Source organism: Erythrobacter sp., from assembly GCF_036351135.1.
Classification (GTDB): Bacteria; Pseudomonadota; Alphaproteobacteria; order Sphingomonadales; family Sphingomonadaceae; genus Erythrobacter.
In genome coordinates this window covers 1-115343 of sequence record NZ_JAZBON010000034.1, presented here as the reverse complement: position 1 = coordinate 115343, position 115343 = coordinate 1, and the positions used below count along the sequence as shown (strand labels likewise).

96 protein-coding genes, 3 tRNA genes and 2 pseudogenes (1 of these 101 running past the window's edge) are annotated in these 115343 nt (G+C 62.8%); 37 read left to right on the top strand and 64 right to left on the bottom strand.

What is annotated here, in order from left to right:
* A protein-coding gene (locus V2I30_RS13645; RefSeq protein ID WP_330662725.1) for a TonB-dependent receptor crosses the window boundary here: on the bottom strand, window positions 1-1959 show its 5' portion. The gene continues 81 nt to the left of window position 1, outside the view; only the first 1959 of its 2040 coding nucleotides appear in the window; it begins with the start codon at window positions 1957-1959; its stop codon lies beyond the left edge, outside the window.
* A gap of 118 nt (window positions 1960-2077) precedes the next feature.
* On the opposite strand from V2I30_RS13645, the gene V2I30_RS13640 reads away from it, so the two are divergent.
* The 4 genes from V2I30_RS13640 (at window position 2078) to V2I30_RS13625 (ending at window position 6383) form a co-directional block, all read left to right on the top strand.
* Window positions 2078-3589, top strand: a complete 1512-nt coding sequence (locus tag V2I30_RS13640; protein WP_330662724.1) for a flavin-containing monooxygenase — start codon at window positions 2078-2080, stop codon at window positions 3587-3589.
* A gap of 76 nt (window positions 3590-3665) precedes the next feature.
* Window positions 3666-4427 carry a competence/damage-inducible protein A gene (locus V2I30_RS13635; RefSeq protein ID WP_330662723.1) on the top strand — a complete coding sequence of 254 codons (762 nt, stop codon included), beginning with the start codon at window positions 3666-3668 and terminating at the stop codon, window positions 4425-4427.
* Window positions 4428-4500: 73 nt separating this feature from the next.
* Window positions 4501-5478: a polysaccharide deacetylase family protein gene (locus V2I30_RS13630; protein ID WP_330662722.1), complete on the top strand. Its 978-nt coding sequence runs from the start codon at window positions 4501-4503 to the stop codon at window positions 5476-5478.
* Entirely contained in the window at window positions 5475-6383 is a 909-nt protein-coding gene (locus V2I30_RS13625; RefSeq protein WP_330662720.1) for a GNAT family N-acetyltransferase, read from the top strand. Before V2I30_RS13630 ends, V2I30_RS13625 begins: the two co-directional genes overlap by 4 nt.
* Before the next feature lie 27 nt (window positions 6384-6410).
* Here the strand turns inward: V2I30_RS13625 and V2I30_RS13620 are convergent, their stop codons facing one another.
* The 3 genes from V2I30_RS13620 to rplK all read right to left on the bottom strand — a co-directional run bounded on the left by V2I30_RS13620 (window position 6411) and on the right by rplK (window position 7921).
* On the bottom strand, window positions 6411-6638 hold the full coding sequence (locus V2I30_RS13620) for a hypothetical protein (protein WP_330662719.1): 228 nt from the start codon (window positions 6636-6638) through the stop codon (window positions 6411-6413).
* A 154-nt stretch (window positions 6639-6792) separates the two neighbouring features.
* A complete protein-coding gene (rplA, locus tag V2I30_RS13615) occupies window positions 6793-7485 on the bottom strand; it encodes a 50S ribosomal protein L1 (protein ID WP_330662718.1) in 693 nt (230 codons plus the stop codon).
* Between the two features lie 4 nt (window positions 7486-7489).
* Window positions 7490-7921, bottom strand: a complete 432-nt coding sequence (gene rplK, locus V2I30_RS13610) for a 50S ribosomal protein L11 (protein WP_330662717.1) — start codon at window positions 7919-7921, stop codon at window positions 7490-7492.
* 545 nt (window positions 7922-8466) lie between these two features.
* On the opposite strand from rplK, the gene V2I30_RS13605 reads away from it, so the two are divergent.
* A complete protein-coding gene (locus V2I30_RS13605) occupies window positions 8467-9531 on the top strand; it encodes a retroviral-like aspartic protease family protein (protein WP_330662716.1) in 1065 nt (354 codons plus the stop codon).
* Here V2I30_RS13605 and V2I30_RS13600 read toward each other — a convergent pair.
* On the bottom strand, window positions 9497-10423 hold the full coding sequence (locus tag V2I30_RS13600) for a phytanoyl-CoA dioxygenase family protein (RefSeq protein ID WP_330662715.1): 927 nt from the start codon (window positions 10421-10423) through the stop codon (window positions 9497-9499). The genes V2I30_RS13605 and V2I30_RS13600 overlap by 35 nt on opposite strands.
* Before the next feature lie 86 nt (window positions 10424-10509).
* On the opposite strand from V2I30_RS13600, the gene V2I30_RS13595 reads away from it, so the two are divergent.
* On the top strand, window positions 10510-11118 hold the full coding sequence (locus V2I30_RS13595; RefSeq protein ID WP_330662714.1) for a TetR/AcrR family transcriptional regulator: 609 nt from the start codon (window positions 10510-10512) through the stop codon (window positions 11116-11118).
* Here V2I30_RS13595 and V2I30_RS13590 read toward each other — a convergent pair.
* The 3 genes from V2I30_RS13590 to secE all read right to left on the bottom strand — a co-directional run bounded on the left by V2I30_RS13590 (window position 11099) and on the right by secE (window position 14046).
* Window positions 11099-13162: an O-linked N-acetylglucosamine transferase, SPINDLY family protein gene (locus V2I30_RS13590; RefSeq protein ID WP_330662713.1), complete on the bottom strand. Its 2064-nt coding sequence runs from the start codon at window positions 13160-13162 to the stop codon at window positions 11099-11101. The genes V2I30_RS13595 and V2I30_RS13590 overlap by 20 nt on opposite strands.
* A gap of 82 nt (window positions 13163-13244) precedes the next feature.
* Window positions 13245-13781 (bottom strand): transcription termination/antitermination protein NusG, encoded by a 537-nt coding sequence (nusG, locus tag V2I30_RS13585; protein WP_330662712.1) that lies wholly within the window; start codon window positions 13779-13781, stop codon window positions 13245-13247.
* Window positions 13782-13821: 40 nt separating this feature from the next.
* Window positions 13822-14046, bottom strand: a complete 225-nt coding sequence (gene secE, locus V2I30_RS13580; RefSeq protein ID WP_330662711.1) for a preprotein translocase subunit SecE — start codon at window positions 14044-14046, stop codon at window positions 13822-13824.
* A 361-nt stretch (window positions 14047-14407) separates the two neighbouring features.
* Here secE and V2I30_RS13575 point away from each other — a divergent pair, with 361 nt between their 5' ends.
* Window positions 14408-15925 carry an alanine/glycine:cation symporter family protein gene (locus V2I30_RS13575; RefSeq protein WP_330662710.1) on the top strand — a complete coding sequence of 506 codons (1518 nt, stop codon included), beginning with the start codon at window positions 14408-14410 and terminating at the stop codon, window positions 15923-15925.
* Between the two features lie 100 nt (window positions 15926-16025).
* Here V2I30_RS13575 and V2I30_RS13570 read toward each other — a convergent pair whose 3' ends face one another.
* The gene (locus V2I30_RS13570; protein WP_330662709.1) at window positions 16026-16172 is read right to left on the bottom strand and encodes a hypothetical protein; all 147 of its coding nucleotides are present in this window, start codon (window positions 16170-16172) and stop codon (window positions 16026-16028) included.
* Window positions 16173-16794: 622 nt separating this feature from the next.
* Here V2I30_RS13570 and V2I30_RS13565 point away from each other — a divergent pair.
* Window positions 16795-18813, top strand: a complete 2019-nt coding sequence (locus V2I30_RS13565; protein WP_330662708.1) for a site-specific integrase — start codon at window positions 16795-16797, stop codon at window positions 18811-18813.
* Between the two features lie 25 nt (window positions 18814-18838).
* Here the strand turns inward: V2I30_RS13565 and V2I30_RS13560 are convergent, their stop codons facing one another.
* The 15 genes and pseudogenes from V2I30_RS13560 to V2I30_RS13490 form a co-directional block, all read right to left on the bottom strand.
* Window positions 18839-19546: a hypothetical protein gene (locus V2I30_RS13560; RefSeq protein ID WP_330662707.1), complete on the bottom strand. Its 708-nt coding sequence runs from the start codon at window positions 19544-19546 to the stop codon at window positions 18839-18841.
* Between the two features lie 32 nt (window positions 19547-19578).
* Entirely contained in the window at window positions 19579-20880 is a 1302-nt protein-coding gene (locus V2I30_RS13555; protein ID WP_330662706.1) for a hypothetical protein, read from the bottom strand.
* Between the two features lie 143 nt (window positions 20881-21023).
* Complete coding sequence (locus V2I30_RS13550) at window positions 21024-24236, bottom strand: type I restriction endonuclease subunit R (RefSeq protein ID WP_330662705.1); 3213 nt, start codon at window positions 24234-24236, stop codon at window positions 21024-21026.
* Between the two features lie 3 nt (window positions 24237-24239).
* A pseudogene (locus tag V2I30_RS13545) lies at window positions 24240-26069 on the bottom strand (DUF262 domain-containing protein).
* 31 nt (window positions 26070-26100) lie between these two features.
* Window positions 26101-27588, bottom strand: a complete 1488-nt coding sequence (locus V2I30_RS13540; RefSeq protein ID WP_330662704.1) for a hypothetical protein — start codon at window positions 27586-27588, stop codon at window positions 26101-26103.
* 268 nt (window positions 27589-27856) lie between these two features.
* Window positions 27857-28249, bottom strand: a complete 393-nt coding sequence (locus tag V2I30_RS13535) for a hypothetical protein (protein ID WP_330662703.1) — start codon at window positions 28247-28249, stop codon at window positions 27857-27859.
* The gene (locus V2I30_RS13530; protein ID WP_330662702.1) at window positions 28246-29565 is read right to left on the bottom strand and encodes a hypothetical protein; all 1320 of its coding nucleotides are present in this window, start codon (window positions 29563-29565) and stop codon (window positions 28246-28248) included. The genes V2I30_RS13535 and V2I30_RS13530 overlap by 4 nt, the downstream gene beginning before the upstream one ends.
* Window positions 29558-31111 (bottom strand): class I SAM-dependent DNA methyltransferase, encoded by a 1554-nt coding sequence (locus tag V2I30_RS13525; protein WP_330662701.1) that lies wholly within the window; start codon window positions 31109-31111, stop codon window positions 29558-29560. The genes V2I30_RS13530 and V2I30_RS13525 overlap by 8 nt, the downstream gene beginning before the upstream one ends.
* 162 nt (window positions 31112-31273) lie before the next feature.
* Complete coding sequence (locus V2I30_RS13520) at window positions 31274-32029, bottom strand: hypothetical protein (protein ID WP_330662700.1); 756 nt, start codon at window positions 32027-32029, stop codon at window positions 31274-31276.
* Between the two features lie 700 nt (window positions 32030-32729).
* The gene (locus V2I30_RS13515; RefSeq protein WP_330662699.1) at window positions 32730-33257 is read right to left on the bottom strand and encodes a hypothetical protein; all 528 of its coding nucleotides are present in this window, start codon (window positions 33255-33257) and stop codon (window positions 32730-32732) included.
* A gap of 67 nt (window positions 33258-33324) precedes the next feature.
* Window positions 33325-34116, bottom strand: a complete 792-nt coding sequence (locus tag V2I30_RS13510) for an exonuclease domain-containing protein (RefSeq protein WP_330662698.1) — start codon at window positions 34114-34116, stop codon at window positions 33325-33327.
* A gap of 275 nt (window positions 34117-34391) precedes the next feature.
* Complete coding sequence (locus tag V2I30_RS13505; RefSeq protein WP_330662697.1) at window positions 34392-37604, bottom strand: MobA/MobL family protein; 3213 nt, start codon at window positions 37602-37604, stop codon at window positions 34392-34394.
* Window positions 37605-38014: 410 nt separating this feature from the next.
* A complete protein-coding gene (locus V2I30_RS13500) occupies window positions 38015-38905 on the bottom strand; it encodes a hypothetical protein (protein ID WP_330662696.1) in 891 nt (296 codons plus the stop codon).
* A complete protein-coding gene (locus V2I30_RS13495) occupies window positions 38902-39639 on the bottom strand; it encodes a hypothetical protein (protein WP_330662695.1) in 738 nt (245 codons plus the stop codon). Before V2I30_RS13495 ends, V2I30_RS13500 begins: the two co-directional genes overlap by 4 nt.
* Before the next feature lie 28 nt (window positions 39640-39667).
* Window positions 39668-39934 (bottom strand): hypothetical protein, encoded by a 267-nt coding sequence (locus tag V2I30_RS13490; RefSeq protein ID WP_330662694.1) that lies wholly within the window; start codon window positions 39932-39934, stop codon window positions 39668-39670.
* A 299-nt stretch (window positions 39935-40233) separates the two neighbouring features.
* On the opposite strand from V2I30_RS13490, the gene V2I30_RS13485 reads away from it, so the two are divergent.
* The 6 genes from V2I30_RS13485 to V2I30_RS13460 all read left to right on the top strand — a co-directional run bounded on the left by V2I30_RS13485 (window position 40234) and on the right by V2I30_RS13460 (window position 50019).
* Complete coding sequence (locus V2I30_RS13485) at window positions 40234-41595, top strand: hypothetical protein (protein ID WP_330662693.1); 1362 nt, start codon at window positions 40234-40236, stop codon at window positions 41593-41595.
* A 226-nt stretch (window positions 41596-41821) separates the two neighbouring features.
* Complete coding sequence (gene zorA, locus V2I30_RS13480) at window positions 41822-43747, top strand: anti-phage ZorAB system protein ZorA (protein ID WP_330662692.1); 1926 nt, start codon at window positions 41822-41824, stop codon at window positions 43745-43747.
* On the top strand, window positions 43747-44475 hold the full coding sequence (locus tag V2I30_RS13475) for an OmpA/MotB family protein (RefSeq protein WP_330662691.1): 729 nt from the start codon (window positions 43747-43749) through the stop codon (window positions 44473-44475). The genes zorA and V2I30_RS13475 overlap by 1 nt, the downstream gene beginning before the upstream one ends.
* On the top strand, window positions 44472-45878 hold the full coding sequence (locus tag V2I30_RS13470; protein WP_330662690.1) for an EH signature domain-containing protein: 1407 nt from the start codon (window positions 44472-44474) through the stop codon (window positions 45876-45878). The genes V2I30_RS13475 and V2I30_RS13470 overlap by 4 nt, the downstream gene beginning before the upstream one ends.
* Window positions 45872-49684: a DEAD/DEAH box helicase gene (locus V2I30_RS13465; RefSeq protein WP_330662689.1), complete on the top strand. Its 3813-nt coding sequence runs from the start codon at window positions 45872-45874 to the stop codon at window positions 49682-49684. The genes V2I30_RS13470 and V2I30_RS13465 overlap by 7 nt, the downstream gene beginning before the upstream one ends.
* The gene (locus V2I30_RS13460; RefSeq protein WP_330662688.1) at window positions 49681-50019 is read left to right on the top strand and encodes a hypothetical protein; all 339 of its coding nucleotides are present in this window, start codon (window positions 49681-49683) and stop codon (window positions 50017-50019) included. The genes V2I30_RS13465 and V2I30_RS13460 overlap by 4 nt, the downstream gene beginning before the upstream one ends.
* Before the next feature lie 210 nt (window positions 50020-50229).
* On the opposite strand, the gene V2I30_RS13455 is transcribed toward V2I30_RS13460, so the two are convergent.
* Window positions 50230-50305, bottom strand: a tRNA-Trp gene (locus tag V2I30_RS13455).
* Between the two features lie 141 nt (window positions 50306-50446).
* Between V2I30_RS13455 and aat the strand changes: the two genes are divergently transcribed.
* Window positions 50447-51187, top strand: coding sequence for a leucyl/phenylalanyl-tRNA--protein transferase (gene aat / locus V2I30_RS13450; RefSeq protein ID WP_330662687.1), 741 nt, complete (start codon window positions 50447-50449; stop codon window positions 51185-51187).
* Here the strand turns inward: aat and V2I30_RS13445 are convergent.
* From V2I30_RS13445 to V2I30_RS13430, 4 genes are all read right to left on the bottom strand, one after another.
* On the bottom strand, window positions 51136-51648 hold the full coding sequence (locus V2I30_RS13445; RefSeq protein ID WP_442896941.1) for a DUF2155 domain-containing protein: 513 nt from the start codon (window positions 51646-51648) through the stop codon (window positions 51136-51138). The genes aat and V2I30_RS13445 overlap by 52 nt on opposite strands.
* Entirely contained in the window at window positions 51649-52104 is a 456-nt protein-coding gene (locus tag V2I30_RS13440) for an NADH:ubiquinone oxidoreductase subunit NDUFA12 (protein ID WP_330662686.1), read from the bottom strand.
* 64 nt (window positions 52105-52168) lie between these two features.
* Complete coding sequence (locus V2I30_RS13435) at window positions 52169-52708, bottom strand: DUF192 domain-containing protein (RefSeq protein ID WP_330662685.1); 540 nt, start codon at window positions 52706-52708, stop codon at window positions 52169-52171.
* Window positions 52702-53397 (bottom strand): regulatory protein RecX, encoded by a 696-nt coding sequence (locus V2I30_RS13430; protein WP_330662684.1) that lies wholly within the window; start codon window positions 53395-53397, stop codon window positions 52702-52704. The genes V2I30_RS13435 and V2I30_RS13430 overlap by 7 nt, the downstream gene beginning before the upstream one ends.
* Window positions 53398-53529: 132 nt before the next feature.
* On the opposite strand from V2I30_RS13430, the gene V2I30_RS13425 reads away from it, so the two are divergent.
* On the top strand, window positions 53530-55326 hold the full coding sequence (locus tag V2I30_RS13425; RefSeq protein ID WP_330662683.1) for a fatty acyl-AMP ligase: 1797 nt from the start codon (window positions 53530-53532) through the stop codon (window positions 55324-55326).
* A gap of 330 nt (window positions 55327-55656) precedes the next feature.
* Here V2I30_RS13425 and V2I30_RS13420 read toward each other — a convergent pair whose 3' ends face one another.
* Complete coding sequence (locus V2I30_RS13420; protein ID WP_330662681.1) at window positions 55657-57222, bottom strand: DUF389 domain-containing protein; 1566 nt, start codon at window positions 57220-57222, stop codon at window positions 55657-55659.
* Between the two features lie 188 nt (window positions 57223-57410).
* Between V2I30_RS13420 and V2I30_RS13415 the strand changes: the two genes are divergently transcribed.
* From V2I30_RS13415 to V2I30_RS13395, 5 genes are all read left to right on the top strand, one after another.
* The gene (locus V2I30_RS13415; protein ID WP_330662680.1) at window positions 57411-58646 is read left to right on the top strand and encodes a toxic anion resistance protein; all 1236 of its coding nucleotides are present in this window, start codon (window positions 57411-57413) and stop codon (window positions 58644-58646) included.
* Window positions 58646-59512 (top strand): hypothetical protein, encoded by an 867-nt coding sequence (locus V2I30_RS13410; protein WP_330662679.1) that lies wholly within the window; start codon window positions 58646-58648, stop codon window positions 59510-59512. Before V2I30_RS13415 ends, V2I30_RS13410 begins: the two co-directional genes overlap by 1 nt.
* Window positions 59512-59814: a polyhydroxyalkanoic acid system family protein gene (locus V2I30_RS13405; protein WP_330662678.1), complete on the top strand. Its 303-nt coding sequence runs from the start codon at window positions 59512-59514 to the stop codon at window positions 59812-59814. The genes V2I30_RS13410 and V2I30_RS13405 overlap by 1 nt, the downstream gene beginning before the upstream one ends.
* A 222-nt stretch (window positions 59815-60036) precedes the next feature.
* Complete coding sequence (locus V2I30_RS13400; protein WP_330662677.1) at window positions 60037-60657, top strand: biliverdin-producing heme oxygenase; 621 nt, start codon at window positions 60037-60039, stop codon at window positions 60655-60657.
* A gap of 11 nt (window positions 60658-60668) precedes the next feature.
* The gene (locus V2I30_RS13395; protein ID WP_330662676.1) at window positions 60669-63296 is read left to right on the top strand and encodes an HWE histidine kinase domain-containing protein; all 2628 of its coding nucleotides are present in this window, start codon (window positions 60669-60671) and stop codon (window positions 63294-63296) included.
* 22 nt (window positions 63297-63318) lie between these two features.
* On the opposite strand, the gene V2I30_RS13390 is transcribed toward V2I30_RS13395, so the two are convergent.
* The 3 genes from V2I30_RS13390 to V2I30_RS13380 form a co-directional block, all read right to left on the bottom strand.
* Window positions 63319-64140, bottom strand: coding sequence for a class I mannose-6-phosphate isomerase (locus V2I30_RS13390; RefSeq protein ID WP_330662675.1), 822 nt, complete (start codon window positions 64138-64140; stop codon window positions 63319-63321).
* Window positions 64137-65183 (bottom strand): mannose-1-phosphate guanylyltransferase, encoded by a 1047-nt coding sequence (locus tag V2I30_RS13385; RefSeq protein ID WP_330662674.1) that lies wholly within the window; start codon window positions 65181-65183, stop codon window positions 64137-64139. Before V2I30_RS13385 ends, V2I30_RS13390 begins: the two co-directional genes overlap by 4 nt.
* A gap of 81 nt (window positions 65184-65264) precedes the next feature.
* Window positions 65265-65993, bottom strand: coding sequence for a TonB family protein (locus V2I30_RS13380; protein ID WP_330662673.1), 729 nt, complete (start codon window positions 65991-65993; stop codon window positions 65265-65267).
* A gap of 359 nt (window positions 65994-66352) precedes the next feature.
* Here V2I30_RS13380 and V2I30_RS13375 point away from each other — a divergent pair, with 359 nt between their 5' ends.
* On the top strand, window positions 66353-69382 hold the full coding sequence (locus V2I30_RS13375) for an ATP-binding protein (protein WP_330662672.1): 3030 nt from the start codon (window positions 66353-66355) through the stop codon (window positions 69380-69382).
* A gap of 124 nt (window positions 69383-69506) precedes the next feature.
* Here the strand turns inward: V2I30_RS13375 and V2I30_RS13370 are convergent, their stop codons facing one another.
* The 3 genes from V2I30_RS13370 to V2I30_RS13360 form a co-directional block, all read right to left on the bottom strand.
* Window positions 69507-73004: a TonB-dependent receptor gene (locus tag V2I30_RS13370; protein WP_330662671.1), complete on the bottom strand. Its 3498-nt coding sequence runs from the start codon at window positions 73002-73004 to the stop codon at window positions 69507-69509.
* Window positions 73005-73351: 347 nt separating this feature from the next.
* Entirely contained in the window at window positions 73352-74314 is a 963-nt protein-coding gene (locus V2I30_RS13365; protein WP_330662670.1) for an isopenicillin N synthase family dioxygenase, read from the bottom strand.
* A gap of 44 nt (window positions 74315-74358) precedes the next feature.
* Window positions 74359-75786 (bottom strand): NupC/NupG family nucleoside CNT transporter, encoded by a 1428-nt coding sequence (locus V2I30_RS13360; protein WP_330662775.1) that lies wholly within the window; start codon window positions 75784-75786, stop codon window positions 74359-74361.
* Window positions 75787-76034: 248 nt separating this feature from the next.
* Here V2I30_RS13360 and V2I30_RS13355 point away from each other — a divergent pair, with 248 nt between their 5' ends.
* The gene (locus V2I30_RS13355) at window positions 76035-76673 is read left to right on the top strand and encodes a queuosine precursor transporter (RefSeq protein WP_330662669.1); all 639 of its coding nucleotides are present in this window, start codon (window positions 76035-76037) and stop codon (window positions 76671-76673) included.
* 37 nt (window positions 76674-76710) lie between these two features.
* Here V2I30_RS13355 and V2I30_RS13350 read toward each other — a convergent pair.
* From V2I30_RS13350 to V2I30_RS13330, 5 genes are all read right to left on the bottom strand, one after another.
* Window positions 76711-76786 (bottom strand) — tRNA-Lys (locus tag V2I30_RS13350).
* Between the two features lie 48 nt (window positions 76787-76834).
* Window positions 76835-77353 (bottom strand): 2-amino-4-hydroxy-6-hydroxymethyldihydropteridine diphosphokinase, encoded by a 519-nt coding sequence (folK, locus tag V2I30_RS13345; RefSeq protein WP_330662774.1) that lies wholly within the window; start codon window positions 77351-77353, stop codon window positions 76835-76837.
* The gene (gene aguB, locus V2I30_RS13340; RefSeq protein ID WP_330662668.1) at window positions 77338-78213 is read right to left on the bottom strand and encodes an N-carbamoylputrescine amidase; all 876 of its coding nucleotides are present in this window, start codon (window positions 78211-78213) and stop codon (window positions 77338-77340) included. The genes folK and aguB overlap by 16 nt, the downstream gene beginning before the upstream one ends.
* A 12-nt stretch (window positions 78214-78225) precedes the next feature.
* Window positions 78226-79005, bottom strand: coding sequence for an SIMPL domain-containing protein (locus V2I30_RS13335; RefSeq protein ID WP_330662667.1), 780 nt, complete (start codon window positions 79003-79005; stop codon window positions 78226-78228).
* Between the two features lie 91 nt (window positions 79006-79096).
* Window positions 79097-79963: a class I SAM-dependent methyltransferase gene (locus V2I30_RS13330; RefSeq protein ID WP_330662666.1), complete on the bottom strand. Its 867-nt coding sequence runs from the start codon at window positions 79961-79963 to the stop codon at window positions 79097-79099.
* A gap of 162 nt (window positions 79964-80125) precedes the next feature.
* Here V2I30_RS13330 and msrA point away from each other — a divergent pair, with 162 nt between their 5' ends.
* On the top strand, window positions 80126-80677 hold the full coding sequence (gene msrA / locus V2I30_RS13325; protein WP_330662665.1) for a peptide-methionine (S)-S-oxide reductase MsrA: 552 nt from the start codon (window positions 80126-80128) through the stop codon (window positions 80675-80677).
* Here msrA and V2I30_RS13320 read toward each other — a convergent pair.
* Together V2I30_RS13320 and V2I30_RS13315 are read right to left on the bottom strand one after the other, a co-directional pair.
* Window positions 80674-81141 (bottom strand): DM13 domain-containing protein, encoded by a 468-nt coding sequence (locus V2I30_RS13320; protein WP_330662664.1) that lies wholly within the window; start codon window positions 81139-81141, stop codon window positions 80674-80676. The two genes, msrA and V2I30_RS13320, sit on opposite strands and share 4 nt — an antisense overlap.
* A gap of 79 nt (window positions 81142-81220) precedes the next feature.
* On the bottom strand, window positions 81221-82465 hold the full coding sequence (locus V2I30_RS13315) for an RsmB/NOP family class I SAM-dependent RNA methyltransferase (RefSeq protein WP_330662663.1): 1245 nt from the start codon (window positions 82463-82465) through the stop codon (window positions 81221-81223).
* A gap of 62 nt (window positions 82466-82527) precedes the next feature.
* Here V2I30_RS13315 and V2I30_RS13310 point away from each other — a divergent pair, with 62 nt between their 5' ends.
* Window positions 82528-82698, top strand: coding sequence for a DUF1674 domain-containing protein (locus V2I30_RS13310; protein ID WP_330662662.1), 171 nt, complete (start codon window positions 82528-82530; stop codon window positions 82696-82698).
* 18 nt (window positions 82699-82716) lie between these two features.
* Here V2I30_RS13310 and V2I30_RS13305 read toward each other — a convergent pair whose 3' ends face one another.
* The 5 genes from V2I30_RS13305 to V2I30_RS13285 form a co-directional block, all read right to left on the bottom strand.
* Window positions 82717-83184 carry a hypothetical protein gene (locus tag V2I30_RS13305; RefSeq protein WP_330662661.1) on the bottom strand — a complete coding sequence of 156 codons (468 nt, stop codon included), beginning with the start codon at window positions 83182-83184 and terminating at the stop codon, window positions 82717-82719.
* Window positions 83185-83227: 43 nt separating this feature from the next.
* Window positions 83228-84634, bottom strand: a complete 1407-nt coding sequence (locus tag V2I30_RS13300) for a cytochrome P450 (RefSeq protein ID WP_330662660.1) — start codon at window positions 84632-84634, stop codon at window positions 83228-83230.
* A gap of 76 nt (window positions 84635-84710) precedes the next feature.
* A complete protein-coding gene (gene hemH / locus V2I30_RS13295) occupies window positions 84711-85760 on the bottom strand; it encodes a ferrochelatase (protein WP_330662659.1) in 1050 nt (349 codons plus the stop codon).
* A 111-nt stretch (window positions 85761-85871) separates the two neighbouring features.
* Window positions 85872-88172: a xanthine dehydrogenase family protein molybdopterin-binding subunit gene (locus V2I30_RS13290; protein WP_330662658.1), complete on the bottom strand. Its 2301-nt coding sequence runs from the start codon at window positions 88170-88172 to the stop codon at window positions 85872-85874.
* A gap of 5 nt (window positions 88173-88177) precedes the next feature.
* Window positions 88178-89179, bottom strand: a complete 1002-nt coding sequence (locus V2I30_RS13285) for an Mrp/NBP35 family ATP-binding protein (protein ID WP_330662657.1) — start codon at window positions 89177-89179, stop codon at window positions 88178-88180.
* 117 nt (window positions 89180-89296) lie between these two features.
* On the opposite strand from V2I30_RS13285, the gene hflK reads away from it, so the two are divergent.
* The 3 genes from hflK (at window position 89297) to V2I30_RS13270 (ending at window position 93006) form a co-directional block, all read left to right on the top strand.
* Entirely contained in the window at window positions 89297-90409 is a 1113-nt protein-coding gene (hflK, locus tag V2I30_RS13280; protein ID WP_330662656.1) for a protease modulator HflK, read from the top strand.
* A 27-nt stretch (window positions 90410-90436) separates the two neighbouring features.
* Window positions 90437-91279, top strand: coding sequence for a protease modulator HflC (hflC, locus tag V2I30_RS13275; RefSeq protein WP_330662655.1), 843 nt, complete (start codon window positions 90437-90439; stop codon window positions 91277-91279).
* A 191-nt stretch (window positions 91280-91470) separates the two neighbouring features.
* Complete coding sequence (locus tag V2I30_RS13270) at window positions 91471-93006, top strand: Do family serine endopeptidase (protein ID WP_330662654.1); 1536 nt, start codon at window positions 91471-91473, stop codon at window positions 93004-93006.
* Window positions 93007-93105: 99 nt separating this feature from the next.
* Here V2I30_RS13270 and V2I30_RS13265 read toward each other — a convergent pair whose 3' ends face one another.
* From V2I30_RS13265 to V2I30_RS13250, 4 genes are all read right to left on the bottom strand, one after another.
* Window positions 93106-95304 carry a transglycosylase domain-containing protein gene (locus V2I30_RS13265; RefSeq protein ID WP_330662653.1) on the bottom strand — a complete coding sequence of 733 codons (2199 nt, stop codon included), beginning with the start codon at window positions 95302-95304 and terminating at the stop codon, window positions 93106-93108.
* A gap of 293 nt (window positions 95305-95597) precedes the next feature.
* The gene (gene msrB / locus V2I30_RS13260; RefSeq protein WP_330662652.1) at window positions 95598-96008 is read right to left on the bottom strand and encodes a peptide-methionine (R)-S-oxide reductase MsrB; all 411 of its coding nucleotides are present in this window, start codon (window positions 96006-96008) and stop codon (window positions 95598-95600) included.
* A gap of 73 nt (window positions 96009-96081) precedes the next feature.
* Entirely contained in the window at window positions 96082-96753 is a 672-nt protein-coding gene (locus V2I30_RS13255; RefSeq protein ID WP_330662651.1) for a glutathione S-transferase family protein, read from the bottom strand.
* Between the two features lie 80 nt (window positions 96754-96833).
* Window positions 96834-97220: a hypothetical protein gene (locus V2I30_RS13250; protein ID WP_330662650.1), complete on the bottom strand. Its 387-nt coding sequence runs from the start codon at window positions 97218-97220 to the stop codon at window positions 96834-96836.
* 151 nt (window positions 97221-97371) lie between these two features.
* On the opposite strand from V2I30_RS13250, the gene V2I30_RS13245 reads away from it, so the two are divergent.
* Window positions 97372-97764 carry a VOC family protein gene (locus V2I30_RS13245; RefSeq protein WP_330662649.1) on the top strand — a complete coding sequence of 131 codons (393 nt, stop codon included), beginning with the start codon at window positions 97372-97374 and terminating at the stop codon, window positions 97762-97764.
* Between the two features lie 15 nt (window positions 97765-97779).
* Here the strand turns inward: V2I30_RS13245 and metW are convergent, their stop codons facing one another.
* Together metW and metX are read right to left on the bottom strand one after the other, a co-directional pair.
* Window positions 97780-98385 carry a methionine biosynthesis protein MetW gene (gene metW / locus V2I30_RS13240; RefSeq protein WP_330662648.1) on the bottom strand — a complete coding sequence of 202 codons (606 nt, stop codon included), beginning with the start codon at window positions 98383-98385 and terminating at the stop codon, window positions 97780-97782.
* The gene (gene metX / locus V2I30_RS13235; RefSeq protein ID WP_330662647.1) at window positions 98382-99500 is read right to left on the bottom strand and encodes a homoserine O-acetyltransferase MetX; all 1119 of its coding nucleotides are present in this window, start codon (window positions 99498-99500) and stop codon (window positions 98382-98384) included. The genes metW and metX overlap by 4 nt, the downstream gene beginning before the upstream one ends.
* A gap of 132 nt (window positions 99501-99632) precedes the next feature.
* On the opposite strand from metX, the gene hisC reads away from it, so the two are divergent.
* Both hisC and V2I30_RS13225 read left to right on the top strand, forming a co-directional pair.
* Window positions 99633-100727: a histidinol-phosphate transaminase gene (gene hisC / locus V2I30_RS13230; RefSeq protein WP_330662646.1), complete on the top strand. Its 1095-nt coding sequence runs from the start codon at window positions 99633-99635 to the stop codon at window positions 100725-100727.
* Window positions 100724-101638 carry a prephenate/arogenate dehydrogenase family protein gene (locus tag V2I30_RS13225; RefSeq protein ID WP_330662645.1) on the top strand — a complete coding sequence of 305 codons (915 nt, stop codon included), beginning with the start codon at window positions 100724-100726 and terminating at the stop codon, window positions 101636-101638. Before hisC ends, V2I30_RS13225 begins: the two co-directional genes overlap by 4 nt.
* Window positions 101639-101644: 6 nt before the next feature.
* Here V2I30_RS13225 and V2I30_RS13220 read toward each other — a convergent pair whose 3' ends face one another.
* Genes V2I30_RS13220 through ftsE form a run of 4 tightly spaced genes read right to left on the bottom strand, consistent with a single transcriptional unit; the run spans window position 101645 to window position 104659 of the window.
* Window positions 101645-102364: a lysophospholipid acyltransferase family protein gene (locus V2I30_RS13220; RefSeq protein ID WP_330662644.1), complete on the bottom strand. Its 720-nt coding sequence runs from the start codon at window positions 102362-102364 to the stop codon at window positions 101645-101647.
* 12 nt (window positions 102365-102376) lie between these two features.
* Window positions 102377-102913, bottom strand: coding sequence for a YdcF family protein (locus tag V2I30_RS13215; protein WP_330662643.1), 537 nt, complete (start codon window positions 102911-102913; stop codon window positions 102377-102379).
* A gap of 4 nt (window positions 102914-102917) precedes the next feature.
* Window positions 102918-103892: a cell division protein FtsX gene (locus tag V2I30_RS13210; RefSeq protein WP_330662642.1), complete on the bottom strand. Its 975-nt coding sequence runs from the start codon at window positions 103890-103892 to the stop codon at window positions 102918-102920.
* Entirely contained in the window at window positions 103889-104659 is a 771-nt protein-coding gene (ftsE, locus tag V2I30_RS13205) for a cell division ATP-binding protein FtsE (protein ID WP_330662641.1), read from the bottom strand. Before ftsE ends, V2I30_RS13210 begins: the two co-directional genes overlap by 4 nt.
* Window positions 104660-104890: 231 nt before the next feature.
* On the opposite strand from ftsE, the gene V2I30_RS13200 reads away from it, so the two are divergent.
* Window positions 104891-105910 carry a zinc-ribbon domain-containing protein gene (locus V2I30_RS13200; protein WP_330662640.1) on the top strand — a complete coding sequence of 340 codons (1020 nt, stop codon included), beginning with the start codon at window positions 104891-104893 and terminating at the stop codon, window positions 105908-105910.
* Window positions 105911-105938: 28 nt separating this feature from the next.
* On the opposite strand, the gene V2I30_RS13195 is transcribed toward V2I30_RS13200, so the two are convergent.
* Window positions 105939-106193: a hypothetical protein gene (locus tag V2I30_RS13195; protein ID WP_330662639.1), complete on the bottom strand. Its 255-nt coding sequence runs from the start codon at window positions 106191-106193 to the stop codon at window positions 105939-105941.
* A gap of 195 nt (window positions 106194-106388) precedes the next feature.
* Between V2I30_RS13195 and V2I30_RS13190 the strand changes: the two genes are divergently transcribed.
* A tRNA-Leu gene (locus V2I30_RS13190) sits at window positions 106389-106475 on the top strand.
* A gap of 209 nt (window positions 106476-106684) precedes the next feature.
* Here the strand turns inward: V2I30_RS13190 and V2I30_RS13185 are convergent.
* The 5 genes and pseudogenes from V2I30_RS13185 to V2I30_RS13170 form a co-directional block, all read right to left on the bottom strand.
* Window positions 106685-108316 carry a recombinase family protein gene (locus V2I30_RS13185; RefSeq protein ID WP_330662638.1) on the bottom strand — a complete coding sequence of 544 codons (1632 nt, stop codon included), beginning with the start codon at window positions 108314-108316 and terminating at the stop codon, window positions 106685-106687.
* Window positions 108317-108330: 14 nt separating this feature from the next.
* Entirely contained in the window at window positions 108331-108735 is a 405-nt protein-coding gene (locus V2I30_RS13180) for a DUF2924 domain-containing protein (RefSeq protein ID WP_330662773.1), read from the bottom strand.
* Between the two features lie 17 nt (window positions 108736-108752).
* Window positions 108753-109133: a DUF3489 domain-containing protein gene (locus V2I30_RS13175; protein WP_330662637.1), complete on the bottom strand. Its 381-nt coding sequence runs from the start codon at window positions 109131-109133 to the stop codon at window positions 108753-108755.
* A 245-nt stretch (window positions 109134-109378) separates the two neighbouring features.
* A pseudogene (locus V2I30_RS14940) lies at window positions 109379-109701 on the bottom strand (TIGR02391 family protein).
* Window positions 109686-110174 carry a hypothetical protein gene (locus V2I30_RS13170; protein WP_330662636.1) on the bottom strand — a complete coding sequence of 163 codons (489 nt, stop codon included), beginning with the start codon at window positions 110172-110174 and terminating at the stop codon, window positions 109686-109688. Before V2I30_RS13170 ends, V2I30_RS14940 begins: the two are co-directional and overlap by 16 nt.
* A 167-nt stretch (window positions 110175-110341) precedes the next feature.
* Between V2I30_RS13170 and V2I30_RS13165 the strand changes: the two genes are divergently transcribed.
* The 4 genes from V2I30_RS13165 (at window position 110342) to qatD (ending at window position 115085) form a co-directional block, all read left to right on the top strand.
* A complete protein-coding gene (locus V2I30_RS13165; RefSeq protein WP_330662635.1) occupies window positions 110342-112213 on the top strand; it encodes a KAP family P-loop NTPase fold protein in 1872 nt (623 codons plus the stop codon).
* A 234-nt stretch (window positions 112214-112447) separates the two neighbouring features.
* The gene (qatB, locus tag V2I30_RS13160) at window positions 112448-113053 is read left to right on the top strand and encodes a Qat anti-phage system associated protein QatB (RefSeq protein WP_330662634.1); all 606 of its coding nucleotides are present in this window, start codon (window positions 112448-112450) and stop codon (window positions 113051-113053) included.
* Entirely contained in the window at window positions 113050-114339 is a 1290-nt protein-coding gene (qatC, locus tag V2I30_RS13155) for a Qat anti-phage system QueC-like protein QatC (RefSeq protein ID WP_330662633.1), read from the top strand. The genes qatB and qatC overlap by 4 nt, the downstream gene beginning before the upstream one ends.
* Complete coding sequence (gene qatD / locus V2I30_RS13150; protein ID WP_330662632.1) at window positions 114336-115085, top strand: Qat anti-phage system TatD family nuclease QatD; 750 nt, start codon at window positions 114336-114338, stop codon at window positions 115083-115085. The genes qatC and qatD overlap by 4 nt, the downstream gene beginning before the upstream one ends.
* Window positions 115086-115343: the final 258 nt, after the last annotated feature.

Below are 115343 nucleotides of genomic sequence, written 5' to 3'. Positions count from 1 at the left end.
TGTCTCGTCGAATACGTTTTCGGCGCGCGCCACGAGGCTTAACTGGCCGGCGAGGGGGACTTGCGCGAACAGGTCGAGCGTGGTGGCCGGCGGCAGGCGGTCTGTTTCCTGGTCGTCCTCGAACTGCGCGCCGACATGTCGCAAGGTCCCCGCAAGGCGCCAGCCCTGTGCGGGTTCGTAGGCGAGGGTGGCGGAGGCGGCGAAGCGCGGGGTCTGCGGCGGGCGATTGCCGTCGAGCGCCAGCGCGGAAGCGTCGTCCTCGTCCGTCCCGTCTATCTGCGCATCGGTCCAGGCGAGCGAACCTTCCAGGCTGACTTCGCCGAGCTGCGCCGAGACCCCCGCCTCTATCCCCTGCGCGTCGATAGCGGGCACGTTGCGGCGTTGACGCAGATTGGGCTCCAGCGTGACATTGGCGATAGCGTTCTCGACCCGATTGTCGAAGGCGGTGAGAGAAAGGACGATCGCGTTGACCGGCTGCCAACCGAGCCCGATTTCGAACCCTTCGAGCCGCTCGTTCTCGAGATTGGCATTCGCCTGCGTCACGACCGGGAAGACCACGAAGGGACGGTAGAGCTCGTTCAGCGTCGGCAGGCGCAGCCCGGTATAGGCGGCGGCGCGCAGATCGAGCCGGCGGGTGGCGTAAAGCGAGGCCCCGACGCGCCAGCTCGCGCTCCAGTCCGAACGATCGGGCGCGACGGTTTCGCTCACCAGCGCGCCGTTCGCATCTACGGCGCGGAAGAAGCCGTCCTCGATCCGCGTATAATCAGCGCGCAGGCCGCCGGTGACCACAAGCGGTCCGATCGACCAGTCGTCCTCGACGAACAGCCCAAGATTGCTGGTCACGCCCCCTGCGCGCCGGGTCTCGCGCAACAGGCCGGTGAAGGCGCTGAAGGCGTCTTCCTGCAATTCGCCGTCGCTGCGCCGATAATCCGCGCCGATGCGCAGATCGTGACCCTCGGCGACCGGCGGGCGCAATTCGAGCTTTCCGCCCAGCCCGGTAGACGGCGTGCTGCGCTGATCGAGCACTGGCACGAAGCGGGTCGAGCTGATGACGACGTTCGAGAAATTGCGCGCCTGGACATAGGCGAGTGCGTCGAATTCCCACGCGCCGCGGCCGATCAGCCGGATCGAGGCGTCCTGGCCTTCATGGTGCGAATCCGCGCTTTCGAAGCGCAGCGTGCGATCGTCGTCGAAAAATGCGACGCGGCCCTGCAATTCGATGTCGGGAGTGAGCGGCGCGGCGGCGCGAAGGCCCACTTGCCAACTGTCGAAAGCCGCGCGCGCGGTGACGGGTACGCGCTGGTCTTCGGGCGTGGTGAAGAATCCGCGCCCCCGGTCCCAGCGCCCGCTCGCCACGACGAAGCCGGCGCCCAATTCCTGTGTCACCACGCCGGTCGCCTCGGTCGCACCGCGATTGTTCGCCAGCAGGCTCGCCGCGACCGGTCCGACTGTACGCGGCCCTGCACTGTCCAGCTCGATGGTACCCGCCAGCGCGCCGGCTCCGAACGGCCCGGATCCCCCGCCGCGCGTCACGCGGATCTGCTCGAGGGTCTCGGGTGCAATCGCGCTCAGGGGGATATAGCCGAAGAACGGATCGGCGATCGGAACGCCGTCGAGCAGGACGAGCGCGCGGCTGGTCGCATTGCCGCCGAGCGCGCGCAGGGTCACCCCCTGCGCTGTGGGATTGGCGGAGCGGCTGTCCGAACGGCGAAATTGTTGAAACCCTGCAACATTGCGCAGCACGTCGTCGATCCGGCCAGAGGCGCTGGCGATGATCGTTTCGCGCTCGATGATGGTGGTCGAGTAGACGATGTTCGACAGAGCGGGTTCGAGTCCCTCGCCGCTCACCACAATCTGCGGTGCGTCTTCCTCGCTCTCCTCCTCTTCCTCCTGCGCGAAAGCGGCGCTGGAAGCTGCCAGGGCGGTGAGGGAGACGAGCGTGCGGAAAGATCGAACCATGCGACAGGCCGGTAACGCCTTGACGCTCCGAAGTCAGTTGCAAAACGCCATCAAGACTCGCTTTTGCGCCCCTCCTATGTTTACATTCGCTCCCCAGGACAAAGAGAGGCCTTTTCGTATGTTAGCCACCCAACCCGATTTCGACGTGCTGATCGTCGGCGCCGGCATTTCCGGCATCGGCATGGCGGCGCATATGCAGATGAAGGCGCCGGGGCACAGTTTCGCCATCGTCGAGCGGCGCGAGAGTCTCGGCGGCACCTGGGATCTGTTCCGCTATCCCGGTATCCGCTCGGACAGCGACATGCACACGCTGGGCTACGATTTCGAGCCATGGCGCCACGAAAAGAGCATCGCCGACGCGCCCGCCATTCTCGACTATCTCAACCGCATCGTCGACGAGCGCGGCATCCGCGAGCACATTCGTTTCGGCCACAAGGTAACCGCTGCCGATTTCCGCGAGGACGAGGGGCGCTGGCATGTCGAGATGGAAAAGGAGGACGGCTCGCGCACCCATGCGACCGCGAATTTCCTCTATCTCGGTTCGGGTTATTACGATTACGACGAACCGCATGATGCGGGCTTCGACCTCGGCGAGTTCGAGGGGCAAGTGGTCCATCCGCAGTTCTGGCCCGAAGACCTCGATTATGCGGACAAGAAGGTGCTGGTGATCGGATCGGGCGCGACGGCGGTTACGATCGTGCCTGCCATGGCCGAGACGGCGGCAAAAGTCACGATGCTGCAGCGCACGCCCACCTGGATGGTCTCGCGCCCGGCGAAGGATTGGTTCGCCAATACGCTGCGCAAAATTCTGCCGGAAAAACTCGCCTATGCCATCACCCGGGCGAGGAACATCTGGATGCAGGATGTCACCTTCAAGGTCGCGCGCAACAAGCCGGAAAAAGCGAAGAAGAACCTGCGCAAGGGGCTGAGAAAGGCGTTGGGTCCAGATTACGACAAGGAGGCCTTCGACCCCCCTTACAATCCCTGGGAACAACGGCTGTGCCTCGTGCCCGATGGCGACATGTTCGAGGCGATGAAGGCGGGCAAGGCCGACATCGTGACCGGCCATATCGAAGGCTTCGAAGCGGGCGGCGTGCGGCTCAAATCGGGCGAATTGGTCGAAGCCGACATCATCGTCACCGCGACCGGGCTCAAGCTCGCCATCGCGGGCAAAATCGACATCAGCATGAACAGCGAACCGGTCGATTTCTCGAAGCGGTTCTATTACAAGGGCTGCATGTATTCGAACCTGCCCAATCTCGCGGTGGTCTTTGGTTACATTAATGCGAGCTGGACGCTGCGCGCCGATATCAATTCGGATTATGTGTGCCGCGTTCTGAACGAAATGCGCGAGCGCGGCGCCGATATCGTCACCCCCGTCCTCACCCCGGCGATGGAGGCTGGTATCGAGGAAGAAGACATTTTCGGCGACTATTCGAGCGGATATCTCGCGCGCGCCAGAGACATCAACCCCAAGAACGCCACCGAATATCCATGGCGGCTAAACCAGGAATATGTCGTCGATCGCAAGCGCATGGCGAGCGACCCGGTCGATGACGGGATCCTGACGTTCGCGTCTTCGGATACGGGCGCACATGCGCATGAGGAGCAGCTCGAAGCGGCGGAGTAATGCTGCCGCACCCACCCTAGAGGGGCCTGCGCAAAAGGGGTTTGTGCCGACGCGCAATTCGCCTAGTCCCGCGGACATGAATGCCCCCGACAAAATCTGGACCGCAGGGCTCGTCGTCATCGGCGACGAGATCCTTTCGGGCCGAACCCACGACAAGAACATCGCGCAGGTCGCAAGCTGGCTGCAGGTGCAGGGCATCCGCCTTTCCGAAGTGCGTGTCGTCGCCGATGACGAGGACCGCATCGTCGAGGCGGTGAACGCGCTGCGCGAAGGGAACGACTATCTCTTCACGACCGGTGGCATCGGCCCGACCCACGACGACATCACGGTCGACGCGGTCGCTAGAGCGCTGGGCGTCGAGGTCGTCATCCATCCCGAGGCACGCGCGCTACTCGAACGGTATTATGCCGACAAGGGGGGCCTCAACGAAGGCCGTTTGCGAATGGCGCGGGTGCCCGACGGGTCCGAACTGATCGCAAACCGCATGTCGGGCGCGCCGGGCATCCGCCGCGGCAACGTCATCCTGATGGCCGGCGTCCCGCATATCGCCGCCGGCATGCTGGACGCGCTTACCGGCCAGCTCGAGGGCGGCCAGCCGCTGCTCACCGAAACCATCGGCTGCTGGATCGCAGAAAGCGAGGTCGCGCACCTGCTGCGCGAAGTCGAGCAAGCGCATGCGAATTGTCAGATCGGCTCCTATCCCTTCTTCAAGGAGGGCAAGGTCGGCGCCAATTTCGTCATCCGATCGGTCGACGAAGCGGATTTGCGCAGCTGCGTCGACAGCCTGACCGACGGGCTCGCCACGAACGGCCACGACTTCACCCCCGGCGGGATCTAGGCGCTCCCTTCCCGGCCTGCGCCCCCAACCGCCCCTTAACCCTTAACCCTTTGCCGGTAAGGCAAAGCGCGTTATGACGCGGGTCTACATCACCATCGACACCGAATATTCCTCGGGTCTCTGCCGTGGGGTGGGTGCGCGTGATCGAGAGGACAACTTCGCCCGTTCGGTTGCCTGCAAGACGACGGAGGGCCCGCGCGGGGTGCCCTATCAATTGGCGCTGTTTGCGGAGTATGGAATCAAGGCGGTGTTCTTCGTCGATCCGATGCCCGCGCTGGTTTGGGGCGTGGCCGCGATCGAGGATGTGGTGGGACCGATCGTCGAGGCCGGACAGGACGTGCAGCTGCACTGCCACACCGAATGGCTGGCGGCGGCGGGCGCGGCCAATCCGCTCGGCATCCGCGCATCAGGGCAGAACCTCTACGACTTCGCTTTTGAAGACCAACTGGCAATCCTCGACTATTCCCGGAGCACCCTGATGATGGCGGGCGCGCCGGCTCCGGTCGCGTTTCGAGCCGGTAACTATGGCGCGAACGACGACACCTTGCGCGCCTTAGCGGACCTGGGGATCGCCTACGATTCCAGCCATTGCCCGGCTTTGCCAGGCGCGAGCCGAATTACGCTCGGGCCCGAAGCACGCGACCCGCTGCACCATGCGGGCGTGATCGAGGTGCCGGTGGGCAGCATCGGCGAACTCGGCGGCGGTCAGCGCCATGCCCAAATCACCGCGCTGACCCTTGCCGAAATGCGCGCCGCATTGCGCCATGCGAGGGAGCAGGAGCGCGAGAGTTTCACGCTGGTCAGCCACAGTTTCGAGCTTATCAACCGCCGCACGCTCGCCGCGAACCGCATCGTGCAGCGGCGGCTGGAAGGGCTATGCCATACCATCGCGAGCATGAAGGGCCTGGCCAGCGCCACCTACGCGAGCGATCCGCCGAAGGTCGCTCCCGCTGCCTCCGCGCCCAGCCCCCTGCTCCCGCCCAGCGCCGCGCGTACCGGGTGGCGCTATGCAGAGCAATTCGCCTCCAACACGCTCTATGGTGCGCTGTGAGCGTTACCACCGAGATCGACTTTACCGTCGGTTCGCGCCGGGTGTTCAGCGCACGCCGCGAAGTCGCGCGCTGGAACTTCGACCTCGAAACCATCCTTAGCGACAACCACACAGCACCCGTCCCGCCCGCGCCCGGACCCGACGGGCTCGAGGTCATCTCCGCCCCGCGCCCCGCGGTGCCCGCAATCCTCGCGCGGTTTCCGGAGCATCTGGTCGGCGGCCGGGTCGAATTTCGTCGGCACTATGTCGACATGGGCATGGGGTTGGAGGCCTATATGGCGCGCTTCTCTAGCAAGACCCGTTCGACCTTGCGCCGCAAGGCCAGGAAGCTGGCGCGCGAGGCGGGGGACTATCGGATCAGCGCTTTTCGCACCGCGGAGGAAGTCGCCGCTTTCCTCGAACGTGCGCTGCCGCTGTCGCGGGCGACCTACCAGGCGCGACTGCTGGACGCGGGCCTGCCGGAAGCGCTTGAGGAACGCCGCGGCATGATCGCATCGGCGGGCGAGGATGGCTGGCGCTGTTTCCTGCTCGAGGCGGCGGGGCGCCCGCTCGCCTATCTCGCGCTTGAGGTCCGCGGGCGCACGCTGGTCTATACCCATGTCGGGCACGATCCCGCCTTCGAGGCGCTGTCGCCCGGCACCGTCCTCCAACTGGAGGCGCTCGAACACCTGTTTGACGAAGGCCGCTTCGCCTGGTTCGACTTCACCGAAGGCGAAGGCGCCCATAAGGAGCGGTTCGGCACAGCCTGCGCCGAATGTTCGAGCTTTCTGCTGCTCGAACCGACGCTGGCCAATCGCTCGCTTACCCGTGGCCGCGAGGCGTTCGACGCCGCCGTCGCAGCGGCCCGGATGACGGCCGGACGGCTCGGCCTGCTGGCAAAGGTGCGCTCGCTCCTGCGCGCCTGAGGCAAACGCCGCCGCAGCTTGCCTTGCTTACTGGTCCGGCGCGCGCGGGCCGGTTTCGGCGGCTTTCTGGCGGGCAGTCGCGCGTTCGGCCTTCTCCCGATTGGCATCTGCCGCTCGGCGATTGGCGGCCCAGCCATAAACCAGCGCGCCGAGCAACAGCGCCGCACCTACGACCGGGGTCAGGCGGCTGTCGATGAAGAAGGTCGCGACCAGCACGGCGAGACCCAGGACGATGAGAACGGCTTTGGTGTTCACGTGGATATGCTCCTTTGGGGCATAAACGCGCGAGCCCGGGGATCTTTCCGAAAGCCTGATCCCTTTCCGACAATCCTTGCACACGAAAGGGGGCCGAAAGCGCCTTGGCCTCCGACCCCCTCTAAGCGTTCGGTTATCGTGTAGGAAAGGCGGTTTACGCGCCTTCTACTTCGGCAAGGTCGAGCTTCAGACCCGGGCCCATCGTCGAGGTTAGCGAGACCTTCTTGACGTACTTGCCCTTGGCGCCCGACGGCTTGGCCTTCACGATCGCGTCGGTCAGCGCCTTGAAGTTCGCCTTCAGGTCCTCGTCCTTGAAGGAGAGCTTGCCGATGCCAGTGTGGATGATCCCCATCTTCTCGACGCGGAACTCGACCTGACCGCCCTTGGCGTCCTCGACGGCCTGTTCGACGTTCGGGGTCACGGTGCCCAGCTTGGGGTTCGGCATCAGGCCCTTCGGACCCAGCACCTTACCCAGACGCCCGACGACGCCCATCATGTCCGGGGTCGCAATGACGCGGTCATAGTCGAGATCGCCGTTCTGCATCTCTTCCATGAGGTCCTCGGCGCCCACCTTGTCGGCCCCGGCCGCCTTCGCCTTCTCGGCGTTGTCGCCGCGCGCGAAGACCGCGACCTTCACGTCCTTGCCGGTCCCGCTGGGAAGCGACACCATGCCGCGCACCATCTGGTCCGCATGGCGCGGATCGACGCCGAGATTGATCGCAAGCTCGACCGTCTCGTCGAACTTCGCCTTGTGCTCGCGCAGCGTCGAGATCGCCTCGTCGACGGTGTAGAGCTTCCCGGGGTTGAGCTCGGCGACGGCCTTCTGCTTCTTGGTCTGCTTTGCCATTGGTTCAGCCCTCCACCACTTCAAGGCCCATCGACTGGGCGGAGCCTTCGATGATCTTCATCGCCTGGTCGATGTCGTTCGCATTGAGATCGGCCATCTTGGTCTCGGCGATCTCCTTGATCTGGCTTTGCGTGATCTTGCCGACCTTGTCCTTGTTCGGCTCACCCGAGCCCTTCTTCACCTTGGCGGCCTTCTTCAGCAGGTAGCTGGCAGGCGGGGTCTTGGTGGTGAAGGTGAACGAGCGGTCCGCGTAGACGGTGATCGTGGTGGGGATCGGAGCGTTCTTCTCCATGTCCTGCGTCGCGGCGTTGAACGCCTTGCAGAACTCCATGATGTTCACGCCGCGCTGACCCAGCGCCGGGCCGATCGGCGGGCTCGGATTGGCGGTGCCTGCGGGCACCTGCAGCTTGATATAGCCTTCGATCTTCTTGGCCATCACTGGCCTCCTTTCGCACTGTTGCCCGGTTCGCGTCGAACGCGGGCGCATGTTGAGCGGTCCAGCGCTCCGATGTCCCGAAGCTCCCGCACGGATACCCACACTGTCGGTAGGAGGGGCGCACATAGCGTTTTCGCCCGCAGATGCAAGCGCTTCGGTGGGTCCAAGCGCCGGCGGCGGCATCCAACAGGGTGGAACAAGTGGAACACGGTCCTGAGGCAAGAATGCCGAAGTGTCGCGCTAGGGCGCCAAAAGCGTAACTCTGCGCCGCAATGTGTCACCCTGGTCTGGGAAAGCGTCACCTTTGCGCGGTAAAGTGTTACTCTCCGGCGCGCGAAACCGTCACTCTGTAAGCGAAGTGGTGTCACTCTTGGACGGCGGCGCTGAGGGGCGCGGATGTGGCGAACAGGCAAGGGCATGTTTGCTGGAATACGGATGCGCAGCCGAGTAGGAAACTGGATCGCGATGCGTCTTTTGCGTGCGATCGAATGACCGTCATCGAATGGTCATGCGCCATTTGGCTGCTAACCTGCTATATTGAATGTATGGGATATCTTCGCCTCCTCGCCTGCCGCGCCGCCGCGGTCGTGTGCCTCGCATCGCTTGGCCTTCCCGCCAGCGCCGCGACCGCGCAACCGAACGAACCTGCCGGAGACGACACCCCGGTGCGCATGCCCGAATTGCCGCCCGCCGACTTCGACGAGGAGCTCGCGATCGGCGGCGACGAGGTCGAGGCGCGCAAATTGCGCAGTCGCATGACCGTCGAGGTCGAGGTCAACGGCACCGGCCCGCACAAATTCGTGGTCGATAGCGGCGCCGACACCTCGGTCATCGGCACCCGCCTCGCTGAGCGCCTCGGCCTGCCGCCGGGCGAGCCCGTCCTGCTCCATGCCATGACCGAAAGCCGACTGGTCGAGCGCGCGCTGGTCGACACGATCGAGCTCGGCCCCTCGACCATTCACGACCTCGAACTCCCTGTGCTGCGCGAGGGCGATATCGGCGGGGACGGTATGATCGGGCTCGATGCGGTCAGACAGCAGCGGCTGATGCTCGATTTCGAAAAGCGCGTCATCACCCTCGAAGATCGCTACGAGGAGCCGACGGATTTCGGGCGCAACGAGATCATCGTCACCGGGCGGTTGAAGCGCGGTCAGCTGATCCTCACCGAAGTCGAGGCGCAAGGGCATAAGGTCGACGCGATCGTCGACACCGGCAGCGAGGTGACGATCGGCAATACCGCCCTGCGCAACGAGATCATCAAGCGGCGTCCCAAGGATATCAAGACCGCCGAGATTTTCGGCGTGACCGGCGCGCGGCAGACGATCGAATTCGCCATCATCAACAAGCTCGAGCTCGGTCCGATCAGCTTCAGCAACGTCGCCATCGCCTTTGCCGACGTGCCGCCCTTTGCCGTTTTCGGGATCGATCAGGAACCCGCGCTTCTGCTCGGCACCGATCTGATGGAGACGTTCCGCCGGGTCAGCCTCGATTTCGCCGAGCGCAAGGTGCGGTTCCAGCTCAGGAAGTGCGGGCCGCGGCGCGCCGCCATCCGCACCTTGCGCCGTGCGACCCGGCTTAACACCGAGACCCCAAGCGCCTGCGAACGGTAGCGGCCTCAAGGTTCTTCAAAACCCGTTTGGGATGCATCCCGTCGACATAGCCCATGAAGGGTTCGTGGATCGAATAGCCGAGCAGCCCCTGCACGCGCTCTGGCAGCTTGGCCGCCTTTTCGGGCGGCACGGCCAGCAATTGCTGTTCGAGCGGGCGCGCCCAGCCGACGCTGAATTGCGGGGTGACGATCAGGCGGCGGGCGTGCGAGCGGTTCGCCCCGCCGCGGTGCCACAAGGTCCCCTTCGCAATCATCAGCGATCCCGCCGGCATGGTCGCCTTGATCGCCTGACCCGTGTCGCCTGCGCCATCGATCTTGTCGACTTTTCCGGTCAGGAAATCTTCCGGTCCGGAGGCGCCGTCTGGCCGTTCGTCTCCCCACAGGTGGCTGCCCGGAATGATCTCGGTCGCGCCGTTCTCTTCTGTCGTGTCGGTAAGCGACCAGAAGGTCGACATGGAAAGCGGCGCGCGAGGTCGGGCGAGGCCGCAATGGCTGTCGTCGAAATGCCAGGGCTGCGCGGTTTCGCCGGGCAGCAGGTTGATCGCAAGGCAGGCATAGAGCAGCATCGATCGGCCAAGCTCGCGCTCGCCGAATGCAAGCTGGAGGCGGTGGGCGACGAGCTCTGCGAAGACCGGATCCTTGGCGAGCATGGCGTAGATGCGGTTCGAATCCGCACCCTCGAAATTGTTGCGCCCGCGCACATCCTTGCCCAGCCAAAGCTCGAGCGCGTCGATCTGGCGCTGGACCGCCGCAGCGCCGAGTACGCGCTCGAATATGACGTAACCCTCGCGGTCGAACTCAGCGAAAACTTCGTGCAGCGGGCGCTGCCCGAGATAGGGTGCCAGTTCCTGTTCCAGCGTATTGGCGTTGGTGGCCTCCATCACGCTCGCCATGGGATCTCATCCTTTCTTGTCAATTCTCACAAGTGGCCCTACTCTGATTCTAAATCGAATTCAATTCAAAACTCCGAAACGGCAAGATGAGCGACACGCAGACCAGGCCCAATCCGAAGCGCGCGGCGAAGATCGAGGCCATCCTTGATGCCGCCGAAGCGCTAATGATCGATACCGGAGGCGACTTCGAGATCGGGCAGCTGGCGCGCGCAGCGGGGGTATCGAACGGCCTCCCCTACCATTATTTCGGATCGAAGGACGGGGTCATCGAAGGGGTGATCGAACGCTTCTATGCGCGCTATGCGCAGGTGATCGACCGACCGGCCGGCACCGATATCGCATGGCCCATCCGCGAGCGCGAGCGGCTCGAGGATACGATCGCTTTCCTCTATGCCGATCCGCTTGCCGAGACGATCTTCTCGCACCTGAGCCATCCAGGGTTGATCGCGCGCGAACATGCCATGCAGCAGGCGTTGATCGAGCGCGCGGCGCGCAATGTGCGCTCGGGACAGATACGCGGTCAGATCCCGGCAGATATCGACGATCGTCTTGCTGGCGCGGCGATCATCGGCGCTGTGCGCACTGCGATGGCGACCGCGATGCGCATGTCCCCACGCCCCTCGCCCCGCCGTGTGACCAGTCAACTCTGGGCGCTCATCATGAGCGCGGTAGGCCTCAGCCCGGAAGGCGAGTGACGTCGATATCCGCCGGTGAGTCGCCGCGGCGCCAGCGTTCATACGCCGCATCGAGCCCCGCCTCGAAGTGGCGCGTATAGAGAGCGGTGTCGAACAGAGGCGCGGTATCGCGCCTTTCGGCGAGCTTTTGCCGGATTGCTGCCAGACGCTGCGGATCGCGCGCCAGCGAGAGTGCCAGCCTTTCGTATTCTTCGTCGCTTGCGGTGATGAGTTCGCTCAGACCCGCCGCCTCCAGCAGACTGGCCGCGACCCGCGCCGCGAATTGCTGGCCGCGGCGCGTTACCAGCGGCAGGCCGGCCCACAGCGCGTCGCTCGCGGTGGTGTGGGCATTCACCGCGAAAGTGTCGAGGAACAGGTCGGCATGGGCATGACGCGCGAGATGGTCGGAATTGGGCAGGCGTTCGGCGAAGACCAGGCGCATGGGATCGATGCCGCGCTTTTTGGCCTGCGCCCTCAGACTGGTTCCGGCCAGTGGATTTGAGCGAAACAGCCACAAGACGCTTCCTTCGACTTCGGCGAGCAGGCGCATCCAGATGTCGAATTCGCGCGCGGTGATCTTGTAGGACGCGTTGAAGCAGCAAAAGACGAAGGCACCCTCCGGCAGGCCGTGATCGGCGTGGCTCGTCCGGAGCGGCGCGATCTCGCGGCGGTCGTCCATCGGAAGATAGCTGTGCGGCAGGCGAATGAGCCGCTCCGCCATGAACTCGCGCGCTTCGGGCGGGACTACAATTCGATCGGCGACGATATAATCGATGAAGGGCGCAGCCAGGGTTCCGGGATACGCCGTATAATGCAACTGAACCGGCGCAAGGCGGCGCTCAAGTATTTCGTGCCGCGTGCCCGACGAATAGCCCTTGCAATCGATCAATACGTCGAAGCCGATCTGAGTCACCCGCTCGGCGATAGCGGTGTTGGGTTGGCGGGCTATGTCATGGAAATGCTCGACCGCCGCGCGCGCCTTTTTCCGATAGGCGTCTTCGGGTTGCTCGCCATAGTTGAGCGCGTGCACCTCGAAGCGCGAGCGATCGTGCGCGGCGAGCATGCCCATCATTAGGTGCGTCGTCGCATGATCGTGGAAATCGCCGCCAAGATAGCCGATGCGCAGCCGCTCGGGCCGGGCCTCGGGTCGGGCGAATTGCGGTGGGGCCGGGGAGGACGGGAAACGGCGCTGCGCCCAGCTTTTCGCACGCGCCAATTGCCGCTCGGGCGCGTCCTCGAAAGCGAGCAGCGGCCAGGGTGGCACGCCGGGCGTTTCGACGCCAAGCCTGCGGATTTCGCGGCGCTGCTCGGCGATCGCATCCCAGTCGCAGCAACGCGCCAGAAGATGTGCGAGATGCGCGCGGGCGATTTCGTGGTCGGGCTTCACTCGCAGCACCGCGCGTAGAGCCGCCGCCGCGTCTTGCGGCTCGCCCATCTCCTCCAGCAACACGCCCAGATTGAATCGCGCCTGCGCGAAGTCGGGATTGAAGTGAAGCGCCTGCTCGAAGGCCTTGCGCGCATCGCCGGGCCGCTGCGCGCGCTTCAAGGCGGTGCCCAGACTGTTCAGCGTCTCGGGAGATTGCGGATGCAGGTCAAGCGCGCGCTTGAGCGAAAGGATCGCGCCTCTGAGATCGTTCATGCGGGTCTTGATAATGCCGATATTGGTATGCGCCTGGAACAGGCCGGCATCGAGTGCGATGGCGCTTTCATAGGCCTTGATCGCCGCCTCGCTGCGTCCCTTCTTGTCGAGCACAAGCGCCAGATTGTAGGGTGCGCCGGCAAAAAGGGGTTGCAATTCGCCCAGCTTGACGAAGCTCGCTTCCGCCTCTTCCAGCTGTCCCAGGCTGCGCGCCGCCGCGCCGCGAATGTTCCAGGCACCCGGGCTGGCGGGATATTTCATCGCCAGCGCGCGCGCTTGCTCGAGCGCCTTTTCCACCTCGCCGCTGCGATAGAGCTTGGTGAGGTCGCGCACGGTTGCGGGCGGCGGCTGGGATGCGCGCGCCGCCTCCTCCCCTGCCGTAGCGACGCGGGTGATCGTGACCGGAGGTTTGCGCGGATCCGTCATTTGCGCCGCAAGCTAGGCATTTCGCCCCGCCCCGCCAAACGCTTTCCCGGCGTCGTCGCGTACGGGCGCCGCGCCCCGGCGCCTACTTTACCAGTTCGACCTGTTCGAAATCCAATTCGACCGGGGTCGCGCGGCCGAAGATCGAGACCGAGACCTTGACCTTCGCCTTGTCGAAATCAAGCTCTTCGACCACGCCGTTGAAGCTCGCGAACGGCCCGTCCAGCACCTTGACCTGGTCGCCGATCTCATAGTCGACATTGACCTGCTGCTTGGGCGCGCTCTTCGCTTCCTCGACCCCGCCGAAATAGCGCGCGGCCTCGCGTTCGGAGATCGGCTGCGGCTTGTTGTTGTTGCCGAGAAAACCGGTCACCTTCGGCGTGTTCTTGACGAGGTGATAGATGTCGTCGTTCATGCGCAATTTGGCGAGGACGTAGCCGGGCATGAACTTGCGCTCGGTCTGCACCTTCTTGCCGCGCTTGACCTCGGTCACCGTCTCGGTCGGCACCTCGATCTCCTCGACCCCTTCGGCGAGCCCCAGGCGATCGGCCTCGGCGAGGATCGCTTCCTTCACCTTGTTTTCGAAACCGGAATAGGCGTGGATGATGTACCAGCGTGACATGGATGGTCCTTGGATTGGGTCGCTCAGGGAATCGGGTCGCTCAGGCGAGCGTCAGCAGGAAGTTGACGACTGCGTTGAACAGGCTGTCGATCCCGAAGAAGAACAGCGCGAGAAGCACCATGAAGATGAAGACGAAGATCGCGGTGCGGATCGTCTCCTCGCGCGTCGGCCAGACGACCTTGCTCGTCTCAGTGCGCACCTGATTGACGAATTCGGGAATGCTCGTCTTGCGTTTGGGGGTTTCGGCTTTCTTCATTTCCGCCATGTGGACCGCCTTTTCGCCTCGCACGAATGTTCGATGGGGGAGGGTGTTCCCCGCGTGTCTAACCGTGTTTCAGGTAGGACCCGTCGCCCTCCGGGACAAGGTCGCGAAAGGGCGGGCGCTCCACCGATTTTGGATGTGCTCACGCCTTTATGGTGCAAAGCGCGCGAAAGCAAGAGCGATCAACTGGGGATTGGAGTCGCCGGAAGCGAGAGCACGCCCGCGCATCGGGGCTATGTACGACCCCCCGCGCATCGGGGCTATGCAAGCGCCGCGGCCCGCTCTAGCGTGCGCGGCTTCAAAGCGGGCGGGAGTGGGGCCGTCCGTTACGCTCAGGGAATATTTGCCAAGGGGATAGCCGCAAATGGCTGCAGACGTATCGGGCGCGGAAGCCTGGATCGCGCCGATCACCAATGTTTCGGATTTCATCTGGGGCGGGACGTGGAACGGGGAGGAACTCATCCCTTTCCCGCCGATGACGATAGCCCTGCTGGGGATCGGCCTGTGGATCATGATCGGCCTGAAATTCTATCCGTTGCGCAAGCTGGGCAGCGCCTTTACCGGGCTGTTCGCGGGCCGCAAAGGTTCGGGAGAGGGCGAGATTTCGCCCTTCGCCGCGCTCTCGACCGCGCTTTCCGGGCAAGTGGGCACCGGTAACCTAGCCGGCGTCGCCACCGCTATTACGCTGGGCGGGCCGGGCGCGATTTTCTGGATGTGGATCACCGCCTTGTTCGGCATGGCGCTCGCCTTTGCCGAAGGCTCGCTCGCCATCCGCTATCGTGAGACGACCAGCGACGGTGTGAAGCGCGGGGGGCCGATGACCTATATCGTCATGGGGCTGGGGCCAAAATGGACCTGGCTTGCGGTGGTCTTCTGCCTCGGCACGCTGTTCTCGGCGCTGGTAACGGGCAATTCGATCCAGGCCAACGCGGTTGCCGACGGAATGCAGGAACTGTTCGGGATCGAGGAATGGGTCGGCGGGCTGGTCATCGCGATCCTCGTCTTCATCGTCATTATCGGCGGGATCAAGTCGATCGGGAGCGTTGCCGAAAAGGTCATTCCCTTTATGGCGGGCGCCTACATCATCATCGCATTGCTGGCGCTGATCCTCAATTTCTCCGAGATCCCGGCGACCTTCGGCCTCATCTTCTACGGCGCGTTCAACCCGCAATCGGCGGTAGGCGGCTTTGCCGGCGCTGCGATCATCATCGCACTGCGCGCGGGCGTGGCGCGCGGGCTGTTCTCCAACGAGGCAGGGCAAGGCTCGACCGCCATCGCGCATGCGGTGGCGCAGACCAACGATCCCGAATCGCAGGGGCGCATGGCGATGCTCGGCACGTTCATCGATACGATCGTCATCTGCACGATGACGGCCCTCGTGATCCTATCGGTGCGAGGCGACTTCATGGCCGGCGCAGAAGCGGTAAACTACGCCTGGCAGTCGGACCGCGTGGGCTTCGAGATGACCAGCGGCGCGTTCGCCGCGGCCTTCCCCGCTCTGATCGCAGGGGTTCCCATCGGCACTCTGGTGACCAGCATCGTGCTGATCCTCTTCGTCTTCACCACGCTGCTGACCTGGAGCTATTACGGCGAGCGGGCGATCACCTTCATCTATGATCGCATCCCAGGCTCTTCGCGCGGAGGCGAGAAGGTGCTGCACGTCATTTGGCGCGTGCTGTGGTGCGTGGTGATCTTCCTCGCCGCCGCGCAGCCTTCGGAGCTGGTCTGGCGCCTTGGCGACATCTCCAACGCGGCGATGGCGCTGCCGAACCTTCTCGCGCTGCTGCTGCTTTCGGGCGTGGTGTTCAAGCTCGCCAAGGGCATGAAGGATGCCGGGCCGACCTATGGCGCGGAAACGGTCGAAGAGCCCAACGAATATTGACGCGGCGCCGTTGGCGTGTGAGCGGGCCGCATAAGAAAAGCCCGCCGGCGTCTGGTCAGACGCCGGCGGGCTTTTTCGATCGCGGTGAAACCCCCGCGTATTACATGCCGAACCAACGTTTGAGCAGGCCGGGCTCTTCCATCGGGCGGATCGGCCCGTATTTCATGCGGCGCGTGGTCGCATCGTTGAAAGGTTTGGGCCGCGACCAATTGTCTCGACCCGACGTACGAATAGGGGCAACAGTCATGTCCCTGATCTCCTTGGCAAACTTTATTTCAGATTTGTTTATAGAAATCGCCGGGGCGGCATTCGGTTCCCGCAGGTTTACGCAATGATGGGCGGAAAGGGGGCTCGATCGAGGGATTTGGCGGGCTTTCGCTCGGTATTGAATCCTCATCTCGCAGCAAGTGCGGGGTCCGGGCCGCGCAAAAGTATGCATCGCGCTGGCGACATGTGTTGCATTGAAATTGTGCAGCTTCTCCCATTCCCGCTCATCCTGAGGGGAGACTGAGCAGCCGAGGAAGCGGCGCATCGAAGGCTCGTCTCGAAGGACCCTTGGAGCGGTCCTTCGAGATGCGCTCGGCCTTCGGCTTCGACTGCTCCTCAGGATGAGCGGGTGGTGAAAGTGTGCGCGGGAAAGACGCTGCAGGCGTTGCAAGGACGACTGCCTGCCCGCAGGTGCCCCGCCGCATAGCGGAGGGAATAGCACCGAGGACGCTGGCCCGGATCGGCGAGCGAAAAACCAGATAATGGCAGGGGTGACAGGAACCCCTGCCGGAAATCGTCCAAGTATCTGAAAGGTCTCGTTTCCCATTCCAGCCCTGCCGTGGTTCGCCACGGCAGGGTGCCACGGAAGGGGACCACGATATATGTGTGGCATTCAGAACGTCACCCGCAAGCACGGCACGTATTACTACCGTAAACTCATACGTTTAGGGGCTGATAAGCCTTTCCGGCTACGTCTCTCGCTCAAGACAACCAGCCGGCGCCGGGCGGCCCTGCTCGCGCCCGCGCTGACCTTGATCTGCGAGAGGGTCGCAATGGGCATTGTAAGCAACATGGCGCGCGACGGCCTCAATGCCGCGCAGCGCGCCGAGATTTTCCGCCGCCAGATACTGGTCGAACGCGATCGGCTGGAAGCCATGCATGCCAGCCTTCACGTGCTGCCGCCCGATGATCACGATGATATCGGCAACGCGCTGACGCTCCGGCTGGGCGCAAGCGAGATGGCCGCGCAGGATGGCGCGATGCAGGGCAAGATCGAGGATTTTCTCGTGGCCCGCGTCGACCCCGACAATGACGATGAGGACATCGTGGTCCTCGCCTGGTCGGATCTCGCTGCCTCGATTGAGCACGAGGGAGCCGAACAGGCCGCGGTCGCGCGGCTGGCTGAGCTAGGCGTCGAGCAGTCGGCGCTACGTGAGGCCATGGCGCGCAAGGTGGTGAATGAGGCCCGCATCGTAGCGATACGCGAGTTCCGAGAAGTGTTGGCCAATCCTGGTTCAGCCTACGCGCCCGTCCCGCGAAGCGAATACGAGCCCGCTCCGCAGTATGTCGTTTCTCCGCCGGTCCCTTCCGCGCCTCCCCCTCCCCAGACCGCGGCGCCGGGCCCTTATGCAACCATGACGGCAACCGAAGCGCTGGAAAAATTCTTCGAGCACAACCCCAAGACCGGCGGCAAGGACGGGAACTCAAGACGGAAGAACGGGCAGGCTTGGAAAGCGAATACGCGCAAGCAGGCGCGAGCCTCCGCGCGTCTCTTAGAGCAGGTTATGGAAGGCCGGCCGCTTGCGCAGATTACGCACGATGATCTGGTGAACCTCAATAATTGCTTCGAAAACGTGCACGGTGCGACCTTCCTGCGATCGCCGAAGCAGCAGGAAATGACCATTTTCGAGATCGTTGATGAATATGCGGCTCTCATCGCCGAGAACGAGAAGCTTGCAGAGAAGGGCGAGAAGAAACCGGAGGGTGGCAATGACGGAGCCGCGGCACCGACGCGGTTGACCCGAAAAGACCTTGGCCTAGCGCTGTCGACGACCAATCGACATTTTGTCCTTCTGCGCCAGCTGACAAACTGGTTTTCGCGTCATCACCCGATCGCTGAGCTCGATTACGGCGCCTTTATCATGAAGAAGCGGGGTAATGCCCGTGACGAACGACCCCGCTATACCGAAGAGCAGGGGCGGATGATCTTCAGCCTGCCGCCGTGGACTGGAGCGTCCGCACCAAAGCGTCGAATGCATCCCGGAAGCACCATCATCCATGACTCTTGGTATTGGGTCCCGATGATTGACTGGTATACCGGGATGCGCCTCGACGAGATCAGCAGCCTTGAACTCGACGAAATCGAATTCGAGGCCGGGCATTGGCAAATCCAGATAAAGCCGAATTCACTTCGCGGGCTAAAGACGGACAGTTCCGAGCGCGTTAACCCAGTGGCAAGCGAATTGCTTCGGCTGGGCTTCGACAAATATGTGGAAGCGCTCCGCTCTGAAGGCGAATGGCTATTGTTTCCAGAACTGCTGCCAGAAAGCGGTATCGGGACCTTGGGATACGGCTTTTACAAGACGCGGTGGGTGCACCTCGCAACCAAACTCCCTTTTCTTACTAAGGGGCAAGCCAATCATTCCTTCCGGCATACCGTAATCGACGCGATGAAAGCCGGCCGCATTTCCGAAGAACTTCGTGCAGATTATGTCGGCCACAAGCAGACCTCCCAAACTGCGGGCAGATATTCAGGAGTGCATATGAATTTGTTGCGCGAAGCAGCTGAAGCCATCCCACAGGTTACCGAAGACCTCGACCCTCACCCTATTAATCTGCTGCCGAAACGGCTTCGGCAGCCGCGAAAAGCGCGCAAGAGGCGCTCAAGCTCGTCGGTCTAGAGCGATATGTAGGGATGCTCCTAGTTCACCAAGATCCGAACGCATCGCGTTCTGTATCAGTCATCGCATCCCCAATTGCTTCCGCGATATCATGCAATTCGTTTCGCTCTCGCGACGGAGGAGGCTGCTTCCGCCCAATGGGTTTGAAGAAGTTCTGAAGTTCATCAACTGGCCTATTCGCGCAGAGTGCGAATTTCTTCGTATACTCTAGCAAATCGATCTCGGATGCGTAGAAATTATGCCTAACAAGATTTCTCGAACCATCAGGAAAGCGTTGTAGTCGGTCTTGCAGGGAACCCTCAAAGGACGCATCGTAGATCTGAAAATCGATGCCATTACGACGAATTCCGATCGCTGCTCCTCTAGCGTCGAACGTCCTTACAAAGACACTTCGGTAGACGTGCGAACTCAAGCGAGTTCGAACCCAGCCGATCTTGGAAAGCTCAAATTCAAGCCCGTCTATTGTCTCGATAGTCCGAGGCGGCGTTTCCCGCTTTATCGAGTAGCTACCGACGCCGTCGGCCTGCCACTCTGAGCGTTTGCATATAATTGAGTTCTTGCACCGCCAATTCAAAAACTCGACACGATCGATCTCAGCGATTTTTAGCAGGCGGTCATGGCCGCCCATCCGAACGACAACTATTTCGCCCCCGCCAAAATCGGACCGGTCGCAATTGACAGGATATGTCTGACCACCTTTATTAAAACGCACAAATGCGATGCGATAAGACAAACTTTATCCTCAAATAATTTAGATTGCGATATTCAAAGTTGAGCAACAGTCGCGGCAGTTAGACGTTTTACACCACTAGATCCCACGCACTCTTGAAGCGACCGAAGGAAGTAGGGATGCAGGCGTTCGTCTTTCAGAAATGATCTCGCTCTTTCAAATAGTTCCCTGCGTTCGTTATGGATTTCGTTGACTTTTTCGCGGATGGCATCTTCAACCTCGCCTCGCGGGTGCTCCGGAGGGACGACCGTATCCGGATCAACATATTCGAAGATCGGCTCATCGGTTGGGGAGCGATGCTCATTCAAGATTGCGCTGAATTCTCGGACTCGCTCCAGGAATTTCTGTCTGTATGCATCATCTTGTTTGCTCAACATTAAGTCCGTCTGAAGCTCCTTTTCAGCGGACTTCATTGCATGCTCAATACTTAGTCTTTCGGTATATACAGCGCTCTCGAATGGTGCGATGGCCTCCATTAGCGCGAGCTTTTTGTCGATATATGTATTCCAACGCTCGACTATTCCGGCCGAGTTGAGGAAGTTGGAAATTAATGCAAGGCCGGTAGCAATATTGACCACCGGGATGCTTAAGAGGCCGGCGAGCAGCACAACGCGCGCCGAACTCTTGCCGGTTGTTTTGGCGACCATCCGTGCAAATTCATCTCTGGCTATCTCACCTTTCTTTAGACGCTCGTGCAATCGATAAACTACCACCGCGATCGAAAGAGCTGTAAGGCCAGGGACATAGTTCCAGATGGCGTCACCGTGCTCGGCAGACACGAGGCGGTCGATTAGCCGCTCGGTATCAATAGTGAGATCTTCATTTGTGATACCGGAGCTTTCCAGTCCCATTTGTTCAGCAAGCTCGGAAGTCACCAGAATTTCGCCATCGGGATGCTTCTCAAGCCATTCTCTCACGTAGGCTTCAGAATTGGTCGCCTTTAATTGTGTTACCCATTCCGCTCCGCTGGCACTGTCGGAAAATACGACGTCATATCCAGCATGGTTCGTTGCGGCGAATTGAGCGGCATAGATCGTGTCGCCATCAGCGTTTTCCATTTCCACGAAACGCATCTCGTGGAGCACGCCCTTGGTATTGCTGACGACCCCACTAATCTGAATATTGTCCATCTGTGAGAGCCAGCGACCGAGATCTTCGTTCGTATCCCCTGCGCTTGGATGAGCCCTGCGAAGCGCGGCTAGGACCGCCTCATCTTCTTCGTTGAGAGAAAAATCACTCTGAAGCGATACCTTGGAAGCCACTGCCAAGATGGCAGCGTCGACCAGCGGCACTCTGACTTCCCGGACTTTAATATCCGATTTGCGAGGTCCGGTCATTTGGGCTCCCGCATGATGGCGCTTTGAGTTGCAGTATCTGTCATTCCGGTCTGATTATCACTTCGTCAGCGAAATTCGTTTCGATTCAGTTGCCCAACACGAATTAAATTCATCAGTTATCAATCACTTCGCAGACCCAATAGCTACCAAGCTTCGGCAAGCAATTCAGCCTGCTGTATGACAGTTCGAACGGCAGCGTCCTGAAGGTCTGGCGGGTAGCCATACTTTCGCAGAATCCGCTTCACCAGAACTCGCATTCTCGCACGTGCGGCTTCGCGATGCGCCCAGTCTACGCTGACATTAGCCTTGAGGTTTTGGACGAGTTCAGCAGCGATGATCCTGAGGCTATCGTTCCCCATGATATCGACAGCGCTCTCATTGTCCGCCAGCGCTTCATAAAAGGCGATCTCTTCCTCGGATAAACCTCCCTCTTCGCCTCTCGCCATTTTTTCGCGTATCTCTTTCGCGAGTTCGATCAGCGTCTGCAGCACCTCGACGGTGCTGACTGCATTCGTGTGATAACGTGCGATGGCGGCCGTTAGACGCTCGGAGTATTTCCGGCTCTCGACAGCGTGGGTTTGCGACCTGGACCGGATCTTATCGGCCAGCAGCTTCTTTAGGGCTTCAACCGCCAGATTAGGCCGCTCGCTATCGCGCATTTCGGCCAGGAACTCATCGGACAGGATCGAGATGTCTGGCGAGGCCATACCCGCCGCCTGCAGGATATCGACGATCTCCGTCGAAACGACCGATCTGTCGAGTAATTGCTGAACCGCAAGTTCGCGGTCCTTTTTGGATTTGGTCGCCCCGCTACTTTTGACCAGAGCGGCCCGCACAGTCTGATAGAAGGCAATCTCGTCGCGGATGGCTTTGGCTTCATCGCTTGCGGACGCCAAGGCAAATGCCTTGCTTAGCGCTAGAACCGCATCCTGAAAACGACGGTGCGCGGCCTTCCTCGCTTCGTCGGTCGTTTCCTTCTGCGCCGCTTCTTGCTGACGAGCCAAAATCCACTCGAGCGCTTCAGCGAGACATTTTAATCGCTGGCTCGGTGTTCCATGCATTCCAGGCCCGCAATCGAAGCCATGGAACATGGCGCTGACGATTTCGAACCGCTCGAGCATGACCCGGATCGCCAGCTTCTCGTCGATTCCGGTCTTTTCTCGGTCAGAAGGGGAATAAATACCGAGCGCTGCTTTCAGGTTTTGCGCTATACCGATGTAGTCGACAACGAGCCCGGCTTCCTTATCGCGGAAAACGCGGTTCACCCGCGCGATTGCTTGCATCAGACCATGGCCGCGCATCGGTTTATCGATATACATCGTGTGCATCGACGGAGCATCGAAGCCCGTGAGCCACATATCGCGCACCAGCACGAGTTTGAGGGGGTCAGTCGGATCCTTGGCACGTTGAGCCAGCTCATCTCGGCGCGCTTTGCCGCCGATGTGCGGTTGCCATTCCTGCGGGTCTGAAGCGCTGCCGGTCATCACTACCTTCACTGCGCCTTGCGACACATCGTCGGAATGCCAATCCGGACGAAGGGCGACGATCTCATTGTAGAGCGCCACGCAGATGCGGCGGCTCATGCAAATGGCCATTGCCTTGCCGTCTAAAGCCTCAAGCCTTCGTTCGAGATGCTCGACCAGATCGATGGCGACGAGCTTCAACCGTGCCTTAGAGCCGACCAAACGCTCGACTGCGGCCCAGCGCGCCTTCAGCTTTTCCTGATCCGAGGCAACCTCGTCCTCAGTCAGTTCCTCCACTTCGGCATCGATAAGTGGCACCTGGTCTTCCGGCAGCTCGATGCGCGCCAATCGGCTTTCGTAATAGATCGGCACTGTAGCACCGTCTTCGACCGCACGGCTGATATCGTAGATATCGACATAGCCGCCGAACACCGCTGGCGTATTCACATCGTCCTTCTCAATCGGCGTCCCGGTAAACCCAATGAAAGATGCGTTTGGTAGCGCATCGCGAAGATACTTCGCGTGGCCATAAGCGCGTTTGCCAGTCTTGGTGTCGATGCGCGCGCGGAAACCGTATTGGGATCGGTGAGCTTCGTCTGCCATCACGATGATGTTGTGACGCTCGCTTACAGGTGCGAGTTCTTCCTCGCCCTCGGCCGCCGCGAACTTCTGGATCGTCGTGAAAATGACGCCGCCAGCCGCTCGGTCAAGCTGCGTGCGCAGATCATCGCGGCTATCGGCCTGAACCGGCTTCTGGCGGATGAGATCGCTGCACATAGAGAAGGTGCCGAACAGCTGATCGTCGAGGTCATTGCGGTCCGTGATGACGACAATAGTGGGATTTTCCAACGCAGGATCGCGAACGAGCAGACCCGCGTAGAACGCCATCAGCAAGCTCTTGCCCGAACCCTGCGTATGCCAGATGACCCCGATCTTCTTGTCTCCCGGCCCCTGCTCTGTCTGACTTGGCAGACCATAGTTGAGCGGAGTTTCGCGTAACGGGCCGTCGCCTCTAGCAGTCGCATAGGGCAAAGCACGAAGCGTTGCTGACAAGGCGTTCTGGGCAGCGAAGAACTGATGATACGCCGCGACAATTTTGACAATCCCCCTGCCGGTATCGCCAAACACTGTGAAGTCGCGCAGCAGTCGAAGCAGGTTGCCCCGGTCCAATACCCCTTTGATGAGAGTTTCGAGCTGGGGATCGCTTGTAGGCGCGATGGTTTCGCCATCGATTGAGCGCCAAGGCATAAACCGCTCTTCATTGGCAGTCAGAGAACCGGCCCGCGCCTTGATGCCGTCAGAGGTGACCAGGACAGCATTGGTTCGAAACAGCGAAGGTATTTGCGCCTTATAAGTCTGGAGCTGGTTGAAGGCGCCGGACAGGGTCGCGTTCTCATCGCCTGGGTTTTTCAGCTCGAGCACGCCGAGCGGCAAGCCGTTGACGAACAGCACCACATCTGGACGGCGATTGTGTCCCTGCTCGATAACCGTGAACTGGTTCACCGCAAGCCAGTCATTTTGATCGAGCCCGCCGATACCACCGAAATCGATCAGGCGAACCCGGTCTCCGCGCATATTGCCGTCGTCGTAGAATTCGACGGGCACGCCCTCGATCAGATATTGGTGAAGTCGCCGATTTTCTTCGATTAGCGAAGGCGTTTCGCTAGCCAATAGACGACGAATGGCCTCTTCGCGCGTGTCAGCCGGTATCGAAGGATTGAGGCGCGCCACTGCATCGCGGAGACGGTTGAGCAGAACCACATCTTGGTAGGCAGCGCGCAGAGGCTTCGGACCGTCCGGCGACACGTCAAGTCCGCGTGCAATCGTCCAGCCCAGATCACCGAGCCATTCGAGGGCCGCCTCCTCGACGTGGTCTTCAACGAACTTACTCACGAATTACTCTGCCGCTTCGTCTGTGGATTCCGCCTTCGCCGGCACCTCCCAAACTTCCATTGCCCGGTCAGCCATCCAGTTCTGCCGCCGTTCGATCGCTTCGACGTTCCATTCCGTTTCAGGTCGCAGGCGTTTGACGGTCTGGGTTATCTGATCATTCACCCCGTTGAGCTTGATGGTCCCCTGAGATCGAGCCAAAATGAATGACGAACTGTCATAATGCGGGAGCTTCTTAGAGTATGGCTTATTGCCCGCCGCCCGGTTGATCGCCTGCTCAACTCACAGCAGATTTCCAAGACGCTCAACGATGTCCTCGTCTTCGCCTATCTCGCCGAATTCTTCCGATGCAGCATCGGTGGGTGTTTGCGGGTAAATATGCTCGATATCGTTTCTCGTATCGAGAAAGTGACCGAGGTCTTCCAGCCCGTCGCTACCACGCGCTTCGATCTCGACGTGCTGCGTTATCTTGGCCAGCAAATACCTGAGGCGATACTGGCGCAAATCCCACGTGTGCATGGTAGCCATCCAGCGATGGAAATCGTCCCAGTGTCGACGCTTTTGCGACGAAATGTATTCGCTAATGAAATCATCAAGATCCTCTTGCGTCGATACAGTCTGAAGCTTTTTCGCGGCCTTAGCAATCTGCCGTTCGTAGTCCTTGGCAGGGACACCCGCGATCAGCCATACGCACAGCAGGTTTTCGATTTCGCGTGCCAGTCTCGCAAACATAGGCGAGCTCAGATGACGACCGGCCAAATAAAGGATGAAATGTTGCTTGATCGCACTGCCACCCAGTTTACGCGAGTTCGCGACAGCGCGAACATCTTTACCATCTGGTCCCTTTCCATCGAGGAAGTATGCATAAGCTGTCGCAGCAGCCTTGAGCTTGTCGGCGAAGCCTACCGGGTTATGCTCGTGCCCAGTTTCCTTGGCATGACTCGAGAGCCAGCCGTAAATCTCGTCTTCGCGAAGCTTCTCGTCGCTACTGTAATTGGCCATGATGAAATAGCGAAGGAAGCGTAGTGGCTTTTCGCCGGCATCGTAAAGGGTCTGGGTCAGATCCTTCCAAACGCTCTTGAGGGCATCGAACTGCGTCGCATCGGCATGCATGAACAGCAGGTTCTTGAGCAGATCCATCGCATCGAGCCCGACGCCGCGATCATTGATGGTCTCGAAGATTTTCAACGCGCGGCTTACATTTGGCGTTTCAATGCGGATCAGCTTCACTTTGTTGGTGAAATAACCATAGAACAGCCGAATCTTCTGTGGGTCATCGGAGAGTTCTGCAGTCAGGAATTCGCGCACCGCCTTATAGGCGTTCGCGAGATTGGTGATTGAACGCGTGCCTTCCGCTGGCGCATCGAAGCCTTCACCTTCGCCATATTTGGCCAAAATGCCTTGCGCGTCTTCATATTGCAGATCGAGGCGCATGCGGCCGACGGTGTCGCCCTTCCAGTCTGTCGATGCCACCGCGATTTGCGACGTCAGCGTGTCAGGGATGTCCGCGTCGAGATCTTCGAGCGCATCGCGGATCGCACAAAGGGTCACGAAGGACGTAGTCATGCGCTGCTGACCATCGATCAGATCGAACACGCCATCTTCGCCTTTGCACACTACGATCGTGCCAATGAAGTATTCAGGTGGCTCTTTGCCATCTGCAGCATCCAACTCCCGGTAAATATCGTCGAGGAACTTATCGACCTCGTCACCGCGCTCTCCCTTGCGGTCGGACTCGCCCCAGACATACTCGCGTTGATAATCAGGAACGCGATAAAAGTCCTTGAAGACATCCGAGATCTGAAGATCTTTCGAATCGATCGATTGTGTCGACACTAAATTTCCCCGTAAGACTTTACATGCGACCTTAGCTTGCAGCAGTTCTAATGTGCGCCGGCATATCCGACACGACTATTTGTCGATATTGCGCGTCGAACGTATAATAAATGCGCAAACACCGTTCAGGCTGGCGGGTATTTCCGCCATTCTTGAGATGCCAGTTGGCCGACAATCGTCGCCCCTGATAGTCAAAAGTGTATTCGTCCCCTCCACACGGGGCGTTTGTAATCCCATCGAAGACCGGAATGTTTGCGAGCGCCCCGCCACCATCGACAAACCGATTCCTAGCGTCCTCAGCAAGCCATCGGACACAGTTCGCAGCGACGGCCACATCTTGGAAAAGAGCCTTACGGAGGCCGCGCCGGGCGGAAGGTGCCAACGCTAGTTTGCCAGAGAAGATAGCATCACACCATTCGGCGAATTCGTCCCAGGTTGTAGGATCCGGCGCGGCGTCCAGCGCAGTTCCAGATTTCGAAAGAGCATCCTCTAGAGTTTCAATCCGCGCCCATGAGGCGTGTAATTGCCGTTCCGAAGCTTCGGCGCGGCTGCTCTCATCTTCCGATAATTGCCAGGCCTGATCGATTTGCGATTGCAGTTCTTCGGCCTCGTGAGTGAGCGCCTCGATTTGCGCTAAAGCGGCGGTCAGCCGTTCGCTATCACCCGCACCTTCACTAGTCCGAGCCTCCTTGGTCGCGCGCGTGGCCGCGCTACGCACGGCGGCGAACGAAAGGACATCGTGACCCAACCGCGTGCGGCGCAGACTATCACGCGCAATTCCGCGCCGGAGCTCTGACGCCACGCTCTTGGGATCACGGTCCACAACTTGACCGAGGATCAAGCGGTGATCACGTGGGTCATCGAGCAAACTGAGACCGGGCTCATAAAGACGGACGCCTCCGTGAAAAACAGAGAGCGATTTGCCGAGGGCGTCACTTAATCCGAAAGTGAGATCGGCAGGGACCCAGACGACGTGAGCAAGGCCGCACAATCTTGCAGCAAGGTCTTCCACATCGAGCCCTGAACGTTGAGAGCCGTCAACGCGCTCGTCTTCAGTAGCGACGATGACGGGTAGACGGCGCGCGCCAGAATGAAGCCACTTAACAAGTGTGTCGACATGCTCAGATTTCGAAGCGAAGTGTCCGTCGCCTCTTATTGGCACCTCACCGTCTCTCAACCCGCAACGATCGACTATCTGACGGACCAGTCCGGGGACCGCTGGTTCGATGGTCAATTCGGGTTCAGCGGAATTCACTACAAGGCGAACGCCAAGCTGGATATCGTCCGCCGGACTATTGCGCCCGAGGCTAACTTCGGTCGACCAGATCCGCCCAGGAACGGCCTTGTCCGGATCGTCTCCGCGCAGTGACCAGAGCACGCTATCGCCAGCAGTGACCAGCGCAGCCATCGTTGTTCGACCAGCTGCCAGCGCCTCAAAGGATTGCCCGTCCCAGGCTTCTTTCGGCAATTCGCCCGCTGCGCGTTTGCGTGCCCAGCGAAGCACTTCATCCCGTGCCACGTCCAAGAGGTCCTGTTCGTCGTGCGCCGGGATCGTCGCGACTATGCGGAGGATCTCACGCTCTCTTGCCATACCCGGTAGGTTTTGCCGGATTGGGGCCAAGGCTGCCGCCATCGGACCAAGCTGATCGACGACCGGGTTCTTCCGCTTTGTCACAGGACGACCTCTCTACTAGTGGGTGCATCGTTGATGCGACTTGCGCGAGCCGCCGGCAGCAGGCGCACGAAACAGGTCTTCAATTCACTCACGCGCACCCCCTGCTGCGTAATCAATCGTTTAGGAACTTGCTCAAATCGCGATCAATCGCAATCCCTTGCAATGATCTACGAACGGCCATTGCGATGTCGCCCCACTCTTCTGCGCCTTCGGCAAGCGCAATTTCCAGCAGCTGGCGTTCTGAGTGATTCAGCTGCTCAATGTGCCATGCTATCATCGGATCGACAGTTTGGTCGAATGCCGCTTCCAGCATCGGATGCGGACCTTCCTGCGCCTCGCGGCAATACTCGTCCCATACGGTTTTGAACCGGTAATCGTCCCCGAAAATGCCGCTTGCCGGCATACGCTGCATGGCGTGGATCACCTTGCGCGCGAGCGCCTGGATACGGGTGTCGGAGAAGCGCCACGCTGCTTTCCAGAGTGCCGAGTCCAGACGGTCGCTCATGCAGCGGAAAGCTCTTCATTCGCCACATCGCCGACGCGGATTTCGCCGGACATCAGCTTTGGCAGCAGCAGGTCGCGGGTCTGGGCAAGCGTGCGGTTTTCATCTTCGGCTTTCTCGGATCGCCTCAGCGCTGAAGAAACGAAATCATCAAATGCTTTGATTAGGCCCTCGGACGGAATCACAGCTTCGGAGATTTCAAAAGCGTCTTTCGGCAGCATATTAACGGTAGTGCCGTTCGAAAACCTTCGGATGCGTTCTCCAATGGGAGAAGATGAGAGAGCGTAATGCAGCCAGAGACGACTTAGGACAGACCCCTCCAGCGGAATTACCTTGTATAGGTGATGGCTGAAAATGCTCTCCCCTACCCAAGCCGGGACTAACGTCGAGAACCCTATTAACAGGTGATCGAAGCCTTGCTCTGTATTGGCTACCAGAACATCGCCAACTTCAACGCGATGTCTTGGTTTATAGTCCCCATCATAATGCTTGAGGCCATGCTGTTTGTATCCACCACCTTCGATGACCGAATTGAGGTTGTGAAGGGGCAGGCCTTCACCGGCTTCAACCAGACCACTGCCTTTATAACTTAATCCGCGTTCAACCCGGATATGTTGTTTTAGCGGTTGGCTTAGCCACCCCTCCGGCACGCCGTCATCGTCGAGGCGGTCGGGGAAGAGCGACCAGAGGTCCGGCGCGAGATAGGGGGTGTCGCCGGCCATCTTGGCCTTCACAGGGCCGAAGTCGACGAACCAGTCGTGGAACAGCGCCCGCGCCTGCGCCTCCAGAGTCTCGTTCATCCGCCGGTTCAGCTCGATCTTGTCGTCAAGGGCAGATAAAACAACGATTACCGCTTCCAGTTCGTCACGCGGCAGCAGTGGAATAGGCAGTAGCGCTAGATCACGAAGATTCACCGTGGTCTGCACGGTGGTATTGGCTCGCTGTCCTAGGAACGCTTGGGCCGGGCCGCTTCGAAGAACATAGCTCACCCATTTTGTCATTACCGGATCGGCAATAGGAACGACGCCTACGGCCCGTGCTACGTTCCACCCCGATAGCTTAGTCGGCGCGATTGCAACTTGGCCGACCGAGCCGACTAAGGTCACAAGCAACTCGCCACCGTGTAGTTTTGAACGGGGGTATTTTTGAGCGATCGTGGGGTCGATGCGAAGAACGTCATCCGTCGACAGCCCGTTTGCTCCAAAATTATTGACGCGAAGGATCGGAATTCCATCCGCATGCGCTGCGCCTGGCTGAACGATCCCGTAGCATATTTTTCTACCCGGTTCGACGAGGTCAGCGAGAGTAACTTCAGTCATGAAGGACAAGACCATTTAGCCGTGCGCGGATAGTTTCGGTCAGCCGCTCCCCCTCATCAAACTGCTCCTCCAGCGTCGTCTGCAGCGCCGCGAACCGCTCGGCAAACGGCAAACCATCGTCTTCGATATCTTCCGCACCGACGTATCGGCCCGGCGTCAGCACATAGCCGTGCTTCGCCACCTCTTCGTGGCTCGCCGAATAGGCGAAGCCCGGCACGTCCTTGTGGTCCTTGCCCTCACGCCAGTCGTGGTAGGTGTTGGTGATCCGCGCGATATCATCGTCCGAGAACTCGCGCCGGGTGCGGTCGACCATATGGCCGAGCTTGCGGGCATCGATGAACAGGATTTCGCCGCGCCGGTCGCGCAGCTTGGCATCGCCGACCAGCCCGTTCGACTTGTCCTTGGCAAGGAACCACAGGCACACCGGGATCTGGGTCGAATAGAACAGCTGGCCGGGCATCGCGATCATGCAGTCTATCACATCGCTCTCGACCATCGCCTGTCGGATCTCGCCCTCGCCGCTCTGCGTGGAGGACATGGACCCGTTGGCCAGCACCACGCCCGCCGTGCCGGTCGGGCCTAGATGGTGCAGGATGTGCTGCAGCCAGGCAAAGTTCGCATTACCGGCAGGCGGAATGCCAAACTTCCAGCGGCCATCCTCACGCAGGCGGTTGCCACCCCAGTCCGACACGTTGAACGGCGGATTCGCGAGCACGTAATCGGCGCGCAGATCCGGCAATTCGTCACGGTGAAAGCTGCCGTCGCTGTTCCAGCGGATATCGGCGTCGATCCCGCGCACCGCCAGGTTCATCATACAGAGCCGCCAGGTCGTATGGTTCGATTCCTGGCCATAGACGGCAATGTCGCCAATGCGCCCGCCGTGGTTCTCGACGAACTTCTCCGACTGCACGAACATGCCGCCCGATCCGCAGCAGGGGTCGTAAACGCGGCCATCATGCGGCTGCAGCATCTCGACCATGGTGCGCACAACCGAACGCGGCGTGTAGAATTCTCCCCCGCGCTTGCCTTCTGCACCGGCGAACTGGCCAAGGAAGTATTCGTAGACGCGGCCGAGCACATCGCGGCTCTGTCCCTCGTCGGATTTGAAGCCGATGCCGGAGATGAGGTCGATCAGCTCGCCCAGCATGACGTGGTTGAGCGCAGGGCGGGCGTAGTCCTTCGGTAGCACTCCTTTTAGCGAAGGGTTCACCTTCTCGATCTCGAGCATTGCCTCGTCGATCAGCTTGCCGATGCCGGGCTGCTTGGCGCTCGCCTGCAAATGTGCCCAGCGCGCGGCCTTCGGCACCCAGAACACGTTGTCGGCCCGGTATTCGTCCTCGTCCTCGACGCCGTCCGGATACTCTTTTTCGAGTTCGGCGCGCTTGGCCATGAAGCCATCGGAAATATGCTTGAGGAAGATCAGGCCGAGGACAACGTGCTTGTAATCGGACGGCTCCATATTGGCGCGGATCTTGTCCGCCGCCTTGAACAGTTCGGCCTCGAAACCGAGGTCGCCGCCTTTGGAACTGTCTGCTTTCTTTGCCATTCTCACCCCTCAAACCGTGCGGCCAAGCCAGCGATAGCAAGGCTGTGACGGTCTCGCTACGCTCAACTCCAGCAAATCAGGGCGTTTCTACTCTAAATCACCAATGAAAATCGAACAGCGGGGCGCAGTCCCAAAACTGTGCCCCTTTCTGAAAATGTGCGGCTAAGACGGGATCACCAATTCGCGGAACCCGTTCTCCAGCTCAATCGCATAGTCGGCCAGAAGCGGGACCAGCGCATGATCCGACCGCCGGCGCAGAAAGCCAGAGATCAGAGCAATCGCTGCAGGCTTGAAGCGCAAGCCGTCGTGTCCTTGTGCAATGAGCCACCCGACCATCGCGAGCGAGAGAAGTAGGCAATCGAGCTCGACGTGATCACGTAAGGACGCCCATTCTGCATCTCGCTTCGGCCGCGAGACGCTTGGCTTCGCAGCAACCAGTTCTTCCGGGATGTCGAGGCGCAGCAGCACTTGGCTCAAATGAGACCATGTGCGTCCGCCCCCCTTCAGAAGCAGTGCCAGATCCAAATGCGGGCGAGGGCCTTTGCGTCCGGGCTGATCAAGCAACTGTGGCGGCAGCGGCAATCCGTGCGCCATACTTGCAAGCACGAGCACGGGAATATCGGTCGCCAAGCCCCCGAACGTGAGCACCGGCGTATCGGCCCGGGCTCGCAGGTAATCGAAAAGCTGCGCGACCACTGCCTGTTCGTCACCCCACCCGTGCTCGGTCCAAGATGCCACTTCGCCCGTCGCGACGCGGCCCTCGGAGTCCACCGAGAACTCGAATACGGACGCGGCCATCACGCGCTTAACGGCCGTAGCCCGCCGGTTGGATTTCGGATCCATCGTCCTGTGAGCTTCATAGAGATGCTCGTCCCAATACATTTCGAGGTCCAAAGCGAGGTAAGTATTCGTTTTCATGTGCCTTTTCCTTTCAATCAGTGTTCGGCACTTTCAACTGCCTTCAGAAAGGGAGCGGGCGAGCCCGCTCCAGAACCCGCCAAGCTTCCCACGCGGCGTAGAGATGCGTCCGCTCGTCGCGATCGTGAAGAAATCCGATAGCTGTCAGCCAAACGGCCTGGGCTCTCTCGGCAGCTTCGCGCTTCGCCTGCAGAAGGTTCGGAGGTCGGTCGCTGACCATCAGGCCATGCTCTCGACCGAGCCGGGCGAGCGTGCTTTCGGACGCTCGGATAACATGACGCTGGAGCGGTGGCAGAACAGCCGTTCCTGGCAGTTCCTCGTAACGCGCGTTTCGGCGCCGCAGATATCGCTCTCGATGGTTGAGAGAGGACGTTCGGCATCCGAGCGCATAGGTGTGGCGGTGGAGCAGGCAGCGGACATGCGCTGCTGGTGCTCGCCAGTCGCCGTCCGGCTCGAAAGTGACGTGGGTCGATGCGAACCGAGCCTCATCGTCGCTCGTTCGCTCGACCGAGAATGTGGCAACGCAGACAATCAGTCTGGCGTAATCTTCAACTTCGGTTGCGCTGGCCATCCGCACAGTCGAAATTGCCAAAACGTGGTTTGGGTGTTCAAGCATGGGTGTCTCCCCCATGCGCCGCGGGCGGCATCTCCAGAGAGACACCGCCCGCAAGCGACTGGGTTTTCAGGATGGGTTTGTGGGTTACGCGGCCATGCTGTCAGGGCCGGTCTGGAAGATCACGACTTGCGGATCCCAGGTTGCATTCTCAGCGGTTTCACCCTCGAGCGCGGCTTCGTAACGCCGCTTGGCTGCTCTCAATGCCTTCGTCAGCTTCGCTGCCGGTGGTGCCTTCGTTTCGATCAGCTGAAAGCGGCGATCAATGGTAAAGCACCGCTTTCCATCGGTGGTGATCAGTTCCAGCGGCTTGGACTTGCTCCGCTCCACCATCTCGACCTTGAAGAGCTCTGCTCCGGCCGGGGTCCTATACACCAGGATGGTTTGATCCACCTCGCGTGCCGAAACGCATTCGTAACAATGCAGCAGGGTATCGCAGCGATCGAGGATCGCTTTCTTGGCGATGCCGACAAGGATCTCTTCATTCTGTGCATCCACTGCGGCAAAGTTCAATCCAGCTGTGAGAGGCGCTACGTGAGGGAAGCCCATGCACTTGCGCAGGGCGGCCATACGCTGCTTGCGATGCTGCACGCCGCGATCGTTTGTATTCGTCATTCTTCAAGTCCTTCGTTTGAGGTTGCGGCCGTATTCGGCCGGAGCATTTTCCTTTCCCGAATCCTGCTCACCCAATCCCCGCCCCAGCGGCGCGCGCCTTCGACTTGACCGGCTTCCAGCGCCAGTCCGCGCGATAGCGATCGAAGGCGCGCACCGGCACGATTGATGGTGCCTTACCGGTTAGATCGCGATACCAGGCCAGCTCTTCCTCATATTCGTCTTCACGCACGAGGAGGTGCGCAACCTTGTTGAGGCTGGAGTATCGATAGCCGCGCCGCCGAACGTCGTTCCAAAAGCGCCACGGCAGATTCGTGGCCTCGAAACGCCAGGTTTTGGCTCTCGCGCCGGCCAACGCGTGCGAGAGCACGGTCCTGCCATCCGCGACCTTGTGGGACAGCAGATTCACCAGTGTCTCGACATCATCTGTTGCCCGATGCGCCCTGTCGTTAAACAAGCCCGCCTGCGTGGCGAGGTATCCCTGATTCCGGCCATCGAAGCCCAATCGGCGCCACGGCACGTCCGCCATGGCGCAGATCCAGGCCATCGTGCCAGCTTCCGGCACCAGCTCCTCAAGATGCTGACGATCGAAAGCGGCATTGAAGCTGAGGCACGCATCGGCCTCGTCGATCCAGCTCGCAATTTTCGTGGGAGAGAGGCGCTGGCCTGCGACCATATCGTCTGTGATATTAGTAAGTTCGCTGATCTTACGCTCAATCGGCCGACCAGGGTCATTGAACGCGCCCATCGGACCTTCGATCGAGAGGATACGCCCATCGCGATCCACATCGATCATGGCACCAGCGAATTCCAAAATCTGATGGTATTGCGGATCGAAGCCTTCGGTCTCGAGATCGATCACGGCGATCTTGCAGTGTCTTTCGCCAGCAATGCTGGGCCACTGGGAAAGCGGGGTGATCCGGCGTAGGGTGCGCCTATCAACTGCCTGCCCGTCTGTTGAAGTTACCGGGTGCTGTGTATTCATTAATATGTCCTCGCTTTTGAGTAACGAGGACAGCCGAAGGCATTTTCCTTTCACCAGCTGTCCTCGTGGACAGCGGTTCCCTTCAGCTATGTGCACCTGGAGGTGCGAAATTTTCCTGATGCGGATATATGGGAGGTCGAATGGGTTTTGATTTAGAATCCGAACCCTTGATGTTGGGCCATCGCAGCCTGACGGTTTTGTTCGAGCTTCTGTTCCGCCTCGATAGCGAGCCCGTGCTCTTCCTTGTTTCGGATCTCCAGACCACGGGCAATGGCGGTCTTCAGGACTACGGTTCCGTCCCAGCGAGCCCAAAGCAGCGAAAGGCGCAGGTCAGCCTGACCATCCTTGATCGCTTCCTGAAGCTGCGAGGAATTCTTGTATGATGATCGAGCGAACAGTTGGGCGATTTCGCTCTGTTCATCCTGCTGCCTCTGAAACCACAACTGGAATTGCTCGCGGTGCCGATCCTTTTCCTGCGCAGCCTTCAACGTCTCTGAAATGTTGATCGACAAGAGACGAAACTTCCCATCACCAGCCATTACCATCGGAATTGGACGGGTTGCCATCCGCTCGAGATCGGCCGGCGACAAATCCGACTGAGTGACGACGGTGCGTTTTGCTGCGACCGCACTTTTCGTATCGATGGCCTTGGCCGCAGGCGCCGGGGCCCTCGCGACGTCGCCGGCAGGTTTCTGGTGCGATTCCTGAGTGCCGGAAATCGGTTGATTGGTTCTCCGATTTCCGGCTCCGGTGCGGGACGGCTCGGACGACGGCGGAAGATCCTGGGAATTCGAGGACGACCGGGTCTGCCTCGCGAGCGATGCAGCACGTGCATTGCGGCTCGCTGCCATCCATCTCTCGTCCTCCTCAAGCGCCGCTCTCTCGCGAGCGGCGCGTTGTTCTTCGGCGAGCGATCCGCCGGTGGATTTCGGTCTGAGGGCTGTCGCATCGGATATCGGGGGAAACTCACCCAGGCTCTTGGCGGGCGCTGGTGAGGCTGCTTCATTTGACGTTGTCGAACTGGGCAAATGGACCGATTGCGATTGCCGCGCACTTTTCGCTTCAGCCTCTGCACGTGCATCCATTCGCTCATTTTGCAGGGTCATCAGATCAGACCTATCAGACGCAGTCCGTGCCACGATTTGCCGTGGCAGCTTATGAGCTTCTGCATCGCGCTGATTGATCGTCGCCACGAGAGTCTTTCGGCCATTATCGCTCCCCATCGAGATCGCGAACGGTATGGAATGGGCCCTCAGCTTGTTTAACGCAGCCACAACCGACTGACCTTCAGGCGCTGACCCTGCCGGGGCCATACTCGTATTTTGCGACCGAGATTGGCGGGCATCGGTAGCTTCGCCTTGACGAACAGTAGCCACGCGAACATCCGAAGCGCGATTGTCGACCTCGGCGTCCCTCGGTTTCATCTGATTGGCGGGGACAGCTGTCTTTTTCGCTGGGGCCTCGGAATCCACCGCACGAATACGAGTGCGCAGGTTCTGCATTCCACTCGTGAGGGCGGGCCAGATGCGGTTGAAGCGCGACAGCATTTCGGCGGACTCCTTAGCCAGCCTCTCTGCGCTATAATCTTCCCGCTTGTTTCGCCGAAGCGAGGTCGCCGAAGGTTCGGGCTGGCTGTCCCAATTCGTTTCGCGCGTTGCGAACTTGTAGATGTATTCGGCGCGAGAACGAAGGCGGGCCCCCAACAGCTCAACATAACCGGCAATAAAGCCCGCGACGGTCGCCGGATCGCCATCCGGTTGGTCACCGCCGGGGAACTGCTTTCGCAGTTCGTTGACCTCATAATTCCACAGGCACTGCTCGTTCATCGCTCCTTCGAGCGTCGGTCGACCAGAACGTTCGAACCTCGTTTTCGCATTGCTCAAATGAACATCCGGTATTTTGTCGATGTTCCGCTCTTCGAAGCTGCGCGGATCAAACCGGTCAGGCAGGTTTTCGCGTTTCAGTTCGGCATTGATGATATCGGCGTATCGAGTGCGGAGGTGCCTGATCCATGCACCTTCCTCACGAAAGTCCGGGTGGATCTCCTGCACGAAGGGAAAGGCAGTCTTCTTTTTCCCACTGGGCGTGCGATATTCGTATTCGATCGCGCTGTCCCACATACCTGTCCACGAGGGGTCGGCATTGGCCAAGGCATCGCGCTTTAGGCAATACTGCTCGTAAGCCTTCTTGCCAGGATACCTCTCCTTACCATTGGCATCCACGATTTTTGTCGGCGGAAGGACTGGCTCGATTTCGTAGGATGCGGGATTGAACCGCAGCATTGGCCGGTGATGGTAATCTAGGTGGATATGCCAATTGCGAAAGTCGTTTTGCTCGTTTGGGCGGTGGACGACCAGCACGAAGGGCAGGTTGCGTTTAAGAAATTCCCGTGAAAGCAGTTTGATAATCCTCTCGATCGCGGCACGCGAGAGGCTACCGGGAAGCTCGAAAACAAGTCGCCGTTGAGCGATCGGCTGCTTTCCCCTGTTGAAGATTATGTCAGCGCGTTTCTTTTTACTGCTGCGGTCATGCCAGCCATGAGCCCTAAGAAACCTCTCGACCTGCTTCGATTTTCTGCCTTTGAAACAAACCCGCGAATTACCTGCCTCAAGGAACGCACGTAGGCATTCTGGAACATCCGGTTCCGCTTCGAGGTGCCGCCAGAACTCGGGATCGGTCGATTTGGCAAGATTGATGGTCAGATGCCGTTCGATGGGGTTCGGCACCTTCCTCTTCTCTGTAAGATCGATCAGACGCCATTGTTTGACAATACCGTCATCGCCCGGTCCCATCGAAGTGATAGCCAACAGATTCTTTCCATACTCTGCGGCAACGCCGGAACGTGACAGATAAAGGCCACGGTCCAAGTGTTGCCCGCCCAGTGTCGCTTCCACATAGGGGACCTTGCTTGCGTCCAAGGTATAGTGATGACGAGCCTTGAGCCGCGACGTCGAGGTTTTCGTAACCGGGTGGATGATGATCTCGCTCATATGAAATGAGCGCCCACCATCGGGCCCGCGCGGTCTCGATGGCCGCGAGGCAGGATACATCAGGTTCGTCTCCTGCGTGCGCGTGTTCCCGGCGTCCCATTCGCCAACCGCCTGCTTGCGCATCTTGCGATAGCGGTCCGGCCGCCCCGTGATATGCAGATCCTTGGTGAGTGGGTTCTTGAACAGGTTTGGTGCGCGTAGCACCGCTTCCGACATGTTGAGCCGGGCGATGAGTGCGGCGCTCGGTCCCTTCTTGCAAATTTCTGCTGCAGTGCCATCGTCGAGATTCCGGCCCTGCATCAACGCCGCTACGCATGCTTCCAGCTGCTTCAGCTGCGCGTGAGCTTGGGCGGTTGAGATGCGATCTTCCGACATGGATGAAATTGTCGGAAAATTGTCCGGTGGATGAAACCCGGAAAATGGCTATTTTTACTTGCGTATGCGGAAATGTTCTGCTGGAAATTTTGATGAACGGTGCGCAACAGGAACCGTTAATTTTCAGAACTTTCATAAAGCAATGCAGGCAGGTCCGACGAAGGAGGACCTTCCTGCCCTGTTGCGCCTGTAAATTTAGGGCTGACTGCCCTTGCCAACCCTCGAACTGCGTTGAGGCGGTTGGTCTGCTCGACCCACTACCACTATAGCAAGGGTCGGACCCTTGGGACACGCGGCATCTGGGCAGCGCGCCGGTATGGTTAGGCAAGGTATGCATGCCTTGCGACACGCCTTCCACTGCACTTGAGGCATGGTTGGTATGGCTATTGCCATTCGACCCGCGGAAAAGCCTAGCTATTCAGCGACAGCAATTCGGACCGGGTGGGGACGAATTTCTGGCGGTCGGCCAGCCAACGGCGTGCAACATCGTTGTCGATACCACCGCGCCCCTTGATGCCAGCTTTGGCCAAGGCATTGCGGGCCGCGACTTCATTCATCTGGGCGAGGTATGCAAGTTCGCGAACCGAGAGTGGCAGCCAGGTCTCCATCTCGAACTTCCAGCGAGCGAACGCTGTGCCGATTGTGACCCGCAAGGGGCTCTCCGGGTCACCCATGGGTGACGTTGTGCTGATGGTCCCGGCGGAGGCGCCATCCATGAGGGAGCCGAGGTCATCCCATGATTCCGGACCGAAGGCCTCCGGCTTGCCCGTCTGAAACGCGCAGTCGTAACTGGCTTCGATCAGGGGTGTGGCTCGGAAACGCGACAGGTCCACTTTGGTCGGATCTGCATCATCATAAGGTTCTCCCGCGTCATCCGACGACGGGAAACCCAGAAAGGCCTCAGCTGCTTCGTAGCTGCCCCAATGGGCAATCATCGCCGCCTCGGCGACCAAGGCCTTCTGCAGATCGCGCAGGACGGCCTCGCGGGGGAATGGGGTCAGCGGGTCCGCTGACGGAATGGCACCTTCCGCAACTTCATCCTCTTCGGTCAGCGACAGCTTGCCGGCGCTGATAAGGGAAGGCGGGGTGCCGTCACCGGCGGACATTCGGATTGAGAACCCCTTGCGAACCAGCCGCACCGCCTCAGCGTAGTCGGTCGTCAAAACGGCGTTCTTTCGGTAGTGCAGTTCGCTGCCGAACGACGGATCGCCGAGGACGAAATTGCCGTGCCTGTCTCTGTAAGGGTGTTCGGTCTTGCCGGTTGTGGGGTTCACGCGACTTATGACAGTCTGCTTGCTCATGCCCGCACTCCCAACGATTTCGAATAGAAGAGCTCGAGTGCCTCGCGGCTAGCCCGGATTTTCTGTGCATTCGTCTTCGGCGAAAGATCCGCTTCTGCCTTGTCGCCGAGGAAGAATGCGATCCTTTCGTTGTTCGCGCCGCTGGGATGAGGAAGTGCGGGAGCGATTTGATCTTCGCGAAGCACCCCTAGCGATACGAGGTGGCGCAGAGCCGCCATGGGCTTGTCGCCCAGAGGCTGCCACACGGCGTCTCGCAATTGTTGAGCTTCTTCAGCAAGTTCGTTCTCGACCAGCTGCCGAAGCGCAGGAGAATTCAGCATCGAGATCTGCCCGTTAAAATTCGCGCCGTCGTAGAACACGGGGTAACGAAGGGCAGAGGTGAAATGAACCTTTCCTTTGGTCGCGGGATTGAATGCCTCAGACAACGAGCGCAGGCCAAGGAGCTCATTGGCGCCCACTGCATCCATGAGTTTGACGAGGTTTGCCCGCATCGCGCCTCCGAAGCTGGCCGCGAACTTTGCCGAGCGACTGGCCTCGGCGGGAGCTTCGCCGCGCGCGATCGCGGATCGGTAAGCAGCGTTGGCGAGATCACGCTGCTGCGCACCAGGCGTGATTCCGACGATGACGAGCTTGGCGCCGTTTTCGATATGATCGAACGCTGAGCGCTCGACGCAGATTGGTCCCTCTTCGGCGTAGATATGGAAGAGGGTGTCATTGTTGATTTGAGTAGCCACGATGGTGGATCTCCGATGTGTTGTTGGGTTAGCGCTTGAGGCGCTTGGTGCGGTGTGCAAGAGTAATGACGCGGCCGTTTTCAACGACGGCGTAAGCATTGAGCAGCGGTTCGACGAACCGCAACGCTCTGCTTCCCCCGAAGTCCCGGGCGATGCGCTTGCGAGCCTGCTTGTCCATGAAGAGCACGTCGGCTCCATCATGGCGGCAGCTAGCGCCATATCGCTCGAAGAGCTCGACGGCCAAAGGCGGAATACTCCGTTGCTGGCTGCGTTGGGTTGCGTGCCGCGTCATCATACTACTGCTCCATTACGTGTGAGTTGATACCTCCCAGTAGAAGGGTGCCGCAAGCATTACAAGAGGGTTGTTTATCGCTCATAACTTTTTTGTAGTGTCGCGGTCAGGAGAAAATTTGGAACGCCTCAGCCGGGAGTTGCCGGCCGCATTCCGACAGCAGAGAACCATCAGTCTCTTCGATTGCCGCTTGCGGCAAATCATGGATCCTCGGGTCTTAGGCCACGAGCTTACCACGAAGTATCTGATAAACCTTATAGAAGGGATTTCTCCCGCATGGCACCCTAAAGGGAGACGCCAGGATGTTCAGCGGGAATCAGGATCAGTTTGCAGTAATTACCAATAAGCGTCTTGAGAGTTTGCTCGATGGAATGGATGCAGGAAATGGGATATCGCTGGCTTCGGCTATCGCGGTAGCACTCGAAGTAGATCGGCGCATCAGCCCGGCCTCCGACGAACGCTCGACCGCTATCTCGGATGACGCCCTCATCGATCTTGCCGTCGATGCTCAATACACTTTCACCCACCCAAATTCACAGACTGCGCTACCGTTTGGCACGATCCTCGAATCGAAAGCTCTCGGCGAGATTCTGATTGGCGGAGAGCGCTGGGTGTTGGATGCAGGCCGACCCGGTTTGCATCCCGTCTGGACGACGCGTAGGGATGCGCATGGTCCGAACCTCGAACGACTGCATCGACACATATCGAGGCTGACGCGCAACCTAGCTTGCCGCCGCCTTGGTCTCCCTCAGCCAGCGCTGGTCTGCGACTTTGATGAACGACACCTCTTGCACTTTGAACCGCACGCGGAGGCTGGGGGCGTTGTCCTTCAATGCTGGGCGAATGGAACTGGTGCACCCAGGTTTTGCAGCGCTCTTCCGGCACAGATCGAGGCATTCGCGAAAGCGATTGTATTGGATATGCGCGCGTTCTGGAAGCAGCGTAAGGAGGTGGCGCGACAGGCAGCTGAGGTCCGCCACATCGTTACACCTTTTGTGGAGGAATATAACTCTCAGGTCGATGCGATAATTGTCGGCATGAGCTTCCAGTCGAACGACGATGACCTGGACTTTTATGTGCACTACGTCGGAATTGACGAAGCCATGAGGCGGGGTCTCGTCCTTGACATGATTCCGGCGTCTAGGCGGAACCTAGTCAAACATGGTCACTTCATTGGACCGAACCCAAGAATCGCTTACGGCCCAGAAGAACTTGCAAGTCTACGTAGCCATGGAGCTGACGGGAGGATCACGGAATTAGCTGCGGCCATCCTCTCATCAGGAAAGGTGGACTCAAGCCAGATACTTCACGAACTCGCCCGCTCTTACGATGTCACCTTTGAACTCTCGACAACCGGTGCTCCCCTTTTCGGTGCACTGTATTGGTCTGGCGGAACAATCCATGCAGAGTTGTCTAGGCATGCGGCGTTGAATTGGTCGCGAGACAGGCTTGAATTGTATGGAGTCGAGCTGCCGCAAGCGAAGCAGATCGCGATGAGCGGGAGACCTGTTTCAGAATTGGCTGATCTCCCATTCGGAGGAGACATCATCGTGGAAAAGATCGAGACGCTCTACAGCGGCATTCGCCTGCACGTGGGCGAAAAGCCTTATCTAATCGAACTTTCGTCCGGGAAGATTTGGGAGTGTCCGGAGGAATTATTCTGAAGATATGGCCTAGGTTCATTTGCATCGACAAGAGCACCCGGCAAGCCAAGTTCAAGTCTCAAAAAAACATGAAGTTGCGGCGACCTACCTTGGCGCATACGCTCGGTTTCGATAGGGTTTAGACCGTTCGGGATTTCTTCATGCCGGTTGCGCGGTCCGTAGGCTCGGCCTGCGAAGGCTCTAGGTCACAATAGCCTGACACGTTCGAATGCTTCTTGGGGGTTGCATGGAAATTACGGAATGGCTCGGTCACGGGCTCATCTATTTCTTCACAGAGATACCAATCATCGGCGATGCGATGGCGGCTTTCCTGGCGGTTGTGCTGATCGGCGCCGCGCTCGTGATCGCCTACCGTTACAGGCGCAAATATCACGCCCCTCTTGCGGACGCGATCTATGCGCGTGTCCGCCTTCTCGATGAAATAACGGGCGGCAGCACCGCCGATGTAGACCAGGCGCGCCTCGAGTTCGCGCGCCGCTTCAACGACATTGATGAGCAAATGATGGAGGCGAACGATCCCGAGGCGCTGCCTTTGCGCAGAACTTGGGAGGAGTATCGCGAGACGATTGTCGATCCCTCGGCAGAGGTTCTTCAGAACTCCGCACGCCCCGAACACTTCTTCGTCAATTTAGGCGACCGCCACCGCGGGTTAAATTGGTTTGCCAATATATTCATCGCGCTGGGACTTCTAATCACTTTCCTGGGCATCATCGCGGCCCTTTCGACACTCGATTTCAGCGGCGGTGTCGACGCGATGCAGGAGCGGCTCAATGACTTGATGAAGGTCGCTGGAGCAAAGTTCTGGGCCTCGGTAGGAGGCATTGTGGCCTCCATCATTCTTCGTTCCTATGATTACCGGTTCGGCAAGCGGATCAATGACGGTCTGTCCATACTCTGCGACAAGCTCGAGCATGGGATGGCTTATCTGCCACCGCAACGGATCGCGAGCGATCAGCTTGAACAACTTAAAGAGCAAACGCCGGCACTCCGCACCTTCTCAGAGCAGCTTGCTGCCGCCCTCGACGGGGCTTTGGAGAAGCAGATGGCTCCCATGATCACCCATCTCGGATCGATCCAGCAGGGCATAGACAAGATCAGCGGCGGCGGTGGTGAAGCCGTCCGCGACGCGATCGCTTCAAGCGCTGGTGCCGAAATGGCCGGGCTGGCGGATGCCATTGGCGCGATGACACATTCCATGGCCTTGATGTCTGAACGGATAGAAAAACAGAGCGGTGAAGCTGATCGCCAGATCGAAGAAGCTGTCAGGCGCTTCGGTCAAGCCTCGGAAGAAATGCGTTCAGCGTTTGGAGAACTTAATCGTAACTTCGGCGTTGTTGCTGACCGCATGCGGGAAGAAAATGAGCAGGCCAGCGAGCTTGCGAGGCAGCGGATGGACGAACTGCTGAGCAATCTCGGGAATACACTTGACGAGATGAAGTCCGGTCTCGCCTCTGCTGCGAGCCAGATGGGTGAAGCGTCTGCACAAGCCGCGAATGATGCGGCCCGGATTGGCCAAGAAGCAATGGAAAAATCTTTCTCGGAGTTCGTTGAACGGTTCAATCAGACTGGCCAACCGCTGGTTGGCAGCATGAAAGATGCAGGGGAAGCTATCTCATCGTCTGCAAATGGTCTTTCCAGTGCGCAAAACGCCATCGGAGATCATGCGCGTGCGATTGAGCAAGTAGCAGCGCGATCAAGTGATCTCGCTACTGCTTTCGGAACGGTGGCCAACGACGTCGAGGCGGCTACGGCCCCTGTCCGTCAGTCGGCAGCTTCCATTGCTGAAGCAGTCAAATCCGTTGAATCCATTGTTTCAAACAATGCGCAGTCGTCCGAAAGCGCACGCGACGAGATGCGCCAACTTGCCGCAGCGCTAAACGAGACTGCAAGTGCCGCCTCCTCCGCATGGTCTGAATATCGCGCTCGCTTCGAAGACGTGGACAGGGCTCTAGGCGATGCGATCGAGAAGATTTCCGACGCTGCCGGCAACCATGCTTCGAACCTCAACGAACGGGTCGGCCAGATCGACAAAGCGCTAGGCGATGGAGTGGCGCAGCTCGCCGGCGCTCTCGAACCTCTCACGACCTTGCGGGATACCGTCGAGGAACTTGCCGGCATCCTTGCCAACCAGAACAGGGAAGCCGCTGAATAATGGAAGGCGTGGTCCGCCGGAAGCCGCCTGAGGAGGGCGAAAGCTATTTTATGTCCATGACGGACATGATGGTCGGCTTGCTTCTTATCTTCATTATCCTGTTAGCCTACTTTGCCCTCAATCTGCAGACGAAAACCGAGGAGCTGACAGGCGCTAACAGGACCCGCGCCGAGATCCTCAACGATTTGCAGCAGTCATTGAAAGACCGAGGGCTCCAAGTGGAAATCGACACCAAGACCGGAGTTCTGAGGCTCCCCGACGACGTCCTGTTCGACAAAGGCCGATGGGAACTGACGGAAAGGGGGCAGGCCGCCATCAGCAAAGTTGCCAACGCCATGGTCGAGGTCCTGCCCTGCTATACCGCTTCCGATCTTTGCGAAGGCGAACGCTCACCGCACTTGATCGACGCTGTCTTTGTCGAGGGGCACACGGACTCTGATGTGATGTCTGGCGGCATGAACAACTATGGACTTTCGGTGCGCCGGGCAGAGACGACCTTCACCATGCTCCAGCGCAACCAACCGGCCCTGCGCGGTTTTCTCAATAGACCGGCGGGAGAAGACGGCTCGGCACCAATCCTCAGTCTGAGTGGCTATGGTCCAGACCGTCCCGTCGATCGTGGAGATTCCGAAGAAGCCAAGAAGCGTAATCGACGGATCGACTTGCGCTTCCTGATGACGACGCCAAGCGCTGGCCTCGATCGCGACATTTTGCGGCAGGAGAAATGAGTTCGCTGCGGTCTGCAATCGCGAGAATGGAGGCCTTGGCATCCGCCGGGCTGGCGAAACCTCCGACGACACAGCCCGAGTTACGGCGACAATTGGCCAAGCTCGATGCATGTGTGGGTGAAGCAGAGCCCGTCATTGAACTCAAGCCATTCCTGCGAGGCGCGGCCGATACGGGTGCAAACGGCTTGCCGCGGTTCCAACTCAACAGGGTTCTGCGCGGAGCATGGTGCGACACAGAGTTCGATGAGCTGGGCGTAGCGGCGCTCGAACGGGCCGATGTCGATCATCGGCGCAGTTCGGACCAGGCTGTGATCGACGGCTACCTTACCTATTTCCCGAAAGGCCGCTCGATCATGCCGATGCTAGCAGAAGCTGCATCCCGCGCTGCCGTTCGCCATAACTGGGCGTGGCGCGAGCGTGGCGCACGCTGGGATCTGTTTAAGCCGGAGATAGGACCAGCTAAAGTGGCACGCGATTTTGTTACGCACGATGCAGATGGCATTTCCTTCTTGATGCGCGAGACGGGCCTTGGCGCAAACCTTGCGGCTAGCGGGTTTGGTCAAGCAACTTTCGCCGAGACCTGCAAAGCAACCGCAGAGCTTCAGCCAGCAGAAGCAGTCGGCCCGCAGCGCAGTATCCTGCGTATGTTTGATACCGAAGCGCAGGCAGGACAGTTGGAACTGGTTGTTCGCGCCCTGCTCGAGCCCTGGATCAGCACCAAACCTGAACCCGAGCATCGAAAGGCGATTTCCGAATTTCTGCTCGATCAGGTGGGTGATCCGCGTCTCCAGCGCACCCGATGGGACAGGATCGTGCGATCGCTCGCTGAGTCGATCGGCGAAGAACGTGCGCGCGAGGTTACCCAGATATTCAAGCGCTGGCTTACCGAAGTCGCGATGCGCGAGTTCTTTCGCGCCATCGCAAAGACTACGGATCGGCCCGATCAGTGGGCACAGCGCGAGAAATTCTGGATGGCATACCTCGATGAGGGCCTTGTCAGCGATGCCTGGCCCGCCTTGGGAATCCGGGCGCGCAATAGGATCGAGGATCTCATTCGTCAAAGTGGTGAACGCCCGGAATATGGCATTATTCGGGGCGGTCCTGCCGCGTCTTCATCCATCATCATGCAGATAGGCGACCTACGCATATCAGAATGGAGCGATAACGGATCCTGCCGCTTCTGGAGTGACACCGATCCAGGTGCACCGAAACTCTACGCAAAGGTATACGACGGCGGGAAGCTACGGACCACCAGCGGGAGGTCGGATTTCGAGTATGAGTCTCACGTCCCCGCGAGTCCTGGGTGGGAAGGTAAGTTCGCCGGTATCATCCATCGCCGGACATCAATTGCGCATCCCCATTTCGGGAGAGGCCGGGGCCGCAACTGGAATGATCGATGGTAACGACCAAGTTCATTGCCACACAGAGCGAGGGCGGCGGTGAGACGATTGCGCTTCTCCGCGAACAGCAGGGCGGGCTATTCCGGCGAGCATCGAACCAGATCGTGCCGGTCTCGGAGTGGCCCAGAGTAGCCCCCGAAGCTGGGCAGGCCGCTCTGGCACTGGCTCGAGCTCTCGATGATGATGGTCAGATCAGTGAAGAGGCGGAAGGCATAGTCCTTCCACCGGAGATCGTCGCACGGCTAGATGAGGCCGACGCATTCGCCCTCGGTCTCCCGCCGGCAACGTCGATGACCCTTCAGCTCAACTCAGGGGGGTCGCTCGCTGAGGGAACAATCAAAGTCGATACGAAATGGGTTCGCCGCGGTGGCCTGCCTGTTCGAGCCGACATCGCTGGCGCGCGTCTTCGAGAAGGCGGGCGTGTCGGACGGATTCCCGAGCCGATATACTCGACCTTCCAGTGCGCACTTGCGGTCAACGCGGCTGATGATCCCGATCAGCGCCGTGCTGCATTTGCCGAGCTTCGTTCGACGCTCGGAGACCACATCGGCACCGGGATCGAGGCGGATGGCTTTCTTGAGCGTGTCCGGATTGCCTATGCCGCCAATTTTTCGCTCAACGCAAAGACCGACCATGGACGTTTCGATTTCGACCCAGTCCTCTTCTCGAGAAACGTAAGCGAGAGCGCTGAGGGCGACCTGGTCGACGAGGAAGAAGCGTCGCTACTTACCCCGCAGGACAATCAGCATTTTCAGCGCAGGTTCCGGGGCCAAGACGGCGGGCGGCGAAGCTATCTGCTTTCAGACGGGACCCTCCTCTTTCTTGACCCGATGCTGGGAAAAGCCCTCGACATTGTGCGCGCGAAGCAGGTGGGCACCTCCCAGGAAAGGCGCGAATTTTTGCGCTCCCCACAACGTGTCATGCGAGAGGAGCTCGAACTAGACGCGAGTGGCGACGACGAAGCCGCTGATCGCCTCTTTATCGAGACACAGCAATTCTCCGAGCGGGTCAGCGGGATCGAGGTCTGGCAAAAGCCGGTCCTTCCCTGGATCAAACCCAAACCAAACAGCTGGCTACCAGAAGGATTTGGCCTACGGATCGGAGATCCACCCGATGCGCGCCACGTCCAACTTGCGCCTGGCGAAGCCGAAAAACTTGCTTGTGACGTCGAGACGGCGATCGATGCAGGCAAAGAAACAGTAAGCTGGGCTGCTGATGAAATCCCGGCTACTCCGGCGACACTTCAGGCTACCCGCGCAATTGCGAACCTTGAAGACGAAATAAGTCGAGTTCGCGAAGAGCGCGCGGACTTCGAGCTATCACCGACAGAGACTGCTGAAATCTTCTTCCTTCAGGTCGGTGAGAATTTCGAGCAACTAGATTATGCGCGCCTGCCTCGTCCGAGTGCGGGAGTGACGTCTTTTGAGCTTCCTGAGCTCCCTGACGGCATGAGGTCAAATCCCAAGCCTCATCAGGTGCAAGCGTTCGCCTGGTTTGCAGAAGCTTGGGAGCGGCGACTACCGGGCGTTTTGCTCGCCGACGATATGGGGCTCGGAAAGACCTTCCAAGCGCTGATGTTCTTGCTGTGGGTGCGCCAGCGATCATCACAACGGAAGCCCGTTCTGATCATTGCGCCAACCGGGCTACTGCGAAACTGGCAAGCCGAAATTTCGCAGCATATTGATGCTGGCCTTTTGGGGCCGGTTGTAGAAGCGTTCGGCGCAAACCTGCGAAACTTTCGTCTTGAAGCTGGAAGCGATATCCGCGGTGGAACATCGCGACTGGACGTGTCCGAATGGGCTAACGCCGGGATCGTGCTGACGACCTACGAGACGATGCGTGACTATCACATGAGCTTCGCGCGTATTCCCTTCGCGGCGATCGTCTACGATGAAATTCAAAAGCTGAAAAATCCTGCCAGCCAAATGACCCGCGCGGCAAAGGCCTTGAACGGGACTATCCAGGTCGCAATGACTGGCACCCCAGTCGAGAACCGATTACAGGATCTTTGGTCAATCGCGGATACGGTGTATCCGGGCTTCTTGGGGTCTAGCCGAGAGTTCGAGAGCAGCTTCCCGGCGAACGATCTCGATCGACTTCGGGATCTGCAAAGCCGTCTGACCGAACGAGACGGAGAACTGCCACCCTTTATGCTTCGCCGCATGAAGGACGAGATACTCACGGGTCTCCCGGAGAAAAGTTCACGTAAATATTCGGTCAAGATGCCGGCGGCTCAAGCTCAGGCTTACGACCTAGTGCTTGCTAGGGCCCGAGCACTGCGGGAAAGCGGTGAGCAGGGAGCGATGCTCAAGGTCCTCCACATGCTGCGGGGAACATCGCTCCATCCCTTGCCGCCGCGCGGCATCACGGACATCGATGAATACATCGGACAATCTGCGCGATTGCAAAAGACCTTCGATATCCTCGAAGAGGTCAAAGAACGCGGCGAGAAGGCACTCCTTTTTTGCGAAGATCTTGAGATGCAGGCATTTCTCGCAACAGCGATTCAGGAGCGCTTTTCACTCGATCAACGTCCGATGTGCATCAGCGGCAAAGTAGCTGGCCATAAACGCCAAGAGATGGTCACCCGGTTTCAAAGTTCACCAGCACCCTTCGACGTTCTTATTCTATCGCCGAAAGCGGGCGGTGTTGGACTGACAATCACCGCCGCAAACAATGTCATCCATCTTTCCCGGTGGTGGAACCCTGCGGTCGAGGACCAGGCGACTGACCGGGCTTACCGGATCGGACAGACTAAACCGGTGACTATTCACATCCCGATGGCTGTCCATCCAGATGATGCGATCGGCCCCTCGAGCTTCGACGAACGTCTCGATGAACTGATGGAGCGCAAGCGATCCTTGAGCCGGGGCCTGCTCCTGCCACCGGAAAGCGAACGAGACGTGGAGGACCTGCTTTCCGACGTGCTCGATGGCCGCCCTTCAAGACCGCAGGATGCGAGCAGCTTGCTCGGCATCCCCAAAGAGATTGAGACGGATGGAGAAGGTGATCGGCAAGAGGTCGGCGATCAAGAGCCTGACTCATCCTCTGCTTTACCACAGGCGTCAGAGATCAAAGAGCCAGCAGGTGATGGCAAGATTCCCCACCCGCTCGAAAACTCGACCGAGGAAGATGACGCTGAGGCAGCCACCGACGATACAACCAAGATATCTCCATCGAGTCATTCCTCGGAAGAAGCAGCGCCTTCGGAACCGTCCAGGGCCGCAGAAAATGTCCGCCCCATCGACGCTGGGGACCAAACTCGCCGCCCCATCCTGTCAGTGCGCACGCCGGTTGAAGCAGCAGAGGCGCGCGCGCCATCGGTTCAACGGGTTGTCTTCGAGCAATACGGGCAGCGAGACTGGACTATCTTCGAACAATACGCTCGCGATGCACGAATAGACTGGCTCGAAATCCAGGATCCCTATTGCTGTGCGAACGAGCAAGCGCGAGGGCGCCTGATTAACTTCATCAGTCGGTTTGAAGGCCTCGCTTCTGAACTAACGACCGTCCAGATCATCGCTTTTGATGCAGACTCGGTGCAATCGCGCACGCCGGAAAGCACGCCAGAGCAGCGCCGAGACCTCGAAGAGCGCTGGAACCGCATGTTCCCTTCCGTATCTCTTCATTTAGCGCAGAAGTCCCGGCGATCGACTGGCGATCTGCATGATCGCTTCGTCAGGGCCAAGCTGGAGAATGGAGACCGCGTAATATGGGATTTGGGTCGAGGCATTGACGGCGTCATGAGTGCACGTTGGTCATGTATAGTGAACGCCTTTTACGAAAAATTTGCGGGGGCTTCAAAATGACCAATCTTCAGAAGCTGGAAAGGCAGTTCGATCTTGCGATGTTCGAGGTCTATCGGCGCGCGAAGGATGAGGCCGGCTACAACGCAACGATTTTTCTCCAAATGCTCTCTGACACCAATGGGCGGCGCACCACGAAGGCACTCATCAATGCAGCAAAGCCCTCAGATGGGTATACCGCCCTCTACATGCGAGAACGTCTGGACCTGACTGTCGAAGCTTTGGTCATCGAAGACCCGCGCTGGCACGCCCTTTTCACTGAGGTTGAGCTTAAACGGGCACTTCGACGATTGAAGGATTATTGCTACGACCCGCGCTCAACGCCCAAACCCAGCTAGATCATTCCCTTACGATCGCGGTGGATGGCGAGATCGTGCATAGGCGTGTGGACAAGCCAGTTTTGTAAGGTGATCGGCTTGCAACTCGAATCGTCTCGATTCATGGTGCCTATAACGAAACCGCGACGAGGTGCCACGGCAAGGTGCCACGCGGTTTTGAATCGCAGGGAAACCTGAGCCTTTCCAGGCATTTGGTATATTCCGGAAAAATGGCAGGGGTGACAGGATTCGAACCCGTGGCCCTCGGTTTTGGAGACCGATGCTCTACCAACTGAGCTACACCCCTGCAGGAGGCATCGCGCTCTATCGCGCGCGTTGGCGATAGGCAATATGTCTTTGCCTCAGGCGCGGCGGTATGCGCATCGGTGAGTGCTTTGTCGGATTGTGCCTAGAACCGTGCGCCTAGGGCGCTAGACTGAAACATCCCATGCATTCGCCCCGGCACCCATCCTCGCGCTCTCCCATACCGGTGGAAACGCTGCTTCTCGCCTATCGCAGCGGCATCTTTCCGATGGCCGACCGGCGCGACGACGAGGAGATCTTCTGGGTCGAGCCGCGCGAGCGGGCGATCATCCCGCTCGAAGGCCTGCACGTCTCGCGCTCCTTGCGAAAGGTGCTGCGCGCCGATCGCTACCGCGTGACCATCGACGAGGCCTTCTCAGAGGTCATTCGCGCCTGCGCCGCGCCGCGTCCGGGCCACCCCGAAAGCTGGATCAGCCACCGGATCATCGCCAGCTACGAGGATTTGCAGGCGGCGGGCCATGCCCATTCGGTCGAATGCTGGACGATCGGCGAGGACGGCGAGCGGCAGCTGGCGGGCGGTCTTTACGGCGTCGCCTTCGATCAGGTGTTTTGCGGCGAGAGTATGTTCGCGCGCGCCGATAATGCGAGCAAGGTGGCGCTCGCCTGGCTGGTGGCGATGATGCGGCATGCGGGCTACCGGCTGCTCGACTGCCAGTTCATGACCGATCATCTGGCGGCAATGGGCGCGGTCGAGATGCCGCAGCGCGCCTATCTCGAACGGCTGGGCGAGGCGCGGGCCAGCCCGACGGTGGACCTGACCCGCGCCCATGCCCATTTCGCCGGCGGCGGATCAGCCGATGCGGGCGCGGGCGATCATTCGTCGCCCGGAAAGCTTATCGCGCAATCCTTTACCCAGACGTCGTAGATCGGGTGTTCGACGACGTTGAGGCTGGGGCTCTCCTTGAAAAGCCAGCCCGAAAAGACACGTGAATGCTCGCTCGCTCCGCGGCCGCGGACATCGACCTGGACGAAGGCCCCGGTTTCCTGCGGAAACTCGTAAGGGGCGGTGCGCTCACACGCTTCGAGGCGCAGGATGACCGGCCCTTCTTCCGCACTTTCGCCCGGGCTGAGCTCGAACTCCCGGCTAACATTGTTACGTTTGTTGAGGAGCCCGATCGTCGCCACGCGCTTTGCCATCGGGGTTGCGCCTTCGACCTCTTCGCCCGGCGGCGGCGCGGCGCCTGCCTCGGCCTGTGGCGGGGTCTCTGCGATATCGGTCGCGGCCGGGGCCTCGTCGGCAGGCTCGGCCTCTTCCTCCCCGCACCCGGAGAGCGCCACGGCGAAAGCGGCTAAGCACGAGAAGGCGCGCGGCCCCATGCCGTTCATTCAGTCGTTGCCTGCCTGCATATCCGCATCCGGATTCCAGGCCTCGTAATCACCATCGGCGCGCGCGCGCTGTCCGCCACGTTGCAGCGCGCCTTGCGGGAGATAGGCATCCGCGGTGCCGGTCGCGTTGGGGGTGTAGTCCACCTCCCAGATGCGGGCGGGCGGCAGATGGCTTTCGGGCACGTCGTCGAAGGCGCCGTGGAGCCAGCCATGCCATTCGCTCGGCACGCGGCTGGCATCGTTGGGGCCGTCATAAATCACCCAGCGACGCTCCTTTTGCGTGTAGGAACCGTTGGGCTTGCCCTGCGCCGCAGGACCCTTGCGCGCGGCCGAGCGGAAATAGCGATTGCCCTGTGCATCGGTGCCAACATGCTCGCCGCCCACGCGCTTCGCCCACCAATGCGTGCCGAGCGTGGCGCCGTTCCACCAAGTGAAGATTTTGGACAAGAATCCCATGGCCGCGCCGTTAGCGGATTAGCGCCGGCGAGAAAAGCGCGAAGGCGCAGCCGTCACTCCCCGGTCAGGGCGCGGCGTCGGCGGGCAGGTCGAACACGACGCGGTCGCCCGGCCCGATCTCCAGCTCCTCGGCAAGCCCGCCCCTGATCTCGAACACGGCGAGCGCGGGACCGTCGGAAAAGACGCTGTCGGTGGAATAGGGGACGCCCGCCTCGATATTGGTGATCCGCCGGTCCGGACCGATGAAGATGATGTCGAGCGGCAGGGGCGTGTTCTTCATCCAGAAACTGCGCGCCTGCGGCTCGTAGGATGGGAACAGCATGCCTTCGTCGTCGCCCATCTCGGTGCGGAACATCATGCCCTTCGATTGCTGCTCGCTGGTCGCGGCAAGTTCTGTGCGAAAGATGTGAGTGCGCGCGCCGCTTTCGATCGCGACGTCGATAAGGCGCAGGCCGGCAGCCGAAATGGTCGGACCGCCCGCGACGGTCGGCGGCGCGGGCGGCGTGTCCTGAACGGCGACGTTCTGCGCCCCGCCCTGGGGCGAACAGGCGACGAGCAGCGCCGCGCCCCAGATCGCGCCTATCGTAGCGCCAAACCTCACCATCGTCCCTCCTCCCGGTCTTCTTCCGCCTCTTCGAGCCAGGCGTCGATATCGTTCGTGTGTGCCGCGTCCAGGATGAAGGCGGCATGAGCATATTGGTGGCCCGCGCGCAGCATCGCGGCAACCTGTTTCCCGCGTCTTTTATGCGCCTCGGCGCGATCGGCCCCCGCCTCGCCGCGTGTATCCGCCTCGGCGCCGAACGGGCCGAAGCGGCGTTTCTTCGCCAGCAGGATCGCCGCGCGGCGGCATTCGGCCTCGCCCGGCGCATTGTCGCTGCGAACCTCGTCCTCGACCCCCGCCGCCCACAGCGCCTGTTCGACCCGCCGCGCGCCATAGCCGCGGGCGGTGAGATCGCGCGAGCGCCCGCGCGCATAGGCATCGTCGTCGACATAGCCGAGCTCGATCAGACGCGCGGCCAGCGCGGCGATATCGGGCTCGACCCTGCGTCCGTCCTCGTCCTCGGCAAGACCGCGCTCCCGAATCTTGCGCGCCAGATAGGCCTCGAGTTTGGCCCCGGTGGTGGCAAAGCGTGCGGCATAGGAGAGGGCGAGGTCGCGCAGAGCCGCTTCGTCGAGGGGGCGCTTTTTCTTGCGTTCACGGGTTTTTGGACCACCGCCGCGGCGGGGTGTGCCCGCGACTTCGTCGGGGATATCGCTACGGCGCGATGACGTTTTGGGCCGATGTGAAACCATTTCGCCTTATTCGTGCCACAGTCCTTATCAAATGGGCAATCAGGACCGGATCGGGCGCAGCGATCCGCGTCAACGCATGAGGGATAGGGCGCCTTTGCGCGCTCAGCAACATCACGGACAACGTTTGACGCCATGACATCATCCGGAACCGATGGGGGCCAGTCGCCCGAGGCGGCATCGCTCGTGCCGACCCCGAACGACTGCGACCTACCGCGCAAGCGCGCCGAATTCGCGACCTTCAACAAAGCGATCGACTACGCGGCGAAGAGCGGCAAGGGCCTGAACTTCCACGACATGCGCGGTACGCTGGCCCGCGTCTATCCCTATTCAGAAATGCGCGCCGACGCGATGAAGATGGCCTATCGCCTGATCGCCGCCGGCATCCGCCCGAAAGACCGCGTCGCGCTGATCGCGGAAACCTGTCCCGATTTCGCCGCCTTGTTCTGCGCCTGTGTCTATGCGGGCGCCTGGCCGGTGCCGCTGCCGTTGCCGACCACGTTTGGCGGGCGCGAAAGCTATATCGAGCAGCTCGTCGTCCAGCTCGAAAGCTCCGATCCCGCGATCCTCATTTATCCCGAAGAGATCGGCGAGATGGCCGCCGCCGCCGCGGCGAAAACGGGGTGCGAGGCGACCAGCTGGCAGGATTTCACGCAGCGTCCCGCCCCCGAGGCCACGCTGCCCGAAGCGGCGCCCGACGACATCTGCTACCTCCAATATTCGAGCGGTTCGACCCGTTTCCCCACCGGGGTCGCGGTGACGCACAAGGCGCTGCTGCACAATCTCTACGGCCACGCAGCCACCATGAAGCTGGGCGAGAACGACCGCGTGGTCAGCTGGCTGCCGCTCTATCACGACATGGGGCTGGTCGGCTGTTTCCTCTCGCTGATCGCCAACCAGGTGAGCTGCGACTATCTGAAGCCCGACGCCTTCGCCCGGCGCCCGCTCGCCTGGCTCGACATGATCAGCCGCAACAAGGGCAACACGCTCTCCTATTCGCCGACCTTCGGCTACGACATCTGCGCGCGCCGCATCTCGAGCCAGAGCAATGTCGGCGAACGCTTCGACCTGTCGCGCTGGCGGGTGGCGGGCAACGGCGCGGACATGATCCGCCCGGACGTCATGCAGAGCTTTGTCAACGCTTTTGCCGACGCCGGCTTCAAGGCAAGCGCTTTTACCCCGTCCTACGGTCTTGCCGAAGCCGTCCTCGCGGTCACCGTCATGCCGCCGGGCGAAGGCATCCGCGTCGAGCTGGTCGAGGAAGAGCGCCTGTCGGGCACGCCGCGCGATATATCGCGCCCGGCCCGCTACCGCGCGATCGTCAATTGCGGCAAGCCGCTGCCCGACATGGAGGTCGCGATCCGGGGCCCTGAAGATAATGGGGACGGGCACATCCGCGCCGACCACCAGATCGGCAAGGTCTGGTGCCGCGGGCCATCGGTCATGCACTCCTATTTCCGCAACGAGGCGGCGACCGCCGACTGCCTGGTCGAAGGCGAGGACGGCAAGGGCGCCTGGCTCGACACCGGCGACATGGGCTACATGGCCAAGGGCTATCTGTTCATCGTGGGCCGCGCGAAGGACATGATCATTATCAACGGCAAGAACCACTGGCCGCAGGACATCGAATGGGCGGTGGAGCAGCTGCCCGGCTTCAACCACGGCGACATCGCCGCCTTCGCGCTCGAAACCGATAGCGGCGAGGAAGCGCCCGCCGTGCTCGTCCATTGCCGAGTTTCCGATCCGGCGGAACGGATCAAGCTGCGCGAACAGATCAGCGACAAGGTCAGGTCCGTGACGGGCATGAGCTGCGTCGTCGAACTCGTCCCCCCGCGTACCCTGCCGCGCACCAGCTCGGGCAAACTGAGCCGTGCGAAGGCGAAGAAGCTCTATCTGTCGGGCGAGATCGTGCCGCTGGATCTGGCGGCGTAGTTTGTTTTTCGCGCGCCTATCCGGGCGAGCGTCCTCGCTAGACGGTCTCCGCTACGCTACGACCGCGGTACGGGTGGGCGGTCGCCCTTGCGGTCGCTTTCGCGACCGATTCTCATGATATAACCGACCGGTAAGCCTCGAACTGTTGCGCGACAGATCGTATCACCGCAGCCGGCGACATGCTCCAAGCGTTCGCCCTGAGCCTGCCTGCGCCCGCGCAGGCGGGTGTCGAGGGGTCCGCTCGAGCGCAGCCGCGAACAGAGCACAGGGTTCTCGGCTACGCTCGAACCGATGCTTCGACCTCGTTCAGCACGAACGATTCTTGTAAAACTACTGCCCGCCCCAATCCGCGCTCAGCGGCCCCGGCCCTTCGCGGACCGTGACGCTGACGCCGCGGCGGGCGAGGAGTTCGGCGGCCTGGCTCGCCTGGGCGGGCGGGCCGGTCAGCACGATGGGCAGGTCGATCCGGCGCGCGGCCCATTCGATGACGCTCAGCGCCTGCGCGCCTTCGGGCGTCGGCCCCTCTTCGTCCCAACCGATCTCGCCGGGCAATTCGCCGATCGGCGGCAGCAATTCGACCGTCCAGTCGGGCTCGGTCTCGGCGATGCGCAGTTCGAGTGCGCGGTAGGCGGCGAGCGTTGCGCCGTCGAGCCGCTGCGCTCGGACCGTTGCTCGCCTGCGGGTGCGATCGACCGTCACGTCGCCCTCCTCCACGCCCGCAACCAGCGCGAGGCGCGTCGCCAGGTTCTCCGCGCGTTCGAGCGCGGCGGCTTCCTCGCTCGCGCGGCGGGCCGAAAGCTGTGCCTGTTCGGCCGCGCTCGCGCTGGTGCCGACCTGGTATTGCGTGAGCGTCAGCTCAACCGGGCGCTGCAATTGCTGTGACAAGGTTCGCTCGACATCGGCCTCGGCTTCGGAATCCAGCCGCGGGGTAAGTACGGTCGCATCCACGCTGATCGTATCCTCGCCATAGGTGATCTGCAGATCGTCCAGAAGCGCGCGCGCCGGGAAGCTTTCGAGGATTTCGTTGCGCGTGATGCGCTGCGCATTGGTTTCTTCCGCGATCCGGATCAGCGACAGGGCGAGCGGCACGGCGAGCGCGATCGACACCGCCACGATCGCGATATTCTGGAAGGCGGTGTTGCGGGCGGAAAGGTTGGTCTGAAAGCCATAGAGGCGCGCCATGCCCCATGCTGTCAGCGCGATGGTGATGAGGTTGGTGACGTAGAGCAGGAGCGAACCCGAAAAGACCGTCCAGTTCCAGGTCGCGAGGCCGAAGCCGACCGTCGCCAGCGGCGGCATCAGCGCGGTGGCGATAGCGACGCCCACGATCGTCCCCTCGCGCCCGCGGATCATCGCATAAGCGCCGGCCATCGCTGAGAACAGCGCGACGAACAGGTCGAACAGGTTGGGCTGCGTGCGCGCGGCGATTTCGGGCGTGATCGTCTGGATCGGCGACATGAAGACGAGCGCGCCCGTCAGCCCCACCGCGATGATCGTCCCCCAGGCGAGGCTGATCGCCGACTGCTTGAGCCAATTATAGTCGCCGATCGACAGCGCGAAGCCCAGCCCCATGATTGGCCCCATCAGCGGGGAGAGCAACATCGCACCGATGACGACGGCGGGGGAGGACAGCAACAGGCCGAGCACCGCTATCCCGCCGCTCATCGCGGTCATGAACAGATAGCGTTCGCTCATAAGGCAATCTTCGCGGCGCCGCTCGATCACCTCGGCCTGGTCGACCGTGCCGACCACGTCCTCGCGCCACCAGCGACGCAGGCTGAACAGGACGCGGGTCACGGACATACCGCCGCGCGGGGTTATGGTCGCACCGGTGGAGGCCTGCGGGGTATAGCCCGAGCTCGACGGGGCGCGGGGCGGCGGCGTTTCTTCGTTCACGGTCCTGGTTATTTCCCGTAAGATCCGCTGCGCGCAATAGGGGCAAAGGGCTGACAGCGAAAGCAATTAGAGACCGCCTAGGCATTTGCCCGTTGGCCTCGCCGCCTCGCGGGGTTAGGGTTGTAAGGCGTGTCTTAGATAGCTAATACAGTCACCAAGCGTTCGCAGGAACCGGAAACCCATTTGCCATGAGCACCGAGACGACCCCCGACATCGACCTCACCCCGCCGACCAAGACGGCGACCGATTTCGAACTGAGCCCGCCCGATCCGGTGCCCGATATCGCGCCCGAAAAGGCCGCGGGGCTGGTTCCGGTGTCCTCCGAGCAGAAATCGAAGCTCGACACCAAGGTCGATGCCTTTGTCAGCGATCTCGTCTCCGCCGATGCCAATTCGCCCGAATTCGGCGCCAAGGTCGATCAGATCACCCGCATGGGCCAGGAGCAGATCCGCGCCGCTGCCGCCCATTCCAACCGATTCCTCGATCGCCCGGTGCGCGCGATGGACGCCGATAGCGGGGTAGGAAGCGACCTCGCCGAACTGCGCCGCACGGTCGAGGATCTCGATCCGGGCCGCAAGGGCAAGCTGTCGGGCCCGCGCAAAATCCTCGGCATCATTCCCTTCGGCAACAAGCTGAAGAACTATTTCGACAGCTACACAAGCTCGCAGGGGCACATTCAGGCGATCCTCGAACGGCTCGAAAGCGGCAAGAAAGAGCTGCATCTCGACAATGCCGCGATCGATACCGAGCGCGCCAAGCTGTGGGAGGCGATGGGCGAACTTGAACAGATGATCCACATCGCCAAGACGCTCGATGCGCGGCTCGAGGCGAAGGCGATCGAACTCGACAGCTCGGACCCGGAAAAGGCGAAGGCGCTGCGCGAGAGCGCGCTGTTCTATGTCCGTCAGCGCACGCAGGACCTGCTGACGCAGATGGCGGTGAGCGTGCAGGGCTATCTCGCGCTCGATCTCGTGAAGAAGAACAATGTCGAGCTGGTCAAGGGCGTCGACCGCGCCAGCACCACCACGGTGGGCGCGCTGCGCACCGCGGTGACGGTGGCGCAGGCGATGACCAATCAGAAGCTGGTGCTGGGCCAGATCACCAGCCTCAACCAGACCACCAGCGACATCATCGATTCGACCAGCACGCTGCTGCGCGAACAGACCGCGCAGATCCACGAGCAGGCCGCCTCCAGCACCATCCCGCTGGAGACGCTTCAGCGGGCCTTCCAGAACATCTACGACACGATGGACGAGGTCGACGATTTCAAGGTCCGCGCGCTCGAAAGCATGAAGCAGACGGTCAACACGCTGTCGGACGAGGTCGAGAAGTCCAAGGGCTATATCGCGCGCGCCGAAGGCCAGGCGCAGGCGCAGGCGAAGGTCGCCGCTTCCGAGCCATCGCTGCTGGCGCTCGATAGCTGATGGCGGATACGACCGGCCAGTCCGACGAGATCATGCGCGCGGCGGGCCAGTCGCTCGCGACGCAGCGCGCGGGCGGCACCCACCGTCCGGCAAAGTCGATCGGGCGCGGTTCGGCCAATGCGAAGATCAAGGCCCTGATCAAGCGCGGCGGCTATTTCGCGCTCGCGGTCTTCGCGATCCTCACCGCCGCCTCGATCATCGGCGTGGTGCTGAACGGCATTGGGTTCGTTGGCGTGATGGCGGTGGCGATGGCGATTATCTGCGCCGCGATTTTCTTCTCGCAATTTCCCAAGGTGAAGGTGCCGCGTCGCGCCGAGCTCGGCCAGGGCAACCCTCGGCAGATGGTGGCGCGCACCGAATTGTGGCTCGAGGCTCAGCGCGACGGGCTGCCCGCGTCCGCGGTGGCGTTGATCGACCGCCTGGGCACGCAGCTCGATGCGCTCGGCGTTCAGCTCGAAACGATGGACACGTCGCACCCCGCGATGGCCGAAGTGCGCGAGCTGGTGGGCGAATATATTCCCGAGACGATCGACAATTACCGCAAGATTCCCGCCCATCTGCGCGCGGCGGACCATGCCGGCGGCACCGCGGACGATCGGCTGGTGACCAGCCTTGCGAAGATCTCGGACGAGGTCGAGCGCGTCACCCGCCGCCTGGCCGAAGGCGCGCTCGACGATCTGGCGATCAAGTCGCGCTACCTCGAATATCGCTATGGCGGAGACGAGCTGATCGAAGGCATGACAGCGGACAGGCCGGCGACGAGCGAAGCGGTCGGCAGCGGGGACGAGCAGGGTTCGGGCGTGCCGCTGCCCGATTTCGAGACCGAGGAACAGACCGCTCGCCAGCCCGCCGGAAAGGCGCGCTGATGCGCGTCTCTCTCCCGCACAATCTCGGCAAGGACGAGGTCCGCCGCCGCATGCACGAACGCAGCCACGAGATCGGCGGCTTCTTCCCGCCCGGCATGGCCACCGTGCGCACCGAATGGCCGCACGAGGACCGCATGGACCTGTTCATCACCGCCGCCGGCCAGCGGATCGACGGCGGTATCGACATCGCCGAAGACAGCGTGACGATCGAGCTCGATCTGCCCGCCATGCTCGGCTTTCTCGGCGGCACGATCGAGCGCGCGGTGCGGCGCCACGGCGGTCGCCTGCTCGAAAAGCCATAGCCGGCGCAGAGCACGCCGCGCGCGCCGGCCGGCCGGCAGGAACGGCGCGCAACCCTTTGCAAACCATCATTTTATAAGACAACCCCACCCATTCGTGCGACCCGCCGCCGGTTGCAAGTCGCGGTGCGCCATGTCATATGGTGTGGACAAATTTGACGCCTAATTCGCCCGACAGGTTCGCTGACCGCGCCCGGGCTTCGGGATCAAGTGACGGGACAGAGAGTGAGCTTGGCAGGAGCGACCCGGAAGGGCGACAATTTGCGCGCGCATCTGCGCCGTGTCACCGCACCGTTGCACGATGCGTTAGATGCGCGGATGCGGCCCGCGGGCGATTGGGACGATCGCACGGAGATGGTGCGCTTCCTCTCGACACAATATGCCGCCCGGATCGGGATCGAGGAATGGCTGTCGGACCATGCAGGCGAGTTCGAGCCCCCGCGTCAGACCCCGCTGATCGCCGCCGACCTGGCCGCATTCGACGCGCCTCTCCCCCAAGCCGCTCCACGCTTTGCGCTGCCCCCTTCCGCTTCGCCGACCGCCGTGACTTCCGACGAGCATCGGCCGGCGCTCGGGATCGCCTGGGTGCTCGCCGGTTCCTCTCTCGGCAATGCCGCGATGCTGAAAGAAATGCAGCGCGCACGCCACGGCCGCGATGCCTGGCCGCAGGCCTTTCTCTCCGACGATGCAATGCTGCAATTCTGGCGCGCCCTGCGTCTGCGGCTCGAACGGCCGGTGGGTGAGGATGAAGCGCGTTATGTCACCCTCGCCGCCGAAGCGGCTTTCTCGCATTTCCTCGCCCATGCCCATGCTGCGGCGCGGGCAAGCGAGATCGCGGCTGCCTGAATTTCGCCCCGATGAACTTTGAACGCCGCCAGCCCACGCTCACCGATTGCGATCGCGAGCGCATTCACGAGATCGGGATGGTTCAGGCCTTTGGCGGCCTGATCGCACTGGATTTCGACTGGGTAATCGTCCAGCGTTCTGCCAATTGCGGCGAGATCCTGAACCTCGAGCAGGTGCCCCAGGCCGGCACGCCGCTTTCCTCGATCCTCTATCCCAAGGCGATGGACCAGCTGCGCGCCGCGGTCGGCCGGCTCGCCCTGCCCGATCAGGTCGAGCGGATGTTCGGCATCCGTCTGAATTCGGGCGGTCCGCTGGTCGATGTCGCAGTGCACCGGACTGAAGACCGGTTGCTGATCGAGTTCGAACCGCACGATGCGGGCGCTTTCACCGATCACCTTGCGATGGTCGGTCCGTTGATCGCACGGCTCGAATCGATCCGCGAGCCGCAGCAATTGTTCACCACCGCGACCCGGCTGGTGCGCCAGATGCTCGGCTACGACCGGGTGATGATCTACCGCTTCCACCGCGATTACAGCGGCGAAGTGATCGCCGAAGATCGGCGCGGCGACAAGGACAGCTTTCTCGGCCTGCGCTATCCGCACAGCGACATCCCAATGCAGGCGCGCGAGCTCTTCCGCCGCAACCGCTTTCGCGTCATCGCCGACGTCGACGGGGCTCAGGCGGCCATCGAGCCCGACGCCGCGCTCGATGGCGAGCCGCTCGATCTGTCGATGAGCGTGCTGCGCGCCTCCTCTCCGATCCACCTGCAATACCTGCGCAACATGGGCGTCGCGGCCTCGATGACGATCGCGATCGTGCGCGGTGGGGAATTGTGGGGGCTGATTTCCTGCCACCACGATACGCCGCGCCTGCCGTCCTACTCGCTGCGCACGGTGGCCGAGATGTTCAGCCAGACCTTCTCGCTGATGCTCGACCGGATGCTGATCGCCGGGTCGGGCACCTTGCGCGGGCGCGGGCGTGAGTTGCACGACCAGTTGATGATGCGGTTCGCGGGCGGCACTTCGCTCGGCGACAATCTTGATTTGATAACCGCCTCGCTCGGCGAGCTCATCGCGCATGACGGCATCTCGACCTATATCGACGGCGAATACCGCAGCGAGGGCGCCGCCCCCGATGCGGACGAATTCGAAGCGCTGTTGCCCGGTCTCTCGTCCGCGCCTTCGAGCAAGATCTTCGCCACTCCCGACCTTTCCCAGTATATCGCCGCTGCCGCCGATTTCAGCCACACGGCGTGCGGCGCGCTGCTGCTGCCGATTTCGCGCAATACGCGCGATTACCTCGTGCTGTGGCGCAAACCGCTTACGCAATCGGTGCTGTGGTCGGGCAATCCGGCCAAGGCGGTAGTTGCCGGTGAGGACCGGCTCATGCCGCGCAGCAGCTTTGTCGAGTGGGCCGAGACGGTCGAGGGGCGCAGCGAGGAATGGACCGACGACGAGATCGTCATCGCCGAGGGGCTGCGCGTCACCCTGCTCGAAGTGATCCTGCGCATGACCGACGAGGCTGCCCGCGAACGCAAGCGCACGCAGGAGCAACAGGACCTGCTGATCGCGGAGCTGAACCATCGCGTGCGCAACATACTGAACCTCATCCGCGGCCTCGTCTCGCAATCGCAGAGGGATGCGATCGGGGTCGAGAACTTCGCCGAGATCGTCGGCGGACGGATCGCGGCGCTCGCCACCGCGCACGACAACATCACGCGCGAAAACTGGTCGCCCGCTTCGCTCGCCACGTTGATCGAAAGCGAAATGCAGGCCTATCTGCAGGGCAAGACCGACCGCCTGAAGATGACCAATGCCGATGTCATGATCCGGCCAGAGGCCTATACCGTGCTGGCGCTGGTGATGCATGAGCTTGTGACCAACTCGGCGAAATACGGCAGCCTGTGCGATAGCAAGGGCAGCGTCGATATCGCGATCGACCGTGAAGCCAATGGCGACCTCACCATCGCCTGGCGCGAACGCGGCGGACCGCCGGTCAAGCCGCCGAGGCATCGCGGCTTCGGCTCAACCATCATCCAGCGTTCGATACCACACGAACTGCGCGGCGAGGCCGAGCTCAATTTCAAGCTGACGGGGCTCGAGGCCGATTTCCGCATTCCGGCCCGTTTCGTGGCTCCCCCCGGTGCGGATACACATGACGGAAAGTCCGCCGCGGCGCTCGACGCCCGCGGCGACGCGGATGCAGGCATCGGCAAGGAGACGGGCGAAGCCACTCGCGATGGCGACCGGGACGAAAGCGCGTCGAAGGACGTCGCCCCGCCCCCCGAATTCGTGATGGTGGTCGAAGACAACATGATCATTGCACTCGATACCGAAGACATCCTGCTCGAACTGGGCGTTGCCAAGGTCCGGGTCGAAAGCACGGTCGCGGGCGCGCTCGATGCGATCGCGGAAGGGCAGCCCGACTTCGCCATCGTCGATTTCAATCTTGGCACCGAATCGAGCCTGCCGGTGGCCGAGGAGCTGGCAAAGCGCGGGGTGCGCTTCGTGCTCGCCTCGGGCTATTCCGAACTGGCGCGGGATCTCGACGAATATGGCGCCGAGGCTTTGATCCGCAAACCTTACGGCTCCGACGAGATCGAAAACGCGCTGGCGGGCCGGTCCGCCGAGGCGGACTGAGCCGATCCTAGCCCCGCGCGGTCTAGGCGCTGCGGGTCAGCAGGGTAACCCCGGCCTCGCCGAAATCCACCGCATCCAGCGACGGCGCGAGCAAACATTCGCCCGGCCCCGCCCGCACGTCGGCATTCGCATCGCGAGCGATAACGCGGCCCTCAAGCGGAAGTACCAGGCAGGCTTCGGGATAGGCGGCGTGCATGTCGTCGCTCGGCATTCCCTCCACCCGGTCGAGCCGGAAATGCGCTGTCTCGACCAGCGCACTGCCGCGCTGTGCGACATTCGCGCGCAGATGGGCGGGATAGGGCGTTCCCCGCGCCACGGCGAGCGCGCGCTCCAGATGCAGCTCGCGCGGGCGCCCGTAATCGTAGAGCCGGAAAGTCGTGTCGCTGTTCTGCTGCACTTCGAGCAGCGATAGCCCCGCGCCGATCGCATGGACCGTGCCGGGCGGAAGCACGAAAATGTCGCCCGTCGCCACGTCGTGCCAGGTCATCAACGCCTCGATCGAACCGTCGCGCGCAGCTTCGCCGATCGCTTCTGCGGAGAGCTCCCGGTTGAAGCCGATACCGAGCTGGGCGCCGGGCTCCGCGTCCAGGACGAGCCAGCATTCCTCCTTCGACTGCTCGCCCGCCAGCACGTCGTCTTCGCCCGGATGGACCTGAACCGAGAGCTTGTCGCTGGTGAACAGATATTTGACCAGCAGGCGGGGCATTTCCGGGGGCGGTTCGAACCAGATCTCGCCGATCCGCTGGCCCCCGGGCGCTGCGAAAGGCGCGGGGAGGGTATCGCGTCCCCAGACCTTCTCGACCATCCGGGTGGGCAGGCGACGAGAGGAGAAGGCGCCGCTCATTCGCCCTGCGCTCCGGGGAGCGTGCCGACCATCTGCGCGCCTGCGCGCGTGGTCACCAGCACCTCTCCTCGCGAAACGACGATGCAGACGTCCTCGAGCCCGATCGCCGATATGCGCGGCCCGTCGCTTGTCGCCAAGACATTCGTACAGCGTTCGAGATCGGCATGCCCCCGCGCAACGTTCCCGTCCGCATCGACCTGCGCCGACAGCGCGTCCTGCAAGGAGGCCCAATTGCCGATATCCGACCAGCCCATGTCGGCCGGCACCATCGCGGCCGCCGCGGTCGGCTCCATGACGGCGTAATCAATCGATTCGCCCTCAATTGCGGCGAAGGCGTCGCCGTCGGGGTAAAACCGTGCGCCATCCTCGCGCCCCGCTGCGACGGCTTCGCACACCGCTTTGGCCATGGCGGGGCGATGCGTCTCTAGCTCGGCGAGAAGCGCGCCGGCTCGGAAGGCGAAGATGCCGCCGTTCCAGCTGTATTCGCCGCTCGCCAGATAGTGCTGCGCGCGCGCGAGATCGGGCTTCTCAACGAACTCGGCGACGCGAAAACCGCCCGCGATCGCCTCGCCGCGCCGGATATAGCCATAGCCGGTTTCGGGCCGAGTCGGGGCGATGCCGAAGGCGACCAGCAGATCCTCCACCGCAAGCCGCATCGCCGCCTCTGCCGCCGCGCGAAAGGCGGACGCGTCGGCGATGTGATGGTCGCTCGGACAGACCAGCAGGATCGCTTCAGCGTCCGCCAGACAGGCAGCCAGCGCGATCGCCGGCGCGGTGTTGCGCGCCGCGGGCTCGACGATCAGCCGATGTTCGGCCCCCTCGAGCTGCGCTTCGATATGGGCGGAGTGCTGCGCGCCCGCGACGATCATCGGCTGGGCGAACCGGGCGGCATCGGCAACCCGCGCGACCGCCTCCTGAAACAAGGTGCGTTCCCCGAGCAGCGGCAGAAATGGCTTGGGCAGTGCGGGGCGGCTGACTGGCCAGAGCCGCGTGCCGCTGCCGCCGCACAGGATCACCGGTTGGATGTGGTTCGCCTCGCTCATGCGCCGTCCTATAAATGCATCGCCCGGAAAGCCAATCGCCGCCAGCGTCCGCCGGCCCCGGACTTGCGGTTTGTAAACCTCCTAGCGAGGCAGGAAATCGACGCGGTAGCCATAGCGTGCCTCGACCGGCGTTCCGTCCTTAATCCGCGCGGGATTGAAGCGGATGCGGTCGATCACCCGGTCGCAGACCAGCGCGGTGGTTTCGGGGTCGGCGCTGCTGCGCGCGACCGAACAATTGCGCGCCCGCCCGTCGGTGGTGACGGTGAAGACGACGGTCACCGAACTACCAAGCCGCGCCTCGCGCCCGCCCGGCGGCACCGGAAAATCGCGGCGCGGATCGAGCCGGCCCGACGCGACGCTGGGCCGTTCGGCGATACCGCTTCCCTGCCCGCTGCCGGCATTCCCGCTGCCGGTTCCCTCGCCTTCGCCGCTGGCGCCCGTGCCCGAACCCGCCTCGCGCGCGCCGGAACGCGTCGCGGTGCCGGTGGAGGTGGCACGCGGGCGCGGCTCGGGCCGGTTTTCGATGGGTGCGGTGGGCGCTGTCACCGGCTGCGGCACCGCCTCTTCGCCGGGCGCGCCGGCGGCGCCTTCGTTGGGTTCCGGCTCGGCCGTAGGTTCGGGTTCGGGCGGAGCGGTGATGGTGACGGTGAAGGCGTCCACCACTTCACGCTCGATCGAGGCGGTGAATTGCGGGGCAAGCAGGCGCGACAGCCCGTAGAGCGCGGCGATATGAAACAGCACGATCAAAAGGATGAGCCACCAGCGCGTGACCTTCGGTTTTCCCTGATAGCGCGATGGGGATTTGCTCATCTAACCTGTGGCAGTTGTGGGCTTGCGGCGCAGCCGTCTTTCGCGCGGCGACGTTCGCGGCCGATCGTTGTTGCGGTTTTCGTCCGGATTACACGATTTTTTGCGGGACTGAAGCGGTGCGGTCTCGGCACATTCATTCGGTCCCTTCTTTTCGAGGGTTCGAGGGCAAAAGCGCAACTGCCGCAAGGTTGCGAAGGGTCAGCCAGGCATTCCGGCGGGGTTTCGCGATGCAATACGAGGATAGGAAAGGGGCAGAGACGGCGGCCGCCCACACACCGGCCATTGCGGCGCCCCGCCCGCTGGACGCCGACCTCACGGCAGCAGGCGCAGATACGCGCGCGCGCCCGCTCTCGGGGCCAATGCTGCAATGGCTCGCCGCCATTCGTGATGCGCGCTCCTGGCTCTACGCAATCGCGGGCGGGGCGGGCTTCTTCATGCTCAGTCTGCTCTCCCTGTCTCTGTCGAGCTTCGATTCGGTGCTAGCAAGCGTTTGGCTCCCCAATGCCAGCGCCGTCGCGCTGCTGCTGCTCGCCCGTCCACGCGGCGAGCTTCCGGTTTTCGCCGGCATTTTTATCGCGGGCACTGCTGCCAACCTGACGGCGGGAGCGACGCCGGGAACGGCGCTGTTGTTCGCGCTCGGCAATTGCGCCGATATCGCGCTCGTCACTTGGGCGAGCCGGCGCGCAGCGGCGGCGGGCGGACGTCCGGACATGATGAAGCTGCCCGATCTGACGCGCTTCCTCTTCTATGGCGGCGCGCTCGGCCCGGCGGTCTCGGCGCTGATCGTGGCGCCCGCCTTCGGATGGAGCGGAGCGGCGATGTGGAACGGCATGACCGCCTGGTTCCTGGCCGATTCGATGGGCATGCTGCTGGTCGTTCCCGCCGCGCTGGCGATCGCCGAGGCTTGGCCGCGGCGCTCGCTTACCCGTTTTCGTGCCCGACCGGATCGCATCGCCCTGATGGCGGGAGGGCTGGCGGCGACTTTCCTCGTTTTCCATCAGGACGTCTACCCGCTGCTCTTCCTCGTCCCCCCCGTCACGCTGCTTGTCGCCTTCCGCCTGGGCGGGCTCGGCACCGTGCTGTTCGTGCCCGGCATCGCCATCGTCGCCAGCTGGATGACCCATGCCGGGCTCGGGCCGATCATCCAGAACAACACCTCGGACCTCAGCAAGCTCTACGTGCTTCAGGCCTTCGTCGCCGCCAATTTCCTGACCGGGCTGCCGGTCGCCGCGATCCTCGCCGGGCGCGAGCGGCTGATGGAGGCGCTCGATCATGGTCGGCGCGAACTCGCTCTGCTGACGGAGGGGATCACCGATGCCGTCCTGCTGATCGATCGCAACGGCATCTGCCGCTACGCCTCGCCTTCGGTGATCGACGTCCTTGGCCGTCCGGCGGGCGATTACGTGGGGCATCCGGTGGTCGATCTTGCCGGCGACGATGCGCGTGAACGCATCGAAAGCGTGCTAGCGCGCCTTTTGTCGGGAGAAAGCGACAAGGAGCGCCTGACCTATCGGCGCTTCCTCGACGGCGAGAACGCACAACCGGTCTTCATCGAGGCCGATTGCGCCATCGTCGCCGATCCCCTGACGGGCGAGCGCGGCAGCATCGTCGTCTCGGCACGCGACGTCACCGACCGCGTCGAGCTTGAATTGCTGCTGACCCGGGCCCGGCGCTCGGCGGAGGAGGCGGCGTCTGCGAAGAGCGAATTTCTCGCCAATATGAGCCACGAGATCCGCACCCCGATGAACGGCGTGCTCGGCTTCACCGAACTGATGCTGCAGAGCAAGCTCAGCGCGGAACATCGCCACCACGCGACGATGATCGCCCAGTCGGGCCGCTCGATGATGATGCTGCTCAACGACATTCTCGACCTGTCGAAGATCGAGGCCGGGCAGATCGGCATCGACCGCGAACCCGTCGATGCGGTTGCGACGGTCGAGGAATGCCTGTCGCTCTACCATCCCTCCGCCGAGAAGAAGGGCGTGGCGCTGACGATGATTGCCCGTGACCAGCGCCCCGGGACGGCCAGCGGGGCGGGTGAAGAGGCGAGTACGGATGGCCGCAGCCCCTTCCCCTGGGTCGAGAGCGACGGATTGCGCCTGCGCCAGATCATCCTCAATATCATCGGCAATGCCGTCAAATTCACCGGGCGCGGCAGCGTCGGCATCACGCTGGAGGCGGGCGCCGATGCGCTGACGGTCGAGGTCCGCGACACCGGCATTGGTATCCCCAAACAGCGGCTCGACACCGTTTTCGCGCCGTTCACGCAGGGCGAGAGCGACACCTCGCGCCGCTTCGGCGGGACCGGGCTCGGCCTCGCGATCAGCCGTCAGCTCGCGCATTTGCTTGGCGGGGAAATCACCGTCGAGAGCAAGGTCGGCGCCGGCTCGACCTTCCGCCTCGTGCTTCCCGCCACCTATGTCGAGCCGGCGCGCGAGGCCATGCCGCTGCCCGACAATATCGCGCCCGCCGACCTGCCGCAATCCTCGCGCATTCTGCTGGTCGAGGATCACGACGTGAACCGCCTGCTCGGCACCGAAATGCTCGAGCGGTGCGGGCAGGAAGTGTCGATCGCGCAGGACGGCAACGAGGCGATCGCGATGGTCATCGATTCCATGGTGCGGGCCAAGCCGTTCGATCTCGTTTTCATGGATATCCAGATGCCCGGCTGCGACGGTTATGCAGCGACGCGCGCGATCCGCGGCGAGGGGATCGAAGCCGAAACGCTGCCGATCATCGCGCTGACCGCCAACGCCTTTCCCGAGGATATCGCCGCCGCGCGCGAGGCGGGGATGCAGGGCCACCTGGCCAAGCCACTGGTGTTCGCGGATCTCGCGCGCACACTACAGCGCTGGCTGCCGACGCGGATCATCGAAGCTCCCGCCACCATCGTGGGGGGCCAAGCTGCCGACGAAACGCGCCGCGACGAGGATGCCGGCGGCGCTGCCGCAGGCTCCGATCCCGTTACGGAAGCGGCAAGGGCGCAGCGGGATGGGGAAGCTGCGACATCGCCGCCAAACGGCGACATGGCGAACGCGCCTATGTCCCCCGCACCCTTCATCCCGCCGCAGAGCCATTCGCCCGCCTTGCTCGCGCGCTGGAATGCGCGGCGGACCGAGGCGATCGAGGCGGTGCGCGCCGCGCTGGAAGACGGGGTGCTTGCCGAAAACGGCGGGACGGCGGAAGCGCGCGACGAACTCGCCCGGCTGGTGCACAAGCTCGCCGGGACCGCGGCGATGTTCGGCGAGGCAAAGCTCGGCGAACAGGCCGCCGCTTTCGAGCATGCGCTGCGCATGAAATTGCCCGCCGATGCGCGCGAGACGCTGGCCTTTGCGCTGCTGGCGATGGCTCACGGCCCGGAAGAAGCGCTGGCCCCCGCCGCCGACTAGCGCGCTGCGCCGGCCTGGAGCCCCACGGGCGCACCGGAAATGCGCCCGCCACTCCCCGAACGCAAACGGCGGGACCCGAAGGCCCCGCCGCTCGCTGTTTCTAACATCGTGCAAGCTTGCGAGATCAGAACTCGTAGCGCGCGCCGATCTGGATGCGCCAAGCCGACTGGTTGATGTTGAGGAAGTTCTGATCGTCCGGGTTGAAACCGGTGATGACGTAACGGCCTTCATCATCGACATCGCCATCCACCAGGTCGACGAAGTCGCCGCGTGCGCGCAGCACGTTCCAGCCGCTGTCGAGCAGGTTCAGGAAGTTGGCGAAGTCGGCGAACACCTCGATCCGGTCCTCGGCGATGCCGGTGAACGAGCCGATGAACGGGATCTCCTGGCTCAAACGCAGGTCGAGATCGAAGAACCACTCGTTCTGGCAGGTGTTGCGCGAGATCGACTGACCGCGTTCGAAATCGCACTGTTCGCCGACCTCGCTCGTGTCGAGATAGTTGAGCAGCGCATTGACCGCTTCCGGATCGGACCCGCCGATCAGATCGCCCATTTCGTCGAAGACTGCCGGCGACAGGTTCGGATCGTCCACCCCGGTCGGAATGTAGAGCAGCGCGTTGTCCGAACCCGAGGAGGAATCGTTGAACACGCCGCCGCCATCGAAGGTCAGGCTGTAGGGCAGGCCCGACCGCGCGCGGAAGAACAGGCCGATACCGGTGCGGAAGCCCTCGGCGAACTCCTCGCGCAGGTTCAGCGCGACGGTGAAGTTGTGCCGCGTCTCGAAGTTCGAGGTCGAGATTGCCGGCGCCTGCCGATCGAACGCGGCCGACACGTCGAACGACGAGGTCGCGGTCGACGAGCCGACATTGCGGAAGTTGTCCGAATCGGTGAAGGCGTAACCCAGGTTGATCGCCGCATCGCCGCCCTCGGTCAGGATCCCGGCGCCGAAATTTTTCGACAAGATGACGGAGGCGACGTGCGATTCGTAGCTCGGCCCGTTGGTCAGCTGGATCTCGTCGTCGCGCCGCGTGCCGAAGCAGGCCGGCGTCACGTTCGCATAGACCGGCGGCGTTCCACCCGTGCCCTGAAGCACGGCGTTGCAGCCGTCGACGCTCGGATCGATCGCAGCGTAGATCGGCCGCCCGTCGACGGTGAACCCGCCATTCACGCGGATGTCGGGCGTCTGCGACAGATCGACGAAGTTCAGCGTGTCGTTGAACCGCGAGTAGATGTAGTCGAGGTTCAGGCGCCAGTCGCCGAGGAAGCCGCTGGTGCCGCCGAACCGGGTCTCGAAACCGAGATTTGCGCGCACCACGGTGGGCACGTCGAATTCGGGGTCGGTCGACTGCGTATCGGCGAGACCGGCGGAGGCCTGCGCGGAACCAGCTGCGATCGCGCACTGCGGGAAGCCGGTAAACTGCCCGCCCTCGACGACACTGAACGATCCATCGTCGTTGAAGTCGATGCCGTCGCATTCGTCGTCGAAGGTCGAGCCCTCGCCGACATTGAAGCCGTTGTTCGAGAAGGCGTTGGAGAAGTAGACGACCGGGTCGCCGCCGGTGAAGATGCCGACGCCACCGGTCACCCGCGAGCCGTAGAAGAACCCGTCATTGTCGAACTCGTAGGTCGCCGAAACGCGCGGCAGCACGCTGGTGTCGAGCCGGCCGAACGAGTTCGCGTTGGTGAAGCCGTAGCGATCGAAGAAGTTCGGGTTCGGAGCCGGCGCGTCGCCGTCATAGAGCTGGACGCGAAGACCGAGATTGACCGACAGCTGATCGGTCGCCTGCCACTCGTCCTGTGCGAACACCGAGTAGATGCGGCGGCTGAACAGCGCGGCGGCCTCGTTGATGTCGCCCGAAGGGGAGGCGTTGATCGTGCCGCCGCCGAGATTGCCCGAAACCACTTCGTCGGCAAGGTCGCCGAAGACGCTGGCGAAGTTGCCGCCCGCGACGATGCCGTTTTCGAAATCCTCGAGGTTGCGGAAGAACAGCGTGCCGGTCGCGTTGATGGCAAACAGGTTGAAAACCTCGAGGTCGTTCAGTTCCGCCCCGATCTTGAAGAAGTGACCATCGCCCGCGTCGACGTTCATCAGGAAGCGAGCCTGATCGATCTTGGTGTCGAGCTGGTTGGCCGAGCGGAAGATGCCCGGGCCGGTGGTGAGCAGGCCGTTCTGACCCAGACCGTTTCCATCCGCATCGGTGCCGAACACGGTGCTGCCGTCGTTGTCGAGGCCGACCGCGAGGCGCACGGTCGGATTGTCCGACTGCGCTTCGCCGAAACCGACCGGACCCTGCACGTCGCCGACTTCCGAGCGGCTCAGGCGCAGCTCGGTCGAGATCGTGTCGCTCCAGTCGGAATAGAGGCGAACCGAGTAATAGTCCGAGACGGTGCCCTCGTCCTCGAAAGAGTTGAGGCCGCCAAGCTGCTGTCCGCCGAAATCGGGCTCGACATTGGTTTCTTCGAGCCGCTGGTAGGTTCCTTCCAGCCGGTGCTCATCGGAAATGATGGCGTCGAGACGGCCGAAATAGCGCACCGAGCTTTCCGCGAGCGTCGTCGGGAAGCCGCCGATGTCCTGACCGTACACATCGTTTGCGATGCGAGCGAATTCGTTGAACTGTTCGACCGTGACGAACCGTTCCTCGTCCGCGAAACCGCCGCCGAACGGGCCGACGTCGTTGCCGTCGCCGAGATCGGTCTCTTCATAACCCAGCGAGAAGAACAGGCGATCGGGAAGGATCGGACCGTTGATGGTCGCGCCCCATCGCGTCTCGTTGCCCGCCTGCAGCGGACGGCCGTCGATCTCGTTGGCGAGCAGGCCCTGATCGAAATAAGTGATGAAGGCAGAGCCGTGGAATTCGTTGGTGCCCGCCTTGGTCACGACGTTGACGAGACAGCCGGTGAATTCGGAATATTCGACGTCGAACGGCGCGAACTCGACCGAGGTCTGGTCGATCACGTCGAAGGGCAGCGGCAGCGTATTGCGCGCAGCGAACGGCGTGCCGTTGAGGCCGAAGACGTCGGCCTGGATGATGCCGTCGACGGTGAAGACGTTGGAGCGGTCATTGCCGCCGAGGCAGGAGATGCGGTCGACGTCGTTCGCCTGTTCGATGCTGACGCGCGGGTCGATGCGGATGATGTCGCGAATGTCGCGGGTGATCGAGGGGAAGGCCTCGAGCGTCTGCGTTCCGAAGGCGGTTCCGGGGCCGACGGCGAGCTGGGTCACCTGAGCGCGCGCGCCGGTGACGACGATGGTATTGTCGGCGCCGCCCGCGACGGTGGGCGTCAGCTCGAAATTGAAGCTCGTGCTGCCCTGGATCGAGGTGAAGACTTCCTCGACCGTTTGGCCTTCGAAGCCCGGCGCGGTGACGGTGACGGTGTAGGGGCCGCCCGGCTGGAGCGAGCCGACGCGGAAATTGCCCTGCCCACCGGCGGTTACCGTGCGGGTCTGGCCCGTGCGTTCGTCGGTGATTGTCGCCTCGGCGCCCGGCAGCGGCGTGCCGGCTTCGTCGGAAACGGTGCCCTCGATGCCCGAGGTGATCGTTTGCGCGGCTGCGGGCGCGGCGATGGTGGCGGCGGCGCTTAGGCTGACGACGCTGGCGGCGAGGAGATATTTGATCTTCATGGCGAGTGGGGCCCCTGTCACGGTTGGAGTCACTGAAATTGGGTGCTTGGTGGAGATGATCCGGCACGGCGGATCATGATCTGAAGAATTGTCGGCACCGGCACGGCTGCGCCGGACGTGCGCGGCACTAACCGCGATGGGCTGCGCTAAGGCGACGGTTTTGTGACATTCCAAAGACAGGCTTCCGATCGCCGAACGGAGATCAATGCCGCACGCGAGATTGTGCAGCGCAGAATGGCGGAATTGCGGGGGCCTACGCCTGGTGTTGCCAGCGCGCAACAGCCGGCGAGTATTTGCCGGAGCGCCCTATCGGTGCGCAGGAACTTTCGGAGGGCGGAGAATCGCCTTTAGGCGAGATTGATCTCGCGCAGGCGCTGCATCAGAAAATCGTGCGCGGTGATCGGCGGCTGCGGATTGGCGTGATCGCGCGCGGCGCAGACCTCGAGCGGTTCGATCAGGTAATCCGGCCTGAAATGCAGGAAGAACGGCATGGAATAGCGCGACCTGTGCGCCCCGGCCCCCCGAGGATTGACCACCCGGTGCGTCGTCGAGCGCAGCACGCCCGCGGTCAGCCGTTCGAGCATGTCGCCGACATTGATGACCAGCGCGCCCTCGGGCACGTCGATCGCGCGCCATTCGCCCGCGCGGGTCAGCAATTCGAGCCCCGCTTCCTCTGCGCCGAGCAGCAGGGTGATCGTGTTGATGTCGCCATGCGCGGCGGCGCGGATCGCTCCCTCGGGCGCGCCCTCGCCAAGCGGGGGATAGTGGAGGAGGCGCATGACCGAATTGCCGTTTGCGACCGTGTCTTCGAAGAAATCGCGTTCCAGCCCCAGATGCAGCGCGATCGCCTCGAGCACGCGCAGTCCGGTCTGCTCGAATGCGGCGTAGAGCTCGCTGAAAACGGGGCGGAAGCCGGGCAGCTCTTCGGGCCAGATATTGGGCGCCATGAATTCGGCGAGCGGGTGGCCGGGCGGCAATTCGCGCCCGACATGCCAGAATTCCTTGAGGTCGAAGACGGATGCGTCCTTCGCCTTCTCGGTGCCGAACGGGGTGTAGCCGCGCGCCCCGCCGCCGCCCTCGATCCGGTATTCGCGCTTGGCCGCATCGGGCAGCGCGAAGAATTCCCGGGAGGTTTCCTCCGCCCGCTCGATCAGGTCCTGGGGAATGCCGTGATCGCGCACCACGGCAAAGCCGTATTCGGCAAAGGAGCGGCCCAGTTCGTCGGCGATCTGTTCGAGCGGCTGGGAGAGCGAGACGGAAGCGATATTGGGCGCAGTTGCGGTGTCGGGCGAGCTTTGAAGGTCGGTCATGGGAAGGCGCAATACACCCGCCTCCCCGTGCCTGCCAAGCGGCTTCAGAGCGGCAGGAACAGGCTGGCGAGCGCGGCGCTCATCAGGTTGGCCAGGCTGCCGGCGGCGAGCGCCTTGAGGCCGAGGCGCGCGATCACCGGGCGCTGATTTGGTGCAAGGCCGCCGGTCACCGCCATCTGGATCGCGATCGAGGAGAAATTGGCAAAGCCGCACAGGGCAAAGGTGACGATGGCGCGGCTGCGCTCGGTCAGTTCGCCCGCCGCGCTTCCGGTTTCGAGAGCGCCGAGCTCGATAAAGGCGACGAATTCGTTGAGCACGATCTTGGTCCCGAACAGCCCGCCCGCAATCTGCGCCTGATCCCAGTCGGAAATGCCGATCAGGAACATCACCGGCGCAAAGACATAGCCGAGCAACTGCTGGAACGTGACGTCGGGATAGCCGACGAGGCCGCCCAGCCCGCCCAAAATGCCATTCGCCAGCGCGACCAGCGCCACGAACACCATCACCATCGCGCCGACGGCGACCGCAAGCTTGACCCCCGTTTGCGTCCCCTGCGCCGCGGCCTCGATCACGTTGGCGGGCCGTTGCCCTTCCTCGAATGTCTCCGCCATTTCGACCTCGTCGACCTCGACCGGTTCGACCGGCTGGGCGAGCGCGGCGGGGCCACCCGCGGCGAGGCGCGATTGCGGCAGTTCGATATCCTCGCCGTCCTGGCCAACCATGGTCACGCGGGTCTGCTCGGCGGGCACGCCCCCCTTGCGCTGCGCCCGCGTGCCGGCGGCCTTTGCGACGCTTGCCGCCACATCGGGTGCCGGTTCGCGTTCGTCGGGCATGATGATCTTCGCCATCAGGATCCCGCCGGGCGCCGACATGAAGGCAGCGGCGAGCAGGAACGGGACCGCCTCGGCGCCGATGAAGCTGGCATAGGCGGCGAGGATCGTCCCCGCGACGCCGGCCATGCCGACGCTCATCAGGGTGAAAAGCTGGGCCGGGGGCAGCGCGGCGAGATAGGGGCGCACCACCAGCGGGCTTTCCGACTGGCCGACGAAGATGTTGGCCGCGCTCCCCAGCGCCTCGACCCGGCTGATCCCGGTGATCCAGCCGATCGCCCCGCCGACCCAGCGCACCAGCTTTTGCATGATGCCGAGATGATAGAGGATCGAGACGATCGCGGCGAAGAACACGATCACCGGCAGGGCGGCGATGACGAAAGTATTGGCGAAGGGATTGGCGCCCATGGGCCCGAAGATCGCCTCGATCCCGACGACCGAATATTCGAGCAGCGCAATGACCCCGTTCGACAAAGCGCCGATGACGGCGACGCCAATATCGGTGCGCAGGACAATCAGCGCCATGAACGCCTGCAAGGCAAACGCCGCCCCGACCACGCGCAGATCGATCGAGCGTTTGCCCGACGAGAGCGCGAAGGCGATGGCGAGAATGGCGATGATGCCGAAAAGACTGAGCAGCATCGAAGTCGCGGCGTCGTTCAAATCTCGTCTATCCCAGCCTTGTGGGGGCTCTGCATCGCCCCCTTGTCCTTGCCCGGGGCGCACGGGTGGCAGCTTCGATCCCCATGCGCAAGTGCGGGCGCGGGACATGCAAACCGCGCCATGCGCCCCCGCACACTTTTCTTTTGTGCAAGGCTCGCTTACCGCTCCCGCGGATGGACCGCGCGACCCCTCCCCTTTCGATCGATCACCAATCTACGGCCGTCTCCATGCCGCGCGGACTGTTCGTCTTCACGCTGCTCTATGGCGGGATGACGGTGCTCGCCGGGGTGCTTGCATTTAAGCAGGTGCAGCTGTGGCCCAGCGAACTCGCGGTCGAATCGGGCATCTTCGCCTTCCTGTGGCTGGTCGTCATCTCCAGCACCATCGCGCAGCTTTACGGCAAGGCGCTGGCACAGCGGCTGGTGTGGTGGGGCTTTCTGCCGCTTGCGATCTCGGCCAGCCTGATCGCACTGGTCCTCGCCCTGCCCCCCTCGACCGAGATGGTGGAGTTCCGCTCGGAAGACCTCGCCGCCTTCGAACGCGTGCTTGGCCAGACGCCGCGCATCATGCTGGCGGGGCCGGCGGCCTATATCGTCTCGCTGCTGCTTAACATCTGGATCTTCGATCGGCTGCGCGGGAGCGGGGAGGCGACGACGATCGGGCTCATGATCCGCGGCGCCCTCGCCTCGGCGCTGAGCCAGGCGGTCGATTCGCTGATTTTCGTGACGCTCGCCTTCTACGGCGAATTCGACATCTCCGACCTTCTTATCGGCCAAGTGATTGCCAAGGTGACACTGAGCGTGTTGCTCGTTCCCTTCCTCATCACCGGCGGGGTCAAGGCGGCGCGCTGGCTCGACCGGCGTTGAGGCATGCGGCTGTGAAGCGCTGAAGCGTGGCGAAAGGTGGTGAGCCCTGCAGGGGTCGAACCTGCGACCTACTGATTAAAAGTCAGTTGCTCTACCGACTGAGCTAAGGGCCCCCAAAGGGTCGCGCGCTCGCTTTTCTTGGCGGGCAGGCGTCGGAGCGCTCACCTAGGCAGCGCGGTGCGCGGGGTCAAGCGGGCGCTTCGTTTCCGGCGGGCGTCAAGCTGGCGGATCGTCAGGCCGGTCACCGGGTCACGCCAGTCGTCCGCGATTTCGCTTGCAGGGCCGAGCACGAAAGCACGGTCGCGGAATGCGGGGTGCGGAATGGCAAGGCCGGGGGAGCGCCATTCCCCGCCATCCCAGGCGACGATGTCGAGATCGAGGACCCGGTCCCCCCAGCGCCGCCCCCGCCGCCGCCCGAATTGCCGTTCGAGATGCTGGAGCGCTGCGAGCAGTGCGGGGGGATCGAACTCGGTCTCGAGCACGCAGGCGGCGTTGGCGAAACGCCGCCGCGCAGGGCCGAGCGGGGGGGTGGTGCGAACCGAGGAACGCGCCCGCACCGTCCCAAGCGCAGCCAGCTCCTCCATCGCCGCGTGCACCACGGTGCGCGGCGGTCCATACAGGTGATGGCGCCGGTTCGATCCCAGCGCGACGAGATAGCGAGCGCTCAGATATCCTCGCAGATGCGGGTGTAAAGCTGCGGGCGGCGATCGCGGAAGAAGCCCATGCCCGCGCGGTGGGTCGCGGCCCGGCCGAGGTCGAGCGTCGCCACCAGCGCGCCTTCCTCCTCCGCTCCGAAATCTTCGACCATGTCGCCCCATTCGTCGCAGATGAAGGAATGCCCGTAAAAGCGCTGCTCTCCCGCCTCGCCTTCCGGCCCGATGCGGTTCGCCGCGACCACCGGCATGCAGTTGGAGACCGCATGGCCGATCATCGCGCGGCGCCACATCCGGCTGGTGTCGAGATCGGCATCGTAGGGCTCCGAACCGATCGCGGTCGGATAGAGCAGCACTTCGGCGCCCTGCAATGCCATGACCCGCGCCGCCTCGGGATACCATTGGTCCCAGCAGATGCCGACGCCGATGCGCACCGGGGAACCATCATCACCGGGCACATCCCAGGTCTTGAACCCGTCATTGCCGGGGCGGAAATAATACTTCTCCTCATAGCCAGGCCCGTCGGGGATGTGGCTCTTGCGATAGGTTCCCATGATCGACCCGTCGGGTCCGATCATCGCGAGGCTGTTGTAGTAATGATGGCCGTCGCGTTCGAAGAAGCTGGTCGGGATCGCCACCTTCAGCCGCGTCGCCAGCTCCTGCATCGCGGCGACGCTGGGATGCTGTGCGAGAGGTTTCGCCAGCGCGAACAGCGCTTCTTCCTCGGTGCGACAGAAATAGGGGCCGGAGAACAGTTCGGGCGGCAGGATCAGTGTCGCCCCGCGCGCCGCCGCCTCTTCGACCTGCCGCGCAACGGCGGCGATATTGTCCGCTTCCTCCTCGCGGGCGAGCGGCAGCTGGAGCGCGGCGACGGTGAGAGTGCTCATGGGAGCGAGGCGTTACTTCTCGCGCAAGGCGAAGTCCACTTGCACGCTGACGCTGCTGGTCGTCTGGCCCGGCATGATCGATACCGGAGAAGCCTGCTCCGGCCGTGGCCCCGCGCTGGGAGGGGGCGGCGGCGGGGCGACCGGCGGGGGCGCGTAGGCGGCGGCGTCCATCGCGGTTGCCATGGCTCCGCCCAGATAGCGTGACCCTTGCGATCCGCCCGCATCGCGAATGTAGAGCACGCGCGCGACCTCCATGTCGGCCGCCTCGGCATAGGCTTCGGCGCGCCTTTCCGCATTGCGATAGGCGTTGGCATAGGCGGCGTTGGCGGCGGCTTCCGCATCGGCGATGCCCAATTGCGGACCCGAGACGATGTTCGCGCCGACCGCGGTGACGGCTGCGACGGCGGCCCCCGCCTGTTCGACGTCGCGCACGCGGACGCTCAATGTGTTGTAGGCCTGGAACTGTCCGCGGCGGTCGCCGTAATCGATCCGCTGTACGTTGACGGCGCTGGTCTGGATATCGTCATCGGCAATACCAAGCTCGCGCAGGGCGGCGACGATTTCCGCAATGTCCTCCTGCGTTTCCTCGCTTGCCGCTTTCGCGTTGCCGGCCCAGTTCTGCACTCCCGCTTCGAAGCGCGCCTCGTCCGGACGCACGTCAGCCTCTCCGGTCGCGCTGACCGACAGAAGCGTTTCGCCGCGATCGACACCGCGCGGGTCGTCATTCCCGCCTGAACAGGCGGCGGCGGTGATGGTGATCGGACAAAGCAGCATGGATTGTCGCAAAGTCATGGCAAATCTCCACTGGCACCGGTGCGCGCCGATGGAGATGCGTTTCGCGCGCCCGACCTGAACGGCGTCTGTCCTTCGGGTGGCGCCCGCTTTAGTCCGCCTTGCGGAACAGCAGCGTCATGCGGTCGCTTTCGCCGATGCTGAGATATTCGCTGCGGCGCGGATCGCCCTCGCCGGTGGCGAGGATGGGGGGCAGGGTCCACACCCCGCGCTCCCAATTGGCAGGATCGTTCGGATTGGCGTTGATCTCGCTTTCGGCGGCGAGTTCGAAGCCGTTCGCCTCGAAAATGTTCACCACGTCCTCCTTGCGCATATAGCCGCGCTGGCGGGCGCCGTAATCGTCGTAGCTGGCGCCTTCGGGGGCGCGATGCTGGACCACACCGACCATGCCGTCATCCTTCAGCATCATACGCGCGGCCTTGAGCACATCGTCCGCGCTGTTGCCCATGTTCAGCCCGTGCATCGAACGGAAGATCAGCACCCGGTCGACTGTGCCGGCAAGCTCCTCGGGCATTTCGTCGGTTTCGAAGGCCATCACTTCGTCGGCGTCGACATCCATCGCCTCCGCGATCCCCAACTTGAAGTTCTCGGTCCAGCCCTTGGCGCGGACTTCCTGCGCGCGGCTGTTGTAGCTGCGGCCGTCGCTGTCCTGGTTGAAGGCGATATAGGTGCCCGCCGGCATCAGATAGGGGGCGAGCACGCGGGTGTACCACCCGCCGCCGGGGCCGTATTCGGCGACCGTCATGGTCGGCTCGACGCCGAAGAATTCGAGCGTTTGCGCCGGGTTGCGATATTGGTCGCGCGCACGGTCTTCGGCGCGGCGTTCGTGCTCCAGCACCTCTTCGAGCGCGGGCGAGGCCATGTCGGTATGCGCCTCGGCGGCGAGCGGCACGGCGTGGGTCGCAAGGGCGCTGCCGGCGGCGAGCGCGGCGATGGGTGCGAGCAGGGTGAGTTTCATGGGCCTTTTCCTCTCTTCGCTTGAAATGGTTGCGCCCCTCCTGACGCGTGGCGCCGCGAATGACAAGGTGCATCGGCTTGGGCTGCGGCCCTCTAACAATCGTAGCCTCGCTGCCTATCTCAACCCTGGAACAGGCAAGAGAAAACAAGACGAGGCGAGAATATGGAACAGGCGATCGTTGCGGGCGGATGCTTCTGGTGCACCGAGGCGGTGTTCAAGGACGTGATCGGAGTGAGCGAGGTCGAAAGCGGCTATATCGGCGGCGAGACGGCGAACCCGACCTACAAGGAAGTCTGTTCGGGGCGGACCGGCCATGCAGAGGGTGTGCGCGTCACCTTCGATCCCAAACGGATCTCGCTCGGCGAGATTTACGACGTCTTCCTCGGCACGCATGATCCGACCCAGCTCAATCGACAGGGCAACGATGTCGGCACTCAATATCGCAGCGCGATCTTCCCGCTCTCGGCGGATCAGGGCGAGGAGGCCGAAGCCGCGATCGACCGCTGGAACGCGGAGAACGGCAAGATGGCCGTAACCACGATCGAAGGGCTGGATGGCGATGCGCAGGTCCACGCATGGTATCCGGCGGAGGACTACCATCAGGAATACTGGCAGGGCGAAGGCCAGCGCAATCCCTATTGCCAGGCGACCATTCCGCCCAAGATCATGAAACTCCGGAAGAGTTTCCAGAAATATGTAAAGGAAGGCGTTTAGCGATAGCGTCCGGCGGTGATGAATTCGCCGAACGTCTCGCACCACACGATCACGGTGTCGTAAGCCTCGATGTCGATCCCCGCCGGCACGTCCAGCAGAAAGCCCTCGAAACTTTCGACCTCGCCGATGAAAGCGGCGCTGTCCTTGACCGCTTCGAACCCGGCCTCGTCCTCGACGAAGCCGTCGACCAGATAGACCCGGTAATCGGGTCCGGCAGCAAGCGCGCCCTGATGCACGATGCTGCTGTCGGTGACGCTGATCGTGCCCTCCCCCCAATGCAGCGCGTCGCTGCCGGCCAATTCGCGTGTGAGCGTGGCGCTGTAGCGCGCATCCTGCGCCTCGATGGCGAGGGTCTCGGCCTCGGGAGACGGCGGCGCAGTGAGGATCGGCAGAAGATAGATGCCGAGCGCAAAGCCGATCCCGAGCGTGACAAGATGCGAGGCGGCGAGGGCGAGGATGCGCATCACGATGTCTCCTTTGCGAATGCTTGACCCGTCATTCGCTGCGAGGCGCCCGCAGGTTACAGCTGCCCCGAGAAGACGCTTATGGATGCCGCCAGCGCGCGATGAAAAAACCGTCGAGCCCGCCCGCTTGCGGAAGCTGGCCCGGATGGGTGCGGAGCCAGCCTTTTGAGGTTGGCTGCAATCCCGCGGGACATTCTCCGGCGCTTATCGGCGCAGCCTTTAGACCCAGCTTCTCGCTCACCCGATCCGCCTGCGCCTCGCCTTCCTCGCGCTCGAGCGAACAGACAGCGTAGATCAGCGTGCCGCCGGGCTTCAGCCACCCCGCCGCACGTTCGAGCAGTGCGCGCTGCACCTGCGCCATTTCAGCGATCTGGCGCGCGCCGATCCGGTGCAAAACATCCGGATGGCGGCGGCAGGTGCCGGTCGCGGTGCAGGGCGCATCGAGCAGGATCGCGTCGTAGGAATGCTTGGGCTCCCAGGTCAGGGCGTCGGCGCGCACGGGCGAGGCGGCAAGGCCGGTGCGCTTCAGATTGTCCTTCAGCACGCCCAGCCGGCGTTTCGACATATCGAGCGCGGTCACGTCCCAGCCGAGCGCGGCCAGCGCCATCGTCTTGCCGCCGGGCGCTGCGCACAGGTCGAGCGCGTGGCCGCTCGCCCTCCCGAGCAGCTGGGCGGGGATTTGTGCGGCGAGGTCCTGCACCCACCATGCCCCTTCTTTGTAACCCTCGAGCGTGTCGATACGAGAGCCGCGCGGAATACGCACATGACCGGTGGCCAGGCTGACACCGCCCAGTTTCGTTTGCCAGAGCGCGGTATCGTCCGGTTCGCGAATATGGAGGTCGACTTCGGGCGGCTCGGCCAGTCCGCTGGCGATATCCCGGGCAAGCTCGCCCCATCGTTCGCGGACATCGGCGGGCAGGGTGGGGATATCGGGAAGCCTCGCCCCGCGCTTCGTCAGGGTCGAGAAGACGCCGTGCGCCAACCTGCGCGGTCCGCCCGACAAGAGCGGCAATCCGGTCGCGATGACGGCGTGGGGCGGCGTTTCCAACCTCAGCGCCTGCGCCAGCATCAGGCGCAGCACGCTGCGCGGTTTGGCATCGGCGGGCAGATTCTGCTTCGTCGCGCCGTCGATCAGCGCGTCGAGGTCGGTCAGCCAGCGCAGCGCCTCGCCCGCGATCGCGCGGGCCAGCGCCTGATCGTTGCCGTCGCGCACCTGCCGCAGGGCCGCGGGCGCCGCCTGTTCGAGCGTTTCGCCGCGGCGCAGCACCGCGTCGAGCATCTGAAGCGCGGCGCGGCGCGCGTGAAGTCCGGTGGGAGTGGCCATGGAAGGGCAGCGCAGTAGCGAGGCTTGAAACCAAGCGCCAGCTTGCGCATTTCCTCCACACGATGACGAAGACGAAATCCCAGGCCGCAAAAGAGTTTCAAAAGCCCGCGCATTGGTCGAACGACCCTGCGCCCGAGCCGAAAAAGGTCGATCCGCTCAAGGAAGAACCACGCGAGCTTTCCCCCACCCGCTATGGCGATTGGGAGAAGGACGGCATCGCCTGGGATTTCTGATAGACGGCCCTATGCCGCCTATTGTCGAACGTCCGGCTGAGAACGGGAGGCGACACCTCTTCCCACCTCGAAATTCGCCGCATATCGAAACACGCCTCTCATGGTCACGCAGGTGACCACGCTGATTTCACCTTCGCGGCGAAATAGCTCGCACACCCCGCTGGCTGCGCGCCACCGGCGATCCTGCTGGCGAGCTTCGAGAATCTTCCACCTCTCACCGTCCGACTGGGTCCGAAAGTCCACGGCAAATTTGCGGCGGGTATCAAGAAAGCGGAATACGATATCGTCGCCCGCACGCTCAATGCGAACCGAGTCGCAATCTACGAAGAACACGCCCTCTGCCAGAAGCGGAGCGTAGCGGTCGGCGTAAAAGCATTGGCCTTCACCGATCTGCGGCAAGTCCTGCGCATTGACAGGTACCGCGACCGCAGCCGCGGCTGCAATACCCGCAGTGCCGATGGCGAGGAAACGGTTTCGCGCTGTCATCCAAGCGGGATTGCGCCGCACGGGCTGCACCGAAGCTGAACCGTCAGATCGCCTTGAACGTCACCTTCAACCCGTCCTTGGGCTGCGGGATCGGCCAGGGCTGCCAATCGGGTTCGTAGCCCTCGGGCACCTCGATCCGGTAGCGTTGGAGAAGGTGCGCCATCAGGATCTTCACCTGCATATAGGCGAAGTGCAGGCCGAGGCACATATGCGCGCCACCGCCGAAGGGCACCCAGGCATATTTGTGCCGCTCGCGCACCTTGTCGGGCGTGAAGCGCATCGGGTCGAAGGTCCTGGGATCGTCCCAGTACTCTTTCGAATAGTGCGTCCAGTAGATGTTGATCCCGACATGCGCGCCCGCCGGGATCCGGTAGCCGCCGAATTCGAAACTCTTCAAAGCCCGGCGCGGCATCGAGGGGACGGGCGGCATCATCCGCAGCGCCTCCTTGAACGCCATTTCGGTGAGTTCCAGCTTGCCCAGATCGTCGTAATCGAGCGCGCGGGCGGTGCCCGAGGCATCGGGTCCATCGGTGACCGCGACGATCTCCTCGCGCAGCTTCTCCTGCCATTCGGGGTTCGCCGCGAGATAGTAGAGCAGCGAAGTCGCCGAGGAGGTGATCGTGTCGTGCGCCGCCATCATCAGGAAGCTCATGTGATCGACCACCTGGTCGACCGGCAGCATCTCGCCGTCTTCGCGGGTGGCGGTGGCGAACTGGCTGAACATGTCCTGCCCGCCGCCTTCCGCGCGGCGGCGCACGGTCTCCGCGGTCAGATATTCGACCATATAGGCGCGGCCATCGACACCCTTCTTCATCTTGGTGAAGGGCAGAGGCTTACGTACCGGCGCGACCGAAGCCTGGACCATGTCGACGAAGGCGGTGTTGATCCGGTCGGCTTCCGGCCCCCACGGAATGCCGAGAAAGCTGTCGGCGGCAAGGTCGAGCGTCAGCTGCTTGATCGCCGGGTAGAATATCATCGCCCCTTCCCACTGGGCGACCTCGCGCGCGATGCCGGCGTTGAGCGCGCCCGAATAATGGCGCATCGGCCCCGGCTTGAACGCGATCGAGAGCGCGCGGCGATCGATCCGGTGGTGATCGAAATCGAGCAGCATCAGCCCGCGCGGAAACAGCTGATCGAGCACCGGGCCCCAGCCCTGCTCCGAGGAAAAGATCTTGTCCTTGTTGAACAGGACGAGTTCGTTCGCCTCCGCCCCGATCAGCGCGACGTTCCAGCCGCCGAAGGCGTGGGTCTTGTAGACCCGGCCATAAGTCTTGACCATGTGATCGGTGAAGGCGTGCGGATCGGCGAGCGTGCGGAACGTGTTGCCGACCAGCGGCCAGCCCTTCTCGCCCGGAATATGCTCGAGCGCGGCATCATCGCTTGCACCCTCGGACCAGTGCGAGGGCGGCGGGGCGTCGGGAATATTGTTGTGCGCGGCTAGGGTCGCCATGGCGGGGGGCTCCGTGGTTCGGCGTGGTTAGGTATGCAAAACGCTACTTACCATCATGTAAACAGCCACGCCAAGCTCAGATCCAGCCGGCCAGTTCGCGCCGGATCATCGTCTCGAGCATGGCAAGGCCGGCCTCGCTCGTATTGAGACAGTCGAGCACGGCGTATTGCTCGCCGCCCGCTTCGATGAATTCGTCGCGCCCCTCGAGCGCCAGCTCTTCCAGCGTCTCGACGCAATCGGCGGCAAAGCCTGGCGCGGCGACGACCAGACGCCGCGTGCCCTTCTCCCCTTCCGCCACCAGCGTCGCATCGGTCGCGGGTTCGAGCCACTGCGCCGGGCCGAAGCGCGACTGGAACGTTGTCTCGAACCGGACGCCGGCAAATTCGGGCCGCGGCTCCAGCCGCTCGCGCAGCAGCCGCGCGGTTTTTTGGCAATGGCAGTGATAGGGATCGCCGCGTTCGAGCGTGCGCTGCGGCATGCCGTGAAAGGACAGCAGCATGACCTCGGGCGCAAAGGACAATGCGCGCACCTGGCGCGACAGGTCCTGTGCCAGCGCCTCGATATAGGCCGGATCGTCGTGATAGGGTGGGGCGAAGCGCAGCGTCGGCTGCCAGCGCAAACCGGCCATGACCCGCGCGACCTCGTCGAACACGGTCGCGGTGGTCGCGGCGCAATATTGCGGATACATCGGCGCGATCAGGATCCGGTCGCAGCCCTTTTCGGTCAATTCGCCCAGCCGCTGTTCGATCGAAGGGCTGCCATAGCGCATCGCGTAGTCGATATGCAGGCGCGCGTCGTATTCCCCACAGTCCAGCACTCCGGCCATCGCTTCGGCCTGGCGCGCGGTGATGTCGGCGAGGGGCGAGCCGCGTTCCGTCCATATCTTCCCATAGGCCTCGGCGCTTTTCTGGGGCCGGGTATTGAGAATGATGCCGCGCAGGATCGGCTGCCAGGCGATCGGAGGGATCTCGATTACGCGCCGGTCGGACAGAAACTGTGCGAGGTAACGCCTGACGGAGCCCGGATCGGGCGCGTCGGGCGTGCCGAGATTGACCAGCAGAATGCCGATCGCGCCGCTCGTCGCCGGCGGGTGATCGCCGGGCAGATGCTGTTTTTGCCAGGTCATGGATGCTTGATCATCAGTGCGGGCGACGCCTCGGTTTTCCTAGGTGGTCCATATACGCCGCGCACCGCTTGCCGGAGGCGAGCTCCGGTTCGCATCGCGTGGTCCCGCACGCTACAGACCGTCTGAAAGTAGGGGCAGACGCCGCAGGCGCAACCCCGTCGCCGAAAACAGCGCGTTGGCGATGGCTGGCGCGGCGATAACGGCGCCCAGTTCGCCCGGATCGGCCGGGTCGGCTTCGCTCGGCAGGAAGTCGACGACGATTTCGGGCATGTCGGCGAGCTGCGGCAGGCCGAGATCGGCGTAATCGGTGCTCGCGGGCAGGCCGCCGCGGATGCGCATCTCGTTGCCGAGCGCCAGTCCCATGCCGAAGATCAGCCCGCCCTCGATCTGCTGGCGGGCGATATCGGTGTTGACGATCCGGCCGATATCGACGGCGGCGGTGAGACGCCCGACCCTGAGCCCTCCCTCTCCCCGCCGTGCGGTCGCGACGCAGGCGATACGCGCACCTGTCTGGGCATCGCCGATCCGGTGGCAGGCGATCCCTTGCCCGCTCTGGTCGCGCCCGCCATCCCATCCGGCAAGCGAGGCGGCGCGCTGAAGGCAGGCGGCCAGCCGGACGTCCGAGCCCAGCATCCGCATGCGAAAGGACAGTGGCTCGCGCCCCGCATCGGCCGCGATCTCGTCGACGAAACTCTCGATCGCGAAAGCTGTCATCGTATGGGCATTGCCGCGCACGCGTCCGACCGGCAGCCCGATCGAAACCGGCACGTGGCGCACGGCGGCGGAGGGGATGGCATAGGGCGGGACCGCGCCGGCGCAGGCGAGCGGATCGGCCATCCCCTCGGTCTCGCGGATCGCGGCCCAGGCGGTGAGATTGCCGAACAACCGGCGGCCGAATTCGTGCATGGCGGGCGGCGTCGCGATGCGCAGTCGCAGCGCGTCGATCGCCCCGCGCGCATCGCTTGCGCCGGCGCCCGCTTCCAGCTGCGCCCCGATCAGGACGTGCGCGGGCGCGCGCGGCCGGGAACGGATCATCTCCTCGCGGCGGGACCAGGTCAGGTGGACCGGGCGGCCCAGCTCCTTGGCGATATGCGCGACCTCGATCGCGTGGTCGTGTTCGAGCCGGGCGTCGAAACTCCCGCCCGCCGGCATCGGATAGAGCGCGACGTCCTCCGCCGCGAGCCCGACTGCGCGCGCCGCCGCGATCCGCGCCTGTTCGGGCGCCTGGGCGGCGATCCACAATTCGAGCAACCCGTCCTCGTAACGCGCGACAGCGCTTGCCGTTTCCAGCGGCGCGGCGTGGGCCGGGCCGATCTCGTAGCGGCGCGCCATATCGACGCGGGTCATACCCTCTTCGCCGAAGCCGGACTCGGCAATGAGGAAGCTGTCGCCCGACTCAACCGAGGTCTCGAGCCGCGCCGCGACATCCTCGCTCGAGACCGGGAAAGCCGTCCTGAAACGGGGCTGCATCGCATCGAGCGCCCGCTGCGCGCTCCACCAGGTCGCCGCCGCGACCGCGAGCCAGCGACTGGTGCGCACCGCACCGACCACGCCCGGGATCGCCGCCCCTGCGCCGGCGTCGAAATCAGTGAGTTCGCTCGCATTGTTGGGCCCGTGGCGGATCGCGGCATAGACCATGCCCGGCAGCCTGACGTCGCCCGCGAACAGAAACGAACCATCGACCTTGGACGGCAAGTCGATCCGCGGGAACGCGAGTGCTTCTCCCGGTTCGTCGCCCGGGTCCATCGGGCCGCTGCTCTCGCCCGGAGGTTCGGGGCGCAGCGGCGGGGGATCGGGGGCCGCGCGCTCGGCGGCACCGGCGGCCAGTTCGCCGAAAGTCGCGCTGTTATCGCCCCAGCGCACGATGCCATTCTCGACCTCGAGTTCCTCCCACGATGCGCCCCAGCGCGCCGCCGCCTCCTGCGCCAGCATCGCGCGCGCCGCCGCCGCGGCCATGCGCGCCGGCACTTCGTAGGCGGCGAGCGACGTGCCCGCTGCGGTCGCGTTGAAACGCCGTTCGCGCGCGAAGCGTTCCGCCAGCCATTCGTCGCCGACCTCGTTCCATCCGGCGACGATCGGATCCCACAGCTGTTTCCATTCGCGCGCCAGCGGGAGGTTGGGATAGGCCGCGGCGGGGGCGGCGGGTTCGACCGCGATCTGGCGCCAGTCCGCCCCCAATTCCTGCGCGACGATCTGCGGGATCAGCGTCGTCACGCCCTGCCCCATTTCGAGCTGCGGCACGGCGACGGTGACGATCCCGTCCTCGGCGATCTTCAGCCAGGCACCCATCAGGTGTTCGCCGCGCGCGGCGGCAAGCGGATTGCGATAATTGCGCGGCAGGAACCACCAGGCAACGACGAGCCCGCCGCCGATGGCAGCGCCGGTCAGCAAACCTCTCCGGCTGATCCCCACGTGGCCTACAGCTTGCCGGTCTTGATCCAGCGGTCGAGCTTGGCCGCGATGTCGAGGAATGGCGCCGCGCCTTCGCCCTCGCCCGCCGCCGGCGGCTCGCCGCGATCGCCCGCGATCCGGGTGTCCATCCTGAGCGGAATGCGCCCGAGGAACGGGATGTCCAGCGCGGCGGCGAATTTCTCCACCCCGCCCGAACCGAACGGATCGGAGACATGCCCGCATTCGGGGCATTCATAGCCCGACATGTTCTCCACCAGACCGATGATCGGCACCTCGCCGTCTTCGAACAATTGCCCGGCACGCGCGGCATCGAGCAGCGCCAGGTCCTGCGGGGTCGAAACCAAAACCGCGCCATCGGGCTTGCTGTCGGCCATCATCGAAATCTGCACGTCGCCCGTCCCCGGCGGCAGGTCGATCAGCAGCAATTCGGTGTCGTCCCACTCCGCCTCGATCAGCTGCGCCAGCGCCTTGCCCGCCATCGGTCCGCGCCAGGCCAGCGCCTTGCCCGGCGGCACCAGGTGGCCCATCGAGAGCACCTTGACCCCATGGCGACTTTCGACCGGGATCATCCTGTCGCCCTTGGTCTGCGGGCTAGCGCGTTCGGTTGCCAGCAAACGCGGCTGCGAAGGACCGTAAATGTCGCCGTCGATCACGCCGACCTTGCGCCCCAGCTTCGCCAGCGCGACCGCGAGATTGGTGGTCAGCGTCGATTTGCCGACGCCGCCCTTGCCCGATCCGATCGCGATGATCATGCGCCGTCGGCGATCCGCGATCAGCGCGACGCGCACTTCCGAAACCTCGTCCAGCGCACCCGCGGCATCCTCGATCAATGTCTCGACTTCCTGACGCGCCTTCGCGCCCAGATCGCCCGCTTCCGCGACGATCACGGCGCGCCCGTTCGTCAGCCTTGCCGAGCGAATGCGACCCTCGATTTCGGGCGGCAGCGCGGCGCGCAGACGCGCTTCGTCCTCCTGCAATCGCCGGGCCTTGTCGTCGTCGGTGCTCATGGTGCAGCGCCTCTAGCACCAAAATCACGGCTTCAACCCCTGTTTTTCCGGGAAGGGCGTTCCTATAAGTGAAACATGCGAATTTTGGACGGTTTGACGAAACAATTCGGACTGGCTATGGCTGGCAAGAAAAATCCGTGGGGCAAACCCTCGCGCGGCCCTTCGCGCGATGGCGATGCCGGCGGCGAACCGGAGGGCGATGCGCCCACTGGCGACAACAATGACGGCCCGCGCAATCCCTGGCTGCCCGGGGGCGCTCCCAATGGCGGGCGCAAGCCGCCGCGCCGCTCGGCAAGTATCGAGGACATTTTCAAGAATCGCGGACCTGAAGGCCCGCGCCGTTCGGGCGGCGGGGGCGGCGGGCCGACCTTGCGCTTTCCGCAGCGCCCCGGCGGCGGCAGCTGGCTGCCGATCGCGCTGGCGGGCGTGGCGGCGGTGTGGCTGATCTTCTCCAGCGTCCACTTCGTCCAGCCGGGCGAAGCGGCGACCGTGACCCGTTTCGGCGGCAAATATGTCGGCCAGTTCGGGCCGGGCACCAACTTCTCCGCCCCCTATCCGATCAGCGTCGTCGACACCGAAAACGTGATCGAGATTCGGACCGAGGAAGTGCCGACCAAGCTGATCCTGACAGGCGACCAGAACCTGGTCGATCTGAGCTACTCGATCCGCTGGAACATCAAGGACCTGACCCTGTTCCAGTTCCAACTCGCCGATCCGATCGAGACCGTGCGCGAAGCCGCGGAAACCGCGATGCGCTCCTCGGTTGCGGAAAAGACGCTCGATTCGGTGATTTCGGGTGAAGGCCGCGCCGACATTCAGGAAAACGTGCGCATGCGCATGCAGTCGATCCTTGACGGTTATGGCGCGGGTATCGCGGTGCAGGGTATCGAGATCGACAAGACCGATCCGCCCGAAAGCGTGGTCGAGGCGTTCAACGACGTGCTCGCCGCGCAACAGGATGCCGAACGCGAATTGAACCGTGCCCGCCGTTATGCGCAGCAGGTGCTGGCCCGCGCGGAAGGCGATGCCGAGGCATTCAACCAAATCTACGCCGAATATCGCCTCGCCCCCGAGGTGACCCGTCGCCGGCTCTATTACGAAACCATGGAAGCGGTGCTTTCGCGCACCGACAAGACCGTCATCGATGCCGACGGCGTCACCCCCTACATACCTTTACGCGAAGTGGAGCGCGGCCGCACCGGTCAGTCCGCGGCGCCCGCGGGCCAGTAAGCGACAGGACAGGTAACGAACCCAGCCATGCAGACCATCTGGAACCAGTACAAGATCGCCATCATCGCCCTCGCCGTGGTGCTGATAGCGCTCGTCTCGACCTTGTTCGTGACGCCCGAGACCAAGCAGGCGGTCATTATCCGCACCGGGGAACCGCGCGAGATCGTCAACCTCTACACGCCCGACGATCCCTACGGTCAGACCGGCGCGGGGTTCTGGTATCGCATTCCCTTCGTCGACCGGGTGCAGATGGTCGAGCGCCGCGTGCTCGATCTCGATATGGACAATCAGCAGGTGCTCACCAGCGACCAGCAGCGCCTGCAGGTGAATGCCTATGCCCGCTTCCGCATCATCCAGCCCGTCACCATGGTGGAGCGTGCGGGAGACGAGAACCGGCTGCGCTCGCAATTGTCGCCGATCCTCACGTCGGTGCTGCGCCAGGAACTGGGCCGGCGGACCTTTGCCAGCCTGCTGACCGCCGAACGCGGCACTGCGATGACCAATATCCGCGACACGCTCGACGCACAGGCGCGGCAATATGGCGCGCAGATCATCGATGTGCGGATCAAGGCCGCCGACCTGCCCGAAGGCACACCGCTCGAGGCCGCCTTCACTCGGATGATCTCCGATCGGCAGGAACAGGCGGAGACGATCCGCGCGCAGGGGCGCAAGAACGCGCAGATCATTCGCGCCGAGGCCGATGCCGACGCCGCCAGCACCTATGCCGATGCCTACGGCAAGGACCCCGATTTCTACGATTTCTACCGAGCCATGGAGAGCTATCGCCAGACCTTCATCAACGGCGAGGGCAATTCCTCGATGGTGCTCGACAGCGACAACGAATATTTCAACCAGTTCAACGGTCAGTGAGCGCCCTGCGTCCCGCGCAGCGAAATTGAAAGCAAACCGACAAGCGACCGACTGGCGGGGACCGACTACAGGTGTGTTCAATCGCGGTTAAGTGCGTCTGGCGCCATGGTGACGGCGTAGTTTGAACGAAGATTGCGCGCCGCAAACCCCGCGCGGCGCGCACAGAGCCGAGAGAAAAGGAACGAGAGGACGTGAGCAACGTGCGGTATGTATATGGATTGACCAGTGCCCTTTTGGTGGGCGGCGCGGCCATCTCGCTGATGACGGGTTTTCCCGCCGGCGCGCAGGTGGCGCAGAACGACGAGGCGATGATGGACCGGGTGCTCCCGCTCGAAGGGCGACCCGCCAGCTTCGCCGACCTTACCGAGCAATTGCAGCCCGCCGTCGTCAACATCTCGACGCGCCAGTCGGTCGAGGTCAGTCGCAATCCCTTCGCCGGAACGCCCTTCGCCGATCTGTTCAATCGGCGCGGCGGCAACAACAACAATCAGCCGCAGCGCCGCGAGGGCAGTTCGCTGGGTTCGGGCTTCATCATCAGTGCCGACGGCTTCGTCGTCACCAACAACCATGTGATCTCGCCCGACAACCGCGCCCGGCTGGAAGAGATCACCGTCACCATGCCCGACGGGACCGAATACGAGGCTGAACTGGTCGGTGCGGATGCGCAATCCGACCTCGCCGTGCTCAAGATCGTCGCCGACAGGACGTTCCCCTTCGTCCAGTTCGGCGATTCGGCCGAAGCGCGCGTGGGCGAATGGGTGGTCGCGATCGGCAATCCCTTCGGCCTCGGCGGCACCGTCACCTCGGGCATCATCTCCGCAGTCTATCGCAATACGGGGCAAGGCGGCGCCTACGATCGCTATATCCAGACCGATGCCAGCATCAACAAAGGCAATTCGGGCGGGCCGCTATTCGACATGCGCGGCAACGTGATCGGCATCAACAACGCGATCTTCTCGCCTTCGGGCGGTAGCGTGGGTATCGGCTTTGCCATTCCCGCGGAAATCGCTGCGCCGATCGTCGATCAGCTGAAGGCAGGGCAGGAGATCGAGCGCGGCTATCTTGGTGTCAGCCTGCAGCCGATCAACGACGATCTCGCCGACTCGCTCGGGCTCGATCGCAATCGCGGTGAGCTCGTCCAGATCGTTACCGACGACAGCCCCGCCAGCCGTGCCGGACTGCAGCCGGGCGACATCATCGTCGGCGTCGACGGTAACGAGGTGACGACTGACCAGACCGTCTCCTTCCTCGTCGCGAATATCGATCCGGGCGAGACCATCCCGGTCTCGGTGCTTCGCGATGGACGCCAGGTGACGCTCAATACCACGCTCGCGCGCCGGCCGAGCGAGGAGGAACTGGCGCAGCAACAGCAGACCTTCGACCCCGACAGCGAAGAAGCGATGGATCCGGACGAGATGGACGACACGATCGCCGAGAAGCTTGGGCTACAGGTGCTCGAACTGACCCCGCAGATCGCGCGCAGCCTCGGCACCAATCCCGATACGGTCGGCCTTGTCATCGGCGCGGTCGATCCCAATTCGGATGCGGCGCGTAAGGGTCTGCGCCGCGGCGATGTCGTGCTGTCGGCGAATTACCAGGAAGTCGGCACGGTCGAGGCACTGCGCGAGCAGATCGCCGCTGCCGAGGCCGACGGCCGCGATGCGGTGCTCCTGCGGGTTCAGCGCCGCGGCCAGCCACCGCGTTTCGTCCCGGTGCGGCTGCGCTAAGCCGCGCCCACGCGCTCAACCAATCGAACGCCCCCGCAGCGCTCGCTGCGGGGGCGTTTTGTTATGCGTTGGAAAAGGGGGTGACGGCCGCGCGCTCGCCTAGCGCTGTGGCGGGTTAGGAGGCTGGCTCGGCGACCTTGCCCGCCCCTCGCCGGCTTGCCCGCCGCCTTGCTGCCCGCTCCCTCCACTGCCACGCGGACGGACCGGCGGCGCTATGTCCAGCGGTTCGCGCGTGCGCGGCGCACGTGACGGCGCAGCGCGCGGCGGCGGCGGGGCCTCGACTTCGCCGCCGATCGCGCGTTCGAGGAAATCGTCGCTGACCGCGGGCGGCGGATCGTCCAGCGGCGACAATCCGCCCTCTCCCTCCTGATCGAAGCCTGGCCCCGCCGGCCCGCGCCGCCCCGGCTCGATCAGATTGCCCTGTTCGTCGATGAAATAGTAATCGTCCGGATCGCCGAACAGCGCCTCCTCGTCGGGCTCGAGCTGCCATTCGGGCAGGTTGAGATCGGTGTCGAATTCCTCGACCGGGCGATCCTTGACGGCAAAGCGCATATAGGCGGCAAAGGCCTGCGCCGGAGCGCGTCCGCCCTGAAGGCCCGGCACCGCGCGTGCATCGTCGCGTCCCATCCATACGCCGGTGGTGATGCCGGAGGAGAAACCGACGAACCAGCCGTCCTTGTTCGAACTGGTCGTGCCGGTCTTGCCCGCGACCGGACGCCCGATCTGCGCCGCGCGCCCGGTGCCCGTCTGCACGGCGGCCTGCAACAGGTCGGTGATCCCCGCCGCGACATAGTCCGGCACGAGCTGCGTCTCGCGCGTTTCCTCGTGCTCGTAAATCGTCTCGCCGTCGGCGGTGGTCACCTTCAGGATGCCATATGGCTCGACCGCTTGCCCCTTGGCCGAAACACCGGCAAAGGCGCGGGTCATCTCGATCAGCCGCACTTCGGAAGAGCCGAGCACCATCGAGGGGAAGGTCGAAACCGGCGAAGATATGCCGAAGCGCCGCGCCATCGAGGCGACTGTGCCGAAGCCGACTTCGTTGCCGAGTTGCGCGGCGACGGTGTTGATCGAATAGGCGAAGGCGGTGCGCAAACTCGTCTCGCCGACATTGCGACCGCTGGAATTGCGCGGGCTCCATCCGTCGATCGTCACCGGCGTGTCGACCACCATGTCGTCGGGCGTGTAGCCCGCTTCGAGCGCGGCGAGGTAGACGAACAGTTTCCACGAAGAGCCGGGCTGGCGCATCGCATCGGTGGCGCGATTGAAATTCGTTTCGACATAGTCTGTCCCGCCGACCAGCGCGAGGATCGCCCCGTCGCGGTCTAGGCTGACGAGGGCACCCTGTGCCCCATCGGGCGTGTTGGCGTCGATCGCCGCGGTGGCGGCGCGCTGCATCCCGACATCGAGCGTGGTCCAGACCTCGAGCGGGGCGTTGGTTTCGGGCAGCAGCAGGTCGAGCTGCGGCAAGGCCCAATCGGTGAAATAGCGCACCGAATTCTGACCCGCCTGCTGCTTGATGCTGACCATATTGACATTCACGCTGGCCTGCCGCGCCGTGATATAGCCCTGTTCGCGCATCAGCCGCAGGACGACGCGCGCACGGTTTACCGCAGCCTCGACATCGGCGGTGGGGGAATAGCGGCTCGGCGCCTTGACGAGGCCGGCGATGATCGCCGCTTCGGCGACCGACAGCTCGGTGCCGGGATGGCTGAAGAATTTGCGCGCAGCGCTGTCGACGCCGTAGGCGCCGCCGCCGAAATAGACCTTGTTGAGATAGAGCTCGAGGATTTCCTCCTTGGTGAACTTCCATTCCAGCGCCAGGGCCAGCACCGCCTCGCGGGCCTTGCGATCGAAGGTGCGGTTGGAGGAGAGGAACAGGTTGCGCGCCAGCTGCTGCGAAATGGTCGAGGTGCCGCCCACGCGCGAGCGGGCGCCGGTAAACCCTTCGACGACCGCCCCGGTCGTGCGCACCGGATCGATGCCGTAATGCGAATAGAAGCGCTTGTCCTCGACCGCGATCATCGCATCCTTCATGGTCGCGGGAATTTCCTCGAAGTCGAGCCACTCGCCGAAACTGGGGCCGAGTTCGACGATCTCGCTACCGTCGCGCGCGCGCACGAGGATGGTCTGGCCCGCCTGGCTCGCCTGCAATTGCGAAAAGCTGGGGATCGATTGCGCGGCAAAGCCGACCGCGAAGGCGAGGAACAGCAGCGACAGCACTACCAGCGCAACGCCGGCCAGCACGATCCGCTTGGTCCATTTCCAGACCGGTGAGGGGCGCGTGGCGGGCGCTCTCATTGCGCTGCCGCCCGCGCCGGACGCGGACCCGCGCGACGAGCCGCCGCCCGACCCGCGCTTGGCCGCGGCCCGGCGGCTGCCTCGCCGGTTCCGGTTGGTGATATCGTCACCACGTCTGGACATGAAAAACCGCGCGCATTCCGGGTGAGCGCCCTCCCTTTGCAAGCACGGTGCATAGGTTAGTTGTAACCCGGCGTGAACACGCAGCGATGCCTAAGGGGCGACACGGCGGGGGATAGGCCAAGGAACAGGACTGACGCGGGCTAGAGCCGATCGCTCGAGCGAAACGACGGCTACGCTTCGTCCTCAGGCGCGAATTCGAGCGCGGCGGAATTGATGCAGTAGCGAAGGCCGCCTTCCTCGGGCGGGCCATCGGGAAAGACGTGGCCCAAATGGCTGCCGCAATTGCCGCAGGTCACCTCGGTGCGGATCATGCCGTGCGAGGTGTCGCGATGTTCGTCGACCGCGTCTCCCTCTGCGGGCTTCGTGAAGGCCGGCCAGCCGCAGCCGCTATTATACTTCGCCGCGCTGATGAACAGGCGCGTCCCGCAGGCCGCGCACATATATTCGCCAGCCTCGTAGAACTTGTCATATTTGCCGCTGAAGGCGCGCTCGGTCCCTGCTTCGCGCAAGATATGGAACTGCTCGGCCGAAAGCCGCTCGCGCCATTCGGCTTCGGTGATGGTCTTGGCGTCTTGGGTCATGGAGAATGCCTTTCGCGTTCAGCGCAATATCGGATCGCTGCCGACGAACCGCAAGGCGCGCGCTTTCCTCCCTTTATCCATCCACCAGCGCGTAATGCGCGGGCGGCTTGATCACATCCATGCGCTCGCTCAGCAACGGGCGGAAGCTCGGGCGGCTCTTGAACACCGAATACCAACCGCGCGTCTGATCGTGGCCCTTCCAGTCGATCCCACCGAGATAGTCCGCCACGCTGATCTGCGCGGCGGCGGCGAGATCGGCGAGGCTCATGCGCGATCCGGCGAGCCAGGGGCGGTTGTCGATCAGCCAGTCCATGTAATCGAGATGGCCGTGCGCCAGCCGCATCGCATCGCGCAGACGGCGGCTGTCGGGCGGCTGGCGCAGGATGATGCGCTTCTTCATCCGCTCGTCGAGCAGCGGCGCGGTGACGTCGGTGTAGAAATTCTCGTCGAACAGGGCGACCAGACGGCGGATCTCGGCGCGGCTCGCCGCGGTGCCGTTGATCATCGGCGAGGCGTCGATCGTCTCCTCGAAATATTCGCCGATCGCGCGGCTGTCGGCGAGCACGATGTCCTTTTGCGAATGGACCAGCACCGGCGTCGTCCCGGCGGCGTTCAGATTGTGGAACATGTCGGACGGCGCCCAGGGATCCTCGCGCACGAGATCGTAGGCGATGCCCTTCTCGCCCATCAGCAGCCTGATCTTGCGCGAAAACGGGCAGAGCGGAAATTGATAGAGTTGCCACATTGCAGCGCCCGTCTTGCCGCAGATGCGCGCAGAAATCCATCGCAATACGCGTTGGCATAACGCCTTGCGGATCTAGCGCTTTAGAGGTCGGCTGCGCCCAGCATCACGAGGCAGGCCGGCATCACCTGTTGCGTTTCGCCGCTATCCCACAGGCGCTGCGCCTCCGCCTCGACCAGCGCCGCGATGCCGGCACGGTCGAGCCCGGTCTCGTCCATCAATTGTGCAAGCGAACGCACGAAAAACTCGCGGCCCCGCGTGGCGAGATCGGGCCATTGGCGCGCGTCCTCGTTGCCGATCGACTGGCCGTGGGCGACCATCGCGAAGGCCGCCGAGCAGCGCAGCGTGGCCTGCGCAGAGAGCGACAATGCCGGCATCGGGGCGGTTTCTGCTGACGGAATATCGTCCGGCACGGTCAAGCCCGCCGGGTTGGCGATTGCGAGCAGGGCGGCGAGGAGGGGCGTTATCATGACGGCTCACCTATAGGCCCGGGGATGAACCTGCGCCTAGCCTTCATTCATCGCCAGGGTCGCTGCGGGGACAAGGCGCTTGTGATGGCCGCGAGGGCGTTCTAGTCCATCGCCCGCCAGCGTCAGAGAGCGAAAGAGGAGACCCAGCGCCATGATCAATCACGTCATGATCGGCACAAACGACATAGAGAAGTCCAAGGCGTTCTACACCAAGGTGCTCGGCGTGCTGGGCGCGGGCGAGCCGATGGCCCATGTCAACGATACGGGCCAGACGCGGCTGTTCTTCCTGCACAATGGCCACACCTTCTCGATCAGTGAACCGATCAATGGCCAGCCGGCGAACACCGCGAACGGCTCCACCATCGGCTTCAAATGCGATAGCCTCGAACAGGTCAAGGAGCTGCACGACGTCGCGATCGCCAATGGCGGCACGACGATGGAAGACCCTCCCGGCCCGCGCGAGGGCAGCATGGGGGTGATGAATCTGTGCTATTTCAGCGATCCCGACGGTCACAAGATCTGCGGCATTCACCGCGAGGGCTGACCTGACCGACGCGCGTTAACCGCTCAGTTCGAATACCGCGAATTCGGCGCGCCAGTTGGCCCCGCGCGCGCCGATAGCGCGTTCGTTCGCAAAGAACCACGCGCCCTCGATCCGCGCGCCCTTTTCGCGCGCGAGCTCGCGAAAATCCTTGATCGTCACGTGGTGAATGTTCTGCGTCGCATACCAACTGACCGGCAACGCGCGCGTCACCGGCATCCGCCCGCCCCACATTAACGCGGCGCGCGTGCGCCAATGCGCGAAGTTGGGGAAGGAGACGAAGGCCCGCCGTCCGACGCGCAGCAGCTCGCCAAGCATCAGGTCGGGCCGCGCGGCGACCTGCAAGGTCTGGCTGAGCACGGCGTAGTCGAACGCCTTGTCCGGATAGTTCGCAAGGTCGGTATCGGCATCGCCCTGCACCACCGAAAGCCCCCGCGCGACGCAGCGTTCGACGGCGCCTGCATCGAGCTCCAGCCCGCGCGCATCGCAGCCCTTCTCCGCCTCGAGCACCGCCATCAACTCGCCTTCGCCGCAGCCGATATCGAGCACGCGGCTGCCCGCCGCGACCCGCGCGGCGATGGCGGCGAGATCGGGCCTGAGGCCGGTCGGGCTGTGCCGGCTCATTCGACGAAGCCCCGCACAACCCGATCGAGCTGATCGTGTTCGAGCAGGAAACTGTCATGGCCGTAAGGCGCACTCAGTTCTACGAAGCTGACCTTGGCCCCGGCGGCGTTCAGCGCATGGACCACATGGCGGCTTTCGGCGGTCGGGTAGAGCCAGTCGGTGTCGAAGCTGACGATGCAGAAACGTGCCTCGCTCCCAGCAAAGGCGTCGGCAAGCCTGCCGCCATGCTCCTCAGCCAAGTCGAAATAATCCATCGCGCGGGTGATATAGAGGTAGGAATTGGCATCGAAGCGCCGGGTGAAGCCGCTGCCCTGGTAGCGCAGATAGCTCTCGACCTGGAAATCGGCGTCGAAGCCGAAGCTCTTGGCGCCCGCGCTGCCGTCGGGCCGATCCTGCAGCCGCCGCCCGAACTTGGCGGTCAGCCCTTCCTCGGAAAGATAGGTGATGTGCGCCGCCATCCGCGCCACGGCGAGGCCGTTATTGGGTGAGGTGTCGCCGGCATAATAGTTCCCCTGCGCCCAGGCGGGATCGGCCATGATCGCCTGTCGCCCGACCTCATGAAAGGCGATGTTCTGCGCCGAATGGCGCGCGGTCGAAGCGATGACGAGGATGCGGGCGACGCGCCCGGGCCAGTTGGCGGCAAGGCTGAGCGCCTGCATCCCGCCCATCGAGCCGCCCACGACGCAATGCAACGTCTCGATCCCCAGTCCGTCGAGCAGCGCGACGAGGCCACGCACCATGTCGCGAATGGTGATGACGGGGAAGCGCATCGCATAGGGCGCGCCGTCCGCCGCGCCGCCGGGGATCGGGCTCGCTGGCCCGGTCGATCCCATGCAGCTGCCGATGACGTTGGCGCAGATGACGTGGAACCGGTCGGTGTCGATCGGCTTGCCGGGCCCCACCATCCGCGTCCACCAGCCCGGCTTGCCGGTCACCGGATGGGTGCTCGCGACATATTGGTCGCCGGTCAGCGCGTGGCAGATCAGCACCGCGTTCGACTTGTCGGCATTCAGCGCGCCATAGGTTTCGTAAGCGATCCGCGCGCTTTCGAGCGCCTGCCCGCAATCGAGCGGGAGGCTTTCGGGAAGCTGAAAGACAGGCGGTTTACTGGGCACGTTGCGCTTGACCGAAGAAAGAACAGTGCTTCGACAAGCTCAGCACGAACGGGAAATAGTGATGTCAGTCCCCTTAACCGTTCGCCCTGAGCTTGTCGAAGGGCCGTTTTTCTTTCAAGCGGCCTCGTGATAATGACGAAACCCGAACCCAAACCCTATATTCTCGGCATCGAGGCCTATGTCCCGGGCAAGTCGCAGGCGAGCGACGGGCGTCCGCTCGTCAAGCTCTCGGCGAACGAAAACCCGCTCGGGACCAGCCCGGCGGCGCTGGAGGCGCTAAAGCAGGTGCGCGGGGACGCGGCGACCTATCCCGATCCCGCTGCGACCGCCCTGCGCGGAGAAATCGCGAAGCTGCACGATCTCGATCCAGCGCGGATCGTCTGCGGCACAGGGTCGGACGAATTGCTGAACTTGGCCGCGCAGGGTTTCGCCGGCGAAGGCGACGAAGTGCTCTTCAGCCGGCACAGCTTCGCGGTCTACGACATCGCCGCCAGGCGCTGCGGCGCGCAGCCCGTCGTCGCACCCGACCGCGATCTCACCGCCGATGTCGACGCGCTGCTGGACCATGTGAGCGAACGCACCCGCGTCCTCTTTCTCGCCAATCCGAACAATCCCACCGGCACCTGGCTCCCGCCGCAAGAGGTCGAGCGGCTGCACCGCGCCCTACGCGGGGACATCCTGCTGGTGCTCGACGAAGCCTATGGCGAATATTGCGATCCGGCGGTGCAGCGGGCCGGGTTCGACCTTGCTCGCGCGCATGACAACGTGCTGGTGACGCGGACCTTCTCCAAGATTTACGGTCTTGCCGCCGAACGCATCGGCTGGGCCACCGGCGCGCCCGGCCTCATCGACGCCCTCAACCGCATTCGCGGCCCCTTCAACGTCACCGCAAGCGGACAGCACGCCGCGCTCGCCTCCTTGGGCGACCAGGACTTCGTCGAGGCGAGCCGCGTGCATAATGCGCAGGCCCGCGCCCGCTTCGTCAAAGCGATCGCCGCGCTGGGCAATCACGGCCTCGTCGCCGTGCCTAGCGAGGCGAATTTCGTGCTGGTGCGCTTTACCGGCAAGGTGACGGCCGAGGCCGCGCGCGAAGCCATCGCCGAGGCGGGCTACGCCGTGCGCTACCTGCCGGAGCTCAGCGACGCGCTGCGGATCACGGTCGGCAAGACGGCGGACATGGAGGCGATCATCGCGACCTTGCGCAGGCTGTGCGGAGAAGCGCCTTGAGCATCGAGAGCGTCGCAATTATCGGGCTCGGTCTGCTCGGCGGATCGATCGGACTGGCGGTGCGCGAGCACTGCCCCTCCATCGCCACCACCGGCTATGACCGCGACCCGGACGTGCGCCGCCGCGCGCGCGAATTGGAACTCGTCCAGACCGTGTGCGATACGCCCGGAGAGGCGGTCAAGGGCGCCGATCTCGTTATACTGTGCGTGCCGGTGGGGGCCATGGCGGAGGCGGCGGGGGACATCGCCGGGAGCCTTGCCGCTCATGCCATCGTATCCGACGTCGGCTCGTCCAAGCAGAGTGTCACCACGGCTCTCGCCCGCGCCTTGCCAAACGCGACAATCATCCCCGCGCACCCTGTCGCCGGCACCGAGCAGAGCGGTCCGGAAGCGGGTTTCGCCGCGCTGTTCGCCAATCGCTGGTGCATCCTGACGCCGCCAGAGGACGCCGACCGACAAGCCGTCGCCGCCCTCGCCGAATTCTGGACCGCACTCGGCGCACGCACGCAGGTGATGGACGCGGCTCATCACGATCTCGTGCTTGCGGTCACCAGCCATATTCCGCATCTCATCGCCTACACGATCGTCGGGACGGCAAGCGATCTGGAGGACGTCACCCGCTCGGAAGTCATCAAATATTCCGCTGGCGGCTTTCGCGACTTCACCCGCATCGCCGCTTCCGACCCGGTGATGTGGCGCGACGTCTTCCTCAGCAATCGCGACGCCGTGCTCGAAGTGCTCGGACGCTTTACCGAAGACCTGACCGCGCTTCAGCGCGCGATCCGTTCGGGCGACGGCGACACGCTGCACGACCTGTTCGCCCGCACGCGCGCGATCCGCCGCGAGGTGATCGAGGAAGGCCAGGACGACCGCCGCCCCGATTTCGGGCGCGGCGATCACGTCAAGAGCTAGCGGCAGTCAGGCACCCAACGCCATGCTTCCGCTCGGCAGTCCCCGCCCATCGTTCAGCACGTTGATCGCCTTGCGCACGCGGCGCTCCAGCTCGGCGCGTGGAAGGCCGGCGGGGATTGTCTCGCCAACGCGGTAGGTGATGGTGCCGGGGCGCTTGAGGAAGCGATGGTATAGCGGCCCGCTATCTACCGCGACCGGCACGACCGGCAGGCCGAGCAGTCTGGAAATCCCGGCAAAGCCCGACTGCAGCGGCGCGCGCGCCCCATGCGGCACGCGGGTGCCTTCGGGAAAGATCACCAGCGGGCGCCCCTCGGCCACCCGCTGCCGCGCGAGCGCGATCATCTCGCGCAGGGCCCGCGCGCCCTTGTCGCGCGCAACCGGCACGAGGCCGTAGACCTTCGCAGAATAGCCCCAGCCGGGAATCATGAACAGCTCGCGTTTGGCAAAAACCGTGGGAAAGCCGAACAGCCGCGGCATGTCGATCGCCTCGAAGAAGCTTTCATGCTTGACCGCGATCAGCACCGGTTCGTCGGGGATGGTCCCCTGCTGCTCCACCTCGATTCCCAGGATGTTCGTCACGCACCAGAAATGCCAACGCCCCCACAGGGCCACCACCCGGCGCAATGCCTGGCGCCCAAAAGGCACTGCCAGCACCGAGGCGATCACAAGCAGCGCGCTGAAACCGTAGAAGAGCGGGTAGAACAGGAGGTTGCGAAGGATGGTCACCGGCGCCGCGCTTCAATAATCGAACAGGCCGGCGACGGAGCTCGCGATCAGCTTGTGATATTCGAGAAACAGGCTGGCAAGGCTCGGCTCGGACGGGACGGCATCGCGGATCACGCGGATATCGGCCGGCAGCGCCCGGTCGAGCTCGCCCGCGGCGCGGCGCATGTGCCAATCCGTGGTGACGAGGCGCAGGGACCGCACGGCGTTGCGTTCGACCCAGCGCGCGGTCTCGGCGGCATTGCCGCGCGTATCCACCGCGGCAAAGCCCAACGTCACGCAGCAATCCATTCGGGCCTCGCCGACCTCGAATTCGGCGGCGAATTCGTCCGGCGTCACCTCGGGATCGACCCCGGTCACGAGCATGCGATCGGCCAGCCCTTGGTCGAGCACGTCCAGCCCCTGCGCGATCCGTCCCGCCCCGCCTGTCGGCACAATGACGGCGTCAGTGCGCATATCGCCTGCCGGCTGCGGCAGTGCGACCACGAACCACAGGAAGCCCAGCGCCCAGACCATCACCAGGCCGGCCAACAGATATCGGATCGCCTTCATCGCCCTACAGCATCGCTTTTAGCGCATAGCGAATGGTAATCCGACCCGTAATCACCGCAAGCAGCACGCCGCCGAGCGGGACCAGCGCGAGTATCGCCCAGTCGGCGGCATCGAGCCCGCCGCCGCTCACCATCCCGCTGTCGAGGCCGGCAAACCGGCTCCCCAGCAGCCATATTGCCGCAAGGCCGAGCAGCGCTCCTACCCCTGCGCCGAATGCCGCATCGCGCAGGACCGAGCGCTGGAAGATCGCGGTCACCTGCGCGTCGGTCCCGCCCAGCAGATGCACGATCTCGACCGTTTCGCGGTGCGCCGCAAAGGCGCTGCGCGCCGCCAGCCAGACCGCGGCGGCGGCGGCCAGCGCGATCAGGGCGATCAGCGCGAGCGCTGTATATTGCAGCGCGGCCAGCGCATCGTAGACCGGGCCGAGCCAGTCGGACTGGGCATCGATCCGCGCCTCGCCCCCCAGCGGTACCAGTGCGCGGTCCACAGCGCTCTGCAACTTGGCAAGCGGCTCCGGCCCGGCGCGCTGGGCAAGCTCGACATCGATCAACGCGGGAATCGGCACTTCCTCGCTCGTCGCCGCGATGCCGAGCCACGGCTCAAGCATCTCCTCGAGCTCTGCGCGCGGCACGATCCGAACCGAGGTCACCAATTCGTGCCGGCCAAGCGCGCGCGCCGCCGCCTCGGCCTGGCGTTCGCGGGCCTCGGGGGCGGGCTCGGCGATCTGAACCGTCACCGCCCCGGCGAGATCGCTGCGCGCATTTTCGGCCAGGTTGCGCAAGGCGAGCCCGCCCGCCGCCGCGACCACTACGAGCGCGATCAGAATGGCGATCACCCAGGGGATCGGCCCGCCGAAGCGGTTCGCGGGCAATAGCCGCGCAAGCCGGGCCGCGCCCCCTGATTTGCTGGTGGATCGAGACGCCTGCGGCGGCGCCTCGGGAATGGTGCGCGGCGGGCCGGGGTCCTCGCTCGCCATCATCGCCCTCCAGCTGCGCTTTTGGGCGGGGCGCCGGACGTCGTGCGGGCATCTTCGCGCGGAAGCGGCGGATAGCGCAGGGCGCCGGTGGGATCGGACAATCGGCCTTTGTGAAGCCGCATGATAAGCGAATCCGGCACCTTCTTTAGCAGGTGAAGATCGTGAGTGGCGACGATCACCGTCGTCCCGATCCGGTGGTTAAGCGCCTCGAACAGGCGAAGCAATTTCAGTGCCATGTCGGGATCGACATTGCCGGTCGGCTCGTCGGCGATCAGCATGCGCGGCCGCGCGATGATGGCGCGGGCGATCGCCACGCGCTGCTGCTCGCCGCCGCTGAGGCTGGCCGGGACGGCGTCGGCCCGGTGTGTCAAACCGACCCAGTCCAGCATGTCGCCCACCGCCTTCGCCACCCGCCCCTCATGCGCACCCGCCAGGCGCAGAGGCAGCGCGACGTTGTCGAAGGCCGAGAGGTGCGCGACCAGGCGAAAATCCTGGAACACGACGCCCAGCCGCCGGCGAAAGTCCGGCAGGCGTGCGCGCGGCAGGGTGATCATGTCCTTACCGAACATGCGAATGCTCCCGCGCGAGGGACGCTGCGCGAGATAGAGCAGCTTGAGCAGACTGGTCTTGCCCGCCCCGCTCGCCCCGGTGAGGAAATAGAAGCTGCCGGGATAAAGCGTGAAGGTGATATCGCTCAACACTTCGGCATCGGCCGCGTAACGCAGGCCGACATTGTCGAAGTTCACGATTTCGGCAGCCCGCTCGTTCATCTGCGGGCATTTATCAGCGCGATGGAGCCAGCGGAAGCCCGGGCCAGTGTGAGCGGGCATGCAATCCCCGGCACGCGCATCGCGCTCGTCATTCCCGGTGCGCGCGAGACGTGGCCCGCGTGCGCGCGGCGCGATCAAACATGCATCAATGTGGAAAAAGCGCGCGATTTTCCCGTCCGACAGGGCGTGGCCCTTGTGCGGCGGGGGCGAGCGTTACATGCCGAGTGGGCGATGATCATAGCCTGCCCCGCCTGTGCCACCCGCTATGTCGTGCCCGAAAGCGCGATCGGGGTCGACGGGCGCACGGTGCGCTGCGCCAAGTGCAAGCACAGCTGGTTTCAGGAACCCGCTTTGCCCGGGCCGGCAACGGACAAAGCAACGGCAGCGGGAAGCGCTACGAGCGCGTCGCCGGCTCCGCCAGCACCTGCACCGCCCGAACCTGAACCCGAGCCCGGTGCGGGACCGGAACCTGTCCCAGCGCCGCCGCCCACCGCTGCAGCCGAGACCGCACCCGGCGTGTCCTCCCCGCCGCCCGGCCCGGCAATCGATCACTGGCGCAGCGAAGATGCGCGCGCCGCCGCTGCATCCCCTCCCGGCTCGGGCGAAGCTATTTCCGAGCCGGAGGAGGCGACCGCCCCCTTCGCTTCGAAGCAAGATCAACCCGAAGACGACGAGCGCGGCTCCGATCACGACGCGGACGCGCCCTATATGGGCGAGCCCGCCAGTGCGTTCGACGAAGATGCCTATCCCGGCGAAGACGCCGAAGCGGATCCTTACGACGAGGAGGAATCGCGGTTCGATTATCGCCCACCTTTCACCCGCCGTCGCAACGCGCTGCGCATGTGGACCATCGCCGCGGCGCTCTTCGCCGCGCTTGCCTTGGGCACGGCGGTCGCGGTGAATCATTTCGGCCTGCCCGCCTGGTTGCCGATCGAACGCCCGACCTTCGGCATCGGCAAAGCCGATCTCGAGCTCGACTTCCCCGCCGGCGAACAGCGTAAGGAAGTGCTGGACAGCGGCGAGGAAATCTTTCGCGTGCGCGGCAGCGTCAGCAATACCGGCGCGAGCGCGGTGAGCGTGCCGAGCCTGCTGGTGGTGTTTCGCGACGCGCGCGAGCGCAACGTCTATTCATGGGAAGTCGTGCCGGAAAAGCGCGAGCTGGCCCCCGGCGAAAGCCTCAACGTGACCGAGGCGATTACCGATATCCCCGCCGGCGCGCAGGCAGCGGAGATCGGCTGGTCCCCAAGCTGACGAGCGCTCGCCTGCCTGCGCTTCACCGTCAGTTGAATTCGATCCACACCGTTCCCGCCCGGTCGCGCTGACGCTGAATTCCCACTCGCCGTGGCTCTTCGTCGGCTTGCGCCGCCGGCCTTACGCGAAAGTCGATCCGTTCGGGCCGAAGGACGCGCACCCTCGCCTCGACCCGTTCAGCCACCGGCGCACCCGCCGTCCGCGCGGCATCCCCAGCGACCGGCGTGGCGCTTTGCGCAACCGTGACAAAGACGGAAGCAAGAAGGGCGGCGCCAAGGCTCATAGTGAGGCGTTACCGCCACGTTTACCAAGCCTGCAAGCAATGGCTTAACCCAGTCCCACGCCGGGACGCTGCAACCCTCGCGCCTTACTCCTCGCACGCCGCGATCAAACCGCTTGCGATGTGGAGGGTCGCTTGCTAGAGGCGCGCGCCTACCGGGACTGGCGCCGTGTCTGGCGCCCCTCCTCTTCTTCGAGTGCGGTCGTGGCGGAACTGGTAGACGCGCAACGTTGAGGTCGTTGTGGGCGAAAGCCCGTGGAAGTTCGAGTCTTCTCGACCGCACCAAACAGTCTCTGAGAAACCCCTAAAGCGCCGACCCGGCGCACCCTGCGCCGGAAGTCGCGCAGTTCTGCAGGGTTTCGCAAGCTTCGTTTCGGGGACGTGGGTCAGAGACCCTTGGGTGAGCCGCGTCTCAGCGCCCATTTCGGTCAAGGTCTCTGTCTTGGTTTTCTTCGCCTCACTTGGCGGGAGGGCGATGCTGGGCGAGATGCAGTTCAGTGGGCGAGCCCGAGCATTTCTTCCTGGTCGGACCACGCCAGCGGCAGGTCCAGATCGAGCAGCCGCTTGCGAGTGAGGCGGGCTGGAGCTCGGCCTTCGGCGATAGCCTCAACGATGATCGGGCTGAGCCAACTCAGTCGCACGAGCTTCATGAGCTGTTTGCGGCAGCGACCCTCGCGTTTCGCGATCTGGTTGATGCTAAGGTTGGGCCCGGCGATGACCAGCTCGCGTGCCTGAAAGGCATCGCCAAGCAACGCGATCAGGCCTGTGTCGACCGGCGGAGCATCGGCGTCCCGATCGATCCGGAGCTTTGCTTCCCGGAATGGTTTGCGGGCGGGCAGTGGAATGCTCCAGTTCCATTGTTCGCCATTGCTGCAACCGAGCGCTTCAGCATTGAGTCGGACATCAATTCGGTCGCGGCCGATCTGCATCGCGGCGATCAGCTGGGAAATGATGGTCTGACGTGAAGCGTGATGGGCGAGGCGGTCGGCGGCGAGCCTCGCTTTCTCAAACAGATCGCTCAGCGCACCCCCTTCTTCCTCAGCCGAGATCCTGCGCAGCGCGTGCTCGTCCCTAAGCAGCGTTTTGAGCTGTATCATTATGTATCTTTCTAACTGGCCCTGCCCGATCCGGGTTGCAGGAATGTCATCTGGTCGGGCGAGGTCCTTGCGAGTTTCGTAATACGTATAGCGCCGCGATCCTTTGGTGGTGTAGGTCGGGACCATCGGTCGCCTCTCGGGATCGGTAAGCAGGCCGCGTAGCAACGCACGCTGCGGATCGTTCTCGGATCGCATGCGCGGCGGGGCTTTCTCCCTCAGCCGCTGCTGCACGGAGTTCCAAAGTTTCTTGTCGACGATCGCTTCGTGCTCACCATCGTAGACCTCACCCTTGTGCACGATCTTGCCGCGGTAGATCGAGTTCTTGAGCAAATGGAACAGGCTGCCACGCCTGAACGGGATGCCGCCCCTGTGCGGTCCGCTGGTGCGCTTCTGCACCTTGGTGCGGATGCCGTCGGCTTCCAGCTCGGCGATGAGTTCGTTCGCTGATCGCGAGGCAATGTAGCGCCGCATGATCGTGCGCACGCGTTCTGCTTCTTCCGGCACAGGAATGAGCTTGCGGTCGACCACCTCGTAGCCCAGCGGAACCGGGCCTCCCATCCACAGCCCCTTCTTCTTGGACGCGGCGATCTTGTCCCTGATCCGCTCGCCGGTCACCTCACGCTCGAACTGTGCGAAAGACAGCAACACGTTGAGGGTCAGGCGCCCCATGCTGGTCGTGGTGTTGAACGCTTGCGTCACAGAGACGAAGCTGGCTTCTTTTGCATCGAGCCGCTCGACGATTTTGGCGAAGTCGGCAAGGCTGCGGGTAAGCCGATCGACCTTGTAGACCACGATTACGTCGATCAGGCCAATCTTAACGTCCTGCAAGAGCGCGTGGAGGCCTGGCCGCTCCATATTGCCGCCCGAGAACCCGCCATCGTCGTAATGGGTCTCGACCAGCGTCCAGCCCTCGTGCCGTTGACTCAGGATGTAGGCCTCACAGGCTTCGCGCTGAGCATGAAGGCTGTTGAACTCCTGCTCCAGACCATCCTCGGTCGATTTGCGGGTGTAGATCGCGCAGCGCAGCATCTTTGCGCTAGCCATCACGACCGCCCAAAGAAGCGTGGACCGTTGCGATGGGTACCGGTGATTGCTTTGGCGATCGCGGTGAGCGAACGCCAAATTTTCCCATCATACTCGAAGCCTTTGTCGAGCACCGTCACCGTGTGACCCTTTCCATGCCAATCACGCACGAGGCGGGTCCCGGGTGTGAGCTTGCGGAGTAGATCAGGTCGTGAGCCACTGGCTTCGCAGCTTGGTGCTGATGCTTGTCGCAGGATGCGCCTGGTTTCGCGGCCAAGGCCTCCGTGGCGTTTCTCTTGCAGCCTGTACGCGATGCCAAGTCGCAAAAGCTCTGTCGAGAGCTTCGGAGTGGGCGCGCCATGACAGCGCGCCCACTCCTTCCTCAACTCAGGCCCAGAGAGCTGCTGCAGCTTGTCAAACGGCATCATTTCGGGCCGTCCCATCAGCTAGCGGCTTTGTCGCTGGCGACAATCGCAATCCGATAGATGCTAGAGCCTTTCTTGTCTTTCTCCCGGACGATCTCGCGGCCCTTCTTGCGCAACCCGGTCAAAAACGCACGGCAGGTATGAGGCTGCCATCTCGTGGCGTTCTCGATCTGACCGATTGAAGCGCCAGCCTTGCGCTGTAGCAGTTTCTCGACAGTCGCGGCTTTGGTTGGCCTGGCCTTTCGGGCACCTTTGGTCTTCGGTTTCCTCGCAGAAGAGGTCTGCGCACCAGGCTTCCCGCCCGATTCGCTGGTCGGCGGTGTTTTTCTAGAAATCTCCGAAACTGGGGCGAGCGAGGCGCTGACATTCGAGGCATCGACGTCTTGAACTTCTGACATGGGTGGTTCTCCTTCAGTGGCGCGGCCTATCGCACCGCTCCCACCACCCAGCGCCCCGGAACACATACCGCGTCGGGGCTGCAGCCAGTTAGGTGCCACGCTTCAGTGAACGCACCACTGCTTCCTTTGGGCGGGAAGTCCAGAGAGACGTTAGAGAAGTTTCAACGGCGGCTTTGCGCCCCAAACCCGGTCATTCGAGCTATGTAGATAAGATCCCAAAAGTTGCCTAAGTCTAAAGTTAGGTTCTAGGGCTGCGCCAAAATGTAACTGGTATCAAACCGACGATGAATTAGCGACACGATAGTCATCAGATCCTCGGCATCCTCTTTGGTCATAACCCAATGAATGCGCGCCTCGTGTGCGGTCGGATTTCGGAACATGCCAAACGTTCCCTTCACCAGATTGGCAAAGCCCTTCTGCTCGCTCTTCTCGCTTAGGCTCGCGTGCCCATTGATCGTAATGATTGGCGCTTGCCCACCAAACGCTCGATCCACGAGTGCCCCGCCATCTTCCCTTAGCCCCGACTTTTTCGTATCTTGTCGGCCACGCTCTTTACGGCCTCTTGCACGGCGTGGAAATAATTGTCGGCAAGCAATTCAGTCCGACAGAATGAGAGACATCGGGGTGTACGCCACGTCCTTCGAGATCCGCGCGGAGCTCATGTGCTAGGCGCTGCGCTTGTGGCAAGGTCACTGCCCGCTCGCTGCTGGATAAGCGACCCGCGTCATCGACTACCAAGCCAGCGAACGCGAGGGATTGGTTCAATGAAGCCCGCATCGGTTCGAAACGATAAGGCTCGCGGCTATACCGCGCTGGGCTCATAGCCAAGCGGATGAATTCCAAGATGTGGGTTCTGTTACGCTTGTTGTTCTGGCTTTTCAAGAAAGCATTGAAAATGCGAACACGCTTCGTCATCTTTCCGGGATCGAGCATCTTTGCGGATGCAAGGAGTAATGTGATTTCCGGGTTGGTTAACCCCCTCTCTGTATCGCCCAATGCACCTGCTATCGCCTCAAGCTGATCCTGCGTGAACAGCTTCATGTGCCTCTTCCCCTATTCACGGTCACTAGGACGTCCCATTATACTGCTGCGCCCGCCAAAGTAATTTGTCGATACTCATCCAGCGAAAATAATCGTGGACGCGCTAATGTTCGATTCTTGTTCCAGCAATGCTGAGAGTATAACTCGATTTTACATAGGGGGTAACCGTGTGGGCTGACAATGAGACAACGCGCGACTTTCTGAACTTTTCGGGTGTTGCCGACACGGTTGCAGAAATCATCGTGCAGGCACGAGGGCGACCAATTTCTATTGGCGTTTCCGGTGCGTGGGGCGTCGGGAAGTCCTCCATGATTAAGCTCACGCAGACTTCGCTGGCGAACCGCGAAGGCGACAACGACGAGAAGGATTTCGTGTTCGTCGAGTTCAATGCTTGGCTCTATCAGGGTTATGACGATGCGCGAGCGGCGCTAATGGACGTGATCGCCGACAAACTCGAAGAGGAAGCTAAACGTCGCGAAACCGGTATCGATAACGCAAAGGACCTATTGAAACGAGTGAGGTGGCTGCGGGCGACGAAATTGTTTGCTGGCTCTGCCGCTGCCCTCGCTTTCGGCTTGCCGCCGACTGGCCTGTTAGGGGAAGCATGGTCGTTTGGAGAGAAAGCGTTGAGCGGCGGCGCCAACAAGAAGCTTATCGAAGACGGACAGACAATCGCCGGAGACGCTGTCCAGCAGGCTCGTGGTTTGCTGGCCGACAAGACGGATGCTTCGCCACCTAAGGAGATTCAGGCGCTGCGCGATGCGTTCGAGGAAACGCTCGAGGAACTCGGTGTAACCCTGGTCGTGCTAATCGACGACCTAGACCGCTGCCTTCCCAAAACGACTATTTTGACTCTCGAGGCGATCCGACTGTTCCTTTTTTTGAAGAACACAGCCTTCGTCATCGCTGCCGACACCGAGATGATCAAATATGCGGTTCGCAAACACTTTGAAGGCGTCAACGATGACCTCCTCGCGACAAACTATTTCGACAAGCTAATTCAGGTACCGATTCGCGTTCCCGCTCTTGGAACGCAAGAGGTGCGCGCCTACATGATGCTGCTGTTTGTCGAGAACAGCGATCTCGATGAAGACGTTCGCGAGGCGATCCGAGCCGGCGTTTGTAACCAGCTCCGGCAAACGTGGCAGGGCAAGCGAGTGGACCGCGCTTTCGTCCAGTCCCTCCACGAACAGTTTCCCGATGCACTTGTTGGCAAGCTCGATACGGCCGATCGGCTAGCACCGCTCATGACCAGTGCGACAGGCATTTCGGGCAATCCAAGACTCATTAAGCGCTTCTTAAACGCGCTTGCAATCCGCATGACGATCTCGAAGGCGCAGGGTGTAGGGGTCGACGAAGCTGTCTTGGCGAAGCTGTTGTTATTCGAGCGGCTGGGCAATCCGCAAGCGTATGCCGAACTAATTGCCGCCGTCAGCGCAAATGAGTCCGGCAAGCCCTCCTTCCTTAGCGATTGGGAGACCAAGGCGATCTCCGGCGCAGAACTCGGGCTCACGCAGCCTTGGGACGATCCCTTCGTGCAGGAGTGGCTCGCATTGCCGCCCGCGCTCTCCGACCTCGACCTGCGGGGCGCACTATATGTCAGCCGCGAACATGCTCCGCTTATCACGCCAGAGGATCGGCTTTCATCGGAGGCCGCAGAACTCCTGACCGCGCTACTCGAACAGCCCGAAATGGCAGCGTCGCTGACAAAGCGCCTCGCTTCTGTATCGCGTGCCGAAACCACAGTAATGATGGACCGACTTCTCGACCGCGCAAGGCAGGAGCAGAACTGGGGCGTGCCCCCTATCCTCGAAGCCTGCTTGGCCTTAGCTGAAGCGGATCCAGTGCAGGGCGCAAGACTAGCAGCTTTCCTTCGCGAGCGGCCTGCTGCCCAGATCCAACCAAATATCGTACCCAAGATTGCCGACCAACCTTGGGCCACGGGCGTGTTTGAAGCTTGGGAAAGCGGCGACATCGGTGGCCCAGTGAAGGCGGCGATCAAGAAGCGGAGTAAAAATGGGAACGTCGCAGTCAAGTAAAGGTCCGGGCTCAGGCGTACCGATGGTGCCCAGTTGGGTTGACGACCCACCCGCCGAGGCTCCGAATGGGGACGACACTTCTCCCGATAAAGCCGACAACGGCGACGAGGAAGGAGATGAAGAAGAGGGGCACCCCCCCCCTCGCATCAGCCGTCGCCAATCGCGCCCGAGCGGCGATGGCTCGGGGTCAGGCGCAGCCTTGGAGATTACGCCAAAACTGGCGATCGAGGTGCGATGCAACGGGGCTTCGGGCGCTATGTCCGCGACGGTTACGGTGGTACGCGGACCGCATTGCAGCGGATGGCAGGTACTTCTTCGACGGCCGGCGCACTCGGGAGTACGCTCGATGTTCTTTCCGGTAACCAACCGCCTGAGCCTGGAAGTGCGATCGATCCTACGTTGCTCGGTGGCCGCTCAGTGGACGAAATCATGGATGCCGTGGTCGAAGCGGTCCGGCCTGTCGATGGCACTCAAGACGCTGAAGCCTCACGCGCAGCGATCAAGGATGCCTTGGCTGAAACGCTGACCCGCTTCCCCGACGCTGATTTAATGGGACTCACGTCTGAGCAACGCGAATTCGCAATCGAGCGCTTCACCGCGCATGACGTCTTTCGTCGCTTCGATCCCGACGTGGGACAAAGTATTCGTGACAAAGCTCCGAACGCAACCACCGGTCTCGCCAGACTTCGACAAGCTCGCGACTACGTAAAGGAGACCGTTTCGGCCGCATTCCGCGCCTTGCGAGATGCTGGCAAGACACTAACATCCGGTCGGATCAGCGCGGTCGTACGCGAAGCCCTGCACGAAACCTTTGAGGTATTCGGAGGGTATGCCGAATGAAGTTCGTATGCGCCCCTGAGGACTTCGCCTTCGCCGAGAACGATGGGCTCAATGTCGTACTCTATGGCCAAGGCAGCCCGGAACTTGGCAAACGATCTGCACGGGGCAGCGCTGGCAAAGCAGCGATGTCTCAGATTTTGCGTGCGCGACTTAATGCCGCGCCACGTGCATGGGACTTTCTGTCGATTGCTTTGGCGGTCGTGACGGCAGATGTTTCCGAATGGCGCTCGGAAAGTCCCGATGGTTGGACTCGCAAACTTGACCTTACCATTGCCGTTATCGATCCCGAATTCTGGAATACCCAGGCTCGAGACATCGAAGCCGCACTTCAATTCCTTTCGACAGATCGCTGGCGCCTGCGCTTTGTCGCCGGCGGCCTACACCCGGTGCCGCCGCGCAATCCCATATATCCGCTGGAAGATTGCGTGGCGTTGCTCTCGGGCGGACTCGACAGTCTTGTTGGCGCAATTGATTTAGCAGCAGCTGGCAAGAAGCCTTTCGCCGTGAGCAACGTTGTTCGCGGCGATGGCGAGAACCAAACTTCATTCGCCGAAGCGATAGGCGGGGGGCTACGTCACCTCCCACTCAACCACAACGCAAAACCTCCTTGGCGCAAGGAGGATTCGCAGCGGGCCAGGTCGCTGATATTTATAGCCTTCGGTGTTCTCGCTGCGACGACGCTCAGAGCCTATCATGATGGGGCCAACGTTCCGTTCTTTGTGTGTGAAAACGGCTTCATCGCAATCAACCCGCCACTGACCGGGACGCGTCTCGGAAGCCTAAGCACGCGCACCGCGCATCCAGAGTTCCTTAACCGCATCCGAGATATTCTATCGGCCGCCGATCTTCGCATTGAGCTCATCAATCCCTACGAACACGCGACGAAGGGCGAAATGCTCGCGGGCTGCAAGGATCAATCTCTATTGCGATCGCTCGCTGCGCAGTCCGTCAGTTGCGGGCGGTACCGCGTCTTCAACTACAACCATTGCGGGCGATGTATTCCCTGTCAGGTCCGGCGTGCCGCTTTTCTCGCTTGGAATGGATCGTGCGATACGACTTATTATCGATATGACACTCTCGGCCAACGCGACAGCGAACACGCGCATTTTGACGATGTTCGCTCGCTCGCGATGGCGCTGCGCGAGGTTAAGACCGGCGGGCTCAATTCGTGGCTCGGCGCGGCGCTTTCCTATCCACGAATGGGGGATCCCGTTCCGATCCGCGACCTAGTCAAGCGGGGGCTCGCAGAACTTGGTGCACTCCATGATCACCTTGGCGTGAAATGATCGACTTCCATTGCCATCTCGATCTTTATCCGGATCCACAGAGTGTGGCCCGCGCATGCCAAGAGCGCGGCCTCTACGTGCTTTCCGTGACCACGACGCCCTCGGCGTGGCGCGGTACTTCGGCATTGGTAAAAGATGCCGTCCGCATTCGCACGGCGCTCGGGCTACATCCCCAGATTGCGCATGAACGTGCGCACGAGCTCACGCTGCTCGAACAGTTGGTTTTCGAAACACCGTATGTCGGTGAAATCGGTCTTGACGGGGGTCCGGAGTACTCCAATCATTGCCCCAAACAATTGCGCGTTTTCGAGCGGGCTCTCGCTATCTGCCGCGATGCAGGCGGTCGTGTGATGTCGCTACATAGTCGGCGTGCGAGCGGAGAGGTTCTCGACGCGCTTCACGCTTGCCCGGGCGCCGGCACTCCCATCTTGCATTGGTTCTCGGGGCCGCTTCGGGATCTCGATCGCGCCATCGAACTCGGCTGCTGGTTCAGCGTTGGCCCAGCTATGCTGCGCGGTGTGAAGGGAAGGCAACTCGCCGCGCGCATGCCGATCGACCGCGTACTAATCGAGTCCGACGGCCCATTCGCTCAGGTGGATGGAAGAGCTGCTTGGCCATGGGAGGCCGTGACCGCGATTCCTGATCTGGCAAAACTTTGGCGAATAGATGAAGGGGACTGTGAACGGCAATTGATGGCGAATTTGGCTGCCATTGGCAAGATCGCTGTGAGTCCACAGTTTCAGTAACTCTAAGGTCATCGTCGAACGCCCACAAGTCTCTCATTCGTTCGATCACGGGCGAGCTAGTCGGCGGGGAGTTGTAATGCTGTCCAAATTCTGTCTGCCAAAACGACCGTCGGTTATCAAACTGGCTCATCGACTTCGATCAGCAATAACCTGCCGATCTCGGTGAATGTCCGGGCCGGAAACAGCTCGGTGACAGCGACGACGGGAATGGCATGGGACAATGTCGGCAACCTTGCTTCGGTTGATGGCCCATTGTCC

Excerpts from the sequence above, each read along its gene's own strand:
- V2I30_RS13640 (WP_330662724.1), top strand. The coding sequence starts at position 2,078 with ATGTTAGCCACCCAACCCGATTTCGACGTGCTGATCGTCGGCGCCGGC.
- V2I30_RS13635 (WP_330662723.1), top strand. The coding sequence starts at position 3,666 with ATGAATGCCCCCGACAAAATCTGGACCGCAGGGCTCGTCGTCATCGGC.
- V2I30_RS13630 (WP_330662722.1), top strand. The coding sequence starts at position 4,501 with ATGACGCGGGTCTACATCACCATCGACACCGAATATTCCTCGGGTCTC.
- rplA (WP_330662718.1), bottom strand. The coding sequence starts at position 7,485 with ATGGCAAAGCAGACCAAGAAGCAGAAGGCCGTCGCCGAGCTCAACCCC.
- rplK (WP_330662717.1), bottom strand. The coding sequence starts at position 7,921 with ATGGCCAAGAAGATCGAAGGCTATATCAAGCTGCAGGTGCCCGCAGGC.
- V2I30_RS13605 (WP_330662716.1), top strand. The coding sequence starts at position 8,467 with ATGGGATATCTTCGCCTCCTCGCCTGCCGCGCCGCCGCGGTCGTGTGC.
- V2I30_RS13600 (WP_330662715.1), bottom strand. The coding sequence starts at position 10,423 with ATGGCGAGCGTGATGGAGGCCACCAACGCCAATACGCTGGAACAGGAA.
- V2I30_RS13595 (WP_330662714.1), top strand. The coding sequence starts at position 10,510 with ATGAGCGACACGCAGACCAGGCCCAATCCGAAGCGCGCGGCGAAGATC.
- V2I30_RS13590 (WP_330662713.1), bottom strand. The coding sequence starts at position 13,162 with ATGACGGATCCGCGCAAACCTCCGGTCACGATCACCCGCGTCGCTACG.
- nusG (WP_330662712.1), bottom strand. The coding sequence starts at position 13,781 with ATGTCACGCTGGTACATCATCCACGCCTATTCCGGTTTCGAAAACAAG.
- secE (WP_330662711.1), bottom strand. The coding sequence starts at position 14,046 with ATGGCGGAAATGAAGAAAGCCGAAACCCCCAAACGCAAGACGAGCATT.
- V2I30_RS13575 (WP_330662710.1), top strand. The coding sequence starts at position 14,408 with ATGGCTGCAGACGTATCGGGCGCGGAAGCCTGGATCGCGCCGATCACC.
- V2I30_RS13570 (WP_330662709.1), bottom strand. The coding sequence starts at position 16,172 with ATGACTGTTGCCCCTATTCGTACGTCGGGTCGAGACAATTGGTCGCGG.
- V2I30_RS13565 (WP_330662708.1), top strand. The coding sequence starts at position 16,795 with ATGTGTGGCATTCAGAACGTCACCCGCAAGCACGGCACGTATTACTAC.
- V2I30_RS13555 (WP_330662706.1), bottom strand. The coding sequence starts at position 20,880 with ATGACCGGACCTCGCAAATCGGATATTAAAGTCCGGGAAGTCAGAGTG.
- V2I30_RS13535 (WP_330662703.1), bottom strand. The coding sequence starts at position 28,249 with ATGAGCGACCGTCTGGACTCGGCACTCTGGAAAGCAGCGTGGCGCTTC.
- V2I30_RS13530 (WP_330662702.1), bottom strand. The coding sequence starts at position 29,565 with ATGACTGAAGTTACTCTCGCTGACCTCGTCGAACCGGGTAGAAAAATA.
- V2I30_RS13525 (WP_330662701.1), bottom strand. The coding sequence starts at position 31,111 with ATGGCAAAGAAAGCAGACAGTTCCAAAGGCGGCGACCTCGGTTTCGAG.
- V2I30_RS13520 (WP_330662700.1), bottom strand. The coding sequence starts at position 32,029 with ATGAAAACGAATACTTACCTCGCTTTGGACCTCGAAATGTATTGGGAC.
- V2I30_RS13515 (WP_330662699.1), bottom strand. The coding sequence starts at position 33,257 with ATGACGAATACAAACGATCGCGGCGTGCAGCATCGCAAGCAGCGTATG.
- V2I30_RS13505 (WP_330662697.1), bottom strand. The coding sequence starts at position 37,604 with ATGTCGGAAGATCGCATCTCAACCGCCCAAGCTCACGCGCAGCTGAAG.
- V2I30_RS13500 (WP_330662696.1), bottom strand. The coding sequence starts at position 38,905 with ATGAGCAAGCAGACTGTCATAAGTCGCGTGAACCCCACAACCGGCAAG.
- V2I30_RS13490 (WP_330662694.1), bottom strand. The coding sequence starts at position 39,934 with ATGATGACGCGGCACGCAACCCAACGCAGCCAGCAACGGAGTATTCCG.
- V2I30_RS13485 (WP_330662693.1), top strand. The coding sequence starts at position 40,234 with ATGTTCAGCGGGAATCAGGATCAGTTTGCAGTAATTACCAATAAGCGT.
- zorA (WP_330662692.1), top strand. The coding sequence starts at position 41,822 with ATGGAAATTACGGAATGGCTCGGTCACGGGCTCATCTATTTCTTCACA.
- V2I30_RS13475 (WP_330662691.1), top strand. The coding sequence starts at position 43,747 with ATGGAAGGCGTGGTCCGCCGGAAGCCGCCTGAGGAGGGCGAAAGCTAT.
- V2I30_RS13470 (WP_330662690.1), top strand. The coding sequence starts at position 44,472 with ATGAGTTCGCTGCGGTCTGCAATCGCGAGAATGGAGGCCTTGGCATCC.
- V2I30_RS13465 (WP_330662689.1), top strand. The coding sequence starts at position 45,872 with ATGGTAACGACCAAGTTCATTGCCACACAGAGCGAGGGCGGCGGTGAG.
- V2I30_RS13460 (WP_330662688.1), top strand. The coding sequence starts at position 49,681 with ATGACCAATCTTCAGAAGCTGGAAAGGCAGTTCGATCTTGCGATGTTC.
- aat (WP_330662687.1), top strand. The coding sequence starts at position 50,447 with ATGCATTCGCCCCGGCACCCATCCTCGCGCTCTCCCATACCGGTGGAA.
- V2I30_RS13445 (WP_442896941.1), bottom strand. The coding sequence starts at position 51,648 with ATGAACGGCATGGGGCCGCGCGCCTTCTCGTGCTTAGCCGCTTTCGCC.
- V2I30_RS13440 (WP_330662686.1), bottom strand. The coding sequence starts at position 52,104 with ATGGGATTCTTGTCCAAAATCTTCACTTGGTGGAACGGCGCCACGCTC.
- V2I30_RS13435 (WP_330662685.1), bottom strand. The coding sequence starts at position 52,708 with ATGGTGAGGTTTGGCGCTACGATAGGCGCGATCTGGGGCGCGGCGCTG.
- V2I30_RS13430 (WP_330662684.1), bottom strand. The coding sequence starts at position 53,397 with ATGGTTTCACATCGGCCCAAAACGTCATCGCGCCGTAGCGATATCCCC.
- V2I30_RS13425 (WP_330662683.1), top strand. The coding sequence starts at position 53,530 with ATGACATCATCCGGAACCGATGGGGGCCAGTCGCCCGAGGCGGCATCG.
- V2I30_RS13415 (WP_330662680.1), top strand. The coding sequence starts at position 57,411 with ATGAGCACCGAGACGACCCCCGACATCGACCTCACCCCGCCGACCAAG.
- V2I30_RS13410 (WP_330662679.1), top strand. The coding sequence starts at position 58,646 with ATGGCGGATACGACCGGCCAGTCCGACGAGATCATGCGCGCGGCGGGC.
- V2I30_RS13405 (WP_330662678.1), top strand. The coding sequence starts at position 59,512 with ATGCGCGTCTCTCTCCCGCACAATCTCGGCAAGGACGAGGTCCGCCGC.
- V2I30_RS13395 (WP_330662676.1), top strand. The coding sequence starts at position 60,669 with ATGAACTTTGAACGCCGCCAGCCCACGCTCACCGATTGCGATCGCGAG.
- V2I30_RS13390 (WP_330662675.1), bottom strand. The coding sequence starts at position 64,140 with ATGAGCGGCGCCTTCTCCTCTCGTCGCCTGCCCACCCGGATGGTCGAG.
- V2I30_RS13385 (WP_330662674.1), bottom strand. The coding sequence starts at position 65,183 with ATGAGCGAGGCGAACCACATCCAACCGGTGATCCTGTGCGGCGGCAGC.
- V2I30_RS13380 (WP_330662673.1), bottom strand. The coding sequence starts at position 65,993 with ATGAGCAAATCCCCATCGCGCTATCAGGGAAAACCGAAGGTCACGCGC.
- V2I30_RS13375 (WP_330662672.1), top strand. The coding sequence starts at position 66,353 with ATGCTGCAATGGCTCGCCGCCATTCGTGATGCGCGCTCCTGGCTCTAC.
- V2I30_RS13370 (WP_330662671.1), bottom strand. The coding sequence starts at position 73,004 with ATGAAGATCAAATATCTCCTCGCCGCCAGCGTCGTCAGCCTAAGCGCC.
- V2I30_RS13365 (WP_330662670.1), bottom strand. The coding sequence starts at position 74,314 with ATGACCGACCTTCAAAGCTCGCCCGACACCGCAACTGCGCCCAATATC.
- V2I30_RS13360 (WP_330662775.1), bottom strand. The coding sequence starts at position 75,786 with ATGCTGCTCAGTCTTTTCGGCATCATCGCCATTCTCGCCATCGCCTTC.
- V2I30_RS13355 (WP_330662669.1), top strand. The coding sequence starts at position 76,035 with ATGCCGCGCGGACTGTTCGTCTTCACGCTGCTCTATGGCGGGATGACG.
- aguB (WP_330662668.1), bottom strand. The coding sequence starts at position 78,213 with ATGAGCACTCTCACCGTCGCCGCGCTCCAGCTGCCGCTCGCCCGCGAG.
- V2I30_RS13335 (WP_330662667.1), bottom strand. The coding sequence starts at position 79,005 with ATGACTTTGCGACAATCCATGCTGCTTTGTCCGATCACCATCACCGCC.
- V2I30_RS13330 (WP_330662666.1), bottom strand. The coding sequence starts at position 79,963 with ATGAAACTCACCCTGCTCGCACCCATCGCCGCGCTCGCCGCCGGCAGC.
- msrA (WP_330662665.1), top strand. The coding sequence starts at position 80,126 with ATGGAACAGGCGATCGTTGCGGGCGGATGCTTCTGGTGCACCGAGGCG.
- V2I30_RS13320 (WP_330662664.1), bottom strand. The coding sequence starts at position 81,141 with ATGCGCATCCTCGCCCTCGCCGCCTCGCATCTTGTCACGCTCGGGATC.
- V2I30_RS13315 (WP_330662663.1), bottom strand. The coding sequence starts at position 82,465 with ATGGCCACTCCCACCGGACTTCACGCGCGCCGCGCCGCGCTTCAGATG.
- V2I30_RS13310 (WP_330662662.1), top strand. The coding sequence starts at position 82,528 with ATGACGAAGACGAAATCCCAGGCCGCAAAAGAGTTTCAAAAGCCCGCG.
- V2I30_RS13305 (WP_330662661.1), bottom strand. The coding sequence starts at position 83,184 with ATGACAGCGCGAAACCGTTTCCTCGCCATCGGCACTGCGGGTATTGCA.
- V2I30_RS13300 (WP_330662660.1), bottom strand. The coding sequence starts at position 84,634 with ATGGCGACCCTAGCCGCGCACAACAATATTCCCGACGCCCCGCCGCCC.
- hemH (WP_330662659.1), bottom strand. The coding sequence starts at position 85,760 with ATGACCTGGCAAAAACAGCATCTGCCCGGCGATCACCCGCCGGCGACG.
- V2I30_RS13285 (WP_330662657.1), bottom strand. The coding sequence starts at position 89,179 with ATGAGCACCGACGACGACAAGGCCCGGCGATTGCAGGAGGACGAAGCG.
- hflK (WP_330662656.1), top strand. The coding sequence starts at position 89,297 with ATGGCTGGCAAGAAAAATCCGTGGGGCAAACCCTCGCGCGGCCCTTCG.
- hflC (WP_330662655.1), top strand. The coding sequence starts at position 90,437 with ATGCAGACCATCTGGAACCAGTACAAGATCGCCATCATCGCCCTCGCC.
- V2I30_RS13265 (WP_330662653.1), bottom strand. The coding sequence starts at position 95,304 with ATGAGAGCGCCCGCCACGCGCCCCTCACCGGTCTGGAAATGGACCAAG.
- msrB (WP_330662652.1), bottom strand. The coding sequence starts at position 96,008 with ATGACCCAAGACGCCAAGACCATCACCGAAGCCGAATGGCGCGAGCGG.
- V2I30_RS13255 (WP_330662651.1), bottom strand. The coding sequence starts at position 96,753 with ATGTGGCAACTCTATCAATTTCCGCTCTGCCCGTTTTCGCGCAAGATC.
- V2I30_RS13250 (WP_330662650.1), bottom strand. The coding sequence starts at position 97,220 with ATGATAACGCCCCTCCTCGCCGCCCTGCTCGCAATCGCCAACCCGGCG.
- V2I30_RS13245 (WP_330662649.1), top strand. The coding sequence starts at position 97,372 with ATGATCAATCACGTCATGATCGGCACAAACGACATAGAGAAGTCCAAG.
- metW (WP_330662648.1), bottom strand. The coding sequence starts at position 98,385 with ATGAGCCGGCACAGCCCGACCGGCCTCAGGCCCGATCTCGCCGCCATC.
- hisC (WP_330662646.1), top strand. The coding sequence starts at position 99,633 with ATGACGAAACCCGAACCCAAACCCTATATTCTCGGCATCGAGGCCTAT.
- V2I30_RS13215 (WP_330662643.1), bottom strand. The coding sequence starts at position 102,913 with ATGAAGGCGATCCGATATCTGTTGGCCGGCCTGGTGATGGTCTGGGCG.
- V2I30_RS13210 (WP_330662642.1), bottom strand. The coding sequence starts at position 103,892 with ATGATGGCGAGCGAGGACCCCGGCCCGCCGCGCACCATTCCCGAGGCG.
- ftsE (WP_330662641.1), bottom strand. The coding sequence starts at position 104,659 with ATGAACGAGCGGGCTGCCGAAATCGTGAACTTCGACAATGTCGGCCTG.
- V2I30_RS13200 (WP_330662640.1), top strand. The coding sequence starts at position 104,891 with ATGATCATAGCCTGCCCCGCCTGTGCCACCCGCTATGTCGTGCCCGAA.
- V2I30_RS13195 (WP_330662639.1), bottom strand. The coding sequence starts at position 106,193 with ATGAGCCTTGGCGCCGCCCTTCTTGCTTCCGTCTTTGTCACGGTTGCG.
- V2I30_RS13185 (WP_330662638.1), bottom strand. The coding sequence starts at position 108,316 with ATGCTGCGCTGCGCGATCTACACCCGCAAATCGACCGAGGATGGTCTG.
- V2I30_RS13180 (WP_330662773.1), bottom strand. The coding sequence starts at position 108,735 with ATGCCGTTTGACAAGCTGCAGCAGCTCTCTGGGCCTGAGTTGAGGAAG.
- V2I30_RS13175 (WP_330662637.1), bottom strand. The coding sequence starts at position 109,133 with ATGTCAGAAGTTCAAGACGTCGATGCCTCGAATGTCAGCGCCTCGCTC.
- V2I30_RS13170 (WP_330662636.1), bottom strand. The coding sequence starts at position 110,174 with ATGAAGCTGTTCACGCAGGATCAGCTTGAGGCGATAGCAGGTGCATTG.
- qatB (WP_330662634.1), top strand. The coding sequence starts at position 112,448 with ATGCAACGGGGCTTCGGGCGCTATGTCCGCGACGGTTACGGTGGTACG.
- qatC (WP_330662633.1), top strand. The coding sequence starts at position 113,050 with ATGAAGTTCGTATGCGCCCCTGAGGACTTCGCCTTCGCCGAGAACGAT.
- qatD (WP_330662632.1), top strand. The coding sequence starts at position 114,336 with ATGATCGACTTCCATTGCCATCTCGATCTTTATCCGGATCCACAGAGT.